Annotated in this window: 95 protein-coding genes, 1 tRNA gene and 3 pseudogenes (1 of these 99 cut by a window edge); 40 read left to right on the top strand and 59 right to left on the bottom strand. The window is 59.9% G+C overall.

Annotated features, from left to right (window positions below; all coding sequences use genetic code 11):
* The 4 genes from KKQ10_RS02885 to KKQ10_RS02870 form a co-directional block, all read left to right on the top strand.
* On the top strand, positions 1-392 hold the 3' portion of the coding sequence (locus KKQ10_RS02885) for a fumarylacetoacetate hydrolase family protein (RefSeq protein ID WP_215500116.1). Its footprint begins 301 nt before the window's first position; only the last 392 of its 693 coding nucleotides appear in the window; its start codon lies off the left edge, out of view; its stop codon occupies positions 390-392.
* Between the two features lie 46 nt (positions 393-438).
* Positions 439-1203: an SDR family oxidoreductase gene (locus tag KKQ10_RS02880; protein ID WP_127647387.1), complete on the top strand. Its 765-nt coding sequence runs from the start codon at positions 439-441 to the stop codon at positions 1201-1203.
* A gap of 31 nt (positions 1204-1234) precedes the next feature.
* Positions 1235-2191 carry a 2-hydroxyacid dehydrogenase gene (locus KKQ10_RS02875; protein WP_215500115.1) on the top strand — a complete coding sequence of 319 codons (957 nt, stop codon included), beginning with the start codon at positions 1235-1237 and terminating at the stop codon, positions 2189-2191.
* A gap of 180 nt (positions 2192-2371) precedes the next feature.
* Complete coding sequence (locus KKQ10_RS02870; protein WP_127647391.1) at positions 2372-3274, top strand: bestrophin family protein; 903 nt, start codon at positions 2372-2374, stop codon at positions 3272-3274.
* A gap of 92 nt (positions 3275-3366) precedes the next feature.
* On the opposite strand, the gene KKQ10_RS02865 is transcribed toward KKQ10_RS02870, so the two are convergent.
* Both KKQ10_RS02865 and KKQ10_RS02860 read right to left on the bottom strand, forming a co-directional pair.
* On the bottom strand, positions 3367-4236 hold the full coding sequence (locus KKQ10_RS02865; protein ID WP_127647393.1) for an NmrA/HSCARG family protein: 870 nt from the start codon (positions 4234-4236) through the stop codon (positions 3367-3369).
* A gap of 32 nt (positions 4237-4268) precedes the next feature.
* Complete coding sequence (locus KKQ10_RS02860; RefSeq protein WP_215500114.1) at positions 4269-5204, bottom strand: NADP-dependent oxidoreductase; 936 nt, start codon at positions 5202-5204, stop codon at positions 4269-4271.
* A 102-nt stretch (positions 5205-5306) separates the two neighbouring features.
* On the opposite strand from KKQ10_RS02860, the gene KKQ10_RS02855 reads away from it, so the two are divergent.
* A complete protein-coding gene (locus KKQ10_RS02855) occupies positions 5307-6182 on the top strand; it encodes a LysR family transcriptional regulator (RefSeq protein ID WP_215500113.1) in 876 nt (291 codons plus the stop codon).
* On the opposite strand, the pseudogene KKQ10_RS02850 reads toward KKQ10_RS02855, so the two are convergent.
* From KKQ10_RS02850 to KKQ10_RS02825, 6 genes and pseudogenes are all read right to left on the bottom strand, one after another.
* Positions 6162-6362, bottom strand: a pseudogene (locus KKQ10_RS02850) (winged helix-turn-helix transcriptional regulator); the annotation flags it as partial. The gene KKQ10_RS02855 and the pseudogene KKQ10_RS02850 overlap by 21 nt on opposite strands.
* Before the next feature lie 31 nt (positions 6363-6393).
* Positions 6394-8253 (bottom strand): ABC transporter ATP-binding protein, encoded by a 1860-nt coding sequence (locus KKQ10_RS02845; RefSeq protein ID WP_215500112.1) that lies wholly within the window; start codon positions 8251-8253, stop codon positions 6394-6396.
* An 81-nt stretch (positions 8254-8334) separates the two neighbouring features.
* Entirely contained in the window at positions 8335-8703 is a 369-nt protein-coding gene (locus tag KKQ10_RS02840) for a fe2+ zn2+ uptake regulation protein (RefSeq protein WP_215500111.1), read from the bottom strand.
* Between the two features lie 66 nt (positions 8704-8769).
* Positions 8770-11010, bottom strand: coding sequence for a TonB-dependent receptor (locus KKQ10_RS02835; RefSeq protein ID WP_215500110.1), 2241 nt, complete (start codon positions 11008-11010; stop codon positions 8770-8772).
* 110 nt (positions 11011-11120) lie between these two features.
* The gene (locus KKQ10_RS02830; RefSeq protein ID WP_215500109.1) at positions 11121-11522 is read right to left on the bottom strand and encodes a ParB N-terminal domain-containing protein; all 402 of its coding nucleotides are present in this window, start codon (positions 11520-11522) and stop codon (positions 11121-11123) included.
* Positions 11523-11547: 25 nt separating this feature from the next.
* Entirely contained in the window at positions 11548-12438 is an 891-nt protein-coding gene (locus tag KKQ10_RS02825; protein WP_215500108.1) for an HpcH/HpaI aldolase/citrate lyase family protein, read from the bottom strand.
* A 616-nt stretch (positions 12439-13054) separates the two neighbouring features.
* On the opposite strand from KKQ10_RS02825, the gene KKQ10_RS02820 reads away from it, so the two are divergent.
* From KKQ10_RS02820 to KKQ10_RS02765, 12 genes are all read left to right on the top strand, one after another.
* The gene (locus KKQ10_RS02820) at positions 13055-14449 is read left to right on the top strand and encodes a Y4yA family PLP-dependent enzyme (protein ID WP_252191448.1); all 1395 of its coding nucleotides are present in this window, start codon (positions 13055-13057) and stop codon (positions 14447-14449) included.
* Positions 14450-14463: 14 nt separating this feature from the next.
* Positions 14464-15507, top strand: coding sequence for a PLP-dependent cysteine synthase family protein (locus tag KKQ10_RS02815; protein ID WP_215500107.1), 1044 nt, complete (start codon positions 14464-14466; stop codon positions 15505-15507).
* Between the two features lie 28 nt (positions 15508-15535).
* Entirely contained in the window at positions 15536-16696 is a 1161-nt protein-coding gene (locus KKQ10_RS02810) for an NAD/NADP-dependent octopine/nopaline dehydrogenase family protein (protein WP_215500106.1), read from the top strand.
* 36 nt (positions 16697-16732) lie between these two features.
* Positions 16733-18583 carry an IucA/IucC family protein gene (locus KKQ10_RS02805; RefSeq protein WP_215500105.1) on the top strand — a complete coding sequence of 617 codons (1851 nt, stop codon included), beginning with the start codon at positions 16733-16735 and terminating at the stop codon, positions 18581-18583.
* Between the two features lie 13 nt (positions 18584-18596).
* Entirely contained in the window at positions 18597-19841 is a 1245-nt protein-coding gene (locus KKQ10_RS02800; protein WP_215500104.1) for an MFS transporter, read from the top strand.
* A 14-nt stretch (positions 19842-19855) separates the two neighbouring features.
* Entirely contained in the window at positions 19856-21034 is a 1179-nt protein-coding gene (locus tag KKQ10_RS02795; protein WP_215500103.1) for an aminotransferase class V-fold PLP-dependent enzyme, read from the top strand.
* A 91-nt stretch (positions 21035-21125) separates the two neighbouring features.
* The gene (locus KKQ10_RS02790) at positions 21126-21641 is read left to right on the top strand and encodes a sigma-70 family RNA polymerase sigma factor (protein WP_215500102.1); all 516 of its coding nucleotides are present in this window, start codon (positions 21126-21128) and stop codon (positions 21639-21641) included.
* Positions 21642-22619, top strand: coding sequence for a FecR domain-containing protein (locus tag KKQ10_RS02785; RefSeq protein ID WP_215500101.1), 978 nt, complete (start codon positions 21642-21644; stop codon positions 22617-22619).
* A gap of 96 nt (positions 22620-22715) precedes the next feature.
* A complete protein-coding gene (locus tag KKQ10_RS02780; protein WP_215500100.1) occupies positions 22716-25130 on the top strand; it encodes a TonB-dependent receptor in 2415 nt (804 codons plus the stop codon).
* 61 nt (positions 25131-25191) lie between these two features.
* The gene (locus tag KKQ10_RS02775) at positions 25192-26373 is read left to right on the top strand and encodes an ABC transporter substrate-binding protein (RefSeq protein ID WP_215500099.1); all 1182 of its coding nucleotides are present in this window, start codon (positions 25192-25194) and stop codon (positions 26371-26373) included.
* Positions 26370-27431, top strand: a complete 1062-nt coding sequence (locus tag KKQ10_RS02770; RefSeq protein WP_127647427.1) for a FecCD family ABC transporter permease — start codon at positions 26370-26372, stop codon at positions 27429-27431. The genes KKQ10_RS02775 and KKQ10_RS02770 overlap by 4 nt, the downstream gene beginning before the upstream one ends.
* Positions 27425-28180 (top strand): ABC transporter ATP-binding protein, encoded by a 756-nt coding sequence (locus KKQ10_RS02765; RefSeq protein ID WP_215500098.1) that lies wholly within the window; start codon positions 27425-27427, stop codon positions 28178-28180. The genes KKQ10_RS02770 and KKQ10_RS02765 overlap by 7 nt, the downstream gene beginning before the upstream one ends.
* A gap of 34 nt (positions 28181-28214) precedes the next feature.
* Here the strand turns inward: KKQ10_RS02765 and KKQ10_RS02760 are convergent, their stop codons facing one another.
* From KKQ10_RS02760 to KKQ10_RS02740, 6 genes are all read right to left on the bottom strand, one after another.
* Positions 28215-29825 carry a gamma-glutamyltransferase family protein gene (locus tag KKQ10_RS02760; RefSeq protein WP_215500097.1) on the bottom strand — a complete coding sequence of 537 codons (1611 nt, stop codon included), beginning with the start codon at positions 29823-29825 and terminating at the stop codon, positions 28215-28217.
* Positions 29826-29849: 24 nt separating this feature from the next.
* Positions 29850-29975 (bottom strand): hypothetical protein, encoded by a 126-nt coding sequence (locus KKQ10_RS28550; protein WP_286674770.1) that lies wholly within the window; start codon positions 29973-29975, stop codon positions 29850-29852.
* A 20-nt stretch (positions 29976-29995) separates the two neighbouring features.
* The gene (locus KKQ10_RS02755; RefSeq protein ID WP_215500096.1) at positions 29996-30775 is read right to left on the bottom strand and encodes an amino acid ABC transporter ATP-binding protein; all 780 of its coding nucleotides are present in this window, start codon (positions 30773-30775) and stop codon (positions 29996-29998) included.
* 2 nt (positions 30776-30777) lie between these two features.
* On the bottom strand, positions 30778-31554 hold the full coding sequence (locus KKQ10_RS02750) for an amino acid ABC transporter permease (RefSeq protein ID WP_064587562.1): 777 nt from the start codon (positions 31552-31554) through the stop codon (positions 30778-30780).
* An 11-nt stretch (positions 31555-31565) separates the two neighbouring features.
* Positions 31566-32372, bottom strand: coding sequence for an ABC transporter substrate-binding protein (locus KKQ10_RS02745; RefSeq protein WP_215500095.1), 807 nt, complete (start codon positions 32370-32372; stop codon positions 31566-31568).
* A gap of 79 nt (positions 32373-32451) precedes the next feature.
* Positions 32452-33120 (bottom strand): GntR family transcriptional regulator, encoded by a 669-nt coding sequence (locus KKQ10_RS02740; RefSeq protein ID WP_127647437.1) that lies wholly within the window; start codon positions 33118-33120, stop codon positions 32452-32454.
* A gap of 419 nt (positions 33121-33539) precedes the next feature.
* On the opposite strand from KKQ10_RS02740, the gene KKQ10_RS02735 reads away from it, so the two are divergent.
* Positions 33540-36167 (top strand): bifunctional diguanylate cyclase/phosphodiesterase, encoded by a 2628-nt coding sequence (locus tag KKQ10_RS02735; RefSeq protein ID WP_215500094.1) that lies wholly within the window; start codon positions 33540-33542, stop codon positions 36165-36167.
* Positions 36168-36271: 104 nt separating this feature from the next.
* On the opposite strand, the gene KKQ10_RS28545 is transcribed toward KKQ10_RS02735, so the two are convergent.
* Positions 36272-36406 (bottom strand): hypothetical protein, encoded by a 135-nt coding sequence (locus KKQ10_RS28545; protein ID WP_286674769.1) that lies wholly within the window; start codon positions 36404-36406, stop codon positions 36272-36274.
* 431 nt (positions 36407-36837) lie between these two features.
* On the opposite strand from KKQ10_RS28545, the gene KKQ10_RS02725 reads away from it, so the two are divergent.
* From KKQ10_RS02725 to KKQ10_RS02715, 3 genes are all read left to right on the top strand, one after another.
* Positions 36838-37368, top strand: a complete 531-nt coding sequence (locus tag KKQ10_RS02725; RefSeq protein WP_215500093.1) for a PAAR domain-containing protein — start codon at positions 36838-36840, stop codon at positions 37366-37368.
* 68 nt (positions 37369-37436) lie between these two features.
* Entirely contained in the window at positions 37437-38258 is an 822-nt protein-coding gene (locus KKQ10_RS02720) for a glycine zipper family protein (RefSeq protein WP_215500092.1), read from the top strand.
* Positions 38259-38266: 8 nt separating this feature from the next.
* On the top strand, positions 38267-38887 hold the full coding sequence (locus KKQ10_RS02715; protein WP_215500091.1) for a hypothetical protein: 621 nt from the start codon (positions 38267-38269) through the stop codon (positions 38885-38887).
* Between the two features lie 167 nt (positions 38888-39054).
* On the opposite strand, the pseudogene KKQ10_RS02710 reads toward KKQ10_RS02715, so the two are convergent.
* A pseudogene (locus KKQ10_RS02710) lies at positions 39055-39333 on the bottom strand (multidrug ABC transporter ATP-binding protein); the annotation flags it as partial.
* 80 nt (positions 39334-39413) lie between these two features.
* Entirely contained in the window at positions 39414-40061 is a 648-nt protein-coding gene (locus KKQ10_RS02705) for a hydrolase (protein WP_215500090.1), read from the bottom strand.
* Positions 40062-40239: 178 nt separating this feature from the next.
* Between KKQ10_RS02705 and KKQ10_RS02700 the strand changes: the two genes are divergently transcribed.
* Complete coding sequence (locus KKQ10_RS02700; protein WP_127647445.1) at positions 40240-41163, top strand: LysR family transcriptional regulator; 924 nt, start codon at positions 40240-40242, stop codon at positions 41161-41163.
* Between the two features lie 183 nt (positions 41164-41346).
* On the opposite strand, the gene KKQ10_RS02695 is transcribed toward KKQ10_RS02700, so the two are convergent.
* The 4 genes from KKQ10_RS02695 to KKQ10_RS02680 all read right to left on the bottom strand — a co-directional run bounded on the left by KKQ10_RS02695 (position 41347) and on the right by KKQ10_RS02680 (position 44371).
* The gene (locus tag KKQ10_RS02695; protein WP_127647447.1) at positions 41347-42255 is read right to left on the bottom strand and encodes a LysR family transcriptional regulator; all 909 of its coding nucleotides are present in this window, start codon (positions 42253-42255) and stop codon (positions 41347-41349) included.
* Positions 42256-42261: 6 nt separating this feature from the next.
* Positions 42262-42552: a hypothetical protein gene (locus tag KKQ10_RS02690; protein ID WP_215500089.1), complete on the bottom strand. Its 291-nt coding sequence runs from the start codon at positions 42550-42552 to the stop codon at positions 42262-42264.
* Positions 42553-42626: 74 nt separating this feature from the next.
* A complete protein-coding gene (locus KKQ10_RS02685) occupies positions 42627-43400 on the bottom strand; it encodes an SDR family oxidoreductase (RefSeq protein WP_215500088.1) in 774 nt (257 codons plus the stop codon).
* Between the two features lie 344 nt (positions 43401-43744).
* Entirely contained in the window at positions 43745-44371 is a 627-nt protein-coding gene (locus KKQ10_RS02680) for a CerR family C-terminal domain-containing protein (RefSeq protein WP_353844735.1), read from the bottom strand.
* A gap of 303 nt (positions 44372-44674) precedes the next feature.
* On the opposite strand from KKQ10_RS02680, the gene KKQ10_RS02675 reads away from it, so the two are divergent.
* From KKQ10_RS02675 to KKQ10_RS28615, 4 genes are all read left to right on the top strand, one after another.
* Positions 44675-45406, top strand: coding sequence for a pentapeptide repeat-containing protein (locus tag KKQ10_RS02675; RefSeq protein WP_215500087.1), 732 nt, complete (start codon positions 44675-44677; stop codon positions 45404-45406).
* A 100-nt stretch (positions 45407-45506) separates the two neighbouring features.
* Positions 45507-46202, top strand: coding sequence for a pentapeptide repeat-containing protein (locus KKQ10_RS02670; RefSeq protein ID WP_215500086.1), 696 nt, complete (start codon positions 45507-45509; stop codon positions 46200-46202).
* A gap of 61 nt (positions 46203-46263) precedes the next feature.
* Positions 46264-46908 carry a Vat family streptogramin A O-acetyltransferase gene (locus KKQ10_RS02665; RefSeq protein WP_215500085.1) on the top strand — a complete coding sequence of 215 codons (645 nt, stop codon included), beginning with the start codon at positions 46264-46266 and terminating at the stop codon, positions 46906-46908.
* Between the two features lie 199 nt (positions 46909-47107).
* Positions 47108-47410 (top strand): GNAT family N-acetyltransferase, encoded by a 303-nt coding sequence (locus tag KKQ10_RS28615; RefSeq protein WP_353844734.1) that lies wholly within the window; start codon positions 47108-47110, stop codon positions 47408-47410.
* Position 47411: 1 nt separating this feature from the next.
* On the opposite strand, the pseudogene KKQ10_RS02660 reads toward KKQ10_RS28615, so the two are convergent.
* A pseudogene (locus KKQ10_RS02660) lies at positions 47412-47807 on the bottom strand (GNAT family acetyltransferase); the annotation flags it as partial.
* A gap of 40 nt (positions 47808-47847) precedes the next feature.
* Between KKQ10_RS02660 and KKQ10_RS02655 the strand changes: the two are divergent.
* Complete coding sequence (locus tag KKQ10_RS02655; protein WP_215500083.1) at positions 47848-48684, top strand: PhzF family phenazine biosynthesis protein; 837 nt, start codon at positions 47848-47850, stop codon at positions 48682-48684.
* A gap of 70 nt (positions 48685-48754) precedes the next feature.
* Here KKQ10_RS02655 and KKQ10_RS02650 read toward each other — a convergent pair whose 3' ends face one another.
* The 5 genes from KKQ10_RS02650 to KKQ10_RS02630 all read right to left on the bottom strand — a co-directional run bounded on the left by KKQ10_RS02650 (position 48755) and on the right by KKQ10_RS02630 (position 54189).
* Positions 48755-50101 carry a glutamine synthetase family protein gene (locus KKQ10_RS02650; RefSeq protein WP_215500082.1) on the bottom strand — a complete coding sequence of 449 codons (1347 nt, stop codon included), beginning with the start codon at positions 50099-50101 and terminating at the stop codon, positions 48755-48757.
* A gap of 23 nt (positions 50102-50124) precedes the next feature.
* Positions 50125-50682 (bottom strand): helix-turn-helix domain-containing protein, encoded by a 558-nt coding sequence (locus KKQ10_RS02645; RefSeq protein ID WP_127647459.1) that lies wholly within the window; start codon positions 50680-50682, stop codon positions 50125-50127.
* Between the two features lie 25 nt (positions 50683-50707).
* Positions 50708-51997, bottom strand: coding sequence for an NAD(P)/FAD-dependent oxidoreductase (locus KKQ10_RS02640; RefSeq protein ID WP_215500081.1), 1290 nt, complete (start codon positions 51995-51997; stop codon positions 50708-50710).
* A 156-nt stretch (positions 51998-52153) separates the two neighbouring features.
* On the bottom strand, positions 52154-53482 hold the full coding sequence (locus tag KKQ10_RS02635) for an ATP-binding protein (RefSeq protein WP_127647463.1): 1329 nt from the start codon (positions 53480-53482) through the stop codon (positions 52154-52156).
* Positions 53479-54189, bottom strand: coding sequence for a response regulator (locus KKQ10_RS02630; RefSeq protein ID WP_215500080.1), 711 nt, complete (start codon positions 54187-54189; stop codon positions 53479-53481). The genes KKQ10_RS02635 and KKQ10_RS02630 overlap by 4 nt, the downstream gene beginning before the upstream one ends.
* 165 nt (positions 54190-54354) lie before the next feature.
* Between KKQ10_RS02630 and KKQ10_RS02625 the strand changes: the two genes are divergently transcribed.
* Together KKQ10_RS02625 and KKQ10_RS02620 are read left to right on the top strand one after the other, a co-directional pair.
* A complete protein-coding gene (locus KKQ10_RS02625) occupies positions 54355-54678 on the top strand; it encodes a hypothetical protein (RefSeq protein WP_215500079.1) in 324 nt (107 codons plus the stop codon).
* 38 nt (positions 54679-54716) lie between these two features.
* Complete coding sequence (locus tag KKQ10_RS02620; protein ID WP_174823750.1) at positions 54717-55385, top strand: DUF3313 domain-containing protein; 669 nt, start codon at positions 54717-54719, stop codon at positions 55383-55385.
* A gap of 93 nt (positions 55386-55478) precedes the next feature.
* Here the strand turns inward: KKQ10_RS02620 and KKQ10_RS02615 are convergent, their stop codons facing one another.
* On the bottom strand, positions 55479-56324 hold the full coding sequence (locus KKQ10_RS02615) for a hypothetical protein (RefSeq protein ID WP_215500078.1): 846 nt from the start codon (positions 56322-56324) through the stop codon (positions 55479-55481).
* 151 nt (positions 56325-56475) lie between these two features.
* Complete coding sequence (locus KKQ10_RS02610) at positions 56476-57081, bottom strand: TetR/AcrR family transcriptional regulator (protein WP_215500077.1); 606 nt, start codon at positions 57079-57081, stop codon at positions 56476-56478.
* A 156-nt stretch (positions 57082-57237) separates the two neighbouring features.
* On the opposite strand from KKQ10_RS02610, the gene KKQ10_RS02605 reads away from it, so the two are divergent.
* Positions 57238-58620, top strand: a complete 1383-nt coding sequence (locus KKQ10_RS02605; protein WP_215500076.1) for an aspartate aminotransferase family protein — start codon at positions 57238-57240, stop codon at positions 58618-58620.
* A 200-nt stretch (positions 58621-58820) separates the two neighbouring features.
* Positions 58821-60113 carry an OprD family porin gene (locus KKQ10_RS02600; protein ID WP_215500075.1) on the top strand — a complete coding sequence of 431 codons (1293 nt, stop codon included), beginning with the start codon at positions 58821-58823 and terminating at the stop codon, positions 60111-60113.
* A gap of 337 nt (positions 60114-60450) precedes the next feature.
* Here KKQ10_RS02600 and KKQ10_RS02595 read toward each other — a convergent pair.
* The 7 genes from KKQ10_RS02595 to fdnG all read right to left on the bottom strand — a co-directional run bounded on the left by KKQ10_RS02595 (position 60451) and on the right by fdnG (position 69521).
* Positions 60451-60546: transfer RNA gene (locus KKQ10_RS02595), tRNA-Sec, on the bottom strand.
* A gap of 7 nt (positions 60547-60553) precedes the next feature.
* Positions 60554-62470 (bottom strand): selenocysteine-specific translation elongation factor, encoded by a 1917-nt coding sequence (gene selB / locus KKQ10_RS02590; protein ID WP_215500379.1) that lies wholly within the window; start codon positions 62468-62470, stop codon positions 60554-60556.
* Positions 62467-63879 (bottom strand): L-seryl-tRNA(Sec) selenium transferase, encoded by a 1413-nt coding sequence (gene selA / locus KKQ10_RS02585; protein ID WP_215500074.1) that lies wholly within the window; start codon positions 63877-63879, stop codon positions 62467-62469. Before selA ends, selB begins: the two co-directional genes overlap by 4 nt.
* A gap of 48 nt (positions 63880-63927) precedes the next feature.
* Positions 63928-64854: a formate dehydrogenase accessory protein FdhE gene (fdhE, locus tag KKQ10_RS02580; RefSeq protein WP_127647481.1), complete on the bottom strand. Its 927-nt coding sequence runs from the start codon at positions 64852-64854 to the stop codon at positions 63928-63930.
* A 3-nt stretch (positions 64855-64857) separates the two neighbouring features.
* Positions 64858-65523: a formate dehydrogenase subunit gamma gene (locus KKQ10_RS02575; protein ID WP_127647483.1), complete on the bottom strand. Its 666-nt coding sequence runs from the start codon at positions 65521-65523 to the stop codon at positions 64858-64860.
* On the bottom strand, positions 65520-66455 hold the full coding sequence (gene fdxH, locus KKQ10_RS02570) for a formate dehydrogenase subunit beta (protein WP_127647485.1): 936 nt from the start codon (positions 66453-66455) through the stop codon (positions 65520-65522). The genes KKQ10_RS02575 and fdxH overlap by 4 nt, the downstream gene beginning before the upstream one ends.
* On the bottom strand, positions 66456-69521 hold the full coding sequence (fdnG, locus tag KKQ10_RS02565; protein ID WP_164747814.1) for a formate dehydrogenase-N subunit alpha: 3066 nt from the start codon (positions 69519-69521) through the stop codon (positions 66456-66458). It lies immediately after the preceding gene.
* A 300-nt stretch (positions 69522-69821) separates the two neighbouring features.
* Between fdnG and KKQ10_RS02560 the strand changes: the two genes are divergently transcribed.
* The 5 genes from KKQ10_RS02560 to KKQ10_RS02540 all read left to right on the top strand — a co-directional run bounded on the left by KKQ10_RS02560 (position 69822) and on the right by KKQ10_RS02540 (position 74604).
* Positions 69822-70976 carry a MalY/PatB family protein gene (locus tag KKQ10_RS02560; RefSeq protein WP_215500073.1) on the top strand — a complete coding sequence of 385 codons (1155 nt, stop codon included), beginning with the start codon at positions 69822-69824 and terminating at the stop codon, positions 70974-70976.
* A 205-nt stretch (positions 70977-71181) separates the two neighbouring features.
* Positions 71182-72039 (top strand): glucose 1-dehydrogenase, encoded by an 858-nt coding sequence (locus KKQ10_RS02555; RefSeq protein WP_127647493.1) that lies wholly within the window; start codon positions 71182-71184, stop codon positions 72037-72039.
* 89 nt (positions 72040-72128) lie between these two features.
* Positions 72129-72740, top strand: a complete 612-nt coding sequence (locus KKQ10_RS02550) for a Yip1 family protein (RefSeq protein WP_215500072.1) — start codon at positions 72129-72131, stop codon at positions 72738-72740.
* A 36-nt stretch (positions 72741-72776) separates the two neighbouring features.
* Entirely contained in the window at positions 72777-74120 is a 1344-nt protein-coding gene (locus KKQ10_RS02545; protein ID WP_215500071.1) for a cation:proton antiporter, read from the top strand.
* 187 nt (positions 74121-74307) lie between these two features.
* A complete protein-coding gene (locus KKQ10_RS02540; RefSeq protein WP_215500070.1) occupies positions 74308-74604 on the top strand; it encodes a hypothetical protein in 297 nt (98 codons plus the stop codon).
* A gap of 241 nt (positions 74605-74845) precedes the next feature.
* On the opposite strand, the gene KKQ10_RS02535 is transcribed toward KKQ10_RS02540, so the two are convergent.
* From KKQ10_RS02535 to KKQ10_RS02520, 4 genes are all read right to left on the bottom strand, one after another.
* Positions 74846-75376 carry a hypothetical protein gene (locus KKQ10_RS02535; protein ID WP_127647502.1) on the bottom strand — a complete coding sequence of 177 codons (531 nt, stop codon included), beginning with the start codon at positions 75374-75376 and terminating at the stop codon, positions 74846-74848.
* Between the two features lie 77 nt (positions 75377-75453).
* On the bottom strand, positions 75454-77376 hold the full coding sequence (locus KKQ10_RS02530; protein ID WP_215500069.1) for a hybrid sensor histidine kinase/response regulator: 1923 nt from the start codon (positions 77374-77376) through the stop codon (positions 75454-75456).
* A gap of 217 nt (positions 77377-77593) precedes the next feature.
* Positions 77594-79879, bottom strand: a complete 2286-nt coding sequence (locus tag KKQ10_RS02525) for an ATP-dependent DNA helicase (protein ID WP_215500068.1) — start codon at positions 79877-79879, stop codon at positions 77594-77596.
* On the bottom strand, positions 79876-81528 hold the full coding sequence (locus KKQ10_RS02520) for a VRR-NUC domain-containing protein (RefSeq protein WP_215500067.1): 1653 nt from the start codon (positions 81526-81528) through the stop codon (positions 79876-79878). The genes KKQ10_RS02525 and KKQ10_RS02520 overlap by 4 nt, the downstream gene beginning before the upstream one ends.
* Before the next feature lie 205 nt (positions 81529-81733).
* Here KKQ10_RS02520 and KKQ10_RS02515 point away from each other — a divergent pair, with 205 nt between their 5' ends.
* Positions 81734-81958 carry a YgdI/YgdR family lipoprotein gene (locus tag KKQ10_RS02515; RefSeq protein WP_127647508.1) on the top strand — a complete coding sequence of 75 codons (225 nt, stop codon included), beginning with the start codon at positions 81734-81736 and terminating at the stop codon, positions 81956-81958.
* A 122-nt stretch (positions 81959-82080) separates the two neighbouring features.
* Here KKQ10_RS02515 and KKQ10_RS02510 read toward each other — a convergent pair whose 3' ends face one another.
* From KKQ10_RS02510 to KKQ10_RS02440, 15 genes are all read right to left on the bottom strand, one after another.
* Positions 82081-82455 carry a hypothetical protein gene (locus KKQ10_RS02510; protein WP_215500066.1) on the bottom strand — a complete coding sequence of 125 codons (375 nt, stop codon included), beginning with the start codon at positions 82453-82455 and terminating at the stop codon, positions 82081-82083.
* 240 nt (positions 82456-82695) lie between these two features.
* Positions 82696-84549, bottom strand: a complete 1854-nt coding sequence (locus tag KKQ10_RS02505) for a polyurethane esterase (RefSeq protein WP_215500065.1) — start codon at positions 84547-84549, stop codon at positions 82696-82698.
* Between the two features lie 205 nt (positions 84550-84754).
* Positions 84755-86443: a polyurethane esterase gene (locus tag KKQ10_RS02500; RefSeq protein ID WP_127647514.1), complete on the bottom strand. Its 1689-nt coding sequence runs from the start codon at positions 86441-86443 to the stop codon at positions 84755-84757.
* Positions 86444-86499: 56 nt separating this feature from the next.
* Positions 86500-89586, bottom strand: coding sequence for an autotransporter serine protease (locus KKQ10_RS02495; protein WP_215500064.1), 3087 nt, complete (start codon positions 89584-89586; stop codon positions 86500-86502).
* Between the two features lie 298 nt (positions 89587-89884).
* On the bottom strand, positions 89885-92836 hold the full coding sequence (gene eprS, locus KKQ10_RS02490) for an autotransporter serine peptidase EprS (protein WP_215500063.1): 2952 nt from the start codon (positions 92834-92836) through the stop codon (positions 89885-89887).
* A 182-nt stretch (positions 92837-93018) separates the two neighbouring features.
* Entirely contained in the window at positions 93019-94386 is a 1368-nt protein-coding gene (locus KKQ10_RS02485; RefSeq protein WP_127647521.1) for a TolC family outer membrane protein, read from the bottom strand.
* 2 nt (positions 94387-94388) lie between these two features.
* Positions 94389-95738: an HlyD family type I secretion periplasmic adaptor subunit gene (locus KKQ10_RS02480; RefSeq protein WP_127647523.1), complete on the bottom strand. Its 1350-nt coding sequence runs from the start codon at positions 95736-95738 to the stop codon at positions 94389-94391.
* On the bottom strand, positions 95735-97510 hold the full coding sequence (locus tag KKQ10_RS02475) for a type I secretion system permease/ATPase (protein WP_127647525.1): 1776 nt from the start codon (positions 97508-97510) through the stop codon (positions 95735-95737). The genes KKQ10_RS02480 and KKQ10_RS02475 overlap by 4 nt, the downstream gene beginning before the upstream one ends.
* 202 nt (positions 97511-97712) lie before the next feature.
* Positions 97713-98141 (bottom strand): AprI/Inh family metalloprotease inhibitor, encoded by a 429-nt coding sequence (locus KKQ10_RS02470; RefSeq protein ID WP_215500378.1) that lies wholly within the window; start codon positions 98139-98141, stop codon positions 97713-97715.
* Positions 98142-98233: 92 nt separating this feature from the next.
* Positions 98234-99697 carry a serralysin family metalloprotease gene (locus KKQ10_RS02465; RefSeq protein WP_127647527.1) on the bottom strand — a complete coding sequence of 488 codons (1464 nt, stop codon included), beginning with the start codon at positions 99695-99697 and terminating at the stop codon, positions 98234-98236.
* Positions 99698-100332: 635 nt separating this feature from the next.
* Positions 100333-100569: a hypothetical protein gene (locus KKQ10_RS02460; RefSeq protein WP_215500062.1), complete on the bottom strand. Its 237-nt coding sequence runs from the start codon at positions 100567-100569 to the stop codon at positions 100333-100335.
* A gap of 181 nt (positions 100570-100750) precedes the next feature.
* Positions 100751-101836, bottom strand: a complete 1086-nt coding sequence (locus tag KKQ10_RS02455) for a polyamine ABC transporter substrate-binding protein (RefSeq protein WP_215500061.1) — start codon at positions 101834-101836, stop codon at positions 100751-100753.
* A 55-nt stretch (positions 101837-101891) separates the two neighbouring features.
* Positions 101892-102236, bottom strand: coding sequence for a cupin domain-containing protein (locus KKQ10_RS02450; protein WP_215500060.1), 345 nt, complete (start codon positions 102234-102236; stop codon positions 101892-101894).
* Positions 102237-102267: 31 nt separating this feature from the next.
* The gene (locus tag KKQ10_RS02445; RefSeq protein ID WP_215500059.1) at positions 102268-103674 is read right to left on the bottom strand and encodes an NAD(P)/FAD-dependent oxidoreductase; all 1407 of its coding nucleotides are present in this window, start codon (positions 103672-103674) and stop codon (positions 102268-102270) included.
* 52 nt (positions 103675-103726) lie between these two features.
* Complete coding sequence (locus KKQ10_RS02440) at positions 103727-104542, bottom strand: helix-turn-helix domain-containing protein (RefSeq protein ID WP_127647537.1); 816 nt, start codon at positions 104540-104542, stop codon at positions 103727-103729.
* Between the two features lie 263 nt (positions 104543-104805).
* On the opposite strand from KKQ10_RS02440, the gene KKQ10_RS02435 reads away from it, so the two are divergent.
* Entirely contained in the window at positions 104806-105078 is a 273-nt protein-coding gene (locus KKQ10_RS02435; protein ID WP_215500058.1) for a DUF1652 domain-containing protein, read from the top strand.
* A 58-nt stretch (positions 105079-105136) separates the two neighbouring features.
* Here KKQ10_RS02435 and KKQ10_RS02430 read toward each other — a convergent pair whose 3' ends face one another.
* Entirely contained in the window at positions 105137-107611 is a 2475-nt protein-coding gene (locus KKQ10_RS02430; protein ID WP_215500057.1) for a UvrD-helicase domain-containing protein, read from the bottom strand.
* A gap of 279 nt (positions 107612-107890) precedes the next feature.
* Here KKQ10_RS02430 and KKQ10_RS02425 point away from each other — a divergent pair, with 279 nt between their 5' ends.
* A complete protein-coding gene (locus tag KKQ10_RS02425) occupies positions 107891-108586 on the top strand; it encodes a pirin family protein (protein WP_127647543.1) in 696 nt (231 codons plus the stop codon).
* A gap of 73 nt (positions 108587-108659) precedes the next feature.
* Here KKQ10_RS02425 and pgm read toward each other — a convergent pair whose 3' ends face one another.
* From pgm to KKQ10_RS02410, 3 genes are all read right to left on the bottom strand, one after another.
* Positions 108660-110306 carry a phosphoglucomutase (alpha-D-glucose-1,6-bisphosphate-dependent) gene (gene pgm, locus KKQ10_RS02420; protein WP_127647545.1) on the bottom strand — a complete coding sequence of 549 codons (1647 nt, stop codon included), beginning with the start codon at positions 110304-110306 and terminating at the stop codon, positions 108660-108662.
* Positions 110307-110402: 96 nt separating this feature from the next.
* Positions 110403-111887, bottom strand: coding sequence for a hypothetical protein (locus tag KKQ10_RS02415; protein WP_252191445.1), 1485 nt, complete (start codon positions 111885-111887; stop codon positions 110403-110405).
* A gap of 544 nt (positions 111888-112431) precedes the next feature.
* Positions 112432-113454: a zinc-dependent alcohol dehydrogenase family protein gene (locus KKQ10_RS02410; protein WP_215500056.1), complete on the bottom strand. Its 1023-nt coding sequence runs from the start codon at positions 113452-113454 to the stop codon at positions 112432-112434.
* A gap of 271 nt (positions 113455-113725) precedes the next feature.
* On the opposite strand from KKQ10_RS02410, the gene KKQ10_RS02405 reads away from it, so the two are divergent.
* Positions 113726-114640, top strand: coding sequence for a LysR family transcriptional regulator (locus KKQ10_RS02405; protein WP_027612769.1), 915 nt, complete (start codon positions 113726-113728; stop codon positions 114638-114640).
* Positions 114641-115343: the final 703 nt, after the last annotated feature.

Here is a 115343-nt window from a genome sequence, read left to right as displayed (position 1 = left end):
ATGTATGGGGCTACGCCGCCGGCCTCGACCTGACCCGCCGCGACGTGCAGCGCCTTGCCAAAAGCAACGGTTTGCCGTGGGAAGGTGCCAAGGTTTTCGACGGTGCCGCACCGATGACCGCGATCGTGCCCGCCAACCGGGCAGGACATCCCGACGGTGAGTTGTGGCTGACGGTAAACGGTCAGGAGCGTCAGCGCGACAGCCTCGACAACCAGATCTGGTCGGTCAGTGAAGTGATCAGCCGAATCTCCCAATCGGTGACCCTGAAGGCCGGCGATCTGATCATGACCGGCAGCCCGGCCGGCGTCGATGTGCTGCAACCGGGCGACATCATCAACGCCGGCATCGACGGTATCGGCCAACTCGAAATGCGCGTCGGCCCGCGGACTTGATCCCCTGGCCACGCCCAAAGCGATTCGTAGACAGGAGAACAATAAGATGTCGAGCGCTCAACCTCTGAAAGTAGCCTTGGTGACCGGTGCCGGTAGCGGAATCGGCCGCTCCGTGGCCCTTGGCCTGATGGCCGACGGTTACACCGTGGTACTCGCCGGACGCCGACCGGAACCGCTGCAGGAACTCGTCGAGAGGGCAGCAGTGGAAGGACACCAGGCGTTGGCGGTGCCCACTGATGTGCGCGACCCGGCGAGTGTCGATGGGCTGTTTGCAACCATAGCCCAAGTGTATGGACGCCTTGACGTCGTCTTCAACAATGCCGGGGTGAACGCCCCTGCCGTGCCCCTGGATGAACTGACATTCGAACAGTGGCGCAACGTGATCGACACCAATCTCAACGGTGTTTTTCTCTGCGCCCGTGGTGCGTTCGGGCTGATGCGCCGGCAACAACCGCAGGGCGGTCGGATTATCAATAACGGCTCAATCTCGGCCCATACGCCACGGCCGTTCAGCAGCGCTTACACCGCCAGCAAACACGCTGTTCTCGGGTTGACGAAGTCCTTGGCCCTGGATGGTCGAGAATTCAACATCGCCTGCAGCCAGATCGATATCGGCAACGCTCTGACCGAAATGTCGGTGCGCATGACCAAGGGCGTGCGACAGGCCAACGGCACTGTCGCCGTGGAGCCGATGGTCGACGTCAAGCATGTCGCCGATGCCGTGCGCTATATCGCTGGCCTGCCACTGTCGGCCAACGTCCTGAACATGACGGTCATGGCCACGGCCATGCCTTTTGCCGGCCGTGGTTAAGCCGGCCTTTTATTGAGTAAGTGAGGTTTACATGAAGCCAGAAGTCTTGCAGCTCAGCCCGATCCTGATTCCTGAAATCAACGCTCGTCTCAGCGAACTGTTCACGGTCCGACGTTATTTCGAGCAGGCTGACAAAGCGGCGTATTTGCACGAGCACGGAGCCAATATCCGTGGCGTGATCACGGGTGGCCATACAGGGATCAGCCAGGCGCTGATGGCACAGCTGCCGAAACTGGAAGTGGTGGCCGTCAATGGCGTCGGCACGGATGCGGTGGACCTGGCCTACGCCCGGGATCGCGGAATTCGTGTTACTGCAACCATCGGCGCGCTGACCGAAGACGTGGCCGATCTGGCGATCGGCTTATTGATCGCGGTGTGTCGCGGTCTGTGCACCAGCGACCGTTATGTGCGCTCCGGCCAGTGGCCGCAGAGCCCGACGCCGCTGGCCCCGCTGCCACTGGCCCGGCAGGTTTGCGGCATGCGCATCGGTATCGTTGGCATGGGCCGGGTCGGCCGCGCCGTGGCGGTGCGGGCTGCTGCGTTTGGTTGCCCAATCAGTTACACCGATCTGCAACCGATGAGCGACGTCAGCCACACCTTCGTGGCTGACCTCAAGCAACTGGCCCGCGACAGCGATGCCTTGATACTGGCAGCCGCCGCCGATAAAGCCGAGGCGATAATCGACGCACACGTGTTGCAGGCGCTGGGCAAAGGTGGATACCTGATCAACGTGGCGCGAGGCAAACTGGTCAACGAAGTGGATCTGGTGGCAGCACTGACGGCCGGAGAGATTGCCGGTGCGGCGCTGGATGTGTTTGTCGACGAGCCGAACGTGCCTGAGGCCCTTTTTGCCAACGAACAAGTGGTGTTGCAACCCCATCGCGCCAGCGCGACGCTGCAGACACGCACGCGAATGGGCGAGATGGTCGTGGCGAGCCTGCTGGACAGCTTTGCCGGAAAGACGCCAAAAGGATGTGTCACCGGCTAGCGATTGTCAGACACCCTCTCGCGCCCTTTGAAAGCGCCGCAGGCGCGCCCAGGCAGCAGGCCTGTCAGCGTGGCCTGCGTTGCCCTGCTCTGGCGTATGCAGCCAGCCATCGAACCTTTACACCGAAAACACCGTCCGAGCTAAGACGTTATTGCTTACCGCTCGCCACGAGGTTTCCGTTTGAAAGCTGCCATCGCCAAAAAATACCGTTTGATCATCAAAACCATGGGCTATGTCGGCTGGTCGCTGTTCTGGCTGTTGCTCTGGGACATCGCCGTCACCGTCGACTTCATGTTGTTTCTCAACGCCAAGATCAATCTGCCGCTGATGCCCCTGACATTGCTCGGGTCGGCGCTGGTGGTGTTGATCAGTTTCCGCAACAGCAGTGCCTACAACCGTTGGTGGGAAGCGCGAACGCTGTGGGGCACGATGATCAACAGCTCCCGCAGTTTCGCCCGGCAGGTGCTGACGCTGCTGGATGACCCCGATAGCGAAGTGAATCCGCTCAAGGCGACGCTGTTGCGCCGCCATGTAGCGTATGTCAATTGCCTCGCGGCGCATCTGCAAGGCCAGCCTTGCCCGGAGGAAGTCCGCGCCTTCATCCCGGCGGATGAGTTCGCCCGCAGCGGCACCACCAACAACTTTTCCAACGACATCCTCACCGGTTCTGCGTCCTTGCTGGCCCGGGAATACAAGGCCGGGCGCCTGGACAGCATTCGTCTGGCACGGCTGGAATCGACGATGGTCGATCTGTCCAACAGCCAGGGCGGGATGGAGCGCATCGCCAATACCCCGCTGCCCTACCCTTACGTGTATTTCCCGCGCCTGTTTATTTCGCTGTTCTGCCTGATTGTGCCGGTGGGCCTGGTGGAATCGCTGGGTTGGTTCACCCCGCTCGCCTCGACGGTGGTGGGCTTTATGCTGCTGGCCATCGAACGCATCGGCACCGACCTGCAAAGCCCGTTTCGCCATAGCGAACACCAGATCCAGATGGAAGCCCTGTGCGAAACCATCGAGAAAAACCTGCAGTCGATGCAGCGCGATTCGTTGGGGGATGTGCGCAGGGTTGAAGAGACTGCTTGAAGACACGCTCTGAGGGACGCCAGGGCGTCAAGGTCTTGCCCAGCTCGCAAATGTTCGGTCGATTGAGCCAGGCAATACTCACCGTGGACGATTTATGCCTCGGAAATGGCCTCGCGCACAAAGTCTTCATAGGTACGCAGTGGGTGCCCGATGAGGGTCTGAAGCTGTTCTACAGTTCCTTCAACTGATTGCATGCCGAAGTTCTGGATACCCGACATCATCAGGCGCATGTCATAAGCCAGCCAGGTGGGGCCATACGAAGCCAGCTGTCCTTCGAAAGCGGCCACGTCATCACCACCATAGGCGATCTCGCGGCCCAGTGCTTTGCTCCAGATATTTGCCACTGACGCACCGGTGAGCACGTGCGGCCCAACCAACTCCAGCGTTTCACGGCGCAGTGCAGTGGGCGCTTTATCGCGTCGCAGCAGTTCTGCGACCGCGACATCAGCGATATCGCGCGCGTCAATCATCGACACGCCCGCCGCGCCGATCGGCATGGGGTAAACCGAGTAGTTCTGAATAGTCTGCTGGACCATGTGGTCGTTTTGCATGAAGTACGCCGGACGCAGAATCGTGGCAGGCATGTCCAGACTCTCGATCATGCGTTCAACCGTATATTTGCCAGTGAAGTGCGGGACATTGGTGAATTTGTCGGCATGAATCACCGAGAGATAAACGATACGCTCGATACCCGCTTCACGAGCCAGGTTTAGCGTAATGAGGGCTTGAGTGACCTCGTCGGGCGTCACGGCATTGAGCAGGAACAGGGTACGCACCGACGCAAGCGCAACGCGCATCGACGCGACGTCAGTGAGGTCTGCGACAACTTCAGTCACGCCAGCCGGAAACTCCCTCTTGCCCGCTTGGCGCACAAGGGCTTTGACCTCGGCGCCCGCGTCTGCAAGGCCTTGAGTGATCAGTGAACCGATGGTGCCGGTGGCGCCAATAACCAGAATGCTCATGTTTAAAACTCCTGCATGGGATTTAGAGTGGATCAGCGAGTGAAATCGGCAACAACCTTGCCCGTCCGTGAAACGGTGCGATTGCGTTCGATCGCCGTGGGAATATCAGAAAAGCCAACAACGTCGCCGATCCTCGATTGAAGCGTGCCGTTGGCGACTTCCCTGGCGAGTTTCTCCAGCAATTGAGGATCAGGCGTGTTCATGAACCAGAGGCCTCGGCGACCCGCCGGCGTTCGGGCAAGAATGTCGGGAGAGGACGTGCCGACAATCACACCGTCCGGCGCCAACACCTGCCATGACCGATCCAGAACCTCACCACCGACGTAGTCGAGCACCAGGTCAATATTGCGGACGATGTTTTCGAAACGTTGCGATTGGTAGTCAAAGACAAAATCGGCGCCGAGGCTTCGCACGTAATCCAGGTCCGCAGTGCCTGCCGTTGCAAAGACCTCTGCGCCCGCCCGCTTGGCGTACTGCACGGCATAAGCACCGAGCCCACCGGCGGCGCCATGAATCAGGATTCGCTGACCCGCGAGGATCGGCCCCGCGTGATGAAGACTGTTCCAGGCCGCAACGGCTGCTACAGGCATGGCGGCCGCATGGACGTCCTCCAGCCCCTCAGGCGTCAGGGAAAGACTGGCTTGATCAACGGTCACGAATTCAGCGTAAGCGCCCAATGCGCCCATCGCGCCCATGACACGGTCGCCCACATTGAAACGAGAGGCACCGGGCCCGACCGTCTCAATCACTCCGGCCATCTCGGCGCCCAGTACGATGGGCAATGGCAGCGCGAACGCGTTGCGCACATGTCCTTCGCGAACCTTCCAGTCGATGCCATTCACGCCCGCGGCCCGAACCCGAACCAGAACCTGGCCGTGCTCGGGGGCTGGCTTCTCGATCTTGGCAATTGTCGCGGCTTGCGCGCCACCGTAGGCGCGTATCAATACAGCACGTTGAAGGGTGTTCATGGGAATTCCTCATATCGTGTTCCGATGACAAGAAATTAATCCGTTGCACATACAAAACGAAGACCACAAAATCCAAACACCTCGTTTCAGATATGGAACACCATGAACCTTAATGCGCTGATTGATTTCATCCTCGTCGCCACCAATGAAGGGCTGGGTAAGGCAAGCCGTGCGAGCGGCATTTCCAAAGCCACTTTGTCACGCCGAATCTCCGACCTTGAAGATCAACTGGGCGTGAGGCTGATTGAGCGCAGCGCACGGGGTCTGAAGCTGACCGAAGCGGGTGAGGCGCTGATGTCTCGAACCGAAGGCCCGCTGAGTGAAGTGACCGATGCCATGGCAGCAGCACGTGAAGGCGTTTCAACGCCTCGCGGACGCCTGCGAGTCGCTGCTCCGATCTTGTTCTCGCAGCTCGCAATGGGACGTATCGGCGCCGAGTTCTGTGCGGCCTATCCGGAAGTCTTCATCGAGGTCGTGTCGGAAGATCGCATGGTGGATCTGGTCGAGGAACAATTTGACGTCGCCATTCGAATCAACCCGAGCCCGGACAGCAGCCTGGTCGGCCGGTGCTTCGCCAAGGACCGGCTGATCGTGGTCGCGGCGCCTCAGATTCCAAGGCCGATGGCCGGCGCGATCAGACCCGTTCCCGCTATCGTGACCTCGACTTTCCAGCCAACGCAATGGAGTCTTGATGGCGGGCAGTTGGTCTTGGAGCCGATCCCGAAGATGCGATTTTCTTCGCTGCTGATGGTCCGCGATGCCGCTATCGCCGGTGGCGGAGCAGCGCTCATTCCCCAGTCCATCGCATGGAACCCACTCGCTCGTAGTGATTTGGTTCAGTGGGGGACGGTGTCAGGTGTAGAACCAGCGCTTTGGGTCTTGCACACCTCCAGGCGGCTCGCAGCGCCAAAGGTTCGCGCATTCGTCGACTTCATGTGTGACAAGTATTCAGACATGTCACTTGTTCTGACGGGATAGACCGACCGGTACCGGCGTGGGAATTTGCCATGAAGGTTTGTTGCCGTCCTGACTGTCGAAAGCGCGGCGTGCTTTGCGCAAGTCCTCGACGTTCTCGACTACCCAGTTCCAGATGGGCGACATACGAATCAACAGCTCCATGCCCAGCGGCGTCAGCGCATACTCGACACGCGGAGGCACTCAAGATGCCCCCGCCGTGTGCCCTCCTCGCTTACGCCTGATCCAAGGCCTCCACCACGCCTTTGTCTTCCCCAAGGAAGCCGCCGCTCTGATGCGCCCACAGCCGCGCATACACGCCGTTCTTCTCCAGCAATTCAGCGTGGGTGCCCTGTTCGATGATGCGGCCGTCGTCCATGACGATCAGGCGGTCCATTGCTGCAATCGTCGACAGCCGATGGGCGATCGCGATCACGGTCTTGCCCTGCATCATGTCATCGAGGCTTTCCTGAATCGCCACTTCGACTTCCGAATCCAGCGCGCTGGTGGCCTCGTCCAGCAGCAGGATCGGCGCGTTTTTCAGCATCACACGCGCAATCGCCACACGCTGGCGCTGGCCGCCGGACAACTTGATCCCCCGCTCGCCTACCAGCGTGTCGTAGCCGGTATGGCCCTGGCGATCGCTGAGTTGACGGATGAATTCATCGGCCTGAGCGTTGGCCGCAGCGCGGCGGATTTGTGCGTCGGTCGCATCCGGCCGGCCGTAGGCGATGTTGTCGCGAATGGAGCGATGCAGCAGCGAGGTGTCCTGAGTGACCATGCCGATGCAGCTGCGCAGACTGTCTTGCGTGACGTGCGCGATATTTTGCCCGTCGATACGAATCTCCCCGCTGTCGACGTCATAAAAGCGCAGCAGCAAGTTGATCAGCGTGGATTTGCCAGCGCCCGAGCGGCCCACCAGACCGATCTTTTCGCCGGGACGGATGTTCAGGCTCAGACCGTCGAGCACCTGACGTTCGCCGCCGTAGTTGAAGCTCACCTTGTCGAAAGTCACTGCGCCACCAGTGGTGACCAGCACCCCGGCATCCGGCGCGTCCTGGACCTTGGTGCCTTGGGTCAGGGTGGCCATGCCGTCCTGGACGGTGCCGATGCTTTCGAACAGCGAGGTCATTTGCCACATGATCCAGTTCGACATGCCATTGATCCGCAGCGCCATGGCCGTGATCGCCGCCACGGCACCGGCGCCGACATCGCCCTGATGCCACAGCCACAGGGCATACCCCCCGGCCGACATGATCAACCCCACAACCAGGGCCTGATTGACGATCTCGAACAGGCTGACCAGACGCATCTGGCGGAAGCCGGTCAGCTTGAAATCTTCCATCGCCGCCCGGGCGAAGTGCGCTTCGCGGTTGGAGTGGGAGAACAGCTTGACCGTGGTGATGTTGGTGTACGCGTCGGCGATACGCCCGGTCATCATCGAACGCGCGTTGGCCTGTTCCTGCCCGACTTTGCCCAGGCGCGGCACGAAGTACGCCATGGCCAGACCGAACAGCACAACCCACGCCAGAAACGGCAGCATCAGTTTCAGCGCAAAGCCGCCGGCCAGGGCGATGATCGCAATGAAATACACGCCGATCCCGGGCAGGATCTCGATCAGGGTGAACAGCACGTCACGCACTGCCAGCGCCGTCTGCATCACTTTGGTAGTGACGCGGCCGGAGAACTCATCAGAAAAAAACGAAAGGCTTTGCCGCAGCATCAACCGGTGAAAGTCCCAGCGCAGGCGCAGCGGCAGGTTAATTGCCAGGATCTGATGCTGAACCATGGTGCGCAACGCCACCAGCCCGACACTGAACACCATGACAATGCCCATCCCCCACAACACGCGACTCTCCTGCACAGCCGCCTCCCCACCGGCCTGCCAGGTCGAGAGCAGATCCACGACCTGGCCGAGGAAGGAAAACAGCCACGCTTCATAGATCGACACGGCGGCACTGAGCAGCGCCAGCGCCAGGATGTAGCCGCGGGCCCCACGAGTGCAGGCCCACAGAAATTTCGCCAGGCCGTTGGGCGGCGGCGGCACTTCGTCAGGCGGGAAAGGGTCGAGTCTTCGTTCAAACACACGAAGCATGGTGATCTCCAAAACAGTCAAGTCAGGAGATTCTGCCACCGATTGAATCCCGGGAGGTCTTTGTGAAAAAGTGTGTGTTCATCAAGACGACTTGAGCATGTCCCACGCCTCGGGGGTAAAGCGGTAGCTTCTGTCCGACTGGATCTTGATGACCCCCACTTCGGCAAGACGCTTGAGTACTTCGCGGACGCCGACGATCGTCAGCTGCGAAAAAGACGCTTCTATATAAGCATGCACGCCCTGCACGCCGATCAGACGCTGTTCCCGGGTCGCCAGGACCAGTGCAGTGATCACCTTTATACGGAACAGGCTGGTACGCAAACCGTAAACATGCAACATCTCGCGGATAGGACGGTTCGCGCTGTATGCAAACTCCAGCACAAGCTGATGGCGCGCGGCCTGAAACCGACGGCCGCTGCCAGTCGAGGTGAATCCCTGGTTGTCCAGCATGCGAATACTCCTGTCGCCAATGAAGCGGACAGGCAGCAGCCATTGGGCCGTGCCTGCCCTTGCACGTCAAAAATCGACTGTTGCCGACAACTGCAGGGTGCGCGGGTAACCCGGTGAGAACGCACCGTACGAAGCGACGCCCGACCAGTACTCACGGTCAAACACGTTCTGCACCGTGGCGCGGAATGTCGTCGGCCGGCCTTCGATTTTCGTTGCATAGCGTGCGCCGGCATCGACGCGCGTCCACGAGTCCAGCTCCTGGGTGTTTGCCTGATTGACGTATTGGCTGTCGGTATAAATCGCACCACCTGTGAGGGTGAAACCCTCCAGCCACGGGGTATCCCATTCGGCCCACAGATTGGCCTGCACATCGGGCACACCGACCGGTTTGTTGCCCCGGTTGGCGGCGGTGGCCGAATCGGTCAATTCGCCATCGAGCACAGTCACGCCCCCCATCAAACGCGTACCCGGTGCCACTTCACCGAACATGCTCAATTCGATCCCGCGGTTGCGCTGCTCGGCCTGCACCGAGAACACGTTGCCGGCACCGATCTCACCGCTCGGTTTCTCGATCTGGAATAACGCCAGCGTGGTCATGAATGTGCCGTGTTCGTACTTCACACCGAGTTCATGCTGCTTCGATTCGTAAGGTGCGAATGTCTCGCCGGCGTTGGCCGCTGTGCCTGGGGCAATGTCACCTTTGCTCAAGCCTTCTACATAGTTGTAGTAGAGGGAAACGTCTTCCCAGGGCTTGACCACCACGCCGACCAGCGGGGACGTGGCGCTGTCGTTGTACTTCGAACTGACTGAACCGGTTGCGTTGTAGTTACGCGACTCGATGTCCTGGCGACGCACGCCGAGGGTCAGCTGGAAGCGATCATCGAGCATGGAAAGGGTGTCGGTGAACGCAACACCCGACAGTTGCGACTCGGAAACGCGCAGTACCTTTGGCGAGCTGATGTATTGCTTGGGCGCATCGATCGGGTGATAGATGTTGGAACGGATGTCAGTGCCGTTGTTGATCCCGCGAGACAACTCATCCTGGTACTGGGTCGCCATCAGTGTGGTTGTATGGGTGATCGGTCCAGTGGCGAACACACCTCGGATCCCGACATCGGCGGTCGAACGATCGACGTTGAATTTGTAGTAACCCGGTATGTTGCTGGTATCCCCCGCCTCGTTGAGGATCCTTGGCACCTGATCGGACATGCGTTTGACGTCGGACTTGCCGCCACCGGCATGGGCGAACACGGTCAGCGTGTCGCTCAGATCGTATTCGCCGCCGAGTAATGCCGACTGCTCCTTGGTGTCCGACCAACCCCAGTCCTGCGACAGGTTGGTGCGGCCATTCGGTGCGGATGGAATATCGACGCCCGGCGCAACAGTGAACGGTCGTGATGCGCCCTCCCAGCTTTCTTTCTGGCTGATGTAATCCAGGTTCAGGCGTAAACGCTCACCGCGATAATCCAGCGCGATGGCACCAATGCCCAGGTCGCGGTGCTGATCATCGATCGCGGTGTCGCCGCCTTGCAGGTTGCCGTTGAAGCGCACACCAAACTGGTTTTCCGAACCGAAGCGACGACTCAGATCCAGGTGACCGCCCACTTGGGAATCCGAGGCATAAGTAGTGGTGACCCGCGTCAGGTCTTCGTCCAGCGGACGCTTGGGAACGATGTTGATCACCCCGCCTACACCACTGTTCGGCGAGATACCGTACATCAGCGCGCCCGGCCCCTTGAGCACTTCGACACGCTCGGCGTACTCGGTAAACACCCGATAGTTGGGCGCAACGCCGTACACGCCGTCGAACGCCAGTTCACCCAGGTTGCCCTCGCCAATCGGGAAGCCGCGAATGAAAAACGAATCGACGATCCCCCCTGTCTGACCGGTCGAGCGCACTGACGGATCGCGCTCCAGCGCATCGGCCACCGTCACTGTCTGCAGGTCGGCCAGGGTCTTGGCGGTGTAGCTGGTGACACTGAACGGCGTGTCCATCACATCCTTGTTGCCCATCATGCCGAGCCGTGCACCGCGTGCGACCTGGCCACCGGCGAGTACCTCCGGCAATGCGGTCGGGCCGCTGTAGCGAGCGTTGATGTTGGTGGTGTCGAGCGTCAGCGCATCGAGGCTGTCAGCGGCCGGCGTCGTCGTTGGAATATTCGGGGTCTTGTCGGCGGCAACGTCCTGTTGCTCGGGGCTCGCTGCCCAGGCGTTGGCGCTTGCTGCGACCAGAACAACATTCAACATGGCGGTACGAATGGCGAGTGTTAACACGCGCTCACCGCATGGACGACTGACAACAGGCATGACGTGAGGATCCTTTTCAACAAGGGAAAATGGTAATCACTCCTATTGCCAGTCGATCTGCGAAAAAGTATCACCCTCGATGAGATATTTTTGATCGGCCCAGGCCAAACCTAGTCGTACAGGTGCTCCAACGGGATCGCGAGCACCGGCAACGCGGGGTCAAACGCGTGCCGGGTGGTCTTGTACGGAAAGATTTCGCCCCGGGCGATGGTGCTGAAAATCTGCGCCACTTCGAACGCCTGCCCGGTTCGCCAGTGCCGTACGCACACCCGCGGATCGCCGTAATCGAGCTGGATGCACGGCACGCGTTTCAAGCCCAGTTGCAACGCCGCGTTGAAGCGGTGATTGCCGTCCATGACGATACCTTTCGAGCGCTCGACGATGATCGGCTCCAGCCAATGCCCGACCCGAATGATTGACTCGCGCAGGCGCGTCACATTGGCCGGGTCGACGTGCTCCGATTGCAGCACTTCGCACAGCGGCCGCAACGCAATTTGATAACCGTGTTCCATGGTTGAACTCCTGATTCGCCGCGCTTCAGCAAGCATCGGCGCGGACAACAGGCGCGTGCTGGCGGGCCAGATCGAGCAGGCGCTGAGCGTGTTCGATCAGCGGCAAATCGACCATTTCACCGTCCACCTGCACCGCATGACTGCCGGTGGCCACGGCTCTCATCACCCGGTCAGCCCAGGCCAGTTGGCGCGAATCCGGCAGGAAGGCGCGCTGCACCGAATCCAGCTGCGCGGGATGGATACACAGCTTGGCGCCGAACCCCAGCGAACGTGCGTAGTGCGAATCCTTGGTGACGACCGCCACATCGCTGATCGCCGGTGTGACCCCATCGATCGGCGCCGGCAGATCTGCCGTGCGCGAAGCCAGCACGATGCGGTTACGGGCGAACAGAAACGCCTCGGGGGTCTGACTGCAGTCGATATCGAGCGAAAAATCCAGCGAGCCGAAAGCCAGCCGCGTCACCCCCGCAATCGCCGCAATCGACTCGACCAGCTGCAACCCCTTGGCGGTTTCGATGATGGCGATGATTTTCAGTGCCGGTTGCCACTCGAGCAGGCGCTCGACCACCGGCGCCAGGGCCTCTGGGCATTCGGCCTTGGGCAGGAAAATACCGTCGCATCGCTCGGGATAGCGCAACTCGTCGAGCCACGCCAGGTCCTGGCGCAACAGTGGGCTGCTGACGCTGTTGAGGCGGATGTAACGCTCGCAGGCAACCTTCGGCGTGCTCTCCTGCCACGCCCGGATACCCGAGCGGGCAGCCGCTTTGCTGTCCGGGTGCACGGCGTCTTCGAGATCGAGAATGATCGCATCGGGCCCTGCCTCCACGGCTTTGGAAAACCGCTCGGGCCGGTTGCCCGGCACAAACAGGTAGCTGATCGCGAGTGGGGTTTTGCTGCTGAATCGTTCGGATTGCATGGCATAGCTCCTAGACGTGAACCCGTCGTGATTTCTGAAACATTTCCGGCGCCTCAGGCAGCCCATTGGCGTGCCTTTGCGGGCCTTCGCTAAACAATCTCCAAAGCCTTGTTGATCAAGGTATTGAGGCGTTTTTTATCTCGGGGCGAACGCGTCCTTGAGCGTGTAAATACACGTTCATTGATTCGCCGTTCACAGGTCTTTATTCAAAAATATTTGAAAACCTTACTTGATAATCGTTCGTGTTCGCAATATGGTTCACGCCACCAAGAGGAACTATCCTCGCTTCAAAGCACGCAATCAGCACTTCGGGAAATACATGTCAGTGATGTCATTTGAATGCCAGTCACGGGTCATGCACAGGGGATTGACCATCAACTAAGGGTCAATCGGAACATTCGTACAAACCATTATGAAACGGGGTTCTCATGCCACTGCTTTGTGAACCATTTATTACGATAAGTGCCACCTATCCAACTTCAGACATTGCCTGGCATCCGCCGCCGAGTTGTTTAAACCCTCGTTTCTAGCGAGCAAAAAAATACTGCATCCGTCGATAACGATCAGTTGTCGAGAACATCAATGGCGAAACTGTTTTCGACGCCAAGGGTTAACTATGCCTACGACAAATTCACGTGCCGACGAACAAGCAGCAAAAGTTCATCAACCCTGCATGTTAAAACCGCTGATCGACCCGATAATTTCTACATTTATCAATAATTTCCCGGACACACTTGTTGAACTTGTCAAACAACACGGATCACCCTTGAATCTGGTTTGGCCCCATGCCTTTGAATTAAATGCACAGGCCTTGCTGACCGTGTTGAATCAGCACCATCTGCCGGGCGAAATTTTCTACGGTGCCAAGGCCAACAAGTCACACAGCCTGTTGGGTGCGGCAGTCAGCTCGGCTATCGGCGTCGATGTATCGAGCATCCATGAACTGCAAGCGGCGTTACGATCCGGTACGCCCGGGGCAAAAATATGTGCCACAGGCCCGGCCAAGACCGCGGTGTTTCATCAGGCGTTGATCACTGCAGGTTCACTGATTTGCGTCGACTCGCTGGAAGAGTTCGATCACTTGCAACGCGTGATCGACGCGCAATCCCCCCCCGGAAAAGCCAGGGTTTTACTGCGTTACAGACCGAAAAACAGTCTTAAGAGCCGCTTCGGGATGGGCTCGGACGGCATGCTCGAAGCGCTTCAGAGGCTGACCAGACGCACGGATATTTTCCATTTCGAAGGGGTTCATTTTCACCTGGGCGGCTATGGATTCGAGTCCCGCGCACAAGCGTTACGTGAGGTCAGCGGATTCATCGAAGCCGCTCGGGAAATGGGCTTGAGTCCGCGGATGATCGATATCGGTGGCGGCTTGCCGATACGTTATGTCGAGCCGCAAAGTTATGCGCATTTTCTCGAACACGATAATAAGCCGAGCCATTATTACAACCACAAAGTTCCCGAGGCTTATTACCCGTACGGCGGCGAACTGACAGCATCACAATGGCTCGACTTATTGCTCGGCGCCGAACATTCGCCGGGGGTGTCCATCGCCAGCTATTTGAAGCAGCAAAACATAACCCTGGCCCTGGAACCCGGTCGAAGTCTTGTCGATCAAGCGGCGATTTCAGTATTCAGGGTCACCCGTATAAAGCAACTCGCGGACAGCAAAAGCGTTATTTTTGTTGAAGGCAGTAGTTTCAGCGCATGTGAAACCTGGTTCGCCTCCGAATACCTGATTGATCCAATATTGATCAGTTCGCAAGATTCGCCGCGTATTCCGACTCAAGCGTATATCGCAGGCCACAGCTGCCTGGACGACGATGTGATTACTCATCGCCTGATTAACTTTGCGACTGCACCACAGCCCGGTGACTTGCTGATTTACGTCAATACCGCCGGTTATCAAATGGACTTGCTGGAGAACGAGTTTCATCGCCATCCCCTGCCCCGGCGGCTGACGGCGACCTGTTGTACGGAAGGTAACTATAGGTTTTCACCTGACTACTAAAGGGAATCATTGAAATGATATTGAATAAAGTCTCGGATCTTATTGGCAATACGCCAATGTTGGGCATCGATATTCCCGACACCGATGCGCGCTTGTTACTCAAGATTGAAAAGAACAATCCCGGCGGCAGTATCAAAGACCGGATGGCGCGCAACATGGTGTTGGCCGCGCTGAAGTCCGGCCGGCTGAAACCGGGTGGCGTGGTTGTCGAATCGTCCTCAGGCAACACCGGTATCGGGCTGGCCATGGCTGCGGTGGAGTTCGGTTTGCATTTCATCGCGGTGGTTGATCATCACGCCGCCCAGGACAAGATCGCCGTAATGAAAGCGTTGGGTGCCGACATTCGTTTCGTCAAAGGTACCTATCGCGAAGATGAAGTCGCGGTGGTCGAGCGCCAGCAAATGGCAGCCGAACTGGCGGCCGAGATCCCCGGTGCGGTGTTCATGAACCAGTCCGACAACGCGGCCAATGCAGGTGGCTACAGTGATTTTGTGCGCGAAACCATTGGCCAGGCCGAAGGCGTTATCGGCGCCTACGTCGGTTGTGTCGGTACCGGCGGTTCGATGACCGGCATCGCTCGCGGTTTGAAAGTGCACAACCCGGACACCGTTACCGTCGCGGTGGAACCGGCCGGATCGATCGTCTTCGGCCATCCCGGCTATCCCTACTATCAATCGGGCACCGGTACGCCAGCCGGCGACACCGTGGGTCTGGTGCTCGACTACAGCTGCATCGATCTGGGTGTGCAAGTCACCGATTCTCAGGCGTTCGAAACCGCTCGCTACATCGCGCGCAACTTCGCCCTGCTGGTCGGCGGCTCAACCGGAGGGGCGATTTTCAAGGCACTGGAACTGATCCACAAAGGCGTGCTGACCGGCAACGTCGTCGTACCGATTGCCGATGGCGGTGAGAAGTACCTGCACACGGTGTTCGACGACAAATGGCTGCAGGAGCGCGATCTGATTGATCCGGGCATCGCCCCCCAACTGGACATCTGGCTGGGCAAGACACAATGGCTGGAATCTGCTTCCGCACCCCTGCAACTGAGCGTCGCATGACCCTCCCTACACACAGGAACGCCTCACGATGAATCTGTTGAAAGTCGCCATTTGTGGTGGCGGCAGGACCGGCCATCTCAACGCCATCCTGTTCAAGCAGCTGCCCGATGTTCAGGTTTCGATGCTCACCAGCAATCTGGAAATCATCGAACAACACGCCCGTCAGACGCCGATGCAGGCGCTGTTGCCCGACGGTTCGACACTGCAGGCCCGACTGGATCGGGTGACCACCGATGCAAGGATCGCCGTTGAAGATGCCGACATCGTCATCATCACCGTGCCAGCCCATGCCCGACCGCAAACCCTCAGGGATATTGCACCGCATCTGAATGCCAGCAAACCGGTGTACATCGGTGCGATTCCGGGCTTTTGCGGTTTCGACTGGCTGGCCGAAGCCACCCTGCCCGACCGCCCCAACCTGGTGATCTGGGGCATGAAGGATGTGCCGCACACCGCGTTCGAGCTGACGCCGGGGCGGTCGATCAAAATGGGCGGCGGCAAAAGCCAACTGTATGTGGCCACCCATGCCCGGGAGCCGCAAACCGCCCGACGTCAGTTGGAGAAAATACTCACCCGGCTGTACGGCCCCTGCGTGACGCTGCTGGAAAACTATCTGGAAATCACCCTGACGCCGGGCAACCCGATCATGCACAGCTCGGTGATCTATGGGTTGATCGGTCCCTACGGCCAATGGCACCGCAAGATTTTCCCGCAGCGCATGTGCTGGTGGACCGAGTGCCCGGAACTGGGCGCCTATTTCCTCGAACGCATGGATCAGGAAAGCCAGGACCTGTGCGCAGTCATCAGCCAGCGCATGGGCATTGACCTGTCCTCGGTCAAATCGCTGAAACAGGAAATCGTCGAAGCCTACGGCGAGCAGATCCGCGACCCGAGCAGCATGCTCTCGATTCTGCGCACCAATCAGGCTTACAACGACATCCTCGCACCGATGGTGCCCGCTGCCGACAACCGCGCCGGCTATGTGATCGAACGCGAGAGCCGTGCCTTCAACGAAGACGTCGCCTACGGCTTGGTGCTACTGGTGGAAATGGCCAGGCGCTTCGACCTCAAGGTGCCCTATATCGAAGAAGTCCTGCAGTGGAGCGTTGATTACATGCAAGGCCTGCGCGACTCGGCACTCGACTACTTCCCGAGCCACTGGCCACGCATGACAAACGCCGCCGCGTGATCTCTTTATTCACTTTTCGACGAGCAGACCACTGATATGGATGACTTCAAGACACTGATCGCCTATTCGCGCAAAAACGCCATGCGCCGCTTGATCCGCTGCCTTTTTGCAGAAAACATTCTCGACCGCTCGGCCCTGAGCTTCTCCGTGGAGGGCAACCAGGCCACTTACCCGCTCAAGGGCGGCCGCGCGCATCTGGCTTTTTCCGATATCGCCAAAGGCCCGGCCGAGACTGTGGTCAACGACGGCGACGTGGTGCTGGTCACCGACGAAGGCGTACGCCAGATCATCACCAGTCACCAGGACATGCTCGATGTGCTGCGTGACAGTTTCGACTTCGAGCCCACCGACGAAGGTGTGGCCGGGCTCAAGTCAGACATGGAAAACAGCCTGACCAACGACGCGCACGCCCGTCAGCATCGCCAGCACTGGAATGCCCGGCTGCAACAGGCCGCCCGGGAACAGGGCCTCGACAGCTTCACTGACTACCTGCGCCAGCACGCCAAAACCAAAGATGCGGCGATCCTGCTTGATCAGTGGGGTTCGCTGGAAGGTCATCCGTACTACCCGACATGGAAAGCCCGGCCTGGCCTTGGCGATGAGGAAGTCGAACAACTGTCGCCCGAGTTCAACGCGCAAGTGCCGTTGCGTATCGCCTCGTTGCGTGCCGACCACGCCAAAAGCGAGAGCATGCCGCACGTGACCAGTTATCACGACTGGTTCGCCAGCAACTTCCCGGCGCAATGGGAACAATGGAAAGCTTCGCTCAACCGCAAAGGCCTGGACGAGCGCCAGTGGCTACCGTTGCCGATTCACGGCTGGCACTTGCAAGCCTACGTGCTGAAGACCTTCGCGACGGAAATCGAAGAAGGCATTCTGATCACCGACGGCCCGGACATCACCACCCTGCCGACCATGTCCTACCGCACCATGATGCCGCTGCTGGACGACTGTGCACCGCTGATCAAACTGCCAATCGCCGTGTGGATGACCAGCGAGCTGCGCAGCCTGCAAGCCAAGTCGATTCACATGGGGCCGCGCATCAGCACGGTGATTACGCGGATTCTGGAAGCTGAAAACGGCTTCGACCGGCGATTGGAAATCTTCCCGGAAGAAATCGGCGTGCGCTACAAGAACGCGGTCACTCAAGACGATCATCCGGGCCGCCATCTGTCGGTGGTCTATCGCGCCAGCAAACCTGCGTTCGAGCGCAACGACGATTATCTGCCGATTACCGTGGCATCATTGTTCACCCGTTTGCCGGGCAGCGGTCGTCCGTTGTTCACTGACCTGATCGAACGTGACGGCGTGCGGGCCAGCGCGATCCAGGTGGAAAACTGGTTCCGCGAATATGCCAAAGTGGTCACCCACCCGGTGGTGGCGATCTACCTGATGTATGGCATCGGCCTTGAAGCCCATCAACAGAACACCATGGTGCTGTTCTCCCCCGACGGCATGGCACGCAGCCTGCTGATCCGCGACTTCGGTGATGGTCGTACGTACGCGCCGTTGCTGGAAGGCCGGGGTTACAGCCTGCAACCGCATGTACAGCCGGGTATTCTGCCAACGGTGTTCGCGGGGGATATCGAGCCGGTGCGCATGTTTGTGCTCGATGCCGCGTTCCTCACGCATCTGCACGAGATCGCGCTGTGGCTGACCAAGGAATACGACTTGAACAACACGCGGCTGTGGCAAGTATTGCGCGAGGAAACCGACCTGGCTTTCGAGGCTGTGCGCGATCGTGTCTCGCCGACGTTGTGGGAGGCCGAACACCAGGCGTTCGTCGAAGATCCATGGCCAACCCGCTCGTTGCTGCGCATGCACTTGATGCAATACAGCAACTATCGTTTGCAACACACCCTGACCAACCCGCTCGCTAGCATTTAACCGAGGCAGACTCATGTCCCATGCAGGTGTCATCCAGGGTTCAAGCGTACGAATCCTGATTTATCTTCTATTTGCGATCCAGCTGGTATCGATGGGCGCCATGGAAATGAGCGGGCCGTTCTGGCCTGTCCACCTGCGTGGGCTGACGACGTCCGAGTCGCTTTTCAGCTTCGCCAGCATTGCCGTGTACGTCGGGCCGATGCTGGGCATTATTCTGACCAGTGCATTCTGGGGCCGTATCGGTGACCGTTACGGCCACAAGTTGATGATGATCCGTGCCCTCGCCGGTTTGTCGTTGACCCAACTTGGGCTGGCCCTGTTCAGTGACATCTGGGTCATTCTGATCCTGCGTTTCCTGCAAGGCGCTTTCGCCGGCTACATCGCCCCGGCGCAGGCCTATGGCGTGAGCATCGAAGCCCCTTCGCGGCGGGCTCGACTGTTTGCCATCCTGCAGATTTCGACCAACGTCGGCTCGTTGCTCGGTGCCGTGGTCGGCGGCTTGATCCTTGATTACGCGACGTTCTTCTGGATCAACATCATCGCCTCGGCGCTGTGTGCGGTGTGCACGGTGATCGCCGCCGTGACCTTGCCGGATGTCCCGCCGGTGAAGAAAACCCCGGTCACCGACAAGGCCATCCCGGCCGACCGTTCAGGCAGCCTCTGGCAAGGCTCGCCGCTGCTGCCGCTGCTCGGTGTGATGGGCATTCTGTTGCTCGCGCGGATGCTGCCGCAGACCTCCTTCTCGCTGTATGTCAGCTCGGTGTTCGAGGTCAGCAACTCGGTGGTCGGCTTGTGCTACGGCCTGCTGGCGCTGGGTTTCATTCTGTCAGCCACGGCCTGGTCGCGTTATTTCGAACACCGCAGCCAACAGGAAACCCTGCATCGCCTGACTTACGTCGTGTTGGGGTGCATCGCCCTGACGGGCGTGGCGGGCATCACGCGCAATCCGGTGATGTTCGTCACTGTCTACTTCATCTGGGGCGTATTGCTGGGCGCGACGACGCCGGTGCTGATGGCGCTGATCTCGAAAACCGCTGACAGCTCACAGCAAGGTCACGTACTGGGAATTGCCCAGGGCACGGCGCAATTTGCTTCCATTGCAGGGATTTCAGCCGGTGGTCTGCTCAGTCAGGTCTACGGCTTGCAGTACACCTATCTCTTCGTTTGCCTGGCCTACGTGGTGGCGCTGATCCCGATTGTCGCGCTGCGTTACCGGCCTGCGGTCCTGCAACCGAGTCCGGCCCCGCCCGGGGACTGATCAAGGAGTAGCCTTTGAACATTGAACAACTGCGTGCCGATACACCTGCCGTCGCGCAACTGATCCACTTCAACAATGCGGGCGCGGCGCTGATGCCCACGCCGGTCATCGAGACCATGACCCGCCACATTCAGCTCGAAGCGAGCCTTGGCGGGTATGAAGCGGCCGCAGCGCGGTTAACCGAAGTGGACAATGTCTATGGCGCCATTGCGCGGTTGATCAACGCGCAACCCGATGAAATCGCGGTGATCGAAAACGCGACTCGTGCCTGGGACATGGCGTTCTATTCGCTGCCGTTGCAACCCGGTGATGTGGTGCTGACCTCAACCACCGAATACGCCGGCAATTACATTCCTTACCTGCAATTGAAGCAGCAGCGCGGCATCGAGATTCGCGTCATTGCCAATGACGAACACGGCCAGGTCTCGTTATCGGCCCTCAAGGAGATGCTCGACGATGATCGGGTTGCACTGATCTCTCTGCCCGTGATCGCCACTAACGGCGGGCCAGTGCAACCCATCGAACAGATTGGCGCCCTCGCCCGCGCTGCCGGCGTGCTGTTTCTGCTGGATGCTTGCCAGGGTGTCGGGCAAATGCCGATCGATGTGCAGAAAATCGGTTGTCACATGCTCGCAGCCACCAGCCGCAAATACTTGCGCGGGCCGCGCGGTGCGGGATTTCTGTATGTTGAACGAGCGCTGTGTCAAAACCTGGAGCCGGCGTTTCTCGATCTGCATGCGGCGTCTTTGCAAACCGCTGATACGTTCAATATCCGCCCCGACGCGCGGCGTTTCGAAAACTGGGAATGCAATGTGGCCGCCAAGCTGGGCCTCGGGGCCGCGGTGGAATATGCGCTGGCTCAAGGTATCGAACCGATCTGGCTGCGGACTCAGCATCTGGCGCAGTATCTGCGCCAGCGACTGGCGGACATTCCGGGCGTCACGCTGCGAGACTTGGGCGCGGTCAAATCCGGCATCGTGACCTTCACTCATCGCGATAGCAGCGCGCTGCAGGTACAGCAATGGTTGGCGGCTCAGGGGAAACGCATCAACGTCTCAACCTCGACCTTTCGTTCAACCCTGCTCGACATGCAACACCGAGACTTGCTGGCAGTCAGTCGCGCGTCCCTTCATGCGTATAACACCGAGGCAGAAATCGACGTGATGATTGCCGCCCTGCGCCAACGGCCATGAGTCTGAACAGGACACCAATCGGCGCTTGCGTCACAGCCAGTTTGTAAACTAGCATTGGGAATACTTCTCAATTGCATGAAAATCTGCAGCCATGAGCCAAACCCTTCCCGCGAATAACGACAATCACCTGCGCGCGATCGAAGCCCTGTACAGCGGCCATCACGGCTGGCTGTACGCGACGCTGAGAAAAAAACTGGGGAACGCCATGGATGCGGCGGATCTGGCGCAGGACACCTTCACCCGTATCCTCGCGTCGCAGGTCACCGTCATCGAGCAACCGCGCGCGTACCTCAGCTGCGTCGCCAAGGGCATTCTGGTCAACTGGTACCAGCGCAAAGCGCTGGAACGCGCTTATCTGGACGCCCTCGCCCATGTGCCCGCACCCGAGGTGCCTTCGCCGGAATTGCGCTTCATGGTGCTGGAGACCCTGCACGAAATCGACGCGATGCTCGATGCGCTGCCGCCGCTGGTCAAACGTGCCTTCCTGCTGTCGCAGATCAGCGGCCTGAAATACGACGACATCGCCGAACAACTGGGGGTCTCGCTGATCACCGTCAAACGCTACATGAAGCAAGCCTTCGTGCAATGTCTGCTGCTGGTGGAGTGAGTGCTCACCCGACGCAATACGCCGCCCCCCGCTCAGCAGGCCCTTGAAGAAGCGGCCGACTGGCTGATCCGCCTGAGTGAAGGTGAACTCAGTGACGCTGAACGAGCCGAATGGGAATACTGGAAATCCAGCACGCCCGAGCGCAGCCGTGCCTGGGCGCGGGCGCAGCTGTTGCAGAACAAACTCGGGGGGCTGCCCCCGTCGCTGGCGATGTCGGCGCTTGATCGCCCCAACAGCCCGGAACGCCGCGCCGCGCTGGGCAAACTGGCGATGATCCTGGCGATTCTGCCCGCCGGCTGGGGCAGTTGGAAACTGGCAGAGTCCCAACAATGGTCGGCGGACTATCGCACCGCTGTCGGTCAACGTCGCGAACTGACCCTGGCGGACGGTTCCAAAATCACCCTCAACACCGACAGTGCCATCGACGTTCTGTTCGACGCCAGTCAACGCCACATCCATCTGCGCGAAGGCGAAATACTGGTGCAGACCGCGCCGGACAACTCACCGTCGCGGCGGCCCTTTCTGGTCAGCACCCGCCAGGGCCGAATGCAAGCGCTGGGCACGCGCTTCACGGTTCGCGAACTGCAACCACGCACTCACCTTGCCGTGCTCGAAGGCGCCGTAAAGGTAGAACTGGCCGACAACCTCCAGGGAACACCGTTGATCATCAATGCCGGCCAACGTACGGATTTTTCATCCCGCACGTTCGGACAGGTCAGCACCGCCGACCGCAACGTCGGCGCCTGGACGCAAGGCATGCTGATGGCCGACAAGATGCGTCTGGCTGATTTCGTCGGCGAACTGACACGCTATCGCCGCGGGTTCGTGCGCCTGGATCCGGCGATTGCCGACCTGCGCATTTCCGGTGCCTACCCCATCAGCGACAGCCAGCGCACCTTGAACATGCTCGCGCAAACCTACCCGATCCTCGTCAGCGGCCATCTGAATGGTTTCTGGATCATGCTTTCCCCTGCCTGAACCGAAAAAAATCGCCTGACCGGTGATACTTTTTTTGATCTCGACTGGCTACTGGGGAGAAGAACTCTACCGCCCTGTTCATAGGTCCACTCATTCATGCCTGCTGCACGCCATCTGCGTCCGGATCGCCCGCTCAAACCCGTTATTCGCAGTGCGTTGCTCAGCCTTGTCCTGACCGGAGTCGTCAGCCCGCTTGTCCTGGCCGGTGCGCCGCTGCAACTGGACGCTGTTGCGATCCGTGCCTACGACATTCCTGCGGGGCCGCTGGGTGCGACCCTGTCGAGTGTTGCCGTGGACGCCGGCATAGCCCTGTCGTTCCAGCCATCGTTGACCGAAGGTCTGAGCAGCCCTGCGCTGGTCGGCAGGTTTTCGCCCCGACAAGCCGTCGATCGCCTGCTGCAAGGCAGTGGCCTGGACATGGTGCTGCGCAGCGACGGCAGCTACACGCTGATACAGCGTCGGCTGATGCTGGACGAAACGGCAGTCATCGGTACCGACAAACGCAGCGACGCCTTGCCGCCGGTTTACGCCGGTGGCCAGGTGGCCAATGGCGGGCGCCTGGGGATCCTGGGCAATACCGATGTGATGGACGCGCCTTTCAGCGTCAGCACCTACACCTCGACGCTGATCAAGGATCAACAGGCGGTGACCGTCGGCGATGTCCTTGAGCGCGACTCTTCGGTGCGCTCCACGGGGCAGACCGGGGGTATCGTCGATTCGTTTTTCATCCGTGGCTTTCCGGTCGGTGAAGGCAATCTGGGTGAACTGGCATTCGACGGCGTATACGGCGTAGCGCCCAACTACCGGGTGTTCACCGAGTACGCCGAACGCATCGAGTTGGTCAAAGGCCCCGGTGCCCTGCTCTATGGCATGTCGCCGAACAACGCGGTCGGCGGCGTGATCAACGTGGTGCCCAAGCGTTCCCTCGATGACGACCTGACCCGGTTCACCGCCAGCTACGGCATGAGTTCGCAACTCGGTGGCCACCTCGACGTCAGTCGCCGCTTTGGCGAGGAACGCCGTTTCGGCGTGCGCCTCAATGGCAGCACGCAACTGGGCGACACCGCCGTCGATGATCAATCGCGTAAAGTCCAGATCGGCGCCCTGTCCCTCGATTACCAGGGCGAGCGTTTGCGCACCAGCCTCGACTGGCTCAATCAGGAGGAACGCTTCGACGCCGCCTCGCGGCCCTTTCTGATCGCCCCGGGCGTGGACATTCCCCCAGCGGCCAATGGCCGGGTCAATGTGAGCCAGGCATGGGGCTGGTCGCGAACCCGTGACCAATCCGCGCTGCTCAGTGGCGAATACGACCTGAGCGACGCACTGACGGTGTTCGCCCATGCGGGCGGTGGCAAATCGGATGTCGCGCGGATGTCCGACCAGACACCGACCATCGTCAACGCCTTTGGCGATACGTCGTCGATTCCCGGCTATTACAAGTTTGAAGTCGAACGCTACACCGTCGACGCCGGCGCACGTCTGCGATTCGACACCGGGCCGATCAGCCATCGCACGTCCCTGCAAGTCAGCCGTTATCACGATGCGCTGTCACGCGGGATCAATTCCGGCGCGCCGATCCTGTCGAACATCTATCACCCGGTCGATCGGCCACAACCCTACATCCCCAAACCGGACACACCAAAAGTGTCCGAGACTGAACTGACCGGCGTTGCACTGGCTGACACGCTGTCGGTGCTCGATGACCGGGTGCAAGTGACCCTCGGTGTGCGTCAGCAAAACATCAAGTCCGACAATTACAACGCCGCCGGCGTGGTCACCACGTCCTACGACGATGGCCGGGCCACGCCGCTCTATGGCGCGGTGATCAAGCCCTGGGACCACGTTTCTTTCTACTACAACTACATCGAAGGCCTGAGCAAGGGCGACATTGCGCCGTCCACCGCCTCGAACGCCGGCGAGATCTTCGCCCCTTACATTTCCCGTCAGCACGAACTGGGGGTCAAGGCCGACTACGGCACCTTCACTTCCACACTCTCGCTGTTCCAGATCACCAAACCGAGCGGCGAACTGGCTGGCGGGGTGTTTTCGGTGCAGGGCGAACAACGCAATCGCGGCCTGGAGCTGAACGTGTTCGGTGAAGTCGCCCCCGGCACACGACTGCTCGGTGGCGTGACCCTGCTCGATGCGCAACTGAGCAAAACGTCGGTGGCGGGCAACCGCGGCAATAAACCGGTTGGCGTCCCTGAAGTACAAGCCAACCTGTGGGCCGAATGGGACACCTCGTGGTTCGAAGGCCTGACGCTGACCGGGGGAGCGATCCATACCGGCAGCCAGTACGTCAACCAGGCCAACACGCAGAAGCTCGATGACTGGACCCGCTTCGATGTAGGCGCACGCTACACCACGCGCATCGACGACCGACCGACCACGTTTCGCGCCACCGTGCAAAACGTGTTCGATCACGAGTACTGGTCGGGCGTCGCCTCCTACGGCGCGTTCTCCCAGGGCTCACCGCGCACTTTATTACTGTCGGCAACTGTCGATTTCTGAAACGTTCAGCCGGGCGGTGGCGTAAGCCGTTGGCCGATCTGACATTGCAAAGGCTTTGACCATGGTGATTGTTGATCGACGCAGCTACGCACTGGCGGCGCTGCTACTGGCAGGACTGCTGGGTCTGTCTACCCTGGTACCGCGCGCTGTACACGCCGCCGAGGTGGACGCGGCGCGTAGCGAGGTGACTGATTTGCTGGGGCGCAAGGTCAAGGTTCACCTGCCGGTCCGACGCGTGATTCTTGGCGAAGGACGGCAGTTGTATCTGGTCGCCGCTCTCGACACGCAAAATCCCATTGAGCGCATCGTCGGTTGGCGCAAGGACCTGATCCAGTCGGACCCGGATACCTACAACGCCTATCGGCGCAAATTCCCGCAGATCGCCAAAATCCCCACCTTCGGCGGCTTTGAAGACGGCACCTTCGACATCGAGCAGGCGATCTCGCAGCGCCCTGACGTGATCATCCTCAACATCGAGGCACAGCACGCCACCGAAGATGCACGCTACATCGAAAAGCTCGACGCGCTGGGCATTCCCGTGGTGTACGTCGACTTTCGCAACAACCCGATGCAGAACACCGAACCGACCATGCGCCTGTTCGGCCAACTGTTCGGCAAGGAACAACGCGCGCAAGCGTTCATCGACTTTCGCAACCAGCAGATTCACCGCGTGACCGACGTCATCGAAAAACAGCACCCGCCGCGTCCCGACGTATTCATCGAGCGCATCGGCGGTTACACCGACGATTGCTGCCTGAGTTTCGGCAACGAGAACTTCGGTCTGTTCGTCGAGATGGCCGGCGGCAACAACATCGCCCGGCGCATCATCCCGACCACGTTCGGCCAGTTGAATCCCGAGCAAGTGATCGTCGCCAACCCGGCCCACGTGGTGGTCACCAGTGCCAATTGGGAAGCGTTTGCCCCAGGCGGGCACTGGGTTGGCGTGGGGCCTGGCGCGGACATGAATCAGGCGCGAAAAAAACTCGCCTGGTACACCCGGCGCCCGGCCTACGCCGGCATCAAGGCTCAGGACACTCAGGCTTTTCACGCCATCTGGCATCAGTTCTACAACAGTCCGTATCAGTTCGTGGCCATCCAGCAACTGGCGAAATGGTTCCACCCCGACCTGTTCGCCGATCTCGATCCGGACGCCTCGTTGCGCGAACTGCATGAGCGTTTTCTGCCGGTGCCCTATGAGTCCGGCTACTTCGTCAGCTTGCGTTCGCCTGAGGTCAAACCATGAGTTCGTTGACTGACGCGGTGGTTGTACAGCGCGAGGCCTATCGTCGCCTGGTGCTGCGCAAACGCCTGATCCTGGCGGCGCTGGTGCTCCTGTTGTTGTGCAGTGTGTTGCTCGACCTGGCGCTGGGGCCGGCGCGTTACAGCCTGAGCGAAGTCCTCGGTGCGCTGATTGCACCGGACAGCGCCTCGCCGCAGGTACGCGTGGTGATGTGGGATATTCGCCTGCCGGTGGCGCTGATGGCCGTCGCCGTTGGTGCAGCGTTGTCGCTGGCAGGTGCACAGATGCAGACCATCCTCAACAACCCGCTGGCCAGTCCATTCACACTGGGCATTTCCGCGGCCGCCGGTTTCGGCGCGGCCTTGGGGTTGGCCTTCGGTGTTGCGCTGTTTCCGCTGGCGGCGCAATTCATGGTGCCGCTCAATGCGTTCATCATGGCCATGCTTTCGGCGCTGCTGATTCATTTTCTGAGCATGCGTCGCGGCGTCACGGCTGAAACCATCGTGCTGCTTGGCATCGCACTGGTGTTCACCTTCAACGCACTGTTGGCCCTGGTGCAGTTCTTCGCCACCGAGCAAGCCGTGGCGGCGGTGGTGTTCTGGACCATGGGCAGCCTGACCAAGGCTACCTGGCCGAAACTCGGGGTAATCTGCGTGGTGATCCTGATCACTCTGCCGATTTTTGCCAAACGCGCCTGGGCCTTGACCGCCCTGCGCCTTGGCGATGACAAAGCCGCCAGTTTCGGCATCAACGTGCGCAGCCTGCGCTTTCAGACGCTGATCATGGTCAGCCTGCTCGCCTCGTTTCCTGTGGCGTTCGTCGGCACCATCGGCTTCATCGGTCTGGTCGGTCCTCACATTGCCCGCATGCTGATTGGCGAAGACCAGCGATTCTTCCTGCCGGCCTCGCTGCTGACGGGCGCGCTGATTCTGTCGGCCAGCTCTGTGGTCAGCAAAACCCTGATCCCCGGCGCGATCTTTCCCATCGGCGTGGTCACTTCGCTGATTGGCGTGCCGTTTTTCATATCTTTGATTCTTGGCGGGAAGAAAAACTCATGGTGAAGCTGCAACTGGACAATCTCGGCGCCCGTTACGGCCAGCGCGAGATCATTAACGATGTATCTTCAACCATGTTTTTCGGTGGTCAGGTGGTTGCCGTGGTCGGCCCCAACGCCGCCGGCAAATCCACACTGTTCAAGCGCATGGCCGGGCTGATCGACGGCCCCGGGCAGGTGATTCTGCAGGACTCGAAGAAAGGTCAGGCAGGCATCAGCTATATGCCGCAGGGGCTCAATGCCAGTGCGCGGTTGACGGTCTATGAATCCGTGTTGCTGGCACGCAAGCAGTTGACGCCGGGGTGGGTCGTGCGCGATGACGAGTTGCACCTGGTAGACGACATTCTCGCGGCGCTGGGCATCAGCGATCTGTCCTTTCGCAACCTGGGTGAACTCAGTGGCGGGCAACAGCAGTTGGTGTCCATCGCACAGACGCTGGTGCGCGAGCCGGAAATCCTGCTGATGGACGAGCCCACCAGCGCCCTCGACATGCACCGCCAGGTGCAGGTCCTGGACTTCATGCGCACGCTGGCCCGCCAACGCGAGGTCATCGTGTTCATCGCCATCCATGACCTGAACCAGGCGCTGCGATTTGCCGATCAGGTGCTGGTCATCGCTGGCGGAACCACACAGGGCAGCGGCCCCAGCAGCGAAGTCATTACTGAGCGGATGCTGCGTGACGTGTACAAGGTTCAGGCGCGTATCGAGCAGTGCAGTCGCGGGATGCCTCATATACTGATCGACGATGTTGTTTGAAGATCAAGCCTCCACGGGTGAGGCCTATCTGTCCTCACCACACCGCGATATGCGAATCCGCCCTCGGCTCAGTCCCGCCACACAGCACGCCAGTCACCGGGTCACGCAGAATGATCTGCCCTCTGCCGTAATCCGTCAGGTCACTGGCGATCTGCACCTCATGCCCGCGACGTGCCAGCGCATTGGCCAGATCCCTTGAGGCGCCCTGCTCGATGCCGACCTTCATGCCGCCCAGCCATTGCCAGCGCGGCGCGTCCAGTGCTGACTGCGGGTTCAGGCCGAAATCCACCAGGTTCATCACCATCTGCACATGGCCCTGCGGCTGCATGTAGCCGCCCATCACGCCGAACGGCCCAAGTGCCTGACCGTCCTTGGTGAGGAAGCCGGGAATGATCGTGTGGAAAGTCTTCTTGCCCGGGGCCAGTGCGTTGGCGTGCTCAGGATCAAGGCTGAATTCCTGCCCGCGATTTTGCAGGGCAATGCCGCTGTCAGGCAGCACCACGCCCGAGCCAAATCCGTGGTAATTGCTCTGAATGAACGAGACCATATTGCCTTGCCCGTCGGCCGTGGCCAGATACACCGTGCCACTGGCGTGAGGATCGCCCGGTTTCGGCGGCTGAGCCTGTTCGCCGATCTGTTCACGGCGACGAGCGCTGTAGCCATCGCTCAACAGATCGGCCACGGTCACCCGCATGTGCAGCGGATCGGTGATGTAGTGCAGGCCGTCGCTGTAGGCGAGCTTCATCGCCTCCAGCTGACGGTGCCAGGTTTGCTGGCTGTCACGGTGATCAAAGTCGAAGCCTTCAAGAATCTTCAGCGCCATCAACGCAACCAGTCCCTGCCCGCTCGGCGGGATTTCCCAGACATCCACGCCCCGGTAATTGACGTGGATCGGCTCTACCCATTGCGCGCGGTAATGTGCCAGATCCGTGGCACGCAGATAGCCGCCAGTGGCTCGGGAATGTTCATCCAGGCGTTGCGCCAGCGCGCCGCGATACAGACTCTCGCAGCGGCTCGCCGCCAACTCTTCAAGGGTGCGCGCCTGCGCCGGGTTACGGAACAGCTCGCCAGCCTTGGGTGCGCGACCGTCAATCAGGAACGTGTCGAACCAGGCCTGCAGCACTTCATCGCGATGGGGACCGAATTCATCCAGCGCGATCTGCCACTGATGGGCAACCACCGGCGACAGCGGAAAACCGTCTCTGGCCAGACTGATCGCCGGCTGCAGCAAATCGGCGAACGGCAGCACGCCAAAACGTTGCGACAGCTCGGCCCAGGCCGATGGGCAACCCGGCACCGTCACCGGCGTCCAGCCATACAGCGGCATCTGCTCATGACCGGCCGCCTTGACCGCTTCGATGCTCAGACTGGCCGGGGCATGGCCGTTGGCGTTGAGGCCATGCAACTGATCCTTGAACCAGACCAGAGCAAACGCATCGCCGCCCAGGCCACAGCCCGTAGGTTCGACCACGGTCAGCGCCGCTGCTGTGGCGATGGCGGCGTCAATCGCATTGCCACCCTTTTGCAGCATCTCGATGCCGGCCTGAGCAGCCAGCGGCTGGGACGCCGCGACCATGCCGCGACGGGCAAACACGCTTTGGCGTTGCGATGGATAGGGATACTCGTGAGCAGAGAATTTCAACATGGCAAAGGCTCTTCAAAACGGGATTCATTGACCGGACTTGATCCGGTTCCATTCGCGGGTGATCAGGCGCTGGATGTTTTCCGGCGGTCTTTCTCGAAGTTCTTCAACGTGTCGGGGCCATGGCGTCGCGAACACACTCGATAAACGCATCGTCGATTTCCTTGTGAAGTTCACAGCACGCGGCTGAGAAAGGCTTGAGTACGGGGATGAACGGGACGGCTGAAAATCTGTTCCGGCGGGCCTTGTTCGATCAGTTCGCCCTGATCAAGCACCACCACCCGATCGGCCACTTCACGGGCAAAACCCATTTCATGGGTGACCACGACCATGGTCATGCCCTCCTCGGCCAGCTCCTTCATGACCTGCAGCACCTCGCCGACGGTTTCCGGGTCGAGGGCGCTGGTGGGTTCGTCGAACAGCATCGCCTGGGGTTTCATCGCCAGCGCCCGGGCGATCGCCACCCGTTGCTGCTGGCCGCCGGAGAGCATCGAGGGGTAATGGCTGGCCTTGTCCGCCAGTCCAACCCGTTTTAGCAGTGCTTGGGCCTGCTCCAGCGCAGCCTGGCGCGATACGCCCAACACCTGAATCGGCGCTTCGATGATGTTTTCCAGGGCGGTCATGTGCGGGAACAGGTTGAAGCGCTGGAACACCATGCCGATGTCGCGGCGCTGACGAGCGATGTTGCGCTCGGAATCGCGCACCAGGCTGCCGTTCGCCCGGGTGCGATAGCCCATGGGCCGGCCGCTGACCCGAATCTCCCCGGACTGAATGTCTTCGAGCAGGTTGATGCAGCGGATAAACGTGGTCTTGCCCGAGCCCGAAGCACCGATCAGCACCACCACTTCACCGCGCCGCACTTGCAGGGAAATGCCCTTGAGAATCTGCAGATCGCCGAAGGACTTGTGAATGTTCAGCGCCTCGATGATCAGCTCGTCACTTTGATGCGCCATGATTAACGTCCCCTCAGCAGTTTCAGGGTGCTGCGACCGAACATCCGGCTGGACGCCGGCGGCGGCGCGGAAGGTCTGTCCGACTGGCCGAAACGATGCTCCAGCCAGCGCTGAAAGAAGCCCCACAGCGTGGTGAGCAGCAGGAAATAGATCGCCACCACCAGGTACAACTCGAACACCCGAAAGGTCGCCGAGGTGACCATCTGCGTGCTGAGCAACAGCTCCTGCACACCGATCACACTGACCAGCGTGGTGTTTTTCAGCATCACGTTGAACTCGTTGCCCAGCGGCGGCACGATCACCCGGAAGGCCTGTGGCAGCACGATGCGCCGCATCAGTTTGGCGAAGGTCATGCCCAGTGAACGTCCGGCCTCGTACTGGCCCTTGTCCACGGCGCCGATCCCGGCACGAATGATCTCGGCCATGTACGCGCCTTCGTTGAGGCCCAGGGCGATAATCGCGGCCTGGATGTTGCCGGGGATCACCAGCCCGAACAGTTCAATGTCTTCAAAGCGAAAAATCCCGCCGGCCGCCAGTGCCGTGTAGAGGAAAACGATTTGCACCAGCAACGGCGTGCCCCGCATCAGCCACACGTAAAAGCGCACCGGCAGATGCAGCAAAGGGTTCTTCGACAAGCGCAACAGCGCGGCGGCCAGGCCCAGAACACAGCCCAATAACATCGCCAACACGCTGATCAGGCAAGTCAACCAGAGCCCGGTGAGGTACACCCCGCTGGGCTGCAACAGATACTGCCAGAACACATCCCAATTGAAGTTCATCAACGCTTACCTCAATCGAGTGTGTCGCTGGCGACGTGCCACTTACTCAGGAGCTGGTTGTAACTGCCGTCGCTGCGCATGTCGGTGATGATCTGCTGCACGGCGGCGCTCAGTTGCGGATCGTCCTTGCGAATGCCCAGGCCGGTGAGAATCCGGCTGAAGGCCGGCACGCCTTCTTCGAACAGGTCCGGGGCCATCGCGGCGTAATAACCGGCGGTTTCGACCGTGGTGCCGTAAGCGTCGACCTGATTGATACGCAAGGCCTGGAAGGCATCGGTGTCAGTGTTGTAGACCACCAGTTTCATTGGTGGCTTGCCAGCCTTGGTCAGGCTTTCGTTCTCGGTGTCGAGCAAGGTCTTGATGGTCGAGCCGTTGAGTACCGCGATCTTGTGTCCGCTGAGGTCCGTCAGGGTCTTGAGCGCCTTCGGATTGCCCTTCGGCACGACGACCGCCTGACTGGAATACATGTAGTTGACGATATCGATCACCTCGCGGCGCTCGGGCTTGTCGAACAACTGGTCGACGATCATGTCGCATTGTTTGGCGAGCAACGCCGGGAGCAGTCCGGAGAACGGAATCACCCGCCAATCGACTTTTTTGTCGCCCAAACGCTTGGCGATTTCCAGCCCGAGGTCGACGGTCAGGCCCTTGGGTTTTTGCGCTTCATCGAAGGACACCAGCGGCGGTGAATCCATGCCCGAGCAATAAGTGAGTTTGTCGACCTTGACCAGGCGCTCCGGCACCGTGGGTGCGGCAACCGCCCACTGCGTACAGAGTCCCAGGGAAATTGCAGCCAGTAACAGGCGAGACGTATGCATGACCAGACACTCCAGTTCGGTTAGTAACGGGGCAGTACTCAACGTCAAAACATCGGCGGACTCGTGTTCCGCTCTGTGGTTATTTTTCCGATTGCAAAAAACTGATCAGCTCGGGCACCGTGCCTTCGATGTGTTCGCGCACCACGGCCTCGGCCTTGCTGGCGTCGCCGGCACGAATCGCATCAAGGATCATCTGGTGTTCCTGGCGGGCGCTCAGGGGCTTTTCAATGTGCTGCAACCACAGGCGCATCGGCGCTTCGATCAGCGAATAAAGCGCGCTGATCTGCTTCACCAATCGTGGCCGACCGCTGAGGCTGCACAGGTATTCATGGAACTTGCGGTGACGGCTGACCCACGCCGCACTCTCGTCGCGGTAGTCATCCATTTCATCGAGCAGTCGCTCCAGCGCCGTCAACTGACGCTCGCTGATTTTCGGCACCGCGATGCGCATCGCCAGGCCTTCCAGCGCGCTGCGCATCTCGAACACTTCGTGCATTTGCTCGACATCCAGACCGCTGACCACCGCGCCACGGTTGGGTCTGAGAGTCACCAGCCCCTGCGCATCGAGACGGCGAAAGGCTTCGCGCACGGGCATGCGGCTCATGCCGATTTCGCTGGCAATGTCCTCGGCGATCAGCCGGTCGCCCTTGCGATAACGGCCACCGCAGATGCCCTCCAGCAGAAAGTTGTAGGCCTCTTCCTCGGCAGTCATCGGTTGACGTTGGTCGTAGGCGGGAGCGAATTGCATGACGGCACCTTTTGTCTTTTTGTATCCAATTATCCACGGATACAAAAAAGCATGATGCGTGCCAGATTCCGCCGCGTCGTGCCAAGCGCTTGATTTGAATCACTTAAGGAAAGAGCTCCCGGTATACAGCGATCAGCCTCTGCAGCCCGAAACTTGAGATGTGCTACCCGATGGCTCATTGCGAGCCCCGCAAAGGTGCAGAACGGTAGCTCAGTAACACTTGGGTCAACGACACCCCATTGACCCCCCCACGCGCTGGATCAATTACTCAGGGCGCAATAGCGTTGCGCCAAAGGCAAAATCCCCAAGCATTCACTACGCTTGGGAAATCCGCCTCTGCGCAATCACAAAAAACACATTGAACATTGCGCACCGGCCGCTGTTCCAGATGATTCAGATAAAGAATCAAGGACGAGCCTATGGATGTCTTCGCTCCCGCCGCGCCTGTTCCACCTCAGCAAAGTGCAATCACTCGTCGGCTGGCGTTTGCGGTCGGCACGCTTTTTATTGTCGGGGTGATTGCCGCCGTCGGCACTCTGCTTGGCATCGCTGCCCGGCTGGATCGCGAGGATATCGACGAAACCCTGTTCTACACCGCTCGCGCCCTGGAAAACCGTATTGCTGCGTCCAAAAGCTACATCACCAGCTACGCCGACTGGACGACGGCCTACGAACACCTGAGCACCCAAGTCGATACCGACTGGGCCTACACCCAGCAGAATGTCGGCAAGACCCTGTTTACCAGTGACGGCTATGACGGCGTGTTCGTGCTTGATCGCCAGCGTACGAAATATGCAGTGGTGCAGGGCCAACTGGAGGACGTCGACATTTCGCGCCTGCTCAAGGTGCCTGCGGCGTCGCTGGTGGACCAGGTGCAAAGTCAGCCTGATCTGACCGTGCCGATCAGCACCTATTCGCTGTTCGACGGCTGGCCGGCACTGGTCACGGCAGCAGTGATCCTGCCCAACGATGAGCGCCCGTTGGGCGACCCGAAGCAGACCTCGGTCCTGGTGTTCGTTGACAAGCTGACGCCGACCAAACTGCGGGCCATCGGCGTCGCCTATGGCTTGCAGAACCTGAATCTGACCCCGGACGAGCTGCTCGCCAAGGAACGGCCGCGAGTGCCGCTGGACACTACCGGTTACAGCCTGACGGCAGATCTGGAACGCCCCGGCCAGCACCTGTTGTGGTCATTGTTGCCGACCCTCGGCGCGGTACTAGCGGTCCTGATGCTGTTGACCGCCTATTTCTTGCGCCACGCGTTGCGATCTTCCCGATACGTCGACCAGAGTTTCAGCACGCTGCAGGCCTCGAACCAGGCGCTGGAGGCGGCCAACCATGCCCTGGAAGCCAGCGAAGAACGCTTTCGCGCGGTGGCCGAAGCGGCGTCGGACTGGATCTGGGAAGTCGACAACCAACTGCGCCTGACCTACCTCTCGGCGCGTTTCAGTGAAGTGACCGGTTACCCGCAAACCCAGTGGCTCGGGCAAGGCATCGGGCAACTGGTGGCGTGCGCTACCACGCCGCTGGAGCTGTGGCTGAAAAAACTCAGCGAAGACAGCAATGCCAGCGACCTGCGCTGCACCTACCGCGATCACGCCGGGCAGCAACGTCATTGCCGGTTGTCGGCGCGGCCGATCATCGACAAGCACGCCGTGGGTGGCTATCGCGGTACCGCCAGTGACATCACCGACGAAGTCGCGGCCCATGCGCAGATCCAGCACCTGTCGATGCACGACGCCCTCACCGGCCTGCCCAATCGCAACCAGTTGGCGCGCTATCTGGATGATGCGCTGCTGCTCAAGGAACACGCGCCACCCTTGTCGCTGCTGGTGATCGACCTGGACAATTTCAAGCCGATCAACGACTCCCTCGGGCATCCGGCCGGCGATGCGGTGTTGCAGGAAGTCGCCAGTCGCCTGCGCGAATGCACCCGTGAGCACGACATCGTCGCGCGCCTGGGTGGCGATGAATTCGTCGTGGTGCTCAATGGCATGGACAGCCGCCACGAGGTCGACCGGTTCTGCACGCGGCTGGTCGAGAGCCTGCACCAACCGCTGGCCTTCGAGCACCATCCGCTGCACGTGGGCGCGAGCATCGGCATCGCCCTGAGCCGGCGTCAGGGCTTCGTGCCCAGCGAGTTGATCCGCTGCGCCGACATCGCGCTGTATCAGGCCAAGTCCGAGGGCAAAAACACCTGGTGCTATTTCGAAGCGCACATGAGCGACCAGATCCAGACACGCCGGCAGATGGAAAGCGACTTGCGCGGCGCGCTGAAGAACGACGAATTCGTCCTGCATTACCAGCCGCGCTACAAGGTCGACGGCAAGCACATCGTCTCAGTCGAGGCGTTGGTGCGCTGGCAGCATCCGACCAAGGGCCTGCTCGGGCCGGACCTGTTCATCGGCCTGGCAGAACAGACCGACCTGATTGTGCCGCTGGGGCGCTGGGTGCTGCGCGAAGCCTGTGAAACCGCACTGACCTGGCCGTCGGACATCCTGCTGTCGGTCAACCTGTCCCCGGCGCAGTTCGCCCTCAGCGATGTCGTCGAAGACGTGCGCGAAGCGCTGGTGCAGACGCGTTTCCCGGCCAGTCGCCTGGAGCTGGAAATCACCGAAAACGTGATGCTCGTCGACACCGACGGCGCACTGGCCACGATGAATGCGCTCAAGGAACTGGGCGTGCGCCTGAACATGGACGACTTCGGCACCGGCTACTCGTCCCTCGGCTACCTGCGCGCGTACCCGTTCGACGGGATCAAGATCGACAAGCGTTTCATCGCCTCGATCAGTCACGGCGCCAACGATCGCGCCGTGGTGCAGGCGATCATCGGCCTGGGCAAAGCCATGGGCCTGACCGTCACCGCAGAAGGTGTGGAAACCGAGGAGCAACTGGACATTCTCGGCAAGGATCAATGCAACGAGGTTCAGGGGTACTTCATGAGTCGGCCGATCGACAAGAGCGCTTTCGCGCAGTTGCTGCAAGACTCGCGGGGCGGCCCTTTGGAACACACGATCAATGCCTCGACGCATGCTCAGCGGCTGTAGAAAAAGCAGACGTCAGGACATCTCGTCCCTGGGCTCTCTTGGCCGGACATCGGTGAAAACGTTTCCAGCATCGCGCACCAACTGTCGCCATTCGGCGCTGGTGATCAAGTGCCGGGCTTCCAATCGTCCGCAGCCTTGAGCAGCTCGTTGTATTGGTCCTGCGGAGCCATCCAGCCTTGCGATTGCGTTGCCAGTTTGCGCCAGGCTGCGACGGCGTCTTTCTTTTGTTGACCGAACATGGACTTCTCTCATCACAGGATGACCCGTAGAGAGCGACTGCCCGGTTGACGTTCCGCGCAGGCGACCAAAGGAACATGCCGGGAAGACGGCACCCAATCCTGCCCGCAGTTGCGGCTGATGTTGATCGGCGCCTCAAGTCTGAAAAAGTTGCAAGAGAACCTTGGCGCACTCGAAGTCATGCCGTACCTGGACTCATCATTGCTGGCCAGAATCGATCAAGTGATTGAAAGCACGTCACCGATAATGATGTGAGTGGCTGGGTTCACGACAGACTGCTTTTGACCACCAGCAGCCATTGAAACAAGGCGAGCCCCAAGCAAATGTCCCATTTTCAACGCGCCATCCGAACGCTCCAGATGGTGTACGTATGGTTGGCGACCTTTCTTTTATGCCAAAATTCATCTGTTGCTAATTTACAAGGATGTTAAAGATGTCAGGCAAACCTGCCGCTCGCGTGACCGATTCCACTTCTTGCCCCCTACCTGGGCATGGCGTCAATCCAATAGCCTCCGGGTCTCCAGACGTTTTCTTCGATGGGTTAGCTGCTGCACGGCAAACTGACAAGAGCGCATGTGGCAGCCCTATCGTCGGAGATGTAGCTTCGACGGTTCTGATCAATGGATTGCCTGCAGCAACCGTAGGCAGCATTGGCGCCCATGGTAATAACGTCATTACTGGTTCCAGTACCGTAATAATTGGCAACTCACATACCCCAGCGCACATCACACCTCCATCCGCAATGCCACTGTGGGCTCTAGTCTTCGATGAACAGTTTCGGATCGTTGGTGCTGATGGTCAGCCACTAGCTAACGTTCCCTACCACATCAAAGATGAGTCTGGGATGGTCTATACCGGGTTTTCAGATGAGTCAGGGCGTACGCCAAGAATTGCTACGAGCAAGCAAGAAACTCTGGAAATTACTACAGGAGTTGCGGCATTAGAGAAGTGGGGTGATGCGTGACAGAGTTTTCTTGCAAAGTGCCCACGAACAAGGACGTCGGGTCGGTAAGCAACGTACCTGGATATGCCATGCCGGCAAATATCCATCTTTTCGTCGCAGTGGACGAAATAGGGAAAGATGGATTCTTAGTTAGAAAGATCTACTCATCTCCCGACAATCCGCATTTGGTTGCAAAAAACTTACCTGAGTTCCAGATGAAGCATGAAGTCTGGCCTGAAAAATACGGTATGCGCCCCGTCGCTCCAAACTCTAACGCCACTGTGGCAGAACATGTATTCAGTAGCAGAAAATACCCATCAAGCTATCTATCTACAAGTTCCGAGTTTCCTGGCGGATCTCCTAGGTTCGATGGGAAAGTTATCTATATCGATATTGAAAAAGCAAAGGCGGCCGGAGCAAAACTAGTTACAACGGAAGAGATACTCAAGTCTTTAGAGGACTATAAAAAAATAGCGCCGAAAAACGTAGCGAGGATCGATCAGATTGCAAGTTGGGTCAAGGATATCGATAAAGAAGTATTGGTAAAAGCAGAGAAGATTCCAGCCAACGCGATTTTCACACCAAGATCTTACCAAGTTACCAATACTCTTATGAAGGGGGCAAGAGTCGTAAGAGTTTTTGCCATCGGATTTACCGCCTACGACTTAAAATTAGCCGCAGAAGAATCAATAAAGCAAAATAGCGTTAAACCGATATCTGTTGAGGTTGTGAAACAAGCCGGAGGCTGGGGTAGCGCCATGGTCGGTGCAAGGATAGGTTTCGTTGCAGGTGCGGCGGTTGGTATAGAGACAGGGCCTGGTGCATTTGTAAGTGGTGCAATTGGTGGAATAATATTCGGCACTGCAGGTTACTTGGGCGCCACTTGGCTCACTGACTACTTACAAGAGTGAGAGTGCATATGAGTTTTTTTGGTCGCATGAAGAGCCTTTTCAAAACCGCCCCTGAAGAGCAAATTGTTGGATATTCAATATTGGAGTTAAAGTCTATATTTTTAGGCGCGATCACTGATGCTGTAGGGCAGCGTCCAAGTTACCCTGTTTTTTCAGTGTTGACTCCTGTAGGCGTACAAGCTTATTACTCAAGTTTCCTCATAGACAAAGCTGAGACAGTCGTTCTAGAAAAGCTCATTGGCGAACGGTTCTCACCTGTCAATGAAAAGGCTTTTAATGGATTGACTGTAACCCGCTTTCAGCACAGATCCAGAAGTGAATACCTTATATTTTCGATTTCGTATAAAGAGTTTAATAGCGCAACGATCCGACTGATCACAAACAGTTCTGAGCTATTAAGCCTGCTAGGTGATACAAAAATCACGGTTCCTCCTCCGTGGGTGGTCTTCGAAGGCTTCGAGGCGTCTTGGTGGGGAGGAGACATGCAGGGTGCTCAAGGTTTTTACAATGATCATTATTTTTTTCCATTTTTCTCGGCGCTCAGCCCAGCAGAAAGAAGCGATTATTACGCAAAATACTCCGCATCTGAGGACTGGATCAGGAGCCTAGAGCTGACTCTGGATCTCTGATAACGATGGCTGTGGCTCAGCTCCGATCAAAAACAGAGCACTATTCGATGGCGGCTTTCGGCCAAAAGCAGATGTTTGGAGTAGGGAGAATGAATCCATAGTATTTCTTCCCGTCTAGGTAACTTTCCAACTTGGTTTACAGAGTTCCGAAGAGTTGGTCCTTTTAACTCATCGGCCAGCGCGCTGGCCGCGGCACTGCGGCGTTGCGCGTCGGTTGCATCGGGCTGGCCGCAGGCGATGTTGTCGCGAATGGAACGATGCAGCAGCGAGGCATTCTGCGTGCCCCTCCAGATGGCACTGCGTAGTCTGACTTGCATCACTTTCGTGATGTTTTGGCCGTCGATGCGAATCTCGCCGCTGTCGACGTCATAGATGCGCAGCAGCCAGTTAATGAGATTCTGCCAATTAATGGTCGCTAGAAAAGCTTTTCGACGCCCGAGCGTGCCAAAGTGTCCGGCTAATTCACTGCAAAAAATAAAGGCAGCACCCGCTTTCGCGAGTGCTACCTTCATTAACTGCCCGCTAATCAGGCCTTGTTGTCCGCCTCATCCAGCGCCTTTTCAGCGTTGAACCCGTCGAAGTTCTCGAACACGCCCATAAAGCCCGGCACGGTCACTTCTCGCGCCCAGTCCCGCTGCAGTTCGCAGTACATCTGCACCCGGCTGATGAGCTTCGCGCCCGCCTGTTCCATTCTGCGCAACGCCGCCTCGTGTGCGGCGGGCGATGTGCCGCCAACCGCATCGACCGGCACATAAACTTCATAGCCTTCCTGGATCGCGTCGAGCACCGGGAATGTCAGGCAGGCTTCGGTCCAGAGCGCAGTCATGATGAGCTTCTTGCGCCCGAGCGCCTTGACTGCCTTCTTGAATTCCGTGTCCTCCCAACTGTTGATCGAGGTGCGGTCATAGGTCGGCAGATGGCCGAGCACCTCTTGCAGCTCTTGAATCGGCGGCTTGTTGCGGCCGGTCGCGACATTGACGGTCGAGTGGATAATCGGAAGGTTGTAGTTGACCGCCGCCCTGGCGACGCTGGTGATGTTGAAGACGAGTTCATCACGCGGCATCGAGCGGATCGAAGAAACCTGAACAGGCTGATAATCGATGATGATCAACGCCGAATTTTCCGGCGTCAGTAGCTGATCGGTAGCGGGGTTGCGGAGAGTCTCGCTTGCCATTGGCACATCCTTTTAATGGGTGATGCACGTTTGTGAACAGGCCGGAGCCTGTGCGACTGATGGACTCCAGGACATGTGCGAATGATGCCGTTCCTGGAAAATCCATTGTGCTGTTCCCATCTTCGATGCAGTAGTAGCATTGCGCGACGTGCTGTGTTGCGAAAAGGGGAACGCAAGAATGGATATCGAAGAACTACAGACCTTCGTGGAAGTGGCTGATGCCGGGGGCATTTCGCAGGCTGCACTGCGTCTTGGCGTATCGAAGTCGATCGTCAGTCGCCGCCTGGCTCGGCTTGAAACCGAACTGGGCGTGCAACTGCTGGCACGCTCCACTCGCGGGGCGGCACTGACTGAGGCCGGCGCGACGTTCCGGGACTACGCCGCCAGAGTCTGCACCGAGATCGACATCGCCAAGGAAACCATCCTGCCCGCCGGCGCCCTTCGCGGCCGCTTGCGCGTGGCCGTCCCGCTGTCGTTCGGCCCGACTCACTTCGCCCCGATGCTGGCGCAAATGGCACGTCGTCATCCGGAGCTGCACATCCAGACCTGCTACAGCGATCGCTTCGTTGACCTCATTGCCGAGGGGTACGATTGCGCCATCCGGGTGGGCTATCTGCAGGACTCCAATCTGATCGCAAGGCGGATTGGCCCGGTCTACGGCAAGCTCGTCGCGAGCCCCGACTACATCAAGGCGCACGGTGCACCCGAGACACCGGATGAACTGATCGCCCATCAGGCGCTCATGCAGGGCACCGAAACCTGGCAATTCATGGACGGCGACAAGATCATCACGGTTCGTCCGCAAGGACGCTTCAAGGCCGACAACGGCATCGCCCTCGTCGCCGCTGCGACCGCAGGCCTCGGCGTCGCCTACCTGCCCGACTGCCTCACCCATGAACACGTGGCATCCGGCGCACTGGTGCCGATCATGACAAACCATCCACCTCCCCCGGCCGGTGCCTACATCATCCGCCCGCCTGGTCCGCATCCAGCCCGAAAAATACGTGTGCTCACTGAACTGCTGATCGAGTTCTTCGGCGAAACTCCGCACCTGGCGGTGCAGCCGCCGTCACATCAGGATGATGCGCTGGCGTGTAGCTGAGCAAAGCGGGCGCGACAGACATGGCCCTTTACCTGCCACAGTCGTGAGATCAGACGCAACGGTGGCCAAGGATGCTACCGGGCTAATCAAGGTGATCAGGCTGCCAGGGATCGCTCATTACTCAAAGATAAGCCGAGGCGTTCTGAATGCAGCGTCCAGGCTTTACCGTCAATCGAAATGGCCTTACCTACTCTGCAGATACGGCGCCATCAAACCGGCAAACCACTCGATAAACGCACCGAGACGCCGAGAGCGTTGGCGCCGATCCGGGTACAGTACAGACACGGTCATCGACGGCGGCCGGTAAGCGGCCAGCACTTCCACCAGCTCGCCGCTATCCAGTAAATGCTGCACATCGAACAACGGCACCTGAATCAGACCGAGCCCTGTGCAGCACGCGGCGATATAGCTTTCCGCATTATTGACCACCAGGCGACTGGGCAGTGGCAACGACTGCCGGACACCGTCGAGACAATATTCCCACTGAGCCTCCTGCCCGCCCGATCCCGCCGCATAGCCGACGCATACGTGCCGCTCCTGCAACTCGGCAAGCTCGGTGGGCACGCCAAACTCGGCCAGGTAGGCGGGGCTGGCGCAGTTGATCAGCAACACCTGCCCCAACGGTTTCACTACCAGGCTGCTGTTCTGCGGCGTGCCGAAACGAATCACACAATCGACGCCCTCTTGCACCAGGTCTATCGACCGGTCGGTGGAACCCAGGCCCAGTTGCAGGCGCGGGTAACGCTGAAAAAATTCGGGCAGCGCGGGAATGAGCAGGCGCCGGGCGATACGGCTGGGCACATCGATTTCCAGGCGTCCCATCACCTGCTCTTGATGGGTGTGGAACAGTTGGTCGATCTCATCGATCTCGACCAACACTTGGCGCGCGCGCTGCAGTAACTGGCTGCCGTCAGTGGTCAACGACACCTTGCGCGTGGTGCGGTGCAACAAGCGCGTTCCGGCATTGGCTTCCAATTGTTGAATGGCCGCCGATACCGTGGCGCGCGGCAGTTTCAGCAGTCGTGCGGCCTGGATGAAACTGCCGAGCTCAGCCACCTGAACGAAAACGCGGTACTGCTCTATACGGTCCATGGGCTATCAGTGCTCGACGACGGCGTTAGCCTGTTTCGCTCGAAACCGGCGCACCACCCGCCATTCCACGAAACTGAGGATCAACAACACCACGGTGGTCAACGTGCCCACCATCAGCAAGTCGGTCAAAAACGCAATCGGCGCCAGCGCCAGCAATAGCACGATGCCGGCCAGGTGCGATTTGGCGACCACCGGATACACCTCGCGTTTGTACAACAGCTCTTCGAACGTCACCCGCGCAGGGTGACCATCACGGTGGCGAAGTAACGGGTGATGTGCAGACTGATCGGCGCTCATAGCAACCCCATGGCCTGGTTTGTCGGGAAAAGTGTCAACGCGACATTACGGGGTTGCAATGGTTTTTTCGCCCGTTACTTGGTGGTGTAACCGCCGTTGATCAAAATCGTCTGGCCCGTCACCCACCAGCCATCACTCACCAGGTTGCGAATAAACGGCACCACATCCTCGATATCAGTCAGGCCCGTGCGCGAGAACGGCGAAAGCGCCGCTGCGGTCTTATGATAGTTCACCGCATCCTGACCTTCGGCCGGATAGAAAAACGGCGTATCCATCGGGCCAGGGCCCACTGCCGTCACTGAAATACCACGCGCGCCGAGTTCTTTCGCAGCCGCCCGGGTGAACTGCTCCACCGGCGCTTTGCTGCCGGCATACGCCGCGTAGAACGGCGTGAACGCGCCGAGCAGCGAGGTGACGATGGTGCAGATCTTGCCGTTGTCGTTGAGGTGCTTGCCGGCTTCCTTGAGAAAGAAAAACGCGGCTTTGGAGTTAACCGCCATCATCTCGTCATACTCAGCTTCGGTGATCTCGGCCATAGGCTTTTTCAACACCTTGCCCACGGTGTTGATCGCAATATCCGGGCGCCCGACGGCGGCCACGGCATCGCTGAACAGCTTTTCCACGGCACCGGCAGTGGTCAGGTCTGCCTGCAACGCCACCGCCTTGGCTCCCAGTGCCTCGAGAGCCGCCACGGTGGCGTTGGCATCGCCCTGGCTGGAGGCGCTGTTGTAATGCACCACCACAGCCTTAGCACCTTGCTGGGCGAGATCTCGGGCGAGCAAGCCGCCGAGATTTTTCACACCGCCGGCGATCAGTACAACCTTGCCGCTGATTGAATGTTTGGACATGACAACGCTCCTTGGGCTGGAAAAGGTACGGCCCAGTCTAGAGCTGTCGCGGGCAAAGATAAGCACACCGATGCTGGATGCACTGTTCAGTGTTTTCAGCCAATCAGCGTAAAGTTACTTTCCCGACTCTAAAGGTCCACTGTTGGCCGAAAACGGACGTCACAAACGGGCAGCTATCGGCCAATTGCTGCCGGTCGCGCAGCGCAGCAACCGATCAAGAGCTGCTGGTGGAAGGGATCCAGCTCACCGCGGCAAGCGATGCGGTTACGCGCATCATGCGCACAACTATCGTTAACGTTGGGAGCGGGATGGTGTGTTGGTCGGAAGGTCGCGGTTATGTCGAGTTAACGTTCAGCGATAATTGTCTGCAGCACAGCGCGGGTGTGCTCGATAACCACACGCTTTATTAATTCAAGTCGCTCCGCATCAACCTCGTCCCAGTTCAATGAAATGAATGCACTACGGCGCATCATCTGAAAGACAGCCAGTTGACCGCTCAGCGCCATTGATCGGATTCGCGCTTCATCATCGCCGGCTGGGCGGTTCATCAAATGCCCGACAATTGCTGTTGTCACGGAAGAAATTGGCTCATTGAGGCGATTATTGATGATGTGAAAACCGGCCGCTGGCCCCTGGCCGCCTTGCCCGTGGGCAATGAATAGCTGCCATTCCAAGGACTCTTGCGACTTGAACATGAAGTCCACGACACGCCCCTGTATCGCACAGAAGGCATCGATTAGGGCGTCGTGACTCACATTCTCCGCGAGCACATGCTCGGCATCAGCGACTACCTGCGACATGTACTCCCACACGTGAGAAGCAATGTGCTCCGCGCACGCAAGGTACACACCTTCCTTGTTATCGAAGTAGTACCTCAACGCAGGGGCATTTACGCCAGCAGCGGCTGCAATATCGCGGGTTGATGCAGCCTCGAAACCCCGCTCGCCGAACAACTTCAACGCTGCAGCCACGATTCGAGCACGGGTATCTTCGCCGCGTGCGTATCCCGCGCCATCTGGATGCCGATGCAGGGCGCCTCTTAGTATCGAGCTCAATTGTCCTACTCGGAAGAAAAGAAATTTTATAACAGTTGACGCCAATTTTGTCCATGTGGAATAGTTGTTCCACTTGGAATATATTCAGGACCGCAGCGACCACAACCAGGTCCGTCATCTGCACTCAAACGCACGAATGACAACCATTCGCGTACAGCCTTTTCATTCTTTACACGTTGAGCAATGACACCTATGGAATGTGACAATGACGCAATATTCTTGGATACCACTGCCGCAAGTGATCAAACCTTCACAAACCTAAATTTTCAGGGAAGAACCAAAAAGGACCTGACACTTACCAACTGTAAACTACTAAATTGTAATTTCGGCGGAAGCGATCTGAGTGGACTGCACTTAAAAAAATGCAAAATATTCAATTGCAACTTTGGAAATGCCAACTTGCAAGACTGTTGGTTTTCAGATTGTACGTTTTACGACAAAGAACAACTAATTGGCTGCCAATTCAAACTTGCCGACCTTCGAAGAGCTGAGTTTTATGATTGCGATATCTCTTTAAGTACATTTAATCGCGCACAACTATTCCAGCTGGTACTTGATCATTGCCGCGCCGTGGAAACCGACTTTAATCTGGCTACTTTCAATATCGCCATTAGTCGAAAATTGGTAATCAGCGCGGCACAGCTTACCCACACAGATTTCAGATACGCCGACTTTAGCTCGACCAATCTTTCCAAATGCAACCTCTCACACAGCAAATTCCTGTCAGTCATTATGACGATGACCAACTTAGATGAAGCCGATTTAACCAATACAGAATTTTCACCACTTCATTACACCGGACTTTCTGTATCCAATACCGACTTTCGCAACGCAGATATAAGCGGCATTGATTTTCGAAAAATAAACACTTCAGGCATTAAGATTCTTGAATGGCAGCAATCAGCCCTGCTGGAGAATTTCGGATTCGTCGTCTACCCCGACAACAGTTAGCCCCGCGTACAACGTAGATAGGGCCAGTAGTCCCAACGAGACAATCAATTCCCGGACGGTACGGACGGGTTATGAATAGCAAATACCACAGGAGTTTTTCATGACTGAAAAATCTGATTATCTTATTATTGACTCTACAAAACTTGATCGATCAGAGGTTGAGGACTTAATTAACATCCGAAAAAAACCCTTATGGTTCTCTAATGTTGACTTATCAAACGCTGACCTTAGCCGCCTAGATTTATGCGACTCATATTTTGAGTGCTGCAACCTGACAGAAACGGATTTCACTGCCACAAAACTTGAGGCTACTACCTGGAGAGGCTGTAGAGGAGCGAAAGTAAAATTCAAATCCGCGATACTCAATGAAGGAACGTTCGAAAATTCAGACCTGAATAATAGTGATTGGCAGAATTGCCGCCTAGGCATAGTTTCATTCACAAGCTGTAAATTAACAGGCTCTAATTTTAGCGGGGCCGCCTCATTAGGGGTCACCTTCAAAGACACACTGTTGATCGGGACATTTCTCCTTGGATTTTCCTTCCTTAAATGTGAACTGGACAACCTGGACTTCTCCGACGCGGACTTAAGGGATGTTGACTTTCGCAATACCGTATTTAAAGGTGGAAGTTTAAGTAATGCCCGAGTTAATGGTGCTCGCTTTGATAATGCCGACCTTCGTGAAGCCAGTTTGCACGGTTTAAAGCTTATGGATGCCAAGCAGTTTAAAGGAGCGATAATATCTAAGAATCAGGCGGCAGCATTATTGTCAAGCCTGGGGCTTACCGTAGCCTAATATAGAGCACAGCTTGTCAGTGCGATTATCAGCTGTACCCTATTTAAAGAGATGTGCCTATATGAATGGTCCCAACCCTTTGAGCAAACATCCGATGAAAGGTGTGCCTCAGGTATGTTTTATAAAAAACACCGTATCCCGTAAAAATATTATCATTGGTGATTATACTTACTACGACGACCCAGAAAACTCAGAGGACTTTGAACGTAACGTTCTATACCATTACCCATTCGTCGGCGATAAGCTCATCATTGGCAAATTTTGCGCCATCGCTCGTGGCGTGAAATTCATTATGAATGGTGCGAATCACAAGATGTCAGGGTTTTCCACGTATCCGTTTCAGTATCTTGCTAACGGCTGGGAAAAGGTCATGCCCCAACCCGATGAACTTCCCTATAAAGGCGACACCATTATCGGAAACGACGTCTGGATTGGTTACGACTCGCTTATCAAACCAGGCGTGAAAATTGGTAATGGCGCAATCATTGCTTCACGATCTGTAGTTGTCAGGGATGTTCCTGCCTACGCCATTGTTGGAGGGAACCCCGCCATAGTAATCAAAGAGCGTTTTCCTCCAGAAATAGTGTCGGTACTTGAATCAGTTGCTTGGTGGCATTGGCCAATCGAGAAAATCTCTAAACACTTAGCCATTATAGTGGCTGCTGACATTGACGCACTGAGTGCATGTACTTCAGACCTTCCCTAGCCAAGAACATGGTATCGCATCGTTCAGTGACGAGCTAAATGTCTGAATCGACCACGTTTGTAGACAGCTTTGAACGTCTGCTTCTGGCCGGAAGCAGCCCCTCATGACGCACTGCTATCGGCCAGACGCTGACGTTTGTGACCTTCGGCAAGAGGTTATAGCAGCCAGCCAAAGGCGCTAGAAACGGCACTCGACTTGCATGTCACTCTGTTTCAACGCGACACAAGGGAATGAAATGCGGAAGGAGTGGCGTACAACCGGCAGCATTCACGAGAAGGATCTGCGTGCCGTATCTGATGGCGTCATACAACACGGGCAGAACTTGTCGCGCGGACATAGCGGAAATGCTGATCCCATAGCCTGCACGCTGATGGATGATGAGGTCTTAGTCGGCGGTGTCACGGGTCGAACTGAGTTTGGCCGTCTTTTTATCAGTTACCTATGGGTAGATGCTCCATGGCGCGGGAAAGGTATCGGAACCGAGCCAGCGGACGCTCTGTAAACTACCGCCCTAGTGTTGCGATATTCGAATCGACCTTTTTCCCCATGCTGATGCGCGGTTCGGTCGAATAGCCAAGAGATTCGTAGAAGGTTTTGACGCTTTCATTGGTGCTGATGATTTGCAGATTGATTTTCATGCAGCCGCGCAAGGTCAAGGCGCGCTCGGCATGATTAACCAGTTGTGCACCCAAACCCTTTCTGCGATGTACAGGGTGCACAGCAACTGAATATAACCAGCCACGATGACCGTCATATCCCGCGAGAACGGTGCCGACTACGTCATTTCCGGACAGCGCGACAAAGAAGAGTCCGTCCTTGACGGCCAGTTTCTTATCGATAGCAAGGCTCGGCGTGTTGTGCGCGGTTTCGTAACCGAAAACGGTTTCCCATAGCGCCAAGGTTCAGCTGTGAACCGCCCCTACCTGCGAAGGACATTCAATGCCGCTCTCCCTGCCGTTCGAACAAGTCGATGTATTCGCCGATCACCCCTACGAAGGTAATGCGCTGGCAGTCGTGGTGGATGCCGATGAGCTGACAACCGAGCAGATGCAGGCGTTTGCCCGGTGGACGCAACTCAGCGAGACCACTTTTCTGTTGCGCCCCGAAGCGCCGGGAGCGCATTACCGCGTACGCATCTTTACGCCGTTGCGCGAGTTGCCGTTTGCTGGCCACCCGACTCTGGGAAGCTGCAAGGTATGGCTGGCCAGGAACGAACCCCCTGAGCATGTCGAGATTATTCAGGAATGCCCGGCGGGCTTGATTCGGGTCCGCAGGCAAGGCACGCACCTGGCGTTCTCCGCTCCGCCACTGGTGCGCAGCGGACCGCTGGATGCAACGACGTTAAACCTGATCGAACAAGGGCTCGGTCTCGCCGCCGGGCAGATCCGGGCCAGCCAATGGGTAGACAACGGCCCTGGCTGGGCAGGTGTGCTGCTGACAAATCGCGAAGAAGTGCTGGCGATCAAGCCCGATTACGCCGCGCTGCAGGGGCTGAATGTCGGCGTCATCGCTCCGTGGGTGGGTGGCGAGTCTGAAACGGACATGGAAGTCAGGGCCTTCATGGGCGAGGAATGCACCGAGGACGCCGTCACGGGAAGCCTCAATGCAAGCCTGGCTCAGTGGCTGATCGGCTCGGGCATGCTGACCGACCGCTACACCGTGAGCCAAGGCACCGCGATGGGGCGCCGCGGCCGATTGCACATCGAAAGCGTTGACGGCTCCGTCTGGGTTGGCGGAGCAGTACAACACTGTATTTCGGGCCGGGCGGTCCTTTGATAAACCATGGCATTCACCGGCGCCGAATTCCGTCCTGTCAGCGCCGCCCCTGCCCCTGCTGAATCAGTGATCACAAATACCAGCGATACTCCCGCGCACTGATCTCCTGCATGAACGCCAGGTGATCCTGACGTTTGTTCTCGCAATACACGTCGACGAACTCGGCGCCCAATCCTGCCCGCAGTTGCGGCTGGTGTTGCAGGGCGCGCACCGCGTCGAGGATTTCGGTAGGGAAAGCGATGCCGCTGTTGCGGTCGTCGTTGAGTGGCGGAATCGGTTCCTTGCCGGTTTCCAATCCGTGTTCCAGGCCCACCAGAATCGCCGCCAACACCAGATACGGGTTGGCGTCGGCGCCGGCCAGACGGTACTCGATGCGCAGGTTTTTCGCGTCCGACTCAGGAATGCGCAGGCACGCATCGCGGTCTTCGTAACCCCAGCTCGCCTGGGTCGCGGTGTTCACCGTGCCGCTCAAGCGGCGCATGGCGTTCTGGTTCGGCGCGAAGATCGGCATGCTGTGCGGCAGCAAGTCCAGGCACCCGGCCACCGCGTGGCGCAGCGGCCGTTGGTGATTGGCGGCCAGCAGGTTATTACCCGCTGCGTCATACAGACTGACGTGCACGTGCATGCCACTGCCCGGATGCTGCACGTACGGCTTGGCCATGAAACTGGCGCGGTAGCCGTGCTTGAGCGCCACGCCACGGGTGCTGCGACAGAACAGCGCCGCCCAGTCGGCGGCACGCAAACCGTCGTCCAAGTGGCCGAAATTGATCTCGAACTGCCCCGGCCCCAGCTCGGCGGTGATCACCGTGGCGTCGATGCCCTGGCTCCGCGCGGCTTCAACCATGTCGTCCAGCACCGGGGCGAAACGCGACAGGCGCTCGATGTGCATGTTCGGCTGATCGTCGGCATCGTCGCTCAGTTCGTCGCGGGGGAATTGCGGCAGGCCGTCGCGCAGTTTCTTGTCGAACAGGTAGAACTCCAGCTCGAACGCCACCACCGGATGAATGCCTTTGCGCGCCAGACGATCGAGCACCTGCGCGAGCACTTCGCGGGGTTCGAATTCGATGGGTTTTGCGGTGCCGTCGGAGGTGATCAGCATCTGCCCCAGCGGTTGCGCCTCCCAGGTCACTGGTTTGAGCGTGCCCGGGACGAGGCGCCGCACGGCGTCCGGGTCACCGTCGTTGAAACAGTAATCGCCGATCTTGAACAGACCGCCCTGCACGCCCAGCAGCACGCAGTTTTGCGGCAGTTTCAGCGCGCTTCCCGCGGCGACTTTTTCGAGCATGTCCACCGGGTAGCGCTTGCCGTAGAAGTGCCCCGGAATGTCCAGGGAGATCAGGTCGACATAGCGTACCTCGGGGTAGCGTTGGCGAAACGCCCGCACTTCGGCGAGCAGGTCAGAGCAGACAGCGTCCATCGTCGGTGTTCCTTTTGTCGTTATCAGGTGTAGACCCAGAGCACGCGCGTGCGCTGCTGGGTGAGGTTGCCGTAGCGGCAACGGGTGTGACTGTCGAACTGAAAACTGTCGCCGGGGCGCAGCGTGACCGGGTCTTCGTCATCGCCCAGCCACAAGGTCAATTCGCCTTCGAGCACATAACCGCCCTGCTCCGAACTGTCGCTCATCTGCCGGTCGCCACTGCTCGCGCCCGGTTCCAGATGACTTTCGAGCATGGAAAACGAGGCGCGCATCTGCGGCGACACCAGAATGTCGGTAATGCCGTTGGCGTAATACAGCGTGCGACGCTCGTCCGGGCGGGTGACCCATGGCACTTGTTTGGGCTTGGGCAGGCTGTAGAAATAGGTGGTCGGCACGCCCAGGGTTTCGCTGATCGCGGTGAGGTCGGCCACGGTCGGACGCGACAGGCCGCGTTCGACCTGCGACAGAAAGCCCACCGAACGGCCGATTTTGTCGGCTAGTTCTTTGAGGGTGTATTTCTTGTGCTTGCGCAGGTCGTGGATCAGGATCGCCAGCGCAGCGATTTCTTCTTGCTTGTTCATGGCCGGGGTTCCAGAAAATTCTTCATCAAATGCTGTCTCGCAGGCGATACCAGGCCTTGCCAATGGCTTCCAGCGGTGCAGCCAGGTATTTGCCGCCGGGGAAGCTGCCATTGCGCAAGCCTTGATACAAAGCCAATTCATCTGGGTTGCCGAGGATCGCACCGGACACGGCGCGGGCAGCCGCCAGTGTCGGCAGCACGCCGTGGCCCGAGTAACCCTGCAGCCAATATCGCTGGCCCTCGCGACCAACGTCCGGGGTGCGTTTGATCGTCAGGTCGATGTGCCCGCCCCAGGCGAATGCCAGCTCGACGCCTTTCAGTTGTGGGAACACTCGTTCGAGGAACGGCCGGGTCGCCGCCGCGATGTCTTTGGGCATGCCACCGAGATAGGTGCAGCCGCCACCGAACAGCAAACGGTTGTCCGGCGTGCGGCGAAAGTAATCGAGGACGAACTGGTTGTCGGTCACGCAGACGTTGCTCGGCAGCAGTGCGGTGGCTTGCTCCGGCGTGAGCGGCGCGGTGGCCACCTGATAGGTGCCCACCGGCAGAATGCAGCTGGCGAGTGGCGGGTCGAGTTCATCGAGATAGGCGTTACAGGCCAGCACCAGCACATCGGCCTTCACCGAACCGCGCGCGGTGTTGACCCGAAACCCGCTGCCCTCCTCCAGATAACTCAACGCTTTGCTTTGTTCGTAGATGCGCCCGCCGGCGCGCTCGATGGCAGCGGCCAGCCCGAGGGCCAGTTTCAGCGGATTGAGGTGCGCGCCCTCGGCGTCGTAGAGGCCGGCCTGATAGCGTTCGCTGGCGACCCATCGCGGCAAGTCTTCACGGGGAATGAACTGCAGGCCGTCGTGCCCCCACTTGTGGCTGGCCTCGTGTTGCCATTCAGTCAGCAGGCTGACCCGACGCGGCATCACCGACGTCCACAAATGCCCCGGGCGATAATCGCAGTCGAAACCATGGCGCCCGGGTAATTCGCGCAATTCCCGAGCGGCCCAGCGCATGCCGTCCCAAAGTCGCTTGGCCCGCTCATGCCCCAGCGCGGCTTCTAGCGGCGGCATGTCGCACGACCACCCCAGAATCGCCTGCCCGCCATTTCGCCCCGACGCCGCCCACGCCACGCGACTGGCTTCCAGCAGCGTCACACGCTTGCCGGCCAGCGCCAGCCGCAATGCCGTGTGCAGCCCACTGAAACCGGCGCCGACGATCACGATGTCGGTGTCGTGATCGCCTTGCAACGTCGGCCGATCGCGCAGGAGATCGGCGCAGCTGTGGGCGTAGTAACTGTCGACATGGCGCTGGGATTGCTGAAACATTCGCGACCTCATGAAATTTATTTCTTATAATTTCATGAAAATCTACAGAACATATTTCACGCAGGCAAGCCGCGAAGCACTTGGCAGCCATTATCAACGCCCTGTAACAGTGAAATAACGACCGCGAGTGTTCTTCGCCGATCAGGGCTCGCGGCGCTACAGCGGCAACTCGACCCGCGCGACCAAACCGCCGCCACTGCGATTACTCAGTGTCAGCTCCCCGCCCTGCTCGCGGACAATCGCCCGCGCCGACGACAGCCCCAGCCCGACGCCACCGGTTTCACGGTTGCGCGAGGTTTCCAGGCGGAAGAACGGATCGAATACCCGCTGTAACGATGCTTCAGGGATCCCCGGCCCCTTGTCAGTGACATCGATACAAATGCTGTAACCGTCACTGCTCAGGGCAATTGCCGGGTGTTGCGCGTACTTCTCGGCGTTTTCCAGGAGGTTGACGATCACCCGTTTGATCCCCAACGGGCGGCCCTCATAGACCAGATGCGCCGGGCCGCTGAAATCGATGGCGATGTTCTGGTCGCGGTAATCGTCGATGATCGTCTGCAGCAGCTCCGACAAGTCGAACGCGGTGGCTTGCTCCGGCTGGGTGTCTTCACGGAAGAATGCCAGCGCGGCGTTGATCATCGACTGCATCTCTTCAATGTCGCGGATCAGTTTGCCCTGATGATCAAAGTCCTCCATGAACTCGCTGCGCAGGCGCATCCGGGTCAGCGGTGCGCGCAAGTCGTGGGAGATCGACGCGAGCATGTGCGTGCGTTCGCTGATGTAGTGCTGAATCTGCGCCTGCATGGTGTTGAAGGCGATGATCGCCTGGCGGATCTCGTCCGGGCCTTGGATCTTGATCGGCGGCGCGCGCAGATCGCCGCCGAAGCGTCGGGCGGCGCTGGCGAAACGCTGCAGTGGTTTGGCCAGTTGGCGAGTGGCAAGCCAGGCCACCAGCACCGTGGCGATCAGGCCCAGGGCGATGATGATCGCGATGCGGGTGCGGGCCGGCAGGCCCCAGCTGCGCCCAGGCGGGGTGAACGTCAGCCAACTGCCATCGGTCAGTTGCACCAGAGCAACGTAGTGCCCGTCAGGGCTGCCGCTTGGCCAAAGTGCAGGGCTGAAGGCTTCTACGACGCGATCTTCACCGAGGAGCTCCTGCCAGATCGTGCCCCTTTCGGCTTTGACCGGATGGCCACCCGGCGGTAGTCCGAAATCATCGCGACGGGCTTTCCACAACACGCTCACCACCGGGTTGGTCGCTGCCTGCGCCAGTTGCGGGCGCAGTTCCACCGGTGCGGCCTCGATCACCCGGGTGGTCACGGCAATTTGATCCAGCAGACCGGTGCGTTCGATGGGCGGTTGCGCCCAGATGCCGGCGAGCTGCACGAACAAGGCATTGAGCGCCAGCGAAGCGAGCATGGCCGCGACAATGGTCAGGGCAATCCGCCGACTCAGCGGGTCGCGTTGCAGGAATCGGCGGATCATGAGCGAGTGACCTTGGCGGTGAACATATAGCCGCCGTTGCGCACCGTGCGGATCAGGTCCGGGCGTTTGCTGTCCGGTTCGATCTTGCGGCGCAGGCGGCTGACCTGTACGTCAATGCTGCGATCGAAGGCATCGTGGCCCTGGCCGCGAGACAGGTCGATCAGTTGCTCGCGAGTGAGGATGCGCTGCGGGTGGTCGAGAAACACCACCAACAGATCGAACTCGCCACCGGACAGTGGAATCATCACGTTTTCCGGGGAGCGCAACTCGCGGCAGGTGATGTCCAGATGCCAACCGGCAAAGCCGATCACCGGCCGCGACGGCTCGCTCACGGGGCTGACCTGCTCACCGGCGCGGCGTTGCACGGCGCGCAGGCGGGCCAGCAGTTCACGCGGGGCAAACGGTTTGGTGACGTAGTCATCGGCGCCGAGTTCGAGGCCGACGATCCGGTCGCTCAACTCACCCATGGCGGTCAGCATGATGATCGGAATGCCCATCTGCGCCCGCACTTTCTGGCACAGGCTCAAGCCCCCTTCGCCGGGCAGCATCAGGTCGAGAATAATGGTGTCCGGGCGCTGCTGCGCAATCGCCGCCCACATCGCGGTGCCGTCGACGGCCACATCGACCTCGTAGGCGTGCTGGACGAAGAACTTCTTCAGCAAGGCGAGAATTTCCACGTCGTCGTCGACGATCAGCAGTCTGCTCACGTTCTAAGGATCCTCAGGCCAAAAAAAGAACGCATCTAAAACTATTCCGGCGCCCGGGTCATTTATTTCAATCGAGCAACATTCCGTCACCCCGGACATCAAGCGGACATTGTCCGGCAAAAACCCTCTGCCACCCTGCACGCCTTCCAAAACAGGGGGCATTTCATGAAGGCTTTGCACAGCAGGTATACCGACGAGGGACACGACGCCCGCTATCCGTTGATTCTCAGCCAGCGCACCACCGCGCCTGAGCACGACACGCCACTGCTGTTCCAGGAGTTTTGCCTGGGGCTGGCGAACGACCAAAGCCAGATTGTCCTGCGCCGCTATTTCGAACAGTACGGGCCCTCCCGGTCGCAATGGGTGGAGTACGTCCATTCGATTCCGACCGCCGACCTCATCCACTGGATCATGACCCACGGCCAGTTGCACATCGAGTGCTCGGACAACACCCCATCGCTCGCCGCCTCAACCACCGCCCGCACTTGAACGACGCGGGTCAAAAGCGCAAAACAAGGATTCGCATGATGAGAAGCCATTGCTTGATGACACTGTTGTGTACAGCGTCCCTGAGCCTGTCGGCCTGCAGCAGCAAAACAGTCGAACCCGGCAAGTACACGGGATTCCTGCACGATTACAGCGTGCTGAGCGAACATAAGTCGCCGTCGGGTCAGACGGTGCTGGGCTGGGTCAGTCCGGCGCTGGCTCGGGGTCGCTACACCCAGGCCTATCTGGCGCCCAGCCAGTTCTACCCCAGCACCGAGCCGACGCAGCGGATCCCGCTGAGCACGCTTTCCGGCGTCACCGAATACTACGACGCCGCCCTCAGGCTCGAACTGGGCAAGGTCATGCACCTGGTGTCAAAACCCGGTCCGAATACCCTGATCGTCAGACCGGCGATCACCCGCGTCGCCACCAGCACCCAGGGCCTGCGCTTCTATGAATGGCTGCCGGTGACGCTGGTTGCCGCCGGCGTGAGCACCGCCACCGGCATCCGTGACCAGGACAGTGAAATCGCCACCGAAGTCTCGTTCGAGGACGGCTCGACCGGCGAAGTGGTCGCCGAGGTCGTGCGCAAGGGCACCGGCGTGCCACTGGAAAACGACAAACAGGTACTGACCGCCGATGACGTCAAAGGCGTGCTGGACGGTTGGGCCAGCGATCTGGGCAAGTCGTACGCGGCGATTCGCCGGTAATTTCACGCCTCCTCAAGCATCTCTGGCTGCTGTCACAGCGTCTCGGCTTGTGCGACCGGCTGCCTGTGGGGCAGCCGGTATTCGAGGCGGGGATTATTGGGTGGGGAGGTTGGTGATATCGAACGTGCAGTCGACCTCGCGGGGCTGCTCTTGGCCTTGTTGGAAAGCACCTTTTATCGTGCCTTTTACATGGTTTAGCTCAGGCGGCGATTCAAAGATCACTTTGCCGCTTTTTGCGGGAAAAAATCCGAACAACGGCATGTAGCATTCTGCATGAACCTCACCGTTCGGATCTTCCAGTCCATGCTCCAATTTGGTCACGGGTTCATTTATGCGGAGAAAAATCATTGCGTAGTCTGGTAGACCGCTGTCAGAGGGGGCGGTGCGGCCAACGACCTCCAGATAAGAGTCATCAACGATCTGCTTGCGCTGAATGCTGACTTCCTCAGCTACAAAGGGTTTTGAATCGAGCGTCCCTGCGAATGTTCCGGTGCCTTTCAGGTTGGCAACGGTTATGCCAGTGAGATCGAAGGTGCCTGCATTCACTTCGACATCGCTGTCACCGTCGTGAAGTTTGTAATCGAACGAGCCCCACATGTGCGCGGTTTTCCAGTCGTAGTGCACTGTCAACAACCCCTCAAACGACCCCAGAGATACATTTCCTGGAAAGTATGAATAGCGCCCTTGTGCTTTGTGGTCGTCAGAGGGTTTCAGCGAAAACTCGTTTTTCGTGCCGTCATTTGAAAGGGTCTTGGGAAAAAATAGATCAATCACTCTGAAAGTCTGGATGTCGTCCCTCATAAAGGCAGTAATCTTAAACTGTCCTGCAATCTCCGTTATTTCCAGTTCTTCACTGGCGGTGAACTCGTGTGTGCCAGTACGATCGTTGATCGTTGCTCTGAGGTAGCCACTGGCGCTGTACCGTTTTTTAGGTTTCATTACGCTACTCCTTGGCCCAGGGGGACCGTTTAGACATCTCCCGAACACAAGGGAAAGCGGAGCGTAAGTCTCTTTGGCCGCCGGCATAACTGTCAGAGTTGACAGGTACCTCTACCGCACGTCGCCACAGAACAAGGCCTGTAAGCCAGATTCAACCCTCTAGCATGCCGTGACACAGCAGTTGCAACACCCCACGCATGTGCGAGGCATGCGCCGGTCGGTCTGGCACTTCCTGGGTCGCCAGGCGAATGAACGCCATGTTCGCGTACTGGTTGAACAGCGTCGCCGCCACGTCCAGATCGACCGACGCGCGCACTTTGCCCTGCGCCTGAAAATGCCCGAGCAGCGCCTTGGTTTCTTCGATCACCGCCGCGTTCCACGGGCTCAAGGCCTGGGCCAGTTCACCGGTCAGCAGAAACGGCGCCAGTTCGCGCCACAACGACGCCGGCATCGCTTGCAGCTGGTAATCGGTCATTAACCCTTCGAATTCGCACAGCGCCTCCAATGGATCGCTGTCGTCATCCAGGTTGGCCCGCGCCTCGCGCATGGCTTGCTCGTCCGGTTGCTTGAGCAACGCCAGCAGAATCTCCTGCTTGCCACCGAAGTAATTCACCACCGTCGGCGCCGACACCCCGGCTTGCACCGCGATCTGGTCCAGCGTGGTGGCCGCAAAACCGTTGGTCTTGAACAGCTCAAGTGCCGCCTCGGCAATTACCTGCCGGCGCTGTTCCTTCTGCCGCTCTCTGAGTCCGCTCATGTTGCCTCTGATTATTCTGGCCAATGCCGCTCAGCCTACGGATATCTTTTTTCATCGACAAATATTTTCTTTACAAAAATATTTTTAAGTGACAAATATTGGCCGTGCAGCGCTGGAATGAACGCACTCACCCGCCCCATTCTCTGGAGATCAGCCATGTCCGCCGAATTCGATCCGTCCCGCAGTACCCGCGATTACCAGGCCGCCGACGCCGCCCACCACATTCACGCGTTCGTCGACCAGAAAGCCCTCAACGAGGAAGGCCCGCGGGTGATGGTCAGCGGTGATCGCCTGGCGTTGTGGGACAACGACGGCAAGCGTTACCTGGACGGCATGTCCGGCCTGTGGTGCACCAACCTCGGCTACGGACGCAAGGATCTGGCCGCCGCCGCGACCGCGCAGCTGGAACAACTGCCCTACTACAACATGTTCTTCCACACCACTCACCCGCAGGTGATCGAGTTGTCGGAGCTGCTCTTCAGCCTGCTGCCCAAGCACTACAGCCACGCGATCTACACCAACTCCGGGTCCGAAGCCAACGAAGTGCTGATCCGCACCGTGCGCAAGTTCTGGCAGGTGATGGGTAAGCCCGAGAAAAAAATCATGATCGGCCGCTGGAACGGCTACCACGGCTCGACCCTGGCGGCGACGGCGCTCGGCGGCATGAAGTTCATGCACGAAATGGGCGGCACCATCCCCGATGTGGCGCACATCGACGAGCCGTACTGGTTCGCCCACGAAGGCGACCTCAGCCCTGAAGCGTTCGGCCTGCGCGCGGCGAAACAACTGGAAGACAAAATTCTCGAACTGGGTGCCGACAAGGTCGCCGCATTCGTCGCCGAACCGTTCCAGGGCGCTGGCGGCATGATCATCCCGCCCGCCACTTACTGGCCGGAAATCCAGCGCATCTGCCGCCAGTACGACGTGTTGCTGTGCGCTGACGAAGTCATTGGCGGTTTCGGCCGCACCGGCGAGTGGTTCGCGCATCAGGCCTTCGGTTTTGAACCCGACACCCTGTCCATCGCCAAAGGCCTGACCTCGGGCTACATCCCCATGGGCGGGCTGATCCTGTCGCGACGCATGGCGCAAGCACTGGTGGAAAGAGGCGGCGTATTCGCCCACGGCCTGACCTACTCCGGGCACCCGGTGGCCGCTGCGGTGGCAATCGCCAATCTCAAGGCCTTGCGCGATGAAGGCGTGGTCACCCAGGTGAAAAACGACACCGGCCCGTACCTGCAGAACTGCCTGCGCGAAGTGTTCGGCAACCACCCGCTGGTGGGCGAGATTCAGGGCGTTGGCCTGGTCGCTGCGTTGCAATTCGCTGAAGACAAAGCCACTCGCAAGCGTTTTGCCAACGAGAACGACATCGCTTGGCGTTGCCGCACCATTGGCTTTGAGGAAGGCCTGATTATTCGTTCGACCCTGGGCCGGATGATCATGGCCCCGGCCCTGATCGCCACGCGGGCGGAGCTGGATGAACTGGTCGACAAGACGCGCATCGCGGTAGATCGCACAGCCCGCGAGTACGGTCGCCTGTAACCCATAACCCTTTGTAGGCCTTGGCCTGCTCGCGATGGCGGTCGATCAGTTGATATTGATGCTGAATGACACACCTATCGCGAGCAGGCTCACGCCTACAAAGAAATCCACTGTGGCTTGTACTCAGCACACTGGCTCAATCGTTCCCCTGCACATCCAGCCCATCATCAGCGACCTTCTACGATGGCTGGTCTCTCACGATGGCTCTCTCAACACCACGTTTTGCGCTGTTGGCCCTGCTTTGCGCAGCGACCGACAATACTTTCGCCAGCGACTTCTTCGACGATGCCAAGACCGAAGTACTCAGCCGCAACTTCTACCTGAACAACGACTACCGCTCGCCCTCTCCCGCCGGTAAAAACTATAAGCAGGAATGGGCTCAGGGTTTTATCGGCACGTTCACTTCCGGATACACGCCGGGCGATGTCGGCTTCGGCATCGATGCCCATGCTTTTCTTGGCCTTAAACTCGATGGTGGCAAAGGTCATTCCGGTACCGGCCTGTTGCCGGTCGACAGCAGCGGCCGCAGCGAGCCGAACTACTCCAGCGCTGGCGGCGCCTTCAAACTCAAGGTCTCGCGCACCACCCTGGCGTTCGGCGAAATGACCGTGGAAACCCCGGTATTCGACACCTCGGACAAACGCCTGCAACCGGAATACGCCACGGGCCTGCTGCTCAACAGTCGGGAAATCGATGAAGTCAGTCTGGTGGCCGGGCACTTCACCGCGTTCAAGAATCAGGACAGCTCCTCTGGGCGCGGCGATTTCTATGGCTACGGCGCCAACACCGAGGCCGGCGGAATCAGTTTCCTCGGCGCTGACCTGTTCGGCGACAGGCCCGTCGGTGGTTCGCTGTACGCCTCGGAACTGACCGACACCTGGCATCAGTACTACGGCAATCTGCATTTCAAACAGTCCGGCGTGCTGCTCGATGCCAACCTCTACCACACCCGCGATACCGGCCGCGCGCTGGCCGGCGCCATCGACAACACGGCCTTCAGCCTGTCCGGCAAATACGCCTTCGGCCCGCACGCTGTGATGCTCGGCTGGCAACGAATCAATGGCGACACGCCGTTCGATTTCGTCGGCGGCGACTCGATCTACCTCGCCAACTCAATCAAATACGCCGACTTCAACGGCGCCGGCGAACGCTCCTGGCAAGCGCGCTACGACCTCGACCTCGGTGCCTTCGGCATCCCCGGTCTGGCCTTCATGACCCGTTATGTTCGCGGCAGCCACATCGACGGCACCCACGCCCCCGAGGGCGGCGCGTACAACCCGTTCGATGCCGAGCGCGGTCAATACCAACCGCAGCAAGGCGCTGGCGGCAAACACTGGGAGCGCGATATTGATCTGAAGTACATCGTGCAATCGGGCGCGGCGAAGGACCTGTCGGTGCAGCTATCGCATGTCTCGCACCGGGCCAACGAGGCGCAGGCCGGGGATGACATTGAACGGATTTATGTGGTGATTCAGTACCCGTTGGGGTTTTGATGGCCCGTGGCTGCGGATGTTCGATGGCGAACTGGCTGTGAACCGCGCCCTCGATCCGCCAGCCTGAAACCCAATCTTTGTAGGAGTGAGCCTGCTCGCGATAGCGGTGTGTCATTTACATAAATATTGACTGACATGTCGCCATCGCGAGCAGGCTCACTCCTACAGGGGACCGGGTTAACTCTGGAATGACGAGGCGCGGCAGCCAGAAATCGAATCCCTGTGGGTGCGGGCTTGCTCGCGATGGCAGTGTGTCATTCAGATCAATTTCGACTGATCGACCGCCATCGCGAGCAGGCTCACTCCTACAGGGGATTTGCGGGGGCTCGGGGGTAATTGGCGGAAGGCAGCCGGAGTCGAACCTGCCCGGGAACGGATGCCGTCCCCAACCGGGTTTGAAGCCCGGCCGCGCCACCGGGCGCGATTGCCTTCCTTTGAACTCAGGGTGCGTCGGCACTGGCCAGCGCGTTGTCGTGGCGGATCACGCGGGATTCGCCGATGCGTCGGGTCAGACCGAGGCGGTCGAAGTATTCCAGGTACTGAATACAGCGTTTGCGTCCCAAGCCTAGCGCATCGCGGAAAGTTGTCACCTGGATCTGCGGATTTTCCTGTTCCAGTTGCAGCAGCACACCGGCCATGCGCCGCAGTTGCACGTCGGTCAGAAACAAGTCGCGCACCACTTGGTGCATCAAACCCAGGCGCGCCAGTTTGCGCAGCAGCAGGCGCACCACCGCGTCGTCCTCACCGAGTATTTTCGCGACATCGCGCACCCACGGCGGATCGTATCCGGCCTGTTCGAACAGCGGTTGCATGCGTTGCCACAGGGTTTCGTCTTCGGCGTTCAAACGCACCTGATGATCCGGCAGGTGCAGCCACGGCCCGCTGGCGTTGATCGATCCGGTGGCGCGCAGTTCTTCCAGCAGACTGGCAAAGGTCGAACGTTCCAGCGCCAGACCACTGAAGCGCCGTAGACGGTCCCGATCCGGTCCCATCTGGTCAGGTTCCAGTTCATGGAATTTTGCCAAGTGCTGTAACAGGGTGAACTTCAACTGCCCCCAACGCTGGACGTTGAACAGCACCGGACCTTGACGGGTATCGATCAGGCGCACGTTGGCCGCCAGCGACCAGTCGGCACGCGGGCGATTGAACTGGCGCTCCAGCCGCTGCGGATTGAGGCCGCCGGTGCCGTGGTTGAGCAACACCGGCAGCGCCTGTTCCAGGCTGTCGCTGCGCGCCAGGGCTTGCAGCTGCGCCAGCCGTTCCGGGCTGCGGCGTTGCCGGGCCGGGGCGAACGGGTCGAGCACCTGGCCGCCGCCCAAAGTGCGTTGGGCGCTCTGATCACGCAGGATCACGCGATCGCCCTTCACCGTGTGCACCGGCGCATTGATCAGCAGTTGCGCGAACATGCGCTGGCCGGGACTCAAGCGCGGGCCTTCGAGCAAGGCCACGCGAGCGATGACGTCCTGGGTGCCGAGGTGCACATGCACCGGATGAAAGTGTTCGAACGTGCGCTCACCGGGCAACAGCTGAAATTCGATGTCGACCCGCTGCGTCGGTGCGTGCAGCCACTCGGCCAACAGCCATTGGCCGCGATGGATCTGCTCCAGCGTGAGCCGTTCGCCGCTGATATTCAGTGCCACGCGTTGCCCGGCAAAGGCCTGTTCGGCGGCTTGGTTCTGCGCGTGCAAACCCCGCACCCGCACCGATTTACCGGATGGTCCGAGGGCGAGTTTGTCGCCGACCGACACCGTACCCGACAACGCCGTGCCGGTGACCACGATCCCGGCGCCGGCCACGCTGAAGGCGCGGTCGATGGCCAGACGAAATCCGCCTTCGCGACTGCGCTCATGCACTTCGCCCTGGGTCTGCAACAAGTTCTGGCGCAATGCATCGATGCCCTGCCCGGTCACGCTCGACACAGTCAGAATCGGCGCCTCGGCAAACGGCCCGGATTCCAGCAGATCAAGAATCTGCCGCTGTACTTGCTCCACTCTGCCCGTCTCGGCCCGGTCACATTTGGTGATCGCCACCAGCGCCCGGGGAATGCCCAGTAACTGGACGATCGCCAGATGCTCGCGGGTTTGCGGCATGACCCCGTCGTCCGCGGCCACCACCAGCAACACCAGATCGATGCCCTGCGCCCCGGCGAGCATGTTATGGGTGAATTTTTCATGGCCCGGCACATCGATAAACCCGGTCAACCCCGCACCCGGTTCCAGTTCTGCATACAGATAACCGAGGTCGATGGTCATCCCGCGTTCGCGCTCCTGCGGGCGGCGGTCGCCGGTTTGTCCGGTCAGGGCCTGCAGCAGCGAGGTTTTGCCGTGGTCGATGTGCCCCGCCGTGCCGACGATCACGACTCGACCTGCAACTGCGGCAACTGCGCCAGCCACGCCGGCTCATCGTCGAGTTGGCGCAGGTCCAGCCATAGCGCGTCGTCATCGATGCGCCCCAGCACCGGAATCGGCAACCCGCGCAGCGCCGCTTCCAGATTCAGCAGACAACGCCCGCGCAGGCGTTTCGACACCTGCGGGCGCAGGCACAACGCGGCACTCGGCAGGCGCGCCACTGGTTGGCTGCCGCTGCCGATCATGCCCAGGGCCTTCACTGCGCTGACAGTCCAAGGCTCGCCGATGACCTGTGCCAGCGCCGGTTGCAGGCGCTCGGCCTGGGCGAAAATATCGGCTTGCGGACGGGTCAACAAGCGCAGGCTCGGCAGACGCTCGGCGAGTCGATCCGGGTCGCGGTACAAGCCGAGCACTGCTTCCAGCGCAGCCAAGGTCAACTTGTCGACGCGCAAGGCACGCTTCAACGGATTCTTCTTGATCTTCGCAATCAATTCTTTGCGCCCGACGATCAACCCGGCCTGCGGCCCGCCGAGCAATTTATCGCCGCTGAAAGTGACGATGTCCGCACCGTCGAGCAGCGCCTGACGCACCGTCGGTTCCGCCGGCAAGCCCCAGCGAGTCAGGTCCAGCAGGCTGCCGCTACCCAGATCCTCCAGCAATGGCAAACCATGCCGATGGGCCAACTCGGCCAGTTCGGCGGTAGGCACTCGGGCGGTAAAGCCTTCGATGCTGTAGTTGCTCGCATGCACGCGCATGATCAAACCGCTGCGTGGGCTGATGGCGGCTTCATAGTCACGGGCGTGGGTGCGGTTGGTGGTGCCGACTTCGTGCAGACGCACGCCGGCGCGGGCCATGATGTCGGGGATGCGGAACGCGCCGCCGATCTCGATCAACTCGCCGCGCGAGATGATGCCTTCCTTGCGCGCGCCGAGGCTGTTGAGCGTCAAGAGCACGGCAGCCGCATTGTTGTTGACCACTGTGACGGCTTCGGCGCCGGTCAGTTCGCGGATCAGGCCTTCGATCAAATCGTCGCGATCACCGCGTTTGCCGCTGGCCAGATCGAATTCGAGATTGAGCGGATACCGCGCGGCCATTTGCACCGCGTCGATGGCTTCGTCCGGCAACAGCGCGCGGCCAAGATTGGTGTGCAGCACCGTGCCCGTCAGGTTGAACACCCGCCGCACGTGGCTGCGCTGTTGCTGCGCCAGACGCTCGCCGACTCGCCCGGCGAGCACGTCGGGGCTGATTTCAACGGCGGACAATTGCCCGTTCAATACGCTCGAACGCAACTCATCGAGCAACTGGCGCAAACTCGCCAGCAGCGACTCACGCCCATAACGATCAGCCAGTGGCAGGCAGGCCGGATGACGCAACAACCCATCAATGGAAGGTAAACGCGGGGCAACACTTGCGGACATCAGCCACTCCCGAAAAATAAGACTGTCCGGCGAGTGTAGACGCTAAGGTCATTCGTCTCCCGGTGCCAGCAACAGATTCGGTGCCAGACGCTGATAACCGTCCTGCGCCAGACGCATGTCGAGCAACAGGCTGGTGAGGTCCGCCGACAGGGCTTCGCCTTCGGCATCGTTTTCCAGATACACCAGTTTCAGATAGCTGTTGCAGCTCGGGCAGACTTCCGCACGAATCGGCGCCTGATTGGCCGCGTGGCGATCGTCTTCGAGGCTCAGATAATCCAGGCCTTTGCTCGACTCACAATACACGCACTTGACCCGCACCACATGCCATTCACAGGCGCACAGCGAACACACCAGATAACGCAGGCCGTTGTGTTTGCCGCGATGGCGGATCACCCCCGCCATGGCCGGTGAACCGCAGGCCGGGCATTGGCTGAGGCTGTCGCCGGGTTTCAGTTGCAGGTTGGGCACGCTGAGCAGCCAATGGCTCCATGCCGTTTGCAGCCCGGCGCCAAGAAACGGCACCAGCGCTGCCGGCACCATTGAATACTGGCCGCTGACCAGCGCCACTGCCCACGCGCGCAACTGACCGGCACTGGCCTCGCGCAACGTGTCCACCGCGTCGAGCACCGCCGGTTGCTCCGACGGCACATAGCGTTGCAGCAAAGCCTCGAGATAAGCCTGCCAAGTGTCTTCGCGCACCAGCGTGTCGGCCGCAAAGGGCGGCAGACCGTGGCGCTGGCAGACTTCAAGGCGCTGCGTGTCGATGGGGACCGCCAAGGGCGGATCGTCCATCACCGCCTGCTGGGCCCGACACAACCCGGCGATCAGATGCAGGTAATCGGCCAGCGCATGCCCTTCGGCCAGGTGTTCCAGGCGTTGCGCGCGCAAGGTGAACAGGTTGTGCGGTGGCAGGTACAGAAACGGCGGCGAACTGGCCGCCGCCTCGATTTCCCCGGGTTCAAGAATGGTTGCCAAAGGTCAGCCCTTTTTGGTGATCGGTCGTTCCGGCACGTCCGGATGAGGTTCGTCGCGGGTGATTTCGCGGTACCAGAGTGCGTGGTGTTTCTTCGCCCAGGCGCGGCTGACCCAACCATGCAGCATCGCGTCCACCGAGCCCTTGATCCACAGGCCGGCGTAGATGTGAATGATGATGCTCAAGATCAGCACAAACCCGGCCAGCGCATGCAGGAGCATCGCCCAGCGGATCACAGTGATGCCGAAATACGCACTGAAATACGCGCGCCAGATCACCAGCCCGGTGAACAGCAAACCGAGCATGCACAGCAGTAAAGTCCAGAACAGCAGCTTCTGCCCGGCGTTGTACTTGCCCACCGGCGGCACACTTTCTTCGTCGTTGACCAGCACCCGATCGATGCGGCGCATCCACTTCCAGTCGTTGTCGATAAAGAAGTTCGCGCGCCAGAAGCGCAACACCAGGCCGAGGAACAACACGAACATCAGCACGCCCATGAACGGGTGCAGAATCCGTGTCCACGGCCCGCCGCCGAACAAGTGGGTCAGCCAGAACATCGACGGATGAAACAACGCCAGCCCGGACAGCCCGGCCATGAAGAACAGAATCGCCACCAGCCAGTGATTGGTGCGCTGGTTGGCGGTGTAGCGCAGGATCGTCTTGTTGCTCATGGCCGGTCCTCCCCGCGTGGATCGAAGGTGTGCACCGCTGGATCAACCACGTGCACCGAGGTATCCGGCGGCGCTGGATGATCATCCTCTTCAGTGCGGTTCGGCCCGATACGCACGTAGTGGAAGAACCCGGCCAGCACCGCCGCGCCCATCGCCAACAGGCCCAGCGGTTTGCTGATGCCTTTCCACAAGCCCACCAGCGGGCTGATGGTCGGCGCATCCGGCAACCCGGCGTAGATCTTCGGCGTGTCGGCGTGGTGCAACACGTACATCACGTGGGTGCCGCCGACGCCTTCCGGGTCGTACAGACCGGCGTTGTCGAAGCCACGGCTTTTCAGGTCGACGATGCGTTCGGCGGCGTGTTCCTTCATGTCTTCCTTGCTGCCGAAGACAATCGCGCCGGTCGGGCAGGTTTTCACGCAGGCCGGCTCCAGCCCCACCTCCACCCGATCCGAACACAAGGTGCACTTGTAGGCCTTGTGGTCCTTCTGCGAAATCCGTGGAATGTTGAACGGGCAACCGGTGATGCAGTAGCCGCAGCCGATACAGTGGTCCTGATCGAAATCGACGATGCCGTTGGCGTGCTTGATGATCGCCCCGGGGCTCGGGCATGCCGCCAGGCACCCCGGCTCGGCGCAATGCATGCAGCCGTCCTTGCGGATCAGCCACTCAAGGTTGCCGGCGTCGGTTTCGTGTTCGGTGAAGCGCATCAAGGTCCAGGTTTCTGCGCTCAGGTCCTGCGGGTTGTCGTAGGTGCCATGGTTGTGGCCGACCTCGTCGCGCAGCTCGTTCCATTCCGAGCAGGCGACCTGGCAGGCCTTGCAGCCGATGCACTTGGTGGTGTCGATCAGCTTGGCGACTTCCTGCTGATTCCTCACCGAGGGCGGCACCGTGGTGGTGGCCGAGCGGGCAATGATGTCTTGGCTGGCCATTTATAGTTTCTCCACGTTGACCAGGAATGACTTGGATTCCGGGGTCTGTGTGTTGCCATCGCCGAGGAACGGCACCAGGGTGTTGGTCAGGTAACCGTGACGCGTCTGACCGGTGAACCCCCAGTGCAGCGGGATGCCGATCTGATGCACCACCTGGCCGTTGACCTGCAGCGGCCGGATGCGTTTGGTCACCACCGCGACCGCCTCGATGAACCCGCGCTTGCAGCTGACCCGCACCCGATCCCCGGCGGCGATGCCCTTCTCCTTCGCCAGCACTTCGCCGATTTCGACGAACTGCTCGGGCTGGGCAATCGCATTCAACTTGCAATGCTTGCTCCAGAAGTGGAAGTGCTCGGTCAGCCGGTAACTGGTGCCGGCGTACGGGAAGTCCTTGGCTTCGCCGAGGCTTTCCCAGACCGAATCGAAGATCCGCGCCGCCGGGTTGCTGGTGGCTTTCTTGTTTTGCGGGTGCAGCGGGTTGATGCCGATCGGCGTCTCGAACGGCTCGTAATGCTCGGGGAATGGCCCTTCGTTCATCTTGTCGACGGCGAAGAACCGCGCCACGCCTTCGGGGTTCATGATGAACGGGTTCATCCCGGCTTCCGGCGGCACATCGGCCTTGTAGTCCGGCACGTCGGTGCCGCCCCAGGCCTTGCCGTTCCACCAGACGAGGCGTTTTTTCGGATCCCACGGTTTGCCCGCGACGTCCGCCGAAGCGCGGTTGTAGAGAATCCGCCGGTTGGCCGGCCACGCCCAGGCCCAGCCCAGATGCTGGTGCATGCCATACGGGTCGGCGTTGTCGCGCCGGGCCATCTGGTTACCGGCCTCGGTCCAGCTGCCGGCGAAAATCCAGCAGCCGGATGCGGTGCTGCCGTCGTCCTTGAGCTGGGCGAACGCCGCCAGTTGCGAGCCGGCCTTGACCGTCGCGCCGCTGGCATCGGTGAAGTCGGCCATGGCGCTGCCGTTGATTTCCTTCGCCAGTTCCTCCGGCGATGGCTCGTCCGGGATCTTGTACGGCCACGACAGTTTCAGCAGCGGGTCGGGGAATTTGCCGCCCTCGGCCTGATAACGCTTGCGCAGGCGCAGGAACAGCTCGGTCATGATGCGAATGTCGGTCTGCGCTTCGCCCGGGCCGTCGGCGCCTTTCCAGTGCCATTGCAGCCAGCGGCTGCTGTTGACCAGCGAACCGTCCTCCTCGGCAAAACACGTCGTCGGCAGGCGAATGACTTCGGTCTGGATCTCGGCGCTTTTCACGTCGTTGTACGGCCCGACGTTCTGCCAGAACTCCGAGGTCTCGGTGGCCAGCGGGTCCATCACCACCAGCCACTTGAGTTTCGCCAGCGCGCCCATCACGCGGTTCTTGTCCGGCAACGCGGCGATCGGGTTAAACCCTTGGCACATATAACCGTTGACCTTGCCCTGGCTCATCAGGTCGAACATTTTCAGGACGTCGTAGTTGGGGATGTCCAGTTTCGGCAAATGGTCGTAGAGCCAGTTGTTCTCGACGGTGGCATTGGCGCCGTACCACGACTTCATCAAGCTGACGTGGAATTTGCTGTAGTTCTGCCAGTAGGACAACTGCCCCGGGCGTAGCGGCATCTGCGTGCGTTTTTTGATGTAGGCGTTGTAGTCCTGCTCGGCATCGCTGCCCAGGGTCAGATAGCCCGGCAGCGCGTTGGACAACAATCCAAGGTCGGTCAGGCCCTGAATGTTCGAGTGCCCGCGCAAGGCATTGACGCCTCCGCCCGGCATGCCGACGTTGCCCAACAGCAGTTGCACCATGGCCGCGCTGCGGATGATCTGCGCGCCGATCGAGTGTTGCGTCCAGCCCAAGGCATAGAGAATGGTCATGGTCTTGCCGGGCGTGGAGCACGTGGCAATCTCATCCCAGATTTTCTGCATGGCATCGACCGGCATGCCGCAGATCTGGCTCGCGAGTTCGATGTTGTAGCGGCTGTAATGCTGCTTCATCAATTGATAGACGCAGCGCGGATCCTGCAGCGTCGGGTCGACCTTGGCGAAACCGTCCTCACCCAACTCGTAACCCCAGCCGGACTTGTCGGTGTAGCTGCGCTTGGCCGCGTCGTAGCCGCTGAAGATACCGTCTTCAAAGCCATAGCCAGCTTTGACGATGAACGAGACGTCGGTGTAGTTGCGCACGTATTCGTGCTGGATCTTGTCCTCGGTCAGCAGGTAATTGATCAACCCGCCCATGAAGGCGATGTCGGTGCCGGTGCGGATCGGCGCGTAATAGTCGGCCACCGAAGCGGTCCGGGTAAAACGCGGGTCGACCACGATCAGCCGGGCGGCGTTGTGTGCCTTGGCCTCGGTCACCCATTTGAAGCCGCACGGATGCGCTTCTGCTGCGTTGCCGCCCATTACCAGAATCAGATTCGCGTTGGCGATATCGGTCCAGGTATTGGTCATGGCACCACGGCCGTACGTCGGGGCAAGACTTGCCACCGTCGGGCCGTGTCAGACACGCGCCTGGTTATCGAACCCCAGCATGCCGAGACTGCGAATCACCTTCTGGGTGATGTAACCCGCTTCGTTGGACGCTGCCGACGCCGCGAGGAACCCGGTGGTGAGCCAGCGGTTCACCGTTTGCCCGGTGGCGTTCTTCTCGATGAAGTTGGCGTCGCGGTCGGCCTTCATCAGGTCGGCGATGCGATCCAGCGCCTCGTCCCAACTGACCCGGGTCCATTCGCTGCTGCCGGGCTTGCGCACCTGCGGGTATTGCAGGCGCCCCGGGCTGTGAATGAAGTCCAGCAGGCCCGCGCCTTTCGGACACAGGGTGCCGCGGTTGACCGGGTGGTCGGCGTCGCCCTCGATGTGAATGATATTTTGCGCGACGTTCTTCGCGGCATCGCCCTGGCTGTACATGATCAACCCGCAACCGACCGAGCAATACGGGCAGGTGTTACGGGTTTCATGGGTGTGGGCGAGCTTGAAGTGACGCACCTGCTCGGCGAAGGCAGGCGTCGGGGCCATGCCCAACGCGCCCAGGCTAGAGCCTGCAAGGCCGATACCGGCGACCTTGAAGAATTGACGACGGCTGAGATCCATCGTGCACTCCTGATCAGGTGGAACCCGGTACTGCTGCCGGGCTTTTTCTGGACAAACACGGTTACGGCAGGATGGCTGCCGACTTTTTCACTGTAGACAATGACCACACACTCTGTGTGAAAACCGACCGTCGGCCGTTTGTCGGATCATCCCATTGCCCTGTAGGAGCTGCCGCAGGCTGCGATCTTTTGATCTTGTTTTTAACAATCAAAAGCAAAAGATTGCAGCCTTCGGCAGCTCCTGCAGGGGTTCCGGGTTTATCATGGCGCCCATGAACAACCCGCCTTCACGAGACCGCGCATGACTTTCGATTTTGATCAGGTATTCGACCGCCACAACACCGGCAGCACCAAGTGGAGCCGCTACCCGGCCGATGTCTTGCCGATGTGGGTCGCTGACATGGATTTCGCCGCTCCGCCGGTGATCATCGAGGCGTTGCAGCAGCGCCTGCTGCACCCGCTGGTGGGTTACAGCGTGGCCCAGGACAATCTGCGTGAAGCCATCGTCGCCGACCTGTGGAACAAGTACGCCTGGCAGGTCAAACCACAGGAGCTGATTTTCCTGCCGGGCGTCGAATCCGGTTTCAACATGGCTTTGAAAGCCCTGGTGCAGCCGCAACAGAACGTCGTGGTGCAAGTGCCGAACTACCCGCCGCTGCGCCATGCACCGGGGCATTGGGGGCTGAACAAGGTCGAGCTGGAATTCGTCGCCCAGGCTGACGGCACTTATGCCACGCCACTGGATGCATTGAGTCAGTCTCTAGCCAATGGCGGCGCCCTGCTCCTGAGCAACCCGCACAACCCGATTGGCAAAGTGTTCACTGCGCAAGAGCTGACGGACATCGCCGACATCTGCATGGCGCATGACGCCTGGATCATCTCCGACGAGATCCACGCCGAGCTGTGCTTCGATGGCCGCGTGCACATTCCGACCGCCTCCCTGAGCCCGGAAATCGCCAAACGCACCATCACCCTGATGTCGGCCAGCAAGGCTTACAACATCGCCGGCCTCAAGACCTCGTTCATGATCATCCAGGACGCCGCCCTGCGCGAACGCGTCAACCACGCCCGTTGTGGCATGGTCGACAGCGTCAACCCGCTGGGCATGGAAGCCACCCGCGTCGCCTACAGCGAAGGCGCGCCGTGGTTGGCTGAGCTGAAAACCTACCTGCAAGCCAACCGTGACTGGCTGGTTGAAGCGGTACGCAGCCGTTTGCCGGGCGTGACCATCAACGTGCCGCAAGGGACCTATCTGGCCTGGCTCGATTGCTCGGCGCTGGACCTGGACAACCCACAGCAGTTCTTCCTCGAACAGGCCAAAGTCGGTCTGAGCGCCGGTGTGGATTTCGGCGACCAGCACCAACAGTTCGTGCGCCTGAACTTCGGCTGCCCGCGTTCGTTGCTCGAAGAAGGCATCAGCCGCATGGAGCACGCGCTGACTCAGCGCATTACCTAAGAACACCACATACCCCTGTAGGAGCTGCCGCAGGCTGCGATCTTTTGATCTTGTTTTTACAATCAAAAGCAAAAGATCGCAGCCTGCGGCAGCTCCTACAGGGGCTTTGTGTTTGCAGTTGATGTGCAGCGCAAATCCGATCGAACTCACGGCAAACCGTCCGGGTCAACCCCCATACCTGCCCCTGAGACCTCGGAGACTTGCGATGACCGACTATCCAAAACCACCCTTCCCCGCACAAGCTCAAGCCGTTCCCGGCTCGCAACGAAAAATGCAGCCGTACCCCGATTGTGGCGAGCAAAGCTATGTCGGTTCCGGGCGGCTGGCCGGCAAGATTGCGTTGATCACCGGCGCCGACAGCGGTATCGGTCGCGCCGTGGCGATTGCTTTCGCCCGTGAAGGTGCAGATGTGGCCGTGGCTTATCTCAATGAACATGAAGACGCCAAGGAGACCGCGCGCTGGGTCGAACAGGCGGGCCGCCAGTGCCTGCTGCTGCCCGGCGACATCGCGCAAAAAGCCCATTGCCAGGCGCTGGTCGACAAGACCGTCGAACGCTTCGGGCGCATCGACGTGCTGGTCAACAACGCCGCGTTCCAGATGACCCACGAAACCTTCGAAGAAATCCCCGACGAGGAATGGGTGATGACCTTCGACGTCAACATCACCGCGATTTTTCGCCTGTGTCAGGCGGCGATCAAACACATGCGCCCCGGGGCGTCGATCATCAACACCAGCTCGATCAACTCCGATCTGCCCAAACCCACGCTGCTGGCCTACGCCACCACCAAAGGCGCGATTGCCAACTTCACCGGCGGTCTGGCGCAGATGCTCGGGCCGCAGGAAATCCGCGTGAACTGCGTGGCCCCGGGGCCGATCTGGACGCCGTTGATCGTCTCGACCATGCCCGATGAGGAAGTGCAGAATTTCGGCGGCAACACCCCGCTCGGCCGCCCCGGGCAACCGGTGGAAGTGGCGCCGATCTACGTGCTGCTGGCCTCGGACGAAGCCAGTTACATCACCGGCCAGCGCTATGGCGTGACCGGCGGCAAGCCGATGCTGTGACCGTCCGCGAGAAAAACTGAACCCGGCGCCATGACGTCCCTCCATACCTTTAAGAGCCCCCAACCGGTCCTCAGGATCAGGAGGTCGTCATGTCCGCCCCACTCGTCAAACTCTTCACCCAACCCAACTTCGCCTGGACTGATATCCGCCGCGAAGAAGAAGCCCATCCAAGGCACTACCTGGCCCATCTGCTGTTATTGGCGCTGATTCCGCCGGTCTGCCTGTTTTTCGGTACCACGTATGTCGGCTGGAGTCTGGCGGCCGGCGAGACCGTGCGTTTGAGCACCGCCAGCGCCCTGCAACTGAGCATTCTGCTGTACGTGACGATTGTCGCCGGAGTCGCGGTCATCGGCGGGTTCATCCGCTGGATGTCGCGAACGTTCGACGCACGCCCCACGCTTAACCAGTGCATCGGCTTTGCCGCTTACACCGTGACGCCGTTTTTCGTTGCCGGCATCGCCGGACTCTATCCAAGTCGCTGGCTGGCGATTCTGGTGCTGGGCGCCGCTTCGGTGTATTCGACGTTCTTGCTGTTCGTCGGCCTGCCGACCTTCATGCACGAGCGCAGGGAGCAGGGTCTGCTGTATTCGGCCTGCGTGTGGGGTGTCGGCCTGCTGGTGATGGTGACCATTCTGCTGTCGATGATTCTGCTGTGGTTCAACGTGCTCTCGCCGGAGTACTTGCGCTCGACCGTGGGTTAATCCCATGCAAACGCTGTCCGCCGTCGGCAGCCGCTCATGAGCTTTATCGTGTGGGTCGCGGTGCTCGGCGCCGTGCTGCTGACCCTCGCGCTGACCTCGTCGTACCTGCGCTGGATGCCAGTCACCACGTCGGCCGTGTGCCTGTTGCTGGGAATCGGCATCGGCCCGAGCGGGCTCGATCTGCTGAAGCTGTCGGTGGAAAACGCTGCGGTGTGGATGGAGCACCTGACGGAAGTCGCGGTGCTGTTTTCGCTGTTTGTCTGCGGGCTCAAACTGCGTCTGCCGCTGCGCGATAGACGCTGGCGGATTGCATTTGGCCTGGCAGGACCGGTAATGGTGTTGACCATCGCCGGGGTCAGCCTGTTGCTGCATTGGGGCCTGCAATTGGCTTGGGGGCCGTCGCTGCTGATCGGGGCGATTCTGGCACCGACCGACCCGGTGCTGGCCGCGCTGGTGCAGGTCAACGATGCACGGGACGTCGATAGCGTGCGTTTTGGCCTTTCCGGTGAAGCAGGACTCAATGACGGGATTGCCTTCCCGTTCGTGATTCTCGGGCTATTGCTGTTGCAGGCCGAGGCGCACCCCGGCGCCCTGACCGATTGGTTGCTGCACAATGTGCTGTGGGCAGTGCCGGTCGGTTTGTTGACCGGTTACTGGATGGGCCGCGGCATTGGACGGTTGACGCTGTCGCTGCGCATTCGCAACGACGACAGCACCCTGAGCCCGAACGATTACCTGGCGCTGTCGCTGATTGCGTTGGCCTACGTGGGCGCGGACGCGATCGGCGGTTATGGCTTTCTGTCGGTGTTCGCCGCCGGCCTGGGCTTGCGTCAGGAAGAAGTGAAATCCACCGGCGCCAGCCAGCCCCCTGCCGAACATCTGGTGCAACCGGTGGTGGGTCATCAGCACATCGAACCGCAGCACGCGGTACACGGTGATACCGAACGCCTGGAAAGCAGTCAGGTCGCCGCCGGGATCATGATGGGCGACATGCTGTCGTTCGGCAGCCTGGTGGAACGGGCGATGGAAGTGTTTCTGGTGACCCTGCTCGGCGTGGTGCTGGTGGCGCATTGGGACTGGCGAGCGCTGCTGGTGGGTGCGGTGCTGTTCTGCGTGGTGCGCCCGGCCTGCGTGGCGCTGATGCCGTGGGGCGCGTTGCTCGATGCACGTCAGCGACTGTTGATCAGTTGGTTCGGCATTCGCGGCATCGGCAGCCTGTTCTACCTGTTCTATGCCTTGAACCATGGCCTGAGCGCCACGGTCGCCACGCTGTGCACCGACCTCACCCTGTCAGTGGTGGCGCTGAGCATTTTGCTGCATGGCATCAGCACTCAGCCGATCCTGGCCCGCTACGAACAACGGCAAAAACGAAAAAACTGATTTCTCCCGCACATGTTCTCCGGTTAATCCATCGAATTTTCTTCTAAAAATAAATGGATCCCTCTGCAAATCCTCGCAGTCACAACCATAACCCCTCGCAGAATGCACTCGGCGGGGTCCGGCAGGTTCGGTTCCCCTGCGGCTTGCAGCCTATGAAAAGGAATCTTTGGATAACAAGGTTACGGTCATGAAAGAATGCTCGACTCCTGCACAAATCAAGGCTTGCAGGGCTTTGGCCCTGGAACGCAATCGTCAATTGTTCGAAGACGCCCATGCCCTCAACCGAGCGGCCCACGAGCTGCTGGAGGCGGACAACCTGGATATCGAACAGTTTGAGCGCTATCGAGCGCTGCGCCGCAAAGCCGATGCGAAGTTCGAGGATGCCATCGACCATTTGTGTGTCCTCAACGAGGACTTCCCGCCGATCCCGGTGTCGCCGCATCACTCGCAAGAATTACGGCGGCAGCTTGAAACCGTCGAATAAAAACCGCCCAAAGAAAAAGCCCGGCTGCGAAGTCCTAATGCTGTTCACTTAAGCCCGACACTGTGACTGTGGCGAGGGAGCTTGCTCCCGCTGGGCTGCGTAGCAGTCCCTCTTTTGGGGCCGCTTCGCGACCCAGCGGGAGCAAGCTCCCTCGCCACGGGTTTCAATTGAACGCAAAATTTCTTAAGTGAGCAGCATTAGGCGGCGAAGTCCGGGCTTTTTCTTTGGGCGTTGATCAGTCTCAGGGGTTGGTCACTTGAATGAACACCGCGTAGGCCCCCAGCAGAATCCAGAACGTGGCAAAAATCCATGGCGTGCGCACCGAAAACAGCAACGACTTGCGATAGCCCTTGTGGCTCGACTCCATTTCACTGAACAGCGGCGATTCGTCGTAGGCCAGGCCCATGATCGGTTCGCTGTGCAGCAACTCGCTTTGCTTGTAGTGCCAGTGATCGATGATGTCGTAGGCCGCGCGAATGCCCGGCCAGGCGTTGAGCGAGCTGAGCAGCCCGAGCAGCGCCAAAAACGGCGGCACCACCAGGGTGAACAGCTTGCCCCACTCGGGGTTGAGGTTGGCCATGCACGAGGCAAAGGCAATCACCAGAAACGACTGCGCCGCCAGATAGGCGTCGGTGCGGTTGGCGAGGATGCTGGTTTCGTACTGGATTTCCTTGCGATAGAAATCCAACCGCTCCTTGGGCGAACCGAACATTTTCGCGTTGTGTTCGGTCAGCACTTCTTCGGCAGTAGGCTGGGTCAGTATGCGAGGCAAGGGACACACGCTCCGGGACAGGGAAAGTGTTTAGAAGCACCCCGTCGCGCACTAGTTCAGCCGGATGTATCGCCCGGTCACTTCATCGACTGGGCGATGATTTCCACCAGATTGAGCTGAGTGAACGGTTTGGGCAGGCGCGGCAACTGAGCAGCAAAGCCTTCGAGGCGTTCGGCGTACCCGGTCGCCAGAATGATCGGCAGGTCCGGTTTGAGCAGCCGCACCGCGTGGGCCAGTTGCGCACCGCTCATCTGCGGCATGGCCATGTCGGTGATCATCAGGTCGATGACTTCGCCCTGATCGAACAGCGCCAGCGCGCTGGTACCGGAGGTGGCGCTGACGACGCGATGCCCGAGGTCTTCGAGCAGCAACGTGGTGCTGGTCAATACCAGCGAATCGTCGTCCACCACCAACACGCTGAGCCGTGGCACCGTAACCGGTTCCGCGGTCGGGTACACCGATGGCGTCTTCACACCGTCCGCCGCGACCGGTAACCACAGTTCCGCCTCCGTGCCATGGCCCTTCTGGCTCTTGAGAATAAAGCGGCCACCGAGTTGCTCGATGAATCCATGCACCATCGACAGCCCCAGCCCGGTGCCCTTGCCCAGGCCCTTGGTGGTGAAAAATGGATCCCGGGCCGACGCCAGCGTGTGCTCGTCCATGCCTTCGCCGGTGTCGCGCAGACTCAGGCAGACATAACGCCCCGCCGCCAGGTTTGAATGACTTTGTTCGAGGATCACTTCCGGCCGCGCCGTGATCAGCACGCTGCCGCCATCGGGCATGGCGTCCCGGGCATTGGTCGCCAGATTGAGCACCGCCAGCTCCAGCTGGTTGGTATCCGCCAGCACTCGCTCCAGCCCTTCGGGCAGGCAGGTTTCGATTCTGATTCCCGGCCCCAGCGAACTGCGCAACAGGCCGGTAATGCCTTGCACCAGTTTTGCGATATCGACCGGCTCGGTCTTGAGTTCCTGACGGCGGGCAAAGGCCAGCATGCGCTGGGTCAGTGACACGCCACGCAACGCACCCTGGGTGGCGTTTTCCAGCAGGCGGTTGATTTTCGGGTCGTCACCGACGCGCTTGCGCACGATCTCAAGGTTGCCGAGGATCACGGTCAGCAGGTTGTTGAAGTCATGGGCGATGCCGCCGCTGAGTTGGCCGATGGCCTGCATCTTCTGCGCCTGAAACAATGCTTCCCGGGTTTTTTCCAGTGCCTGCTGCGACTGATGGACCTCTGTCACATCGCGAGTAATTTTAGCGAAACCGAGCAACGTCCCGGTTTCGCCGCGAATGGCATCGACCACCACATGGGCGAAAAACCGGCTGCCATCCTTGCGCACCCGCCAGCTTTTGTTTTCGAAACGTCCTTCCCGCGCCGCGGTCTCCAGCGCCCGTTGCGGCTCGCCGCGCTCACGGTCTTCAGCGGTGTAAAAAATCGAAAAATGCTCGCCGATGATTTCTTCCGGCCGATAGCCCTTGATCCGCTGTGCACCCTGGTTCCAGTTGGACACCCGGCCATCGGGGCTGAGCATGTACAGGGCGTAGTCGGTCACCCCCTGCACCAGCAGGCGGAACTGCTGCTCGCTTTGCTTGAGGGTCTCTTCGGCCATCTTGCGGTCGGTCAGGTCGCGGGTGATCTTGGCAAAGCCCAGCAGTGTGCCGTCCGGATCGATGATCGGATCGATCACCACGTGCGACCAGAAATGCGTACCGTCCTTGCGCACCCGCCAGCCTTCGCCTTCGAACCGCCCTTCGCGGATTGCCGTGTCCAGCGCACGTTGCGGCAAACCCGCGGCGCGGTCCTGCGCGGTGTAGAAGCGCGAGAAATGCGCACCGAGAATCTCTTCTTTCTCGTAGCCCTTGAAGCGTTTGGCGCCGGAGTTCCAACTGGTGATGATGCCGTCCGGGTCGATCATGTAAATCGCATAATCGACCACCGCATCGATCAGCAGACGAAAACGCATCTCCTCGATCGCGGCGGTTTTGCTCGGGTTATCACTCATCAGGTTCACCGCTGGTTTTTGTTAGCCCAAGTATGCGGAAAACCGGCGCCTTGGGAAGATGCAAACGCGCTTCAATCGAAAGGCCACAGGCGCGGCGTTCAACGATTTAGACCTTTGACAATGCGTGAGAGCAAGGCGTTGTAAACAAATGCAGGAATATGCTCGGCCTGTTGAACGTTTTTCGCCTCGCGCGATGGCAGCGACAGAAGCTGGCGCTTCATCCTGCCGGGATCGTTGGTTTTTCGCCTGCGCCGAGGGACCACCAGCGTGGCAACAGTTGCTGGACGCGCGGCTCGGCAAACCGGTCATCGATCAGCATCACCACGCCGCGATCCTGTCGCGTGCGGATCACCCGTCCGGCGGCCTGCACCACTTTCTGTACGCCCGGATACAGATAGGTGTAGTCGTAGCCGGCACCGAAAATCGCCGCCATGCGGCGTTTCAACTGTTCGTTGACCGGGTTGAGCTGGGCCAGCCCCAACGTGGCAATGAACGCTCCGATCAGACGCGCTCCCGGCAGGTCGATCCCCTCGCCGAACGCACCGCCCAGCACAGCGAAGCCGACGCCCTGGCTCTCGGCGGTGAACTGGTCGAGAAACGCCTGCCGCTGCCCTTCCGCCATGCCCCGGGACTGCTGCCACAAGTTGATGTGTGGATGCCGTTGGGCGAGCAGTGTCAGCACCTGTTGCAGGTAATCGAAGCTGCTGAAAAACGCCAGGTAATTGCCCGGGCGGTCACTGAACTGGCGGGCGATCAGCTCGACGATCGGCTCCAGCGACGCCTGACGGTGATTGAAGCGCGTGGAAATCCGGCTGACGATCTGCACCTGCAATTGCTCGGCACTGAACGGCGATTCCACGTCGATCCATACCGTGTCGGCAGGCGTGCCCAGCAAATCGGCGTAATAGTGTCGCGGGCTCAGCGTCGCCGAGAACAGCACGCTGCTGCGTGCCGCTTTCAGGCGTGGGCCGATGAACGCGGCCGGCACCACATTGCGCAGGCACAATTGCGACAGCGGCCGTTTGCGGTCGAGGTCGCGCTTGCTGATGTCGAACAGGAAATGCTCGTCGAACAGCTCCGCCACCCGGCCGAACTGCAGCATGTCGAAATAGAAGGTCTGCAGGGCGTTGTCGAGCCCCTGCGGATGATCATTGAGGTAATCGCCGATGGCCGCGCTGCACAGGGACACCGCTTGCAGCAGTTTTTCCGGCGCCTTGTCGTAGGCCTGATACGGCGCCAGTTGTGGCTGATGCAACGCGTTCCATTCACGGTTGAGCCGTTGCAGGGATTTTTTCAGGGCCTCGGGGGCCGACTTGCGCACGCTGGCCAGGGCTGCCTGATCGAGACTGGCGCTGTACATCGACCGCCCGCGTTCGACCAGGTTGTGCGCTTCATCGGCCAGGACCGCGACTTTCCACTGATTGAGCTGGGCGAGGCCGAACAGCAGCGCGCTGAAATCGAAGTAATAGTTGTAGTCCGCCACCACCACGTCAGCCCAACGGGCCATTTCCTGGCTCAGGTAGTACGGGCAAACCGTATGCTGAAGGGCGACTTCGCGCATCGCCGCCTGATCGAGCAGATTGATCCGGCTGGCCGCTTCCCGGGCGTCGGGCAGGCGATCATAGAACCCTTGGGCCAACGGGCAGGACTCGCCGTGACAGGCCTTGTCCGGGTGTTCGCAAGCCTTGTCCCGGGCGACCATCTCCAGCACCCGCAACGGCAAGCTTTCACACTGATCGAACAACACCTGACTGGCATCCAGTGCCAGTTTGCGTCCCGGGGTCTTGGCGGTCAGGAAGAACACCTTGTCCAACTGCTGCGGCGCCAGGGCCTTGAGCATCGGGAACAGCGTGCCGAGGGTCTTGCCGATGCCGGTGGGTGCCTGGGCCATCAGGCAGCGGCCAGTGCTGACTGCCTTGAACACCGACTCGGCCAGATGCCGCTGGCCGGGGCGAAAGTCCGCGTGGGGAAAGACCAACGTCTGCGCTGCCCGATTACGCGCCTCTCGATGAGCCATTTCCTGCTCGGCCCAAGCCAGGAACAATCGGCACTGCGCCTCGAAAAAGCCCTGCAAGGCTGACGCGCTGAAGGCTTCGACCAGGCAGGTTTCCTTCTCGCTGACGATGTCGAAATACACCAGCGCCAGATTGATCTGCTCAAGGGCCAGCTTGCGGCACATCAGCCAGCCGTAGATTTTCGCCTGCGCCCAGTGCAACTGGCGATGGTTGGCCGGCTGCTTGCTCAGATCGCCGCGATAGGTTTTGACTTCTTCCAGGCAGTTCTGCGCCGGGTCGTAGCCATCCGCCCTGCCCTTGACTTTCAGTTGCAGAAACTCGCCTTCCAGCGCCACTTCGCTCTGGTACTTGTCGCTGCGCCGCGAGGCCACTGTACGGTGCCCGAGCATGCCTTCGAGCGCTGTCGGCGAGGGGGTAAATCGCAGGTCGAGGTCGCCGGTCTTGGCGGTGAACTCACACAGCGCGCGCACCGCAATGCTGTAGCTCAAGCGCTCTGCTCCGCCCATTGCACGTAACACACGGCGACCGGCATCTGGTGTTCGTGGCAGAACTCCAGCCAGCGCAGTTGATTGTCCTGCAAGCGGTCACCGGGGCCTTTGACTTCGATCATCCGATAGGTCTTGTGCTGCGGCCAGAACTGGATCAGGTCCGGCATGCCGGCGCGGTTGGCCTTGATGTCGAGCAGCAAGCGATTGAACCAGTGCTTGAGGTGTTCGGCCGGCAGACAGGCCAGCGCTTGTTCAAGCAGCTCCTGATTCAACGCGCCCCAGAACACGAACGGCGACTGCACGCCCCACTTGGCCACGAACCGCTCACGAATGGTCGCGGCATAACGGCCATCGTCGAGTTGGTCGAGACACGCCCGGAACAAATCGGCGCGGCGCTGCTGGAAGTCTTCATTGAGCAGGTCCACCGGCCCGCGTTGAAACGGGTGAAAGAACGCCCCCGGCAACGGCGCAAAAATCGCCGGCCAGCACAACAGGCCAAACAGCGAGTTGATCAGGCTGTTTTCCACGTAGTGCACCGGGCCGGCGTCTTCGTGCAGATGCGCCTGCACGTAGCACTCCACCGACAGTGCCGGGTCGGTGCGCGGCAATTGCAGATCAAGGCGCTCGACCGGTCGTGGCGCTGCACGTTTGAGCGGCGGCCCGCCGAGTTTGCGCCGCAGTCGCGGCAGCATCCGTTGCAGGCTCTGCTGTTCGGCGGCGCTTTCCGGCGCCTGTTCGGCCAGCGTGGCGAGTTCCAGCGCCAGTGCGTATTCGGCGCAGCGCTCCAGCACGCGGATCATCCGCTGTCGGGCACCGGGGTACGCGCACTCGCGGTAAATGTTCAGGGCCAGGGCAAACTCGCTGAGGCGCTCGCAATACTGGCCGATCTGGAACAGGACTTTGCCGCGCCGCCGTTGCAGCCACGGGTTGGCAAACTGCAGCGCGCTGAGCTGTTCGACGATGGTTTCCAGAGGTTCACCGGCCTCGAAGCGCAGCTGGCAATGATGCAGGAACAGGCAGGCGTCGACGTCTTCACGGCTGCGCAGGCCACGGGAGTCGGCGCAGAGCTCGACTTTTTCGTAGATAAAGATCCCGAGGTCGGCGAGCACGAATTCCGACCAGTCCTGATACAGGTTGCCGAAGAACATCAGGCGCAGGCGGTCGCAAAGGTCCATGATGGTCAGGCTGAACAAACGGTCGGCGAGCGTGGGCGCCCACTCGGACAGGCTGCGCGATTCGCTGAACTGCTCGGCCAGCGCTGGCAGCCAGTCGTCCTTGCGGCCCTTGGATTGCTCGATAAAGCCACCAAACGCCTGCAACAGTTCGGCCTTGAGCAACACGTCGAACACCTCGGCCACCGTCAACCGCGCCTGATCGTCGAGCCAGCCGTGACTCAGCAATGGTTGCGCGGCGTCGCTGATGTCACCGATTTCCGCGTAGTTGAGTTTGCCGAGGCGAAAATGCACGCCCTTGCGCATGACCATGCGCACCAGCAACCCTTGAGAGGCGCGGGGCAAGGCCTTGAAGTCGCGGATAAACCCGTGCTCGGATTCACTCATCACATCGGCATAGCGAAGCTCAAGCCAATCAAGCACTTGCCGGAAGTTGTTGAGGTAATAGAACGGATCGTCGAGGGGGTTGGCAGTCACGGGAATTCTGGGCCATGGCGAGCGAATACTGGTTATGCGTACAGATAGCAGCTCTGCCCGGTCGCGTGCAAACGGAAAAAGATCAATGGCAGCGGCAATCGGGATTTTTTCAGGGTGCCATCGAACTTTTCCCGGCTCAATGGCACCAACCGCGTTAGAGACCGAATACGGTCAATTCATATGCAATGAGGTATTTGAGGTGGGTATGAACATCAAGACTCTGGGTCTTCCCCTGGCGGTAGCGGCCCTGCTGGCATTGGGCGGATGCTCGACGCCGACCGTGGTGACCTTGCAGAACGGCACCCAGTATTTGACCAAGGACATGCCGAAAACCAAGACCAAGGACGGTTTCTATGAGTTCGAGGATATTTCCGGAGCCAAGGTGAAAGTCCGCGCCGATGAGGTCGCGACTGTACGCAAAGAAGACTGACACTCCGCTGTACCTGTAGGAGCTGCCGCAGGCTGCGATCTTTTGACTTTGATTTTATAAAACAAGATCAAAAGATCGCAGCCTGCGGCAGCTCCTACAGAGGTCAGTCAACGTGCTGGGTGTTACTCGAAAGCAGGCATGCCCGGCATGCTGTTATCGCATCTGAAGTACTGGCCGCCCCGGTGCACCAGTTCTGCTTGCAGACGTCGGCAGCGCTCCAGATCCTGCCGGGCCATGCGGTCGATGCTCAGGTTACCGGTGGTTTGCGGCTGTTTGCCGTCACCCAGGCGCAGGGTCACGAACGGCTGTTCGGGCTGGATCTGAAACAGGCTTTTCTCTTCGACCGGCTCGGCCACTTCGGTCTTCGCCGGTTTCGGCAGTTGATCGGTGCTGACTCCGTAACGGCTCAGAATGGAGGTTGGCGGCAGATCGGCCCAGGCATTGGCCGATAACAGCGCCAGTCCGACAATCCCGATATACCCCTTGACCCTTCTCACGTGTGCATCTCCTGTACTCAATGACGGCTAGCTATAGAACGTGTGTGCACGTACTGGCTTTAGGCCGCTTTTGCTGTTTGCAGAGCTTTTGAGTCAGGGTGTGGCTGTCGAGTCACTTTTGATACCGAGTTGTGGCGAGGGAGCTTGCTCCCGCTGGGGCGCGGAGCGGCCCTGAAAAACTTTAATGAGCGCTACGCACTCAATCGGGAGCAAGCTCCCTCGCCACAGGTTATTGATGCATCAGGCGATCACAACGCCATCGGCACTCAGGTTATTGAGCGCCACCCCCACCAGCGTCACCGAGTCATTGCCAAACGTCAGCACCGTGTCCTGTCCCACCGTCGCGGCATGCGCGCGGAAGTCGTCGGTGGGTAACACGCCCTGCACACCGAGGAACACCAGTTTGTCGTTGGACGTAAAGCCGACCACCCGGTCCTGACCGAACGCGCCGTTGAACAGGAACGTATCCGCCCCGCCCCCTGACTCCATCAGGTCATTGCCGGCGCCACCGACAAATACGTCGTTGCCAATGCCGCCGATCAAGTGGTCGCTGCCGTCCAGCCCGAACAGCCAGTCGCCGCCGGCATGCGCCTTGAGCGTGTCGGCGCCGCTGGTGCCTTTGACGCTGGACTCGTATTGAGTGACGTTATTACCGACCTTCAGGCCGCCGGCCGTCACGCTGTGGGTCACGTCGTCCTTGAACAGGCCCCAGAGGAAACCCGGCTCCTTGGTGACGAGGCTGCCGATGTCGCGGGTGATGCTGATCCCGCCATTGGCGTCGCGGATGTACAGGTTGCCGGCGCCGTCGTTGGCGAAGTCGAACTTGTTCACCGATTGCTGCAAGTCGAGGGTGTTGCTGCCGGCGCCACCGAGGACGACGTTGTAGCCGCCAGCGTCGCGGAAGGTGTCGTTGCCGGCGCGCCCTTCGAGGTAGTCGTTGCCGCTGCCGCCCTGGATCAGGTCATTGCTGTCGCTGCCGATGATGAAAGTGCTGCCCTTGTGGGTTTCGGCGTTGCGGTTGAGGTCCTGCACCCAGGTGTTGGCCCGCGCCGGGTCCGACAGGTTGGCGACGATGATCGTCGAGTCCTTGCTGGTCAGGTCGTAGAACTTCGACTCGATGATGCGGTTCATGCCGTCGCCGTATGCGGTCGGCAGGTGCGAGATCCAGGTCGGAATGTTGAGGATGGAGAATGGCAGCAGATTCCACGCGGTCGAGGCGTAGTGATCGTTGAAGCTGACGATGTTGTCGGTGGCCGATTCCTTGGGCGCGTCATGCACGCCGACCGAGGCGCCGGTGAAGGTCGAGCCGTCGAGGGCGCGGAACACCGGATCGTTTTCGTAACCGACATTGAGCACCTTGTCGGTGCTGCTCTGGGTGGGCGAGGCGTAGGCGATGTAGTTGGAGTCAGCGAAGAACCCGCCCCACTTGCCGCCACTCAGGTCAGCCATGCTGTTGACCGCCAGGCCGCCGAGGCTGTGGCCGCTGATGAGAACGTCCTTGCCGGTGAGGCCGTTGGCCTGGGCGAACGCCACCACATCATTGAGCAGATTGCCGAACGCTTCGCCGGCGTAGTTCTTGGCGTAATCCTTGGGGCCGAAGGCCGCCAGCAAGTCGTTGATCACGTCGCCGATGGAGTCGAGGATCAGGTTTTCCCGCGGGCCGCTGGTGCCGCGAAAGGCGATGCCGATTTCCGTGAGATGGCCCTGAGCGTCGTACTTGCCGAGGATTTCGACCTGAGCGGTGGTGTAACCGGCCTTCTCGCCGAAGAAGGTGCCGCGGGCATCGGTCTTGCCGTCGTAACCCAGTTGCGAGGCGGTGATCGGTGTCCAGCCGGCGTTTTTCACGGCTTCCAGGGCGAGTTTTTCCGAATCGGGGTTCCACGGGATGCCGGGAATCACCCCTTGGGAATCGGTGCCGCCAAGCAACGCCGTGACCAGCGTGGCGGGCAGGCCGAGGCCGAAGCCGTTGTGCTGATAACCGGCCGCAAAGCCGTTATCGAGGTTGTGGTAGGAATACAGCGTGATCGCCATGGCATCGCTGAACAACGCCTTGGAATCGGCTGTGCCGAAGTTCTTGTAGTCATACACACCCATTGCTATTGCCTCTCTTTTGTTGGAATTGTCAGAGATAGCTCACAGCCAGGGCGCCCCTCGCGGGCACGCCCCGGAGCATTTCAGTACTACTTGCACACAGCCCCTGTAGGAGCTGCCGAAGGCTGCGATCTTTTGACTTTGCTCTTCAAAGCAAATCAAAAGATCGCAGCCTCGTGTCACTCGACAGCTCCTACAGGACGAGTGCTTACGCGAACACGAAAGACGAGTCCGACAGGTTAGCCACTCCTACCCCCACCAGGGTCACGGCATATTCGCCAATCTTCAGCACGGTATCGGCCCCTGACTGCGCCGCATGCTGCTTGTAGTCGTAGCCCTGCCCCGCGCCTTCGACGCCCATGAACACCAGTTTGTCGCTGCCCTGATAGCCATTGATCGCGTCGAAACCGAACGCGCCACTGAACAGAAAGGTGTTGTTGCCACCCACCGCCGTCATCATGTCGTTGCCGGCGCCACCGACGAAGGTCACGTGGCCCTTGTCGCTGAGCAGCTTGTCATCGCCGCCCAGGCCGAACAGCCAGTCACCGTCGGCGCTGGCGTGCAGCGCATTGCCGTACGCATCGCCGTTGAGCGAATGGGTGTACTGGGTCAGTTCGCTGCCATTGCTCAGCCCCTTGGCGGTGACGCCCCAGGTGATCTCCTTGCTGCCCCACCACGAACCCGACTCCTTGCTCACCAGCGCGCCGATGTCGCGGGTCATGCTGATGCCGCCGTAGGCGTCGCGCACGTACAGCGTGCCGTCACCGTCGTTGGCGAAGCTGAAGTTCTGCAGCGGCTTCTGCAGCTCGAAGGTGTTGTGGCCCTGACCGCCGAGGAGGATGTTGAAGCCACCGTCATCGCGGAAACGATCATCGCCGCCCAGCCCTTCGAGGAAGTCGTTGCCCGCCCCGCCCTTGAGCCAGTCGCTGCTCTGGGTGCCGATGATGAAGGTGCTGCCGGTGTGCGGCTCGCCGCTGCGCCCCAGATCCTCGACCCAGGTCTTGCCCCGGGACGCCTCTTCCAGGTTGGAGACGATGATCGTCGAGTCCTTGTGCGTCAGGGGGTAGAACGTTGAGTCGATCACCCGGTTCAAGCCATCGGCATACCCCAGCGAGCCATGGGCCGACCAGTTCAGTGGATTGGCGATGCTGAACGGCACCAGGTTTTGCGCCGTGGATGCGTAGTTGTCGTTGAAGTTGACGATGTTGTCGGTGGTCGATTCATGCGGCCCGTCGTGTTTGCCCAGCGACCCACTGCTGAACGTGGTGCCGTCCAGGGCGCGGAACACCGGATCGTTTTCGTAACCGATGTTCAGCACGTTGTTGCCGGTGCTGCTCTGGGTTGGCGAAGCGAACGCAATGTAGTTGGCGTCCTTGAAGAACCCGCCCCAGTTGCTGCCACTCAACTCGGCCACGCTGTTGACCCCGAGACCGCCCAGGCTGTGGCCGCTGAACAACACGTCCTTGGCTGCGATGCCGTTGGCAATGGCGAACGCGGCGACGGCCTTGAGCAGGTTGTCGAAGGCGTTCTTCGCGTAGTTGCTCGCGTAATCCGACGGCCCGACAGCGGCCAGCAGATTGTTCTTCATATCGCCGAAGGTGTCGCTGTAACCCAGCCCGCCGGTGCCCCGAAAGGCCACGCCGATACCGATCAGCTTGCCGGCCGCGTCGTATCTGCCGAGCACTTCTGCCTCGGCGCTGGTAAAACCGTCCTTCTCGCCGAAGAACGTGCCTTGCGCCCCGACCTTGCCCTGATAACCCAGCGCCGTCGCGGTGACCGGCTTCCAGGCAGTGGCCGGCAAAGGCAGGCCTGTCGGGGTGTAGGCATACAGCGTCAGCGCGATGGCGTCGCTGTACAACGCTTTGCCATCGGCATTTTTATAATCGAACAATCCCATGTTGTGCCCTCTCTTCCTTCAAACCGGCAGCCCCACGAGGGGCTGCCGGTACGCTTTTAGAACTGCCAGTCGAGGGTCAGACCCACACCGTGGTCCTTCTCGTTGTTACCGATCAGTCCGTTGTAATCCAGGTTGACCCGGACATCGCGATTGAGCGCCAGCCCGGCACGCACACCGACCACTGCCGCATCACGATCCATTGACACACTCTGCACGGTGAAGGCGCTGTTGCCATTGGCGAACGCCAGGTGGCTGTCAGCATCGACGCTGCTCAGGTTGTGCTGCCAGCCGAGGGTTGCCCCCAGTTCCAGCTGATGTTTGTCCGACAGCGCGAAGGTGCGCTTGGCGCGGACGCCAAGGGTCGACAGCACCACATCGCGGTTGTCTTCTCCGCCCTTGAGCGTCGCTGCATCACCCTTCTCGGTGAAGCTTTCGGTGTTCAGGTGCACGTACGACAGATTGGCGAACGGCTCCAGATTCATCGGATGCAGGCGCAGATCGTAAGCCGCTTCGGTGAACACTTGAGTCGTCGCCGCATCGTGCTTGGTTTTCTCCTTGGCACTGACGCCGCCGAACTGCAGATCCCGTTTCACGTCCACGCGATGCCAGCTATAAGCCGCGCCTGCGGTCAGGCGCAGTGCATCGATCTGATGCCCCAGGTACGCACCCAGGTGGTAGCTGTCGACCGAGGCCGACGAATGCGTGCCGCCGCCCATGTTCAACGAACTGTCGCTATAACCGGTAACGAAACCCAGACGGGTATCTTCAGCAATCAAGCCGTCGACACCGGCCAGCAGACCGCCGATGGAGCTGTTGGAGTCGGCGTTCTCATGCCCGCCGTCGCTCTTGCCCCACGAACCCAGCACCTTGACCCAGGCGTTGCTGCGATCATCGGTCGGTGCGTCGGCATTGAACAGATCGCGCTCGCGCAGACGCTCGCCCACCGCTTCTCGCAGATAACGGCTGTCGTTGATCAGCAGCGTGCCAATCGCCGGGTGAATTTCCCCGGACAGTTGCTGGAACGCCTGTTGCGCCGAGGCTGCATTCGGCGACAGCAGCAGGGTTTCGAACAGCGCGTTGCCCGCGCCCAGACGCTCGGCAGCCGCACCGACCGCACGCTGGTTCGGCGTCAGGCCGACACTGGCGAACGACGCGCCATTGCGCCCCACGTCCAGTTGCACACCGTTGGCCGAGTACGCCAGGGTGCCGCCAAGGAACGCATAGTTCGGCAGCACTTGGCCGAACTGGCCTTGAATGCCACCGGCCGCTTGCAGGATGTTGAACTGAGTGCCCAGCAGGCTTTTCACTTGCGTGGTGCTGAGCAAGGTCGGGCTGTTTTCCAGCGACAGGCTGACGGTGGCACCATCAATCAGCGCTGTGCCACCGGCCACGATCTTGTCGCTGCTGGTCGGCGACACTTCCACCGCGTAGGTCGAACCGCGCTCGAAGGTCACGTCACCGGCCACGTTCAGCGTGCCAATGGAGTTGCCCGGCGCGACGGTACCGCCGCTTTTCGCGGTCAGTGCGCCGATGCGGCCGTTACCGCCGAGGATGCCGCTGTCGTTGACCGTGACTGCCGATGCCAACGAGCCGTTGATTGCCAGACGCCCCTGATTGACCAGGGTCGGGCCGCTGTAGGTGTTGTTGCCGGTCATCACCAGCGTGCCGATGCCCTGTTTGGTCAGGCCGCCGTGACCGGAAATGTCGTTGCGCCAGGTGTCGAGACCGCAAGTGATGTCGTTGCACACGCGCTCGGTCGGTTTGCCCTTGTCGATGATCGCGCCGATGCCGGGCAAATCTGCGACAAACTGGCCCGAACCGTAGGCACCCTGAATGCGGAACTCTTCGGGAATGTCCTGCTCGGTGACGAACATCGCCGGGCCATCAATGCCCTTGCGCAGGTTGATCATGCCCCAGCCGTACAAGGCGTCGATGCCCGGTGCGCCGAGGTCGGTGGCGGTGGTGCGCAATACCGTGGCGACCTGATCGCCAGTCATGTACGGGAAGCGTTCCATCAACACCGCCATTGAGCCGGCCACGTGCGGCGCGGCCATCGAGGTGCCGTTGTAATTTTTGTAGCCGGTGGTCAGGTTGTCGGCGTTGGTGCCGCTGATGATCGAGCTATAGATCTGCGTGCCCGGTGCCGCGACGCAGAAGCTCGCGGTGTAGCCGCAGCGCGAGGAGAACGTACTCATGATGTACGGGTTGGCGCTGGCCTGGTCCGGGTTCCTCTGCAACGCGGCGACGGTGATCCAGTTCGGCGCGATGTCCGGCACGAAGTACCCGAGGCCGGCGATGGCGTCCGGGTTGTTCAGGTTGTAATCGTTACCGGCGGCGAAAATCGTCACGATGCCGCTGCGGGCGGCGGCAATGGCGCCGTCGTAGGCACCGCCGGGTTTGGTGCCGAGCAGCGTGCGAATTTCGTTGAACTGCAATTGCGCGTCATTGACCGTGAAGTGCGGATACGCCGGGTCGCGGCCGCCGAGGTCGAAACGGTCAGTGATGCCGATGCCCCAACTGTTGTTGATGATCCGCGCGCCACTGGCGATCAGCGCATCCCAACCGGCCTTGTACACCGCGCCGTCGTTGCCACGGACGATGCCGTCTTCCGGGCCTGGGTCGCCGTTGTCGGCGCTGATGATCTGCGCACCGAACGCCACACCGTGCATCGGCCCGCCGTCACGGCTGCCGGCAGCGATACCACCGACATGGGTGCCGTGGGCACCGAGCTTGCCGTCGGAACCGACCGAGGGCGAACCGTCATAGCGGAACGCATCGCCGGCTTTGACCGGGATGTACGGGTCGGTGTATTCGCGGATCCCGCTGGTGACCAGGGTCACGACTTTATTGCTGCCGGAGAACTCCGGGTGCGCGGCGTACACCGGCTGGTCAAAGATCCCCAGTTTCACGCCTTTACCGGTGTAACCGGCAGCGTAAGCGTGATCGGCGCCAATGGCGCCCAGGCCCCACTCGGCCTGGAACTCGGCACTGCGCCAACTGGCGGGATCGCCGGTGCGACCGTTTTCCACGTAAGGCGCCGCGTGCGCGGTGCCCCAGGTGGTCAATGCGCAGAGTACGGCGCAGTTGAGGGTTTTCATGGCGAAGCGACCACCCGTTTGCGCGGGGGTATTGTTGTTATTCATCCAGCGACCTTCCTTAGTGTTGTTGAGAAAAATCCGTTTACTTCAATCTCATGAATGCTGCTTTTTGTGGCCAGGGAGCTTGCTCCCGCTGGGGCGCGAAGCGGCCCCTGCATTTTCCCAGTCGAACCCGGTTTGTCGGATTTGCGACTGCTACGCAGCCGAGCGGGAGCAAGCTCCCTCGCCACTGGTATGTGCCCACGGAACCTGTAGGAGCTGCCGCAGGCTGCGATCTTTTGATCTGGCTTTTAAAAGATCGCAGCCTGAGGCAGCTCCTACAGGGGGGCGCGTACCCCCTCCGTCAGAACTGCCAGTTCAGGCTCAGCCCCACGCCATGGCTCTTCTCGCGGTTGGCGAGTTGCCCGTTGTAATCAAGGTTGACCCGCACGTCCTTGCTCAACGCCAGGCTGGCTTGTACGCCCACCAGCGCGGCATCGCGCACCAGCGCCGAACTCTCTACCGCGTACGGTGTGCTGCCGCTGGCAAAACGCAGATGCTGTTCGGCGTCGATGTCGCTGAGGCTGTGCTGCCAGCCGAGGTGGCCGCTGACGTCCAGCGCCTGCCCGGCCGACAAATTGAACCGCTTGACCGCCCGCACACCAAGGGTGCTGAGCACCGCATCACGCTGGTCGCCGGTGCTTTTCAGCGCCGCCGCGTCGCCCTTTTCGGTGAAGCCGTCAGTGTCCAGATGCACGTAAGCGAGGTTGGCGAACGGCTCCAGCGCGACCGGTTGCAGGTTCAGGCGATAAGCCGCTTCACCGAAGACCTGAGTGGTGGCCGCGTCGACCTTGGTTTTCTGTTTGGCGCTGACATCACCGTACTGCAGATCGCGTTTGACGTCGGCGCGATGCCAGCTGTAGGCCGCACCGGTGCTCAGGCGCCAGGCGCCGATGTCGTGACCGGCGTAGGCGCCGAGGTGATAGCTGTCGACCTTGGCCGACGAATGCGTGTCCGAGCCCATGTTCAGCGAACTGTCGCTGTACCCGGTGACCAGACCGATGCGGGTCTGCTCGTCCAGCGCGCCATCGACGCCGGCCAGCAAACCTCCGATCGAGGTGCTGTAGCGCGACGTGTCCTGACCGGAGTCGGTCGAACCCCAGGCGCCGAGGGCCTTGATCCAGCCGTTGCTGTGCGTGGCGTTTGCATCGTGCAGGCGTTCGCCGACCGCGTCGCGCAACTGGCGGCTGTCATTGATCAGCATTGAGCCGAGCGCCGGGTAGATTTCGCCGCTCAGTTGCTGGAACGCCTGTTGCGCCGAGGCCGCCGAGGGCGACAGCAGCAGGCTTTCGTACACCGAATGACCGGCGCCCAGGCCTTCGACAGCCGCCGCCACCGCGCGCTGATTCGGGGTTTGCCCGACGCTGGCGAACGAGGTTGCGTTGCGCTGGATGTCGAGCTGAATCGCGTTGGCCGCGTAGTCGAGGTTGCCACCGATGAACAGGTAGTCCGGCAACACCGCACTGAACTGGCCTTGAATGCCCCCGGCTGCTTGCAGAATGTCGTATGAGTGGCCGAGCAGGCTGCGGGCTTCAGTAGTGCTGAGCAAGGTCGGGCTGTTTTCCAGCGACAGGCTGACGGTGGCGCCGCTGATGCTTGCGGTGCCGCCGGCGACGATACGGTCGCTGTTGGTCGGCGACAGCTCGACCGCGTAGGTCGAACCCTGCGCAAAGGTCACGTCACCGGCAACATTCAAGGTGCCTATGGAATTGCCCGGCGCCACGCGGCCGCCGTTGTTGGCTGTCAGCGAAGCAATCCGCCCGGAGCCGCCCAGGGTGCCGCTGTCATTGACGGTCACCGCCGAGGCCAGCGAACCGTTGACGCTGAGCAAGCCGCCATTGACCGTGGTCGGGCCGCGAAAGGTGTTGTCGCCGGTCAGCAGCAAGCGCCCTGCTCCGGATTTGATCAGGCTGCCCTGATAGACCCGGGTCGCCGCTGCGGCATCACGGGCCATGCCCACTGCGTAATCGGTCTGATCCTGCTGACTGGCGCCGGCCGGTACGCCGTTCTGCCAACCTTTGTCCTGCAAGGTCTGCTGCCAGGCGCTGTGTTCGGCGAGGTCTTCGCCCTGACGCTGGAGCAAGGCCTTGTCGGAGATGTCATTGCTCCAGACGTCGCTTTGCCCGGCAGCCAGGTTGGCATTGAACGCCCCCAGCAATTGCCCCGGCCCGCGCATCGCCCGGTTCAGGTTGGCTACGCCCCAGCCAACCCGCTCGGTCGGTGCATCGGTGACCGAGCCGTCGAGTTGCGTGGCGGTGGTCAGCAGCACTTCGAGCGCCTGCTGATTGTTCATGTACGGATAGCGTTCCATCACCAGCGCCAGTGCCCCGGTGGCGTGCGGTGCGGCCATCGAGGTGCCGGACTTGATCGCGTACCCGCCGCCCGGGATGGTGCTGTCGATCTTCGCCCCCGGCGTGGTGATGCACCAGTATTTGGCGATGCCGCACTGGTTGTACTTCTGCTGATTGCTTTGATCCAGCCCCGACACTGCCAGCCAGTGACCTTCGAGATCCGGCTGAAAATATGGCAGCGCCGAGCGCACGCTGGCGTTCGGGTAGCCGCTGTTGCCAGCACTGAACACGTTGATCACGCCGCGGCGCGAGACGTCCGCCGCGGCATCAAGCCAGGTGCCCTGATTCCAGTGCTGAGCATAGGCCGCGTGCAGATCGGCCAGGGTGCGATAGCTGACATCCGGCGGCTGGCTGCCCCAACTGTTGTTGATGGCGCGCACGCCAGCGTCAGCCAGAGCGTCATACACCGCTTTGAAGTAACGCGGATCGGGTTTGGGGCCAAACAGGAAGCTGTCGTTCTTGTTGGTATTGCCGACGTAGATTTGCGCGTTGTATGCCACGCCGTGCATGCCATTGCCGTCACGGCTCGCGCCCATGGTGCCGACCACGTGGGTGCCGTGGGAGTCGTTGTTGGGGTTGAGGGTGCCATTGACGCTGAACAGCGAACCGTCGACATAGCTGCCGGACGCCAGTACCGGGTGATAACGCTCGGTGGCGAACTCGGGGTGGGTGGCATCGAAGCCGGAATCGAGAGCGCCGATCTTCACGCCCTTGCCGGTGATCCCGGCGGCGTAGGCCTGATCGGCCTGCATCCGCGCCAGACCCCAGTCGCGCTGGAACTCGGCGCTGCGCCAACTGGCCGGATCGCCGGGTTGGCCGGATTCGACGTATTGCGCATTGGCTTGCGCGATGGAAACTGCGAGCAACAGGGTGCCGACCGCCGCCGGCTTGATGCGTACTTCCATGTTCACCACTCACTTTTCTTATTGTTTTGCAGGCGCTAAAAGCCGGATCAAAAGATCGCAGCCTTCGGCAGCGCCTACAGGGATTGCTGTGTCAGCTATGTCGCCATGTTCTTGCTCTTGGTAGGAGCTGCCGCAGGCTGCGATCTTTTGATCTGCTTTAAGCACCTACAGGAATTTTGGTGTTACCGGGGTTTCGGGCCTTGTCCAAAGGCCTCATCCACCCGCGCCAGGTCCTGTTCGTTCAGGGTTCCCGCGTAGTAATGCAGCTTGGTCCAGGCCATCAAGTAGTCGTAGCGTGCCTGAGCCAGATCGCGGCGGGTGGTAAATAGTTGTTGTTCGGCGTTCAACGCATCCAGATTGGTTCGTTCACCGCCAAGAATGCTTTGCTTGGTCGACACCACCAGCGCTTCAGCCGAGGTCAGTGCCTTCTGATAAGCGCGCAGTTTGTTGACACCCGACAGGCAGGCACTGAACTGCCGGCGCAGTTCGATCAGGGTCTCGCGGGTCTTGCCGTCGAGCTCGTATTCCGCCTGTTCCATGGTGCGGCTGGCCTGACGGGTCGAGGCCGACACCCCGCCCCCGGCATACAGCGGCACGCTGACTTCGAAACCGATGGTGTTGGTTTCATAGCGCTGGTTATAGGTGTTGCCGCTCTCGGATTCGTTCTGACGCATCGAGGCGTAGGCGTTGACCTTCGGCAGATGCCCGGCGCGGTTGCGCTCGACTTCGTACCGCGCCACTTCCACGGCCTGACGTTGCGACGCGAGGTTGGGGTTGTTGCTGATCGCCAGTTCATGCCAGGTGTCGTAGTTGGCCGGCATCAAGGCGAAGGTCTGGAAGTTCTGATCCAGCGGCGCCAGATCGCCGATGTCCACCGCCGGCACGCCCACCAACGCCCCGAGTTCGCGCAGTGCGGCGTCTTGCTCGTTGCGCGCCTCGATTTCCTCGGCGGTCGCCAGCTCATAGCGCGACTCGGCTTCAAGGATGTCGGTGCGCGTGCCCTCGCCTTGCTTGAACATGTGCTCGTTCTGCTGGAACTGCTGCTCGTAGGCCTTCTTCTTGGCCTGAGCGATGTCGATCTGATCCTGGGCGAACAAGGCTTTGGTGTAGTTGTCCAGCACCCGCACCAGCAGTTCCTGGCTCTTGCCGCGAAACGCCTCGTCGGCGAACAGCGACTGCGCCACACCTTTGCGATACGCCGCGTAGGCTTCGTAGTCGAGCAGCGGCTGCTGCACCGTCAGGGTCGAACCGTAACTGTTGTAGTTGCGGTCCTCGGTGCGGTTACGCGCACGCTCGTCCAGCGAGGTGGCTTTCGACGAGTTGCGGCCCTTGTTGTAGTTGTAGCCAACCCTGGGCAACAGCCCCGCGCGGCCGATGATGCGGTTTTCCAGGCCCGCGTCGCGTTCCTTGATCGCGCCGAGGAACACCGGGTCGTTGCGCAATGCCTGCTCGTAGATCTCGAATGGCCCCATGGCCGCCAGCGCGCTGTTTCCTGCGAGCAGCGCGAGCGCTGCTCCCAACATCGAAAGCTTATTCATACAGCCGAACATCCTTATTCTTCGGTCAATGCAGAGCCGGCCCGATCGAGCAGCGGTTTGAACAGGTAGTTGAGCAGTGAACGTTCGCCCGTGCGCACGAACATCTCCGCCGGCATACCGGGCTTGATCACCAGGCCGTGGAGTTTTTCCATCGCCTGATCACTGACGCTGCTGCGCAACACGTAGTACGGCACGCCGGTTTTCTCGTCGACCATCTGGTCGGCGGAAATCAGGCTGACCTCACCCGGCACGCGCGGGGTCTTGCTCTGGTTGAACGCGGTAAAGAGGATGTCCACCGGCAAATGCGTACCGACCTTGTCGATCAGGTTGATCGGCAGGTGCCCTTCCACTTCCAGGGTGGTGCCTTGCGGAACGATCTCCAGCAGGGTTTCGCCCTGACGCACCACGGCGCCTTCGGTGTGCACGCCAAGGTTGACCGCCACACCGTCGGCGGTGGCGAGGATTTCGCTGTGCTGCAGGTCGAACCCGGCCGAAGTCAGTTGCTCGGACAGGGTCACGCTTTTGAGCTGTGCGTCGGCCAGTTGCGTGCGCACTTCTTTCTGATACTCCTCGCCATGCTGTTGCAGCTTCAGACGCGATTCGAGGATGCCCTGCTCCACGCGGCCGCTTTCACCGGTGTTCTCGGCCAGTTGCTGCTGCACTTGCGACAGCTGACGCTGGTATTCCATCAAGCGGTTGCGCGGGATGTAGCCGTTGTCCGCCAGCGGCTGCAGATTGCTCAGTTGCTGTTGCAGAGAGTCGGCCTGGGCATTGAGGTCGGTGCGGGCGCGACGCATGCCGGCCAATTGAGAAGTGGCACCTTCGATGCTCGCACGCAACCCGGCCTGCTCGCGGTAGAACGCTTCGCGGCGGCTGCTGAACAGTTGGCGCTGACCTTCAAGCACCAGCGCCAGGCGCGGATCCGGGTCGTTGCTCAGCTCGGCGGGAAAGGTGATCGCTTTGAGGTTGTCGCGCTCGGCCTGCCAGCGCGCGAGGCTGGCCCAGGCCATGCGGTACTGGGCTTGCAGCGATTGCACATCGGCGGCGACTTGCGTCTGGTCGAGGCGGAACAGCGGTTGGCCCTGTTTGACGATCTCGCCTTCGCGCACCAGGATCCGGCTGACCACGCCGCTGCTCATCGATTGCACGGCCTTGCGTTTGCCCGACACCACCACGGTGCCCTGCACCGGAATGCCCTGATCCAGTGGCGCCAGTGCGGCCCAGGTGAAGAAACTGCCGGCACCGACGAGGGCGAGAATCCAGCCCATGCGCGCGAAGAATTTCGCATCGCGCTCCGGGCGCTCGGTGATGTAGGCGTGTTCCATGTTCGCTTCGTTTTCAGTGTTCATGCTGGCGCTGCTCATACACCCGAATTCCTTGTCGTGGGCTGGTACTGCCGGCTCATGCTGAGCCCGCCCGGTGCCTGCGCAGATTTTTCCCGTTGTTGTTCCTGGGCGCCGGACAGCGCCTTGAGTACATCCTGACTGGCGCCAAACGCCTGCAAGCGGCCGTCATTGAGCACCAGCAACTTGTCAGCCTGAGCCAATACCGAAGAACGATGCGTCACCAGCACCACCGTGGTGCCTTTGGCCTTGAGCTGGGCGATGGCACTGGCCAGCGCCGCTTCACCGACGGTGTCGAGGTTGGAGTTCGGCTCATCGAGCACTACCAGGCTCGGGTCGCCATACATCGCGCGGGCCAGAGCCACGCGCTGCTTCTGACCGCCGGACAGGCCACTGCCGTCCTCGCCCAATTGCGTGTCGTAGCCTTGCGGCAAGCGCAAGATCATCTCGTGCACGCCGGCCTGCTGCGCAGCGGCCACGACTTTTTCCGGGCTGGCCTCGCTGAAACGGGCGATGTTCTCGGCAATGCTGCCGCTGAACAGTTCGATGTCCTGCGGCAAATAACCAACGTACGGGCCGAGTTCGTCGCGGTTCCAGCGATGGATGTCAGCACCGTCCAGGCGCACCGTGCCACCGAGGGTCGGCCACACGCCGACCAGCACTCGGGCCAGGGTCGACTTGCCGGAACCGGAGGCGCCGAGCACGCCCAGCACTTCGCCAGCGCCCAGATTGAAATTGATCATGTGCAAGGTCGCCGCGCGCTGACCAGGAGGGCCGGCACTGACTTGCTCGAAGGTGATCTGGCCTTTCGGCGCCGGCAGCGCCATGGCGTCGTCACTCGGCGGGAACGCCTGCAGCAGCGAGTCCAGACGACGGTAAGCAAGCTTCGCCCCGCTCCACTGTTTCCACACCGCGATCAACTGGTCGATCGGGCTCAGCACGCGGCCCATCAGGATCGAACCGGCGATCATCATGCCGGCAGTCATGTCGCCCTTGATCACCAGCAAGGCACCGAGGCCCAGCACCAGCGATTGCAGGCACAGGCGCAGGGTTTTACTGATCGAGCTGATCACTGCGCCAGTGTCGCTGGCCTGGTTCTGCAGGCCGAGGAAACGCGAGTGCACGCCAAACCAGCGCTTGCGCAGCGCCCCGAGCATGCCCATGGCTTGAATGGTTTCGGCGTTTTGCAGGTGGCTGGTCGCCAGTTGGCTGGATTTCTGCGAGAAACCGGCGGCTTCGCCCAGCGGCGTCTTGGTCATGTATTCGTTGAGGCACGCCAGCGCAATCAGCAGCAGCGCGCCGGCGGTGGCCAGCACACCGAGCCAGACATTGAACAGGTAGATAACGAACAGGTACACCGGGAACCACGGCGCATCGAAAAACGCGAACAGGGCCGGCCCGGTGACAAATTGACGAATGTGGGTCAGGTCGCCCAGCGATTGCCCGGCGTTGCCCTCGCCCTTGAACAGGTTGCGCTCGAACGCCGCCTGATACACCCGCAGGTTGAAGCGGCGCTCCAGTTGGCTGCCGATGCGGATCACGATGAAGCTGCGGATCACTTCCAGCATGCCGATGAACGCAAAGAACCCGACGACCATCAACGACAGCATCGCCAACGTGGTTTCGTTCTGCGAAGACAGCACGCGGTCGTAGACCTGCAGCATATAAATGGAGGGCACCAGCATCAGCACGTTAATCAGTGCGGTGAAGCACCCGACGCTGATCAGAATGCTTTTATAGTCACCCAAAGCCTTGAATAAGGGAGCGGTGGCTGGGGCCTTCGCCATCTTCATTGATTATTCCTGAAATGTTTCCCCGCCACTGTTCGGCGAGACGCTTCTATTAATTATCCGTGCACTGGCCGGCGTATCTCTTGCAACTATTCACTGACACTTCAACAACAACTTCGGTTATTCAACCGGCTATTCGCTGTATTGCCGTGACGCTTATAACTGCAACGTCGAGCCTTATATTCAATGCCAGTCGTTCTGATCTTCACGGCTGTGGCGCATTGCGCTTGAGCGTAATCACCAGACCCGACTTCAAAGTACTCAGATAAAGCCCATCACGTTGTCGGCTGAAAAACTGGATTCTTGAACCTTCCTTGCCGGTAATCGACATGCCGTCCGGGTCGGGAAACCAGCCGATCGGCATTTGCTCAAGCCATGCCCCCAGGCAATCGGCGCCCTTGCCCAGAGTCTGGTTGGGTTCCAGATCGATCAGGCAGGTGTTCGAGGGTTTGTCCTGCAATGCCTGCGCCTCTGAGGCGTCATCGGGCGCCGTCAGAATGGCTTGCCACTGCCCGGCGAAAACTGATGGATCTTCAAGTCTGAGGCTGCTTGCCATGGTTGCTTCTCCAGAAATCATGATGAACGCCGCTGAAAGCCACGCCATTGCCTTGTAGGTAAAAGCTTTACAGATCATGAGAAAACTCGCTCCGGCCCGTAGCCTTGCCCAGTGCTCAAATGGATGCAAGCAAAGAAAGCGGCGCATCACGCGCCGCTTCCCGTTTCACATCACGCCACGATGTCGCTGGTCGCTGCCTGGCCAACGGTGCTGACCTGGAAGTCCGCCACACCGTGTCCGGAGAAGTCCACCGACAACAGACTGTTGCCGCCCGACGAAGTCAGGATCGCGTCGCCGGCTGCACCGGTGAAGTTGCTGACGAAGTGCAGGCCTGCACCGTTGGTGATGGCGCTCAGGTCGATTTTGTCCAGACCGCTGACGAAATCGAGGATCTGATCGATCGCACCCGGCTTGGAGTCGGAACTGGCCGCGAACACAAACGTGTCCGAACCTGAACCGCCCCACAGTTTGTCCCCGCCACCGGCGCCGTAGATGATGTCGTTGCCGGCACCGCCCTTCAGCTCGTTGGACACACTGTTGCCGATCAGCAGGTCGTTGCCCGAACCACCGATGGCGTTCTCGATGGTGACACCCTTGGCGATCGACACGTTGCCGATCATGCCGCCAACGTCGGAGAACGAAGCTTCATTGAGGTTGATCTTCTGGTTCTGGGTGAAACCCGAGAAATCCAGAGTATCCTTGCCGCCCGCATCCCACACCGAGAACACCAGCTTGTCGCTCGACGACGAAGCGCTGAGGAAATCGCGACCGGCGTTGGAGTTGAAGCCGTAGGTGGTGTCACCGGTACGGGTGTTCAGGTTGGCACCGTAGAGCTTCTGGATCGCCGCGATGTCGTCCATCAGCGGGCCGGAGGCATAGGCTTCCACACCGCCCTTGCTGAAGTTCTGGGCGGTGTTGCTTTCACTCCAGTAACTCATGAGGCTGTAACCACGGGTGTCTTGCCCGTAGGAAGCATCGTTATAGGTCGGGTTGCCTTCGCCGGCGTTGTAGTCGCCAGGGTGAGACAGGCCCAGGGTGTGACCGATTTCGTGCGTCAGGGTTTGACGCCCGTAATTGTTCAGCCCCGGGGTTTTGTTGACGTCATAGCCACTGCCGGTCAGGTACCAGGACTGACCGTCATAGCCTGGCTCGGTGCCTGGCAGGAAGGCAAACGCCGCCGCGCCTTCCTGACCGCCGCTGTAGTTACCGAAGGTCATGTGACCATCGCCACCACGGGCAGCTTCGGTGAACGTCACGTTGGCGACATCAGCCCAGGATTGCATGGCGAGCACCGCCTGGGTTTTCTGCAGGGCACTGAACTGACTGAAACCGGTGACACCCAGGCCGCTGAAGTTGGCGGTTTTGGCGGTCAGAAAGGTATAGGTCAGTTCGATCTTGCCGCTGTTGTCCAGATCGTGCCAGGAAGCACCATCCCGCAGCAGTTGCGTGGCGGCTTGATCCACCGAGAAGGAGGGTTTGCCATTGACCGTGAGGTTGCCACCACGGTCGTACTGGTGGCTGAAGCTATTGATCTGGTTCCAGGCGGAGCTGGTTGCCGCCAAGGGTTGCACTGCGCCTACCGGCACGAATGCCTGTTCGGCGGTATCAATAGCGTTAGCTTTTACTTTCGACATAAACACACTTCCTTGTTTAGCAATGGAACAGTTTTTGTCAGATAGCGACAATCCCTGGCGAGATCGTCCTATCACTCGCCCAATGAAGGCATCAGAAACCTGACACAATTTGAAATCTGTCGTCTAGCGTTTTTTTGAGATCAAATTGAACTGTTCCGGCAAGTGCCCGTAAACAATGACTGCGCGCTGGAGAGAATGTTTTGAAGTGGTTGTTTCTGCCGATTTTCCTGAGGATTTTCTATTTAATTATTAAATATCGGTAAGTTGTTTTTTGTTACGTATGTCTCACTTTGGTGCATACCCGGCATGAGGGTTTTAACATTGATATCAGATACCGTCCCCATGACATTCTTTGAATGCAAGACCCTCGTTTTTTGCCGAGTATGGATTGAAACGCTTTTGGATGGGACAGATCAGAACTTGCGAATGTCAAAGACAACGTTAACGCTAAAGCTGTCAACGCCGACTGTCTTCGTTGTGAAAACCAGCTTGCCGTTAATGTCATTGTTGGGATGATGCTCCAGTATGACGTGCCCCGAGCTGGCCGCGAACGTGCAATCTGGTTCACCAGCACCGAAAGTTTTCAGATTGAGGTGGCCGATCTGCGGGTCTTTAACATCGTACGTTCCAGAGGGCTATGATTTGTCCTTGAAACTGAGCCCTATCAATAAACTCCTGCCAGATCCCCCCGGCTCAGGCATGGTGCCGTGAAACCGCAGCTCTCCGTTCAGTTCATCACGCCAGATCCAGTCGGATGTAAAATTGATCTCATGCTGGTTGGAGAGATTGATCACCTTCCCTTTGATTTCACCTTCTGCTACACCTTTTTCACCAATGTGATGCTTTTCACGAAATTGCTCGGAACTGGACATGACTGTCTCCTGGGGGTGCGAAGGATCGACGACCCTTCTGCCCGCCATTGAACAGCAAAAGCATAGAGTTGAAACCTGTCAGATATGACAGGTATAAGCCACAAGCACTTATCGCTTTTTTTTATAAACCTTGCCTTGAGGAGCATCGTGGATATTGACGATGCGCCACCCGAGGAATGCCTCAGCTACCGGTCCGGATCTTGTTCCACACCCGCGTGCGGATCCGGTCGATATTCAGCGGCATCGCCTCCAGCGCAAACAGCTTGCCCATCATCTCCGGGCTCGGATAGACCTTGGTGTCGCTCTTGATCGCCGGGTCGATCAGGCCGTCAGCCTGTTCGTTGCCATTGGCGTAGTGCACGTAATTGCTGATGCCGGCCATCACGTCCGGGCGCAACAGGTAGTTCATGAACGCATAACCGGCCTTCTCGTCCGGCGCATCGGCGGGCATGGCGACCATGTCGAACCAGATCGCTGCACCTTCCTTGGGAATCGCGTAACCGATGTCGATGCCGTTCTTGGCTTCCCTGGCGCGGTTTTCCGCTTGCAGAATGTCGCCGGAGAAACCGACCGCGACGCAGATATCACCATTGGCCAGGTCACTGGTGTACTTCGAGGAATGGAAGTAACTGACATACGGCCGCACTTTCATCAGCAGCGCTTCCGCCTTCTTGTAGTCTTCGGGGTTCTTGCTGTGTGGCGGCAACCCGAGGTAATTGAGCGCCGCCGGCAGTAATTCCGGGCCGTTGTCGAGGATGGCGACCCCGCATTTCTGCAGTTTTTCCATGTATTCGGGTTTGAAAATCAGATCCCAGGAATCCACCGGCGCGTTGTCGCCCAATACCGCTTTGACCTTGGCGATGTTGTAGCCGATGCCGGTGCTGCCCCACAGGTACGGGAAGCCATGCTCGTTATTCGGGTCGTTGACCTGCAGGGCCTTGAGCAACACCGGGTTGAGGTTCTTCCAGTTCGGCAACTGGCTCTTGTCGAGCTTCTTCAGCGCCCCGCCCTGAATCTGCCGGGCCATGAAGTGGTTGGACGGGAACACCACGTCGTAACCGGATTTGCCAGTCATCAACTTGCCGTCGAGGGTTTCGTTGCTGTCATAGACGTCATAGGTGACGCCGACGCCGGTGTCTTTCTGGAAGTTTTTCGTGGTGTCCGGCGCGATGTAGTCGGACCAGTTATAAACCTTGACCGTTTCGGCGGCATGGCTGATCGAGGCGGCCAGCAGCAGCGGCGCCAGGGTGAGTGCTTTCTGGAGCATGGGTCGATTCCTGTAGAGACTATTGTTGTTGGCAGGCAATCAAAGGATCAAAGCGTCAGAAAATCAGGACGTAGGTCTTGCGCACGGTCTCCTGGATGTCCCAGATACCGAGCGTGTTGGCCGGCAACATCAGTGCGTCGCCACCTTGTATGTGCAGGGTTGCGCCGCCGTCGTCCGGGGTGAACGTGCAACGGCCGGAGATGAAGTGGCAGAACTCCTGAGCGGTAATCTGTCGGCGCCAGCGCCCCGGGGTGCACTCCCAGACGCCGGTTTCGACGCCGTCGTCGCGCTCGACACTGATGATCGAGGCAATGGCGACCGGCTCACCGAGTGGCACGGCGACCGGACTGGACTCGTCGAGTTGCAGGGTGGCGGTGTTTTTGAACTGCGTAATGCTCATGGCGGGACCTGTCTTTTGAAGAAAAAGGCGGTTAGTGCATGAAACCTTCCATGAAGCCCGCCACCTGACTGGCGAGCTTGCGCCGCCACGGTGCGGTAGCAGGGTTGGCGAGGGTCTGGTCTTCGTGGACGAAGCTTTTGATGATCGCGTTGTAGCCAAGCCAACGGCACGGCTCCGGCTCCCAGGCGCGCAAGGCATGAATCCCGCCATCCGGCAGCACCCACGGCTGGTGTACCAGTTCGGTATCGCGCTCCAGAATCAGATCGGCCAGGGTGCGGCCACCGAGGTTACTGGCACCGACGCCCTCCCCGCCGTAACCACCGGACAGCGCAATGCCGTTGGCGCGATCGCAGAGCATGTGTGGTTTGAAATGCCGGGACATGCCGAGGTTGCCGCCCCAGGCGTGGGTGATCTGCACGTTTTTCAACGGCGGGAACAGTTCGCCAAACAGATAGCGGCGCAGTTCGACTTCATCGCGGGTCAGATCGAAGTTGTGGCGCAGCTTGCCGGCGAACTGATAACCGCCGCGAGCACCGAAGATCAGACGGTTGTCAGCACTGCGCTGGCCATAGGTGACCTGACGGCTGAACTCGCTGAACGCCTGGCCACGGTTGAGGCCGATTTCATTCCAGATCGCTGCAGATAACGGCTCGGTGGCGACAATCAGGCTTTGCACCGGCAACTGATAGCGGCCCAGCGGTGGCAATGTGACCGAATAGCCTTCGACGGCCGGCACGATCCAGCGACTGCGCACGCTGGCCTTGGCGGTGCGCAAGCTGCCGGACTGCCAGTGGGTGACCGGGCTGTTCTCATAAATCTTCACGCCCATGTTCTGCACGGTGCGCGCAAGGCCACGCACCAGCTTCGCCGGGTGAATGGTCGCGACGTGCGGCGCATAGATGCCGCCATAGGGCTTGGCGACGCGAATCTGTTGCGCCAGTTGCTCCGGGCTCAACCAGCGGTAATCGTTGTCGGTCAGGCCTTGGGCATGCAGTTTGGCGAGGTATTCGCGCAGGCTGGCTTCCTGCTCCGGGTAGCGGGCGGCGCAATACAGCACTCCGCCTTTGCGGTAATCGCAGTCGATACCCTCACGTTCGAGGACAATTTCCACTTCATCCGGGATGCTGTGCAGCAGATCAAACGAAGCGCGGCGCTGTTGCGGCGACAGGCCGGCAAGCAGTCGATCCTCGCCCAGCAGGTTGCCCATCAGCCAGCCGCCATTGCGTCCGGACGCACCGAAACCGGCGGTTTGCGCCTCGACAATGGCAATGTCGAGGCCCGGCGCGAGCTTCTTCAGGTAGTACGCGGTCCACAGCCCGGTATAACCGGCACCGATGATCGCCACGTCGACATCCAGATCCCGTTCAAGCGCCGGCCGCGCGATCAGCGGCTCATCGAGTTGATCCATCCACAAACTGATAGTGCGCCACGCCGGCATGCAAGACTCCGCCACTGAAAACCTTCGATGGCGTCGATCCTAGTGCGTGACTTCAATCACTGTCTTGCGCGCGTGCCCGCAAAGAAATTTGTTTGGCGTAGGCCTTCGGCGACTGGCCGGTATGCTGGCGGAAACAGCTGTAGAACGCCGACAGCGAGTTGAAGCCGGCGGCAAATGCCAGTTCGTCGATGCGCAGCGGTGGCGTGGCGTGGTCCAGCGACTTGAGCAAATGTTGCAGGCGCGCCTGGTTGACGTAGCGGTAGAAGCTCTGCCCCAGCACCTGGTTGAGCAGATAGGAGATCTGATTGCGGCTGTAGCCACACTCCTTCGCCACCCGTTGCAGGTCCAGCTCCGGGTCGAGGTACGGCTGCTGCCGTTCGAAGTATTGCTGCAGGTCTTCGGCCATGAAACTCAACTGGCGCGGCGACAAACCCAGGCGACTGGCCGCCGGTCGCTGACTGGGCGCAGCGGCGCCTTGAGTCTGCGCGCGAACCAGCGAGGCGTATTCATTGACTCGCCAGATCAAGCCGTCCTTGACCGTGATCGCTTCGCTGGAATGGAACGACACCAGCCCGTCACCACCGCGCAGAGTCACTTCGTACTGAATGAACGCCGTGCTGCCATCCACGCGGATCCGGTCGCAATGCTCGAGCGCTTCGTCGGATTCTCGCGGCATGCTGACACGCACGTACTCGCGCAACTCGTCGAGGCCGAGCACCCGGTTCTGGAAGAAATCGTTGTACTGGACGTCCGGGTGATACAACGCCATGACGCTGTCCAGATCGCGGTGTTTCCAGCTCAGGTGATAGCGCAAGACCGTGGCGGCCGTGGCCGGGGTCTGTTCTGGGCCGTCATCGTCGGCGTGCATAAAGGGCTCGATACAAAAGAATCGAGCTTGCCCAAGTTCGGCACAGCGATCAACGGCTAAACCGTACTGGCCTTTTGGCGATGACTGATCCGGGCGTGACTTACATCAAAAAATGCGCAGCAATCGCAAAATGAACTGAAAAATCTCACGGAAAATTCACATCCGAGTGCTACTTTTAATGTCACTGACCGGTTGAGCCATTGAAGGCTCTTCCCACCTAACATGAGCAAACGGAAGCGCTCGATGAAGAAGGCGGGCAACACATGAATAGAGGTTCCAGTAAAGTCACCTTTCCCAACGCGTGCCAGCTGATGCGCTGGCACTTTCATCCCATGGGTTTTGAAGCAACGATGGACGCACCGGGCAGCATGATTGCCCGCCTGTTTGATCGTGCCAGCGGTGAAACCATGATCGCCATTGCCGGCATTCCTTGTGCGACGGTGATGAACGCGGCCGATGTCGAGCGCATCATCGAGGCCGTGGAAGACGAACTGGAGGCTTTCACTCCTCCGGAGTCCTTCAAGAATTACGCATAACCTTTTGTTTTACATGAAAAAGCCCGCCAGTGATGACGGGCTTTTTTGTGCCTGACGATTACGCAGTTGTCACTTTGGCTCGGTGATCAGCAAAGAACGCCTTGCCTTGGGCAACCCGGTCGGACGCCCTTGGCATGTTCACGGCCTGAGTGTCCTGTGGCTCAACGTACCAGTAACAATGGCTGACCGCCCGGGTGATGCCGACGTAGGCCAGACGCAGAATCTCGTCCTTTTGCGCCGTGTCATAGGGCTCGCTGTCCCCAGCCTTGCCCAGACCGGCCATGCGGTACACCTGATTCTTGTACGGCGAACTGGTCAGGTGCTGGCAATCACCGAGCAGAAAAACCGCATCCGCCTGCAGGCCCTTGGCACTGTGGTAAGTGAGCTGTTTGAGGCGTCGCGCTTCATACGGCAAGCTAGAATCAACATTAACTACAGACTGAATATGTTGCTCTATCAATGACTTATCGCTGCTTTTTCGATAAAGCATCAAGATCGAATCACCGCGATTGTAATGCTCGACCAAGCGTTGCCCCATGGCCTGGTCATCGCGCTCCAGCACATTGACCGGCCGCAGCGGCTTGGGTGCGCCGCTGGCCTTGGCCTTTTTGCCCGGGATCGCTGGCGCGGCCCGGACGATGTGTTCGGCGGCATCGATGATGTGCTGATGGCTGCGGTAATTGTCGCTAAGCATCACCCGTGTGGTACTTGGCGACGGAAACTCCTTGTTGAACTCCATGAAGTAACTCGGCGAACTGCCGCGCCAACCGTAGATCGACTGCCAGTCGTCACCCACACACAGCAGCGAGGAGCGCTGGGCACCCCGCCCGACATGCATGGCCGGGCCACGACTGCGGATTTCCACGAGGCTGGCACGGATCCACGAGACGATCTGCGGCGACACGTCTTGAAACTCGTCGATCATCAAGTGCGACATGGGCCGCAGCAACTCATCGCTGAGCAACTTGAGGTTCTCCGGCGAATGCTCGCTGAACAGCGCAAACATTCGGTTGTAGGTCATCACCGGCGGTTTCTGATCGAGCAGATGATCTTCCAGGGCGCGCCAGAACAGGCTCAGCGCCTCAAAGAAGAACCGGTCCGGATCATCCTTGGCAAAACTCATGCGCCCGACCGCATCCGGCACATCCAGCCCGAGGTTTTCGATGAAGCCGGCCGCCGCGACAAAACAGTCCAGCAGCGGCGCCGATACCAGCTCGCCTTTGACCTTGTAATCGAACCCGGGACCGGCGCTGGCATCAGCGGCCAGGGTCGCCAGCACTCGCTTGGATGACTCGTAACTATCAATCCAAATCAATGGCTTACGACAGAAAGCTTGAAACAGGGTGCGCTTTACAGCCCACTCAGCGCGCACGCTGAGCTTGGCATTGGGTCGGCAGATCTGCGGATTTTCCCGAGGATCAAAACCAAGCACCACCCAGGCATCCAGGCTGGGAATGTAGCCATGGCAATGAAAGGTCGAACCGTTGATCTCGAAGGTCTGCCGGTTCGGCTCAATGCCTTTGATCGGCCAGGCACCCGCGCGAAACCACAAGTCTTCGATGGCATCGCACAGTTCTTCATCGCGTTTGGCCGCCAACTCGGTCACCGCCATGCGTTTTTGCACATCCGGGTGATCGCGTTCCAGCTCCTTGAGCTGCAAACCGGCCTTGGCCAACGGTTGAATCAACTGGCGGAAACGTTCGTCTTCGGTAAACAGGCGGTGATAACAGGCGTTGAGTTGTCGGCGCTGGGCGTCATTGATCCGCAGATCGAACGGACTGCTGTCGACTTCTTCTTCGGCGCCCTGAACCCGGTCGCTGAGGTTCTCGAACGCCTGCAAGCGCTCGAACCCCGGCAGACTGCGGACCATGGGCAGAATGCGTGAGTGAAAAGTGCGCACCAGTTCCCGCGCCTGTTTCAGGTTCAATGCCTGACCCCAGAGCGCGAACAACTCGATCAGTTTGTTGATGAAATCCTTGCGCGACTCGCGGGTGAAGGTCACCACAGTCATCGAATCCAGCTCAAACCCCAGGTAGTGCGTGAGCAACAGAATACGCAGCACCAGCGTCGTCGACTTGCCGGCCCCGGCCCCGGCGATCACCGAGGTCGAAGGCGTATCACTGAAGATCATCTTCCACTGGGCGGTACTCGGCTGGGCGTGCTCGGGCAGCAAGCGTGCAACATCAGCCTTCATGCGCGTCTTCAACTCGGCGCTGAGCGGCAGGCGCCAATCGTCGAACAGATGATTGTCGACGCTCGGCGGACGATGCTCGGTGCTGCGGCTGTCTCGAATCAGCAAGACCTGTCGGCCTTCTTCCAGCCCTTCAAGCTTCCCCTCGTTGAAGCCGTACTCCACGCCGGCCGTGTGGCCGCTGCGAAAACCATCGGCCTGGCCATGTAGCCATGAAGCGCGGTGCTGAGCGCGCAAGCGTGTCAGGCCATGGCCGAAGAAACGCGCAGCCAGACGCTTGAACCAGGGCATCTCGGCCAGTGGACGGAGTTCGGGAGGAAGATCGGGAGTGTGTTGCGCCACGCTGAGGGGCTCCAGTGTGTGAGGCTGTTGCGGCTATGGTGGCCGTATTTGCCAATGAGTTCTAGCGAAATGCTTACAGGTCATTGGTTTAGGCGATGAACTAAAAGTCGGGTGAGATCGTTTCAAGCCAGCTTTCCATCGACAGTTTCGATGAGAATGCCGCACTTTTTACGCTTTTTCTCGATTGTTGACTGATGGATGATGACCGTCATTAACCGACGGTCTCGCTTCGTGGCTCAGGCGTTGCGCCCCATGACGAACCTTTTTGAGGAGACGATCATGCTTGAACTCAGACCTTTCAATACGCTGGGCGGCGCTCATCACGGCTGGCTGGATGCCCATCACCACTTTTCGTTCGCCGAGTACTACGACCCGCAACGGATGAACTGGGGCAACCTGCGGGTGTGGAACGATGACGTGATTGCTGCCGGCACCGGTTTCCCGCAGCACCCGCACCGTGACATGGAAATCATCACTTACGTGCGTGAAGGTGCGATTACCCACCAGGACAATCTTGGCAACAAGGGCCGCACTGAAGCAGGCGACGTACAGGTCATGAGTGCCGGTACCGGCATTGCGCACAGCGAATACAACCTGGAAGACAAAGAAACGCGGATTTTCCAGATCTGGATTCTGCCGACCGAAACCGGCGCACCGCCTTCTTGGGGCGCCAAACCGTTCCCCAAAGGTCAGCGCGAAGGTTTCGTGACGCTGGCCAGCGGCAAGGATGGCGATGACCAGAGCCTGCGCATTCGCGCCAATGCACGGTTGGTGGCGGCGAACCTCAAGGCGGGTGAAACCGCAGAATATCGTCTGGATGCTGGGCGCCGGGCCTATCTGGTGCCTGCCACCGGGGTGATTGAAGTCAATGGCTTGCGTGCACAAGCTCGAGACGGGGTTGCCGTCGAACAAGAGTCAGTGCTGAGCGTGACTGCACTCGAAGACAGCGAAATCGTGCTGGTGGATCTGGCTTGATAGCCTGAACTGCAGGCGAAAAAAAGGGGCGACCGTCATGGTCGCCCCTTTTTCATTCAGCGTCAGCCTGCAATCACTTGGTGGAAATAGCGCCATCCACCAGGGTTTGCGCTTCGGCCACCAGTTGTTTGAGGTGGTCGTCGCCAATAAAGCTTTCGGCGTAGATCTTGTAGATGTCTTCGGTGCCCGAAGGACGGGCGGCGAACCAGCCGTTTTCGGTCATCACTTTCAAGCCACCAATGGCCTGATCGTTGCCCGGCGCATGGCTGAGAATGCTCTGAATCTTCTCGCCTGCCAGCTCGGTGGACGTTACCTGTGCCGGCGACAGCTTGCTCAGCAGGGCTTTCTGCTCAGGGTTGGCCTTGGCATCCACACGCACCGAGAACGGCTCGCCCAGTTCATCGGTCAATCCGCGATAGATCTGGCTTGGATCGCGACCGGTACGCGCGGTCATTTCAGCCGCCAGCAAGGCCGGGATCAGACCATCCTTGTCGGTGCTCCACACGCCGCCGTCCTTGCGCAGGAACGACGCGCCGGCACTTTCCTCGCCACCAAAACCCAGCGAGCCGTCGAACAGGCCATCGGCGAACCATTTGAAGCCCACCGGCACTTCGTACAGGCGCCGACCCAGGCGCTTGGCCACGCGATCGATCAGACCGCTGCTGACCACGGTTTTACCCACGGCAGCATCGGCGCGCCATTGCGGACGGTTCTGGAACAGGTAGTCGATGGCCACCGCCAGATAGTTGTTCGGGGCCAGCAGACCGCCCGAAGGCGTGACGATGCCGTGACGGTCGTGGTCCGGGTCGCAGGCGAAAGCCACGTCAAAGCGCTCCTTGAGACCGATCAAGCCCTGCATGGCGTGGCTGGACGATGGGTCCATGCGAATCTGACCGTCCCAATCGACTGTCATGAAGCGGAAAGTCGAATCGACCTGCTTATTCACGACGTCCAGGTCAAGACGATAATGCTCGGCAATGGCCGACCAGTAACGCACCCCTGCTCCGCCCAGCGGATCGACACCCAGACGCAGTTTGGCGTCACGAATGGCATCGAAGTCGATCACGTTGATCAGGTCAGCGACGTAGGTGTTGAGGTAGTCGTGACGGTGCGTGGTGCTGGCCTTGAGCGCCTGCTCGTAGCTGATGCGTTTGACGCCCGCCAGTTTGTTGGCGAGCAGCTCGTTGGCCTTGGCTTCGATCCACTTGGTGATGTGGGTGTCGGCCGGGCCGCCGTTGGTAGGGTTGTATTTGTAGCCACCGCTCTGTGGCGGGTTGTGCGACGGCGTGATGACGATGCCATCGGCCAGCCCTGACGTGCGACCACGGTTGTAGCAAAGGATCGCGTGCGAGACCGCCGGCGTCGGCGTGTACTCGTCACCTTCGGCGATCATCACGGTCACGCCGTTGGCGGCCAGCACTTCCAGCGCACTCGCGCCGGCCGGGGTCGACAGCGCATGAGTGTCGATGCCGACGAACAGCGGGCCAGTGATGCCCTGCGCCTCACGGTACAGGCAGATCGCCTGGCTGATCGCCAGAACGTGCCATTCATTGAAACTCAGGTCAAAGGAGCTGCCGCGGTGCCCGGACGTGCCAAACGCCACACGCTGGGTGGAAATCGAAGCATCCGGTTGGCCAGTGTAATAAGCCGTTACCAGTCGCGGGATGTCGACCAACAATTCTGCCGGTGCCGGTTTGCCCGCAAAAGGACTGATAGTCATGCAAAACCTCTGAAATAGAGTGGTTCAGGAAATACAGCGCAGTTTACTGGCAGTTTGACCACAGCGCGACGGGATCTATCCGACAGTTTTCAACGTTCATTCCTGAGGCGCCAACCACAATGCGTCACCCACACCGGAACCGGTCTCTGCCAACGCTACCGCGTCGAGTGTGGCGTCTATCGCTTGCACGGCACCCCCACGCTTTGGCAATGGCTCCATGGCGTAAAGACGAGCGATCAACCGGACGGGCAAACCACTGACATCGGTCATCCATTGCAGCACCTGCTCCGGTCCGTGCAACCCCTGCATGGCCCGGTGCAAATCGGGCATCGCCACCAACATGCCGGGATGACAGCTGCGCAGAAACCGTTCGAGCCCTGCGCCGTGTTCAATAAACGGCGTGAACAACAGGCAGACCCACTGCGCTTCATTCAAGCCGTAAGCCTTTTGCAGACAGTTCGCGGCCGTCTCGCGCAGCTCATCAAGCGTCTGCTGTTGCCCCAGCTTCAGGACCATTTGCTCGCAGACGGACTCAGGCACTTCCTTGCGCCGCATGTTCGCCAGTGTGCGCCGGACATGCTCCGAGAACCCGGCTTCATAACTGCGGCCGCCAACGAATTCAGCTTCCAGGCCACGTAAATGGGCATCGATCAAGGGGTCTGCGTATTCACCCTCGCCCAGAGGAAGTAACCACTCCTCCGCCTGAAATCCCAGGAATTCGCTGAGCAGTGCCCAGCGCTCTTCCAGATTGCCCACCACCATGTCATGGATATCGACAAACGTTGTGCGCCGGCAGGCTTCGAACTCGTCTTCGGGGCGCCAGCACAGCCGTTCGGATTCGCTGTAGAAGCCGCGATACAAGTCTCCTCCGAGCCCATCGAGCAAGGCGAACAACTCATCGAATGTCCCGCCATTGGACGGCATCGCACCTAGACCGGCTTTCTGCACGGCACAATCGAGTTCGTCCATGAATGCCTTCTGGCGCCGCGGCGACTCGCTGGCGACCCATGCATCGACACCATTGCCCCAGCGAGCAATCTGACCGTAAAACTCGGCCCATGCCAGACTGGCGTCGTCCCACAACTCCAGCGTCTCTTCCCTGGCTCGTCGATGCCCCATCATCAGCAGGTTGGTGCGATTGGCGTCGGCGCTTTCCATGTCGAGTGGCGCCAGATGATTGAACGGCAGTACCTGACGATGATCCACCATCAGCAACTCGACCCTGGGATCATCGTAAAGAAACAGCGCGCCGAAGCTGCGGTGCAGGTTGTCCAGTGTCGCCGCCCCCGTCCCGCCCCAGCGCAACGTGGCGACACGCAGCTGGAAAGTGCCCGGTGCGCGTCCGGCGATGCTCAGTTGCGCAGCGCGCAGCAACGCCAGGGTGTAGCAACTGTCACGGGTACCGGATGGCGTCACCAGGACCTTGTAGTCACCTATGCGTTCCATTCCGCCGGCGGCGACCACCAGACGCTGGATCAGCAACTGCAGCGCTGTGCGTTCGGCCCTGGAAAAGAAACTCAGCAGTCGTTGCAATACTTGCTGGTAGACATAGTTCATTGCCTGATCATGGATCGTGCTCATCAGTACTTTACCCGGTGTAAAAAATTCATATCGCGCATCAGCAGTGACAGAGGCGCAATAAATTCATCAATAAGTAATAGACGATCAAATACTAACACTTATGCTTTGGAAGTTATTTGAAACACTTGACGCAAAGAAGACCGCCGCACGGACAGGCAACACATCGCAAGATATTGTTTTTATTGATTTTTATTCGACCGAAAAACATCTGAGGAAACTTCTTACAACGTCCCACGAACATTGAGTACAAGAAAAGCAGAACGGTTATAGGAAACCCCCTACACCTGTTAAACAGAAATTGGCGCACCCATAGCAGAAAGTTTTAAACATCCCCAAAGAAATGAAATGCACAGACACGGCTCATTCCTTGGGATGAAAGTGATCATTCAAATATCGGGGCTTATTTGCTGGTCAGAACATGCAGACAGAGAGCAAAAACCGGTTCAGATGCACAACCGGTCACGCACTGAGGCCGGTATATCTGGTCATTCGCGGGGAGTACAACGCAAGAGTCCGTGGGGCCACGGACTCTGATCGGAGGGAATTACGCAGGTTCGACCTGAAGGGCGACCCGTTCGCGGCATGGGCATTCGTCCATGTAGCGGTGTGCTTCAACGAACTCATTGAACGGGAACACCCGCGTCTTGAGCGGCAGCAGCACGCGATCGGCGGTCAACTGGTTGATGTCACGCAGGGCACGCTGCAAGGCGACGTGGTCCTGGGTAATGCCCAGCTCGGGTTTACCGGTGAAATTGCCGATGCAGTGTACGAAGAACTGGATGTTCTTCTGGAATGCCGCACAGGCGGGGAATGGTGTCTGGTTGCCGCCCTGCAAGCCGTACAGGACCAGGCTGCCACGCGGTGCAAGCACATCGCCGAGCAACGACATCTGCGGGCCGCCAAGACCGTCGAACACCACATCAACGCCACGGTTGTCAGTGATCTTGTTGATTCGCATCAACAGGTCTTCTTCCTCGGTGACGATGACTTTCTCGGCGCCCAGGGACAGCAGGTACTCACGCTCATCGGCAGTTTTCGTCGCCGCAATCACCCGCACACCCAGCGCCTTGCCCAATTGGACAAAGGACGGACCGGCGCAATGGCTGGCGTCGGTAACCAAAGCAAACTGCCCCGGTTTGACCCGTGCCAGATCGACGTAGGCAAAATAGGCGATCAACAGCGGCGTGTAATGCACGCTGGCTTCGATCGGGCTGAGCACGTCCGGATAACGGGTCAGCGCAGTGCGTGGCAATACGATCTGTTCGCCATACACCGGATAGTCGTTCGGGCTTTCGGCCGGGAAACTGGCAACCTTGTCGCCAATCGACAGATCATCGACACCCTCACCGACGGCGGTCACCACGCCGGCCATTTCATGGCCAAGCCCGGAAGGCAGCCGAGCCTGGGACGAGGCCAGGTTCTGACGCCAGAGAATGTCGTACCAGCTGATGCCGATCGCTTCGACACGCACCTGCACTTCGCCAGGACCTGGCTGAGCGGCCGCATGCTCTTCGCATTTGAGCACCTCGGCCGGACCAAACTTGTGAAAACGGATCGTGCGGGACATCGCAAACCTCGTCAAAGTAACCTCTAATGCCATGAACTCTATCTGGGCTTTTGACCCAAGACTATCAGCGGCTATTAATAGTCGACATGCCTGTCATTGATTCCGCAGTATGGACGGCATTGGCAAAATCGATGAAAAAAACGCCGCAACCGGCACGCTAAAGCTGAATTTACCGGTGCAGAGTACCAGCCTTTCCCCGTAATATTCATGCCGGCCATTGTTCTCATATGGTCGCTCTCGTCAAGCTTGATGACTCTGCCAGGGACTCCAGATGAATCGTAATGACCTGCGTCGTGTCGACCTGAACCTGCTGATCGTGTTCGAAACACTGATGCACGAACGCAGCGTGACCCGCGCCGCCGAGAAACTTTTTCTCGGCCAGCCGGCGATCAGTGCGGCGCTCTCGCGCCTGCGCAGCCTGTTCGATGACCCCCTGTTCGTGCGCACCGGCCGCAGCATGGAGCCGTCCGCCCGCGCGGTGGAAATCTTCGCCCTGCTCTCGCCTGCCCTCGACTCCATCTCCACGGCGGTCAGCCGTGCGGCGGAATTCGATCCGGCCACCAGCACCTCGGTGTTCCGCATCGGCCTGTCCGACGACGTCGAATTCGCCCTGCTGCCGATGCTGCTCAAACGCCTGCGCGCCGAAGCACCGGGGATCGTGCTGGTGGTGCGCCGCGTCAACTACATATTGATGCCGGGCCTGCTCGCTTCCGGCGAAATCTCCATCGGCGTCAGCTACACCACCGACCTGCCGGCCAACGCCAAACGCAAAGTCTTGCGTCGCAGCCAGCCAAAACTGCTGCGCGCCGACACCGTGCCCGGCCCGTTGAGCCTCGACGACTATTGCGCGCGTCCGCATGCATTGGTGTCGTTCGCGGGCGACCTCAGTGGGTTTATTGATGAAGAGCTGGAGAAACTCGGCCGCAAGCGACACGTAGTGCTGGCCGTGCCGCAGTTCAATGGCCTGAGTACGTTGCTGGCCGGGACTGACATTGTCGCGACTGTTCCGGATTACACAGCGGATGCGCTGACGGCTGCGGGCGGCGTTCGGGCGGAAGATCCACCGTTGCCGACGCGCACCTTCGAGCTGCACATGGCCTGGCGTGGGTCGCAGGATAATGACCCGGGGGAACGCTGGTTGCGGTCGCGGATTCAGATGTTTTTTGGCGACCCTGAGAGTCTTTAGGCGTTGTCGGGCAGGCTGTTTAGCTGATCATTTCTGGCTTTTCATAGGCCATGGAGATCCATTCACTTCCAGTGGATTGCTACATTGGGGGCACATCTGAGGGCATGCATTGGATCGCTTGAAAAAGGATGCCCCCAGCCTAAGGTCCGGCAGCCCCTTCTCGGAAAAGTCATACGCTACTGGTCGCAAACCGCCGTCGAGCGCTATCCGATTACATCAGCGTGTCGATTACTATCTTCTGGCCCCTATGAAATACTGCCGGCCCGGTGCAGAGACACGATACGATCCTCCCCCCGAACATAGCGGCATGACCAAACGTGACGAAGACCAACACGATGAGGAACCGGTGTAAGCGTATGGTGAATTACCCTCTCGCTCTTATGGCCGGGGTCGGGTAGGTGAATTGCCGGACGGCTTAGACGTTGATCCCCCCCCCCCCCCCCCCCGCCACGAATACCCAATCTCGCGTTTCTTCAATGGGCCACCGATCCGCGGCAGCGCCTTCAAATTTCACGGCCATGATCGAGAAAGTTCGAAGCGCGAGGATCAATCACAATCTTCCCGCGAGATATCCGAAAAGTCTGTGAGCACATCGCAATTGATGCAGTGGTACATGCCGGAAGCGTCTTGGTAATGCATACCGCAAAAGCATCCACAAAACGGGCAGCACTCTTGAATCTCCAAATCACCCCACGCCCAGACG

This window comes from Pseudomonas sp. MG-9 (assembly GCF_018729515.1).
GTDB lineage: Bacteria > Pseudomonadota > Gammaproteobacteria > Pseudomonadales > Pseudomonadaceae > Aquipseudomonas > Aquipseudomonas serboccidentalis.
The sequence above is the reverse complement of the archived record's forward strand: the minus strand, read 5'-3'. Positions and strand labels throughout refer to the sequence as shown.

Coding starts and splice junctions, on each gene's coding strand:
- KKQ10_RS02530 (WP_215500069.1), bottom strand. CDS start 77,376: ATGAGTGATAACCCGAGCAAAACCGCCGCGATCGAGGAGATGCGTTTT.
- KKQ10_RS02445 (WP_215500059.1), bottom strand. CDS start 103,674: ATGCCGGCGTGGCGCACTATCAGTTTGTGGATGGATCAACTCGATGAG.
- KKQ10_RS02715 (WP_215500091.1), top strand. CDS start 38,267: ATGAGTTTTTTTGGTCGCATGAAGAGCCTTTTCAAAACCGCCCCTGAA.
- KKQ10_RS02425 (WP_127647543.1), top strand. CDS start 107,891: ATGCTTGAACTCAGACCTTTCAATACGCTGGGCGGCGCTCATCACGGC.
- KKQ10_RS28615 (WP_353844734.1), top strand. CDS start 47,108: ATGTCACTCTGTTTCAACGCGACACAAGGGAATGAAATGCGGAAGGAG.
- KKQ10_RS02545 (WP_215500071.1), top strand. CDS start 72,777: ATGAGCTTTATCGTGTGGGTCGCGGTGCTCGGCGCCGTGCTGCTGACC.
- KKQ10_RS02775 (WP_215500099.1), top strand. CDS start 25,192: ATGGTGATTGTTGATCGACGCAGCTACGCACTGGCGGCGCTGCTACTG.
- KKQ10_RS28545 (WP_286674769.1), bottom strand. CDS start 36,406: ATGTTCGGTCAACAAAAGAAAGACGCCGTCGCAGCCTGGCGCAAACTG.
- KKQ10_RS02880 (WP_127647387.1), top strand. CDS start 439: ATGTCGAGCGCTCAACCTCTGAAAGTAGCCTTGGTGACCGGTGCCGGT.
- KKQ10_RS02485 (WP_127647521.1), bottom strand. CDS start 94,386: ATGTTCGGCTGTATGAATAAGCTTTCGATGTTGGGAGCAGCGCTCGCG.
- KKQ10_RS02405 (WP_027612769.1), top strand. CDS start 113,726: ATGAATCGTAATGACCTGCGTCGTGTCGACCTGAACCTGCTGATCGTG.
- KKQ10_RS02695 (WP_127647447.1), bottom strand. CDS start 42,255: ATGGACCGTATAGAGCAGTACCGCGTTTTCGTTCAGGTGGCTGAGCTC.
- KKQ10_RS02670 (WP_215500086.1), top strand. CDS start 45,507: ATGACTGAAAAATCTGATTATCTTATTATTGACTCTACAAAACTTGAT.
- KKQ10_RS02475 (WP_127647525.1), bottom strand. CDS start 97,510: ATGAAGATGGCGAAGGCCCCAGCCACCGCTCCCTTATTCAAGGCTTTG.
- KKQ10_RS02495 (WP_215500064.1), bottom strand. CDS start 89,586: ATGAATAACAACAATACCCCCGCGCAAACGGGTGGTCGCTTCGCCATG.
- KKQ10_RS02750 (WP_064587562.1), bottom strand. CDS start 31,554: ATGAACTTCAATTGGGATGTGTTCTGGCAGTATCTGTTGCAGCCCAGC.
- KKQ10_RS02780 (WP_215500100.1), top strand. CDS start 22,716: ATGCCTGCTGCACGCCATCTGCGTCCGGATCGCCCGCTCAAACCCGTT.
- KKQ10_RS02470 (WP_215500378.1), bottom strand. CDS start 98,141: ATGATCTGTAAAGCTTTTACCTACAAGGCAATGGCGTGGCTTTCAGCG.
- KKQ10_RS02865 (WP_127647393.1), bottom strand. CDS start 4,236: ATGAGCATTCTGGTTATTGGCGCCACCGGCACCATCGGTTCACTGATC.
- KKQ10_RS02610 (WP_215500077.1), bottom strand. CDS start 57,081: ATGAGCGGACTCAGAGAGCGGCAGAAGGAACAGCGCCGGCAGGTAATT.
- KKQ10_RS02815 (WP_215500107.1), top strand. CDS start 14,464: ATGATATTGAATAAAGTCTCGGATCTTATTGGCAATACGCCAATGTTG.
- eprS (WP_215500063.1), bottom strand. CDS start 92,836: ATGGAAGTACGCATCAAGCCGGCGGCGGTCGGCACCCTGTTGCTCGCA.
- fdxH (WP_127647485.1), bottom strand. CDS start 66,455: ATGGCCAGCCAAGACATCATTGCCCGCTCGGCCACCACCACGGTGCCG.
- KKQ10_RS02540 (WP_215500070.1), top strand. CDS start 74,308: ATGAAAGAATGCTCGACTCCTGCACAAATCAAGGCTTGCAGGGCTTTG.
- KKQ10_RS02790 (WP_215500102.1), top strand. CDS start 21,126: ATGAGCCAAACCCTTCCCGCGAATAACGACAATCACCTGCGCGCGATC.
- KKQ10_RS02440 (WP_127647537.1), bottom strand. CDS start 104,542: ATGCACGCCGACGATGACGGCCCAGAACAGACCCCGGCCACGGCCGCC.
- pgm (WP_127647545.1), bottom strand. CDS start 110,306: ATGACTATCAGTCCTTTTGCGGGCAAACCGGCACCGGCAGAATTGTTG.
- KKQ10_RS02810 (WP_215500106.1), top strand. CDS start 15,536: ATGAATCTGTTGAAAGTCGCCATTTGTGGTGGCGGCAGGACCGGCCAT.
- KKQ10_RS02820 (WP_252191448.1), top strand. CDS start 13,055: ATGCCTACGACAAATTCACGTGCCGACGAACAAGCAGCAAAAGTTCAT.
- KKQ10_RS28550 (WP_286674770.1), bottom strand. CDS start 29,975: ATGCGTTTATCGAGTGTGTTCGCGACGCCATGGCCCCGACACGTTGAA.
- KKQ10_RS02805 (WP_215500105.1), top strand. CDS start 16,733: ATGGATGACTTCAAGACACTGATCGCCTATTCGCGCAAAAACGCCATG.
- KKQ10_RS02860 (WP_215500114.1), bottom strand. CDS start 5,204: ATGAACACCCTTCAACGTGCTGTATTGATACGCGCCTACGGTGGCGCG.
- KKQ10_RS02460 (WP_215500062.1), bottom strand. CDS start 100,569: ATGTCCAGTTCCGAGCAATTTCGTGAAAAGCATCACATTGGTGAAAAA.
- KKQ10_RS02650 (WP_215500082.1), bottom strand. CDS start 50,101: ATGGACGCTGTCTGCTCTGACCTGCTCGCCGAAGTGCGGGCGTTTCGC.
- KKQ10_RS02500 (WP_127647514.1), bottom strand. CDS start 86,443: ATGGGATTGTTCGATTATAAAAATGCCGATGGCAAAGCGTTGTACAGC.
- KKQ10_RS02600 (WP_215500075.1), top strand. CDS start 58,821: ATGGCTCTCTCAACACCACGTTTTGCGCTGTTGGCCCTGCTTTGCGCA.
- KKQ10_RS02755 (WP_215500096.1), bottom strand. CDS start 30,775: ATGGCGCATCAAAGTGACGAGCTGATCATCGAGGCGCTGAACATTCAC.
- KKQ10_RS02640 (WP_215500081.1), bottom strand. CDS start 51,997: ATGTTTCAGCAATCCCAGCGCCATGTCGACAGTTACTACGCCCACAGC.
- KKQ10_RS02705 (WP_215500090.1), bottom strand. CDS start 40,061: ATGGCAAGCGAGACTCTCCGCAACCCCGCTACCGATCAGCTACTGACG.
- KKQ10_RS02875 (WP_215500115.1), top strand. CDS start 1,235: ATGAAGCCAGAAGTCTTGCAGCTCAGCCCGATCCTGATTCCTGAAATC.
- KKQ10_RS02845 (WP_215500112.1), bottom strand. CDS start 8,253: ATGCTTCGTGTGTTTGAACGAAGACTCGACCCTTTCCCGCCTGACGAA.
- KKQ10_RS02800 (WP_215500104.1), top strand. CDS start 18,597: ATGTCCCATGCAGGTGTCATCCAGGGTTCAAGCGTACGAATCCTGATT.
- KKQ10_RS02560 (WP_215500073.1), top strand. CDS start 69,822: ATGACTTTCGATTTTGATCAGGTATTCGACCGCCACAACACCGGCAGC.
- KKQ10_RS02550 (WP_215500072.1), top strand. CDS start 72,129: ATGTCCGCCCCACTCGTCAAACTCTTCACCCAACCCAACTTCGCCTGG.
- KKQ10_RS02690 (WP_215500089.1), bottom strand. CDS start 42,552: ATGAGCGCCGATCAGTCTGCACATCACCCGTTACTTCGCCACCGTGAT.
- KKQ10_RS02700 (WP_127647445.1), top strand. CDS start 40,240: ATGGATATCGAAGAACTACAGACCTTCGTGGAAGTGGCTGATGCCGGG.
- KKQ10_RS02745 (WP_215500095.1), bottom strand. CDS start 32,372: ATGCATACGTCTCGCCTGTTACTGGCTGCAATTTCCCTGGGACTCTGT.
- KKQ10_RS02465 (WP_127647527.1), bottom strand. CDS start 99,697: ATGTCGAAAGTAAAAGCTAACGCTATTGATACCGCCGAACAGGCATTC.
- KKQ10_RS02415 (WP_252191445.1), bottom strand. CDS start 111,887: ATGAGCACGATCCATGATCAGGCAATGAACTATGTCTACCAGCAAGTA.
- KKQ10_RS02450 (WP_215500060.1), bottom strand. CDS start 102,236: ATGAGCATTACGCAGTTCAAAAACACCGCCACCCTGCAACTCGACGAG.
- KKQ10_RS02770 (WP_127647427.1), top strand. CDS start 26,370: ATGAGTTCGTTGACTGACGCGGTGGTTGTACAGCGCGAGGCCTATCGT.
- KKQ10_RS02480 (WP_127647523.1), bottom strand. CDS start 95,738: ATGAGCAGCGCCAGCATGAACACTGAAAACGAAGCGAACATGGAACAC.
- KKQ10_RS02720 (WP_215500092.1), top strand. CDS start 37,437: ATGCCGGCAAATATCCATCTTTTCGTCGCAGTGGACGAAATAGGGAAA.
- KKQ10_RS02825 (WP_215500108.1), bottom strand. CDS start 12,438: ATGCAATCCGAACGATTCAGCAGCAAAACCCCACTCGCGATCAGCTAC.
- KKQ10_RS02725 (WP_215500093.1), top strand. CDS start 36,838: ATGTCAGGCAAACCTGCCGCTCGCGTGACCGATTCCACTTCTTGCCCC.
- KKQ10_RS02575 (WP_127647483.1), bottom strand. CDS start 65,523: ATGAGCAACAAGACGATCCTGCGCTACACCGCCAACCAGCGCACCAAT.
- KKQ10_RS02455 (WP_215500061.1), bottom strand. CDS start 101,836: ATGCTCCAGAAAGCACTCACCCTGGCGCCGCTGCTGCTGGCCGCCTCG.
- KKQ10_RS02735 (WP_215500094.1), top strand. CDS start 33,540: ATGGATGTCTTCGCTCCCGCCGCGCCTGTTCCACCTCAGCAAAGTGCA.
- KKQ10_RS02760 (WP_215500097.1), bottom strand. CDS start 29,825: ATGTTGAAATTCTCTGCTCACGAGTATCCCTATCCATCGCAACGCCAA.
- KKQ10_RS02765 (WP_215500098.1), top strand. CDS start 27,425: ATGGTGAAGCTGCAACTGGACAATCTCGGCGCCCGTTACGGCCAGCGC.
- KKQ10_RS02605 (WP_215500076.1), top strand. CDS start 57,238: ATGTCCGCCGAATTCGATCCGTCCCGCAGTACCCGCGATTACCAGGCC.
- KKQ10_RS02855 (WP_215500113.1), top strand. CDS start 5,307: ATGAACCTTAATGCGCTGATTGATTTCATCCTCGTCGCCACCAATGAA.
- KKQ10_RS02685 (WP_215500088.1), bottom strand. CDS start 43,400: ATGTCCAAACATTCAATCAGCGGCAAGGTTGTACTGATCGCCGGCGGT.
- KKQ10_RS02515 (WP_127647508.1), top strand. CDS start 81,734: ATGAACATCAAGACTCTGGGTCTTCCCCTGGCGGTAGCGGCCCTGCTG.
- KKQ10_RS02410 (WP_215500056.1), bottom strand. CDS start 113,454: ATGTCCCGCACGATCCGTTTTCACAAGTTTGGTCCGGCCGAGGTGCTC.
- selA (WP_215500074.1), bottom strand. CDS start 63,879: ATGTCCGCAAGTGTTGCCCCGCGTTTACCTTCCATTGATGGGTTGTTG.
- KKQ10_RS02740 (WP_127647437.1), bottom strand. CDS start 33,120: ATGCAATTCGCTCCCGCCTACGACCAACGTCAACCGATGACTGCCGAG.
- KKQ10_RS02625 (WP_215500079.1), top strand. CDS start 54,355: ATGAAGGCTTTGCACAGCAGGTATACCGACGAGGGACACGACGCCCGC.
- KKQ10_RS02505 (WP_215500065.1), bottom strand. CDS start 84,549: ATGGGTGTGTATGACTACAAGAACTTCGGCACAGCCGATTCCAAGGCG.
- KKQ10_RS02645 (WP_127647459.1), bottom strand. CDS start 50,682: ATGAACAAGCAAGAAGAAATCGCTGCGCTGGCGATCCTGATCCACGAC.
- KKQ10_RS02635 (WP_127647463.1), bottom strand. CDS start 53,482: ATGATCCGCCGATTCCTGCAACGCGACCCGCTGAGTCGGCGGATTGCC.
- KKQ10_RS02830 (WP_215500109.1), bottom strand. CDS start 11,522: ATGGAACACGGTTATCAAATTGCGTTGCGGCCGCTGTGCGAAGTGCTG.
- KKQ10_RS02435 (WP_215500058.1), top strand. CDS start 104,806: ATGAATAGAGGTTCCAGTAAAGTCACCTTTCCCAACGCGTGCCAGCTG.
- KKQ10_RS02655 (WP_215500083.1), top strand. CDS start 47,848: ATGCCGCTCTCCCTGCCGTTCGAACAAGTCGATGTATTCGCCGATCAC.
- KKQ10_RS02840 (WP_215500111.1), bottom strand. CDS start 8,703: ATGCTGGACAACCAGGGATTCACCTCGACTGGCAGCGGCCGTCGGTTT.
- KKQ10_RS02615 (WP_215500078.1), bottom strand. CDS start 56,324: ATGAAACCTAAAAAACGGTACAGCGCCAGTGGCTACCTCAGAGCAACG.
- KKQ10_RS02665 (WP_215500085.1), top strand. CDS start 46,264: ATGAATGGTCCCAACCCTTTGAGCAAACATCCGATGAAAGGTGTGCCT.
- KKQ10_RS02620 (WP_174823750.1), top strand. CDS start 54,717: ATGAGAAGCCATTGCTTGATGACACTGTTGTGTACAGCGTCCCTGAGC.
- KKQ10_RS02555 (WP_127647493.1), top strand. CDS start 71,182: ATGACCGACTATCCAAAACCACCCTTCCCCGCACAAGCTCAAGCCGTT.
- KKQ10_RS02835 (WP_215500110.1), bottom strand. CDS start 11,010: ATGCCTGTTGTCAGTCGTCCATGCGGTGAGCGCGTGTTAACACTCGCC.